Genomic DNA, 115,343 nt, shown 5'->3' with positions numbered 1-115,343 from the left:
CGATATCTTTCTGTGTATAAGGATGTTCGATCACCATATCACCGGTATCCGGGCAACAATGGCCATAATCTTCTTTGAGTTCGTTTAAAAATTCTAATAATCTGGTTTTGGTATCCTTAAAAAGAAGCAGTTGGAGTCTTCTTTCCAGTTTCCGAAAACGCAATCCGATAAATTTGTAAATACGAAGACTGAAAGACTGATTTTCTCTCATTAATCCATGCATTGTTTCTACTCCGATAGGGCAAATTGAAGTGGTATTATCAACAGATTGGGCAAATTCAGTTCTTTTGTTTACGCCAAGAATTGCTTTTTCGCCAAAAATTTCTCCTCGTGTTAGAATAGCTTTAACTACTTCATTTCCATCTTCGCCATAATATCCAATTTTCACCTTTCCTTTCTCAATGAGGTAAATTTTGTTGGCAGAGTCTTGCTCAAAATAGATATAATCGTTCTTTCGATACGCATCGAAGTCGTGGTCTTTTTTATAATTTTTGAATTTATGAGGGCATAACACTTTGAATAGATTGGCATCCTCAAAAAACCATATGGCACCCATGATGATTGTGTTTAAGAAGTTACTTCTGTAGTAGTGTCGTAACACAAACGATATCCTTACATTTTTTTATAAAAAAACTCTCAAGAAATAAATTCTTGAGAGTTTATAAAAAAGAGTTCTATCTACGTTCTCTACACGTTCTGTTTTTTGATCAGATTCAATGCTGATCCTTCTTTAAACCATTCGATTTGAGAATCATTATACGTATGATTTAATTTGATGGTATCTGTTGATCCATCTGCATGTACAATTTCCAGAGTGAGTTGTTTCCCTGGTGCAAATTGATCCAGATCTAAGAAGTTAAAGGTGTCATCTTCTTGAATCAGATCATAATCATTTTCGTTAGCGAAGGTTAATCCAAGCATTCCTTGTTTTTTAAGGTTGGTTTCATGGATTCTTGCAAAAGACTTTACGATTACTGCTCGCACTCCTAAATGACGTGGCTCCATAGCTGCGTGCTCTCGAGAAGATCCTTCACCATAGTTGTGATCACCTACTACGATCGTTGGCACTCCGGCAGCTTTGTAAGCTCTTTGCACATTAGGCACCCCGTCGTATTCATTATTCAATTGACTCTTAACAAAGTTTGTCTTTTTATTATATGCGTTTACTGCACCTATCAAACAGTTATTAGAAATGTTATCCAAATGCCCTCTGTAACGTAACCAAGGCCCTGCCATAGAAATATGATCGGTAGTACATTTCCCAAATGCTTTGATTAGCAACTTGGCTCCTGTTATGTTTTTACCATCCCATGGTTCAAAAGGAGTCAATAATTCTAAACGCTCTGAATTAGGATCTACGACTACTTCTACATTAGAACCATCTTCTACAGGTTCCATATACCCATTTTCCTTTACTTCAAAACCTTTTGGAGGTAACTCCCATCCTGTAGGCTCATCCAGCATAACCTCCTGTCCTTCTTCATTGATCAGCTTATCCGTCATCGGATTAAAATCCAAACGCCCGGCTATAGCTATTGCAGCCACCAACTCTGGCGATGCAACGAAAGCGTGTGTATTTGGGTTCCCATCTGCACGTTTAGCAAAGTTTCGGTTAAAGGAATGTACAATACTATTTTTTGGTGCATTCTTAGGATCTTCATAACGCCCCCACTGCCCGATACACGGACCACAGGCGTTCGTAAATATCTTAGCGTCTAACTTTTCAAAAACACTTAGAATACCATCTCTATCTGCAGTATAACGAACCTGTTCAGATCCAGGGTTAATTCCAAATTCTGCTTTTGTTTTCAATCCTTTATCCAAAGCTTGTTGTGCTATAGAGGATGCTCTGGACAAATCCTCGTAGGAAGAGTTGGTACAAGAACCAATAAGTCCCCACTCTACCTGTATAGGCCAATCGTTTGCCTTAGCTTTTTCTGTCATCTCACTACCTGCCGGAGTAGATAAATCAGGAGTAAACGGACCATTCAATAATGGCATTAACTCAGATAAATTAATCTCAATAACCTGATCAAAATACTGTTCTGGATTAGCGTACACTTCAGCATCACCAGTAAGATGTTCTTTTACTGCATTGGCAGCATCCGCAACATCAGCACGGTCTGTTGCACGCAGGTATCGTTCCATAGAGTCATCATAACCAAAAGTTGAAGTGGTAGCACCTATTTCTGCTCCCATATTACAAATGGTTCCTTTACCCGTACAAGACATAGCTGTTGCTCCCGGGCCAAAATACTCTACAATAGCCCCTGTTCCTCCTTTTACAGTAAGAATTTCGGCTACTTTCAGAATCACATCTTTTGGTGCAGTCCACCCAGAAAGTTTTCCAGTTAATTTCACACCAATTAATTTAGGAAATTTCAATTCCCATGGCATTCCTGCCATCACATCTACGGCATCTGCTCCACCTACTCCAATAGCTACCATTCCTAGTCCGCCGGCGTTTACCGTATGAGAATCTGTACCGATCATCATTCCTCCTGGGAATGCATAATTTTCTAAAACTACCTGATGAATAATTCCTGCTCCTGGTTTCCAGAAACCGATTCCATATTTATTTGAAACTGACTCCAGGAAATTAAACACTTCACTACTGCTGTTTAAAGCAGATTGCAAATCCTTATCCGCCCCAAGTTTTGCTTGTATCAAGTGATCACAATGTACCGTAGTAGGTACAGCCACTTTATTTTTTCCAGCCTGCATAAATTGCAAAAGTGCCATCTGTGCAGTTGCATCCTGACAAGCAATACGATCAGGGGCAAAATCTACATAATCTTTTCCTCTAACAAATGCGGTTTCAGCTTTACCATCCCAAAGATGAGCATATAAAATTTTCTCTGCTAGTGTTAAAGGTTTACCGGTAACTTCTCGCGCCGCATTAACACGATCAGCCACTTGACTGTAGACCTTTTTTATCATTTCGATATCGAATGCCATATGACTTTTGTATATTTCTGTTATTTATTTTTTTGTATTCCAAGATACGAAATATACAAGGACTACGAAAAGGGATAAAGAATATAGAATCATTTTAAAAAAAGAAGCTGCTGCACTAGCGATAAACCAAAATAAAGGCCACAAAAAAAGCCTTAGTAGAGGAACTACCAAGGCTTTTATCGATGATTATAAAATCGAAATTATATAACTAATTGTTTTTGTGATGGTTTGAACTTAGTCAAAACAATACCGTCTACTGCCGCCTCATACTCTTCCATTGTAGGCGTTCTTCCTAAAATGGTTGATAAAACCACTACAGGTGTTGATGATAACAAAGACTCTCCTTTTTTCTCATTAGAGTCTTTTACTACTCTTCCCTGGAATAAACGTGTAGAAGTAGCCATTACCGTATCTCCTGGCTCTGCCTTTTCCTGGTTCCCCATACAAAGATTACATCCTGGTCGCTCCAAATACAGCATGTTTTCATATTTGGTTCTCGCCAAGCCTTTTGGTGCATTATCGTCGAATACAAATCCAGAGTATTTTTCCAGCACTTCCCAATCTCCTTCTTCTTTTAACTCATCAACAATGTTATATGTTGGAGGAGCAACTACCAAAGGAGCATTAAATTCAACCTTTCCTTGTTGTCCTTCGATGTTTTTCAACATCTGAGCCAATATTTTCATATCTCCTTTGTGCACCATACAAGACCCTACAAATCCCAAATCTACTTTTTTGGTTCCTCCGTAAAAGGATAGTGGTCGAATTGTATCGTGTGTGTATCGTTTAGAAACATCTTCATTATTTACATCCGGATCAGCAATCATTGGTTCTGCTATCTCGTCAAGATCGATAACTACCTCAGCATAATATTTTGCATCCGCATCAGGTTTTAATGCAGGTTTAACACCTGTTTTTACCTCCTGAATTCTTTCATTTGCTTTGTCTACCAGACCTTGAAGCATTTGCTTTTCGTTATCCATTCCTTTTTCGATCATGATTTGGATACGATCTCTAGCAATTTCTAAGGATTCTATCAAAGTCTCATCTTCTGAAATACAGATAGATGCTTTAGCTTTCATTTCTGCTGTCCAGTCTGTAAAGGTAAAGGCCTGATCAGAAGTCAAAGTACCAATATGCACCTCGATGATTCTCCCTTGGAATACATTTTCTCCTCCAAACTGTTTCAGCATTTGTTGTTGCGTAGCATGCACAACATCACGGAAATCCATGAAGCTTCTCATTTCTCCTTTGAAAGTCACTTTTACAGACTGTGGGATTGGCATGGTAGCCTCTCCTGTCGCCAAAGCCAAGGCAACGGTTCCTGAATCTGCTCCAAACGCAACTCCTTTGGACATACGCGTATGAGAATCCCCACCAATAATGATTGCCCAATCGTCGATGGTAATATCGTTTAATACTTTGTGGATTACATCCGTCATAGAGTGGTACACTCCTTTTGGATCACGCGCAGTAATCAACCCAAAGTCATTCATAAACTTCATCAATCTAGGAATATTCGCTTTGGACTTATCATCCCATACCGAAGCGGTATGACATCCTGATTGATATCCTGCATCTACAATTGGAGAAACCACAGTAGCAGCCATCATTTCTAATTCCTGCGAAGTCATTAACCCTGTAGTATCCTGAGAACCTACGATGTTTACCTCTACACGAACATTAGAACCAGCATGTAGTGTTTTTCCTGGAGTTGTACCTACCGCATTTTTATTGAAGATTTTTTCTACAGCAGTCAAACCTTGACCTTCAACAGAAATTTCTTTTGACGCGGCGTATACCTGAGGCACTTCAATACCTAAAACTTTACAAGCAAAGGTTTGTAGCTTCTTACCAAAGACAACAGCATAAGACCCTCCGGCTTTGATAAATTCTAATTTTTGAGGAGTTAATGCTTCGGAAATGTCTTTCAGTTCCTGATCTCCATTATATAGTTTTTTCTTCTTAGTATTAATAGTAAATACCGTTCCTGTCTCCACAGAATATACTTGTTCCAAAACTGGTTCTCCATCATCATCTACTACGGTGTTTCCATCAGCATCCTTTTTGGTAATCCAGTTTTTTAAATCAACTCCAATACCACCTGTTACTCCAACAGTAGTCAGGAAAATCGGAGCAATACCGTTGGTTCCTGCAATTACTGGAGCAATGTTAATAAATGGAACATATGGACTTGATTTCACTCCGGTCCACAATGCCACATTATTTACACCAGACATTCTTGAAGACCCTACTCCCATTGTTCCTTTCTCTGCCACCAACATCACACGTTTGTCAGGATGCTGCTCTTTGAGTGCAAGAAGTTCTTTTTGCATTTCTTTGTTATGCTCAAAGATAGACTGACCGTGTAATTCGCGGTCTGATCTAGAATGCGCATCCGCTCCTGGAGATAACAAATCCGTAGAAATATCTCCTACACCAGCAACATAGGTAACCACTTCAATTTCTTCATCAACTTCTGGCAATTGCGTAAAGAACTCTGCCTGAGCATAACTTTCGATAATATCTTTAGCAATTCCGCTTCCTTCTTTGTAAGCATCTTCCAAACGTTCTGTATCCGCTTCATAAAGGAATACTTGTGTTTTTAAAACCTTAGCGGCTTCTTGAGCAATAGCATCATCATTTCCTAAAGCCAGATCTAACAACACTTCAACCGAAGGTCCACCTTTCATATGAGACAACTGCTCAAAGGCAAAAGAAGAAGAGATCTCTTCAACAACCGCTTCACCAAGAATAATTTCTTTTAAAAATTTAGCTTTTACACCTGCAGCACTGGTTGTTCCAGGTAGTGTATTGTAAATAAAAAAGTGAAGTGAATCCTCACGATGTGCATTGTCTTTATCTTTGATTTGTGAAATAATTTCACTTAATAAGGTTGCTCCATCGATCGGCTTAGGGTGTAATCCTTGAGATTTCCTTTCTTCGATCTCCTTGAGGTAATCGGTATACGTGTTCATATAGTAAATAATAGAATTCTTTCCTTTTTCAAAATGTGTAATCACGCATAAACTTTTGTTCCACACTTTATAAAAACTTCAATACGTCGTAGACGATTATTGTTTCTTTAAAAGTTATAGGATCTGTAGCAAAATTTACATTGTCCTTACACCTTAACATGTTCATGCCTTATGAATTTTATCTCATCAAAAACAAGAACCTTAAACTTTTATCATGATTACTAGGGAGTATTCTATGTATTTGAAAGCTTTTTTTGTTATCGCAATCCATAATACGCCTTTTTATCATATCCATATTCTGTATCAAATACTGAATATTTTAGGCATTTAAAAGTCTTGCGAAAATACGAATTTTAGAAGATTTTATTAAATGAATACCCTTATTCAGATGTTTTTGCATTTTTCAAAAAATTAGGGTGTTGATTTCTTGAAATTCATAAATTCAGTTTGTTAAAACTATGAATTTTACAAAAAAATAGTGAAGAAAATAACACCCTCTCTTTGCGATTTACGAAAACGTTATAGTGAAAATCAAAAAAATCCTCAAAAAAACACCCATTTTTATCAAAAAGAAGAAAAGTGAAGACCATAGCTTCACTTTTCCATATTCTAAAATTTTAAAATCTTAACGCTTTCCAGAACGTCTTTTACCACTTCTTTTCTTCCTTTTATGTTTTAAACTCTCGTACTGAGCTAATTGCTCTTCAGTTAAAGTAGCTTTAAACGCTTCATTTTTGGCTTTCATTTCTTCTTTATGCGCTTTTGCCATAGCTTTTTGTTCGGCAGTCATTGTTGGCAATAGCGCTTTTCTTCTATCTCTTCTGGATAAATCTTTATTTGCTACAATAGCCAATTGCTCTTCGGTAAATGTAGCTTCCATTTTGGATTTGTGTGTTTCTCTTAATTCTTTATGGCTGTCGAGCTGGCTTTTTTGCTCTTCAGAAAGGTTTTGATAAAACTCTTTTTTCAATCCTCTACCTTTTTCTTCATGATTCTCAGACTGCGCAAATGAAGATAACACTACACCACAACTCAGAAAGATACCTACTATTAAATGTCTCATATACTATAACTTTTTAAATGTTTAGTTATAAGACTAAAAAACACATCATAGGTTTAATCTACCCGATAAAAAAATATAAGATTTTTAAGAATTGAGATTCGCTAAGCTCGCCTACAAATTAAAACAGGCTTTGAATAATATCTTCAACGCTTACTCCTTCGGCTTCGGCCTTGTAGTTTTTGATGATTCTATGTCTTAGGATTCCCATAGCAACAGCTTGCACATCTTCTATATCCGGAGAGAATTTTCCTTTTACAGCAGCATTCGCTTTTGCTGCTAAAATTAAATTTTGAGAAGCTCTTGGCCCTGCCCCCCAATCTACATAATTCTTTACCAACTCTGTAGTTGAATCTGCATTAGGTCTCGTTTTACCTACCATACCCACCGCATACTCAATCACATTATCAGCTACCGGGATTCTACGGATTAAATGTTGAAAATCTACAATTTCCTGAGCAGTAAACAACGGATTGATAGTTTTGGTAGCATCCCCGGTAGTATTTTTCACAACCTCTACTTCTTCCTCAAAACTAGGATACTTCAATTCTATAGCAAACATAAATCTATCCAGCTGGGCTTCTGGAAGTGGATAGGTTCCCTCTTGTTCTATAGGGTTTTGTGTTGCTAATACAAAATATGGTAAATCCAATTTGTAGTGATGCCCCGCAACTGTAACCGCACGCTCTTGCATGGCTTCGAGTAAAGCTGCTTGTGTTTTTGGCGGTGTTCTATTGATTTCATCCGCCAGAATAATGTTTGCAAAAACTGGCCCTTTGATAAATTTAAAATGTCTGGACTCATCCAATATTTCACTCCCCAGAATATCACTTGGCATTAGATCAGGAGTAAACTGAATTCGTTTAAAATCCAATCCCAAAGCTTTGGAAATGGTGTTAACAATAAGTGTTTTTGCCAATCCAGGAACACCGATCAACAAAGCGTGTCCTCCGGAAAAAATTGAAACCAGAATTTGGTCGATTACCTTTTCCTGGCCAATAATAGCTTTAGAAATTTCTTGTTTGAGTTGGGAATGTTTTTTAACCAGCTGTTCGATAGCCGCTACGTCGTCTGACATCTTATTTTTCTTTTTTTAACCAGTTACCGCTATACTCGCAGTCTCTGTAGTCGCCATTAACTTTTACATAAGTATCCATTATCTTTTCGTTTTGCCACTTTCGGATTGCATCGATTTGCTTTTTCCTAAGGGCCAATTCCTGAATTTTAAGATAGTCTTTGGAATAATCGGCAATATGCTCATCATATCTATTAAGTACTGTAATAAGCTTGAACTTTTTTCTTCCTTGACGATCTTGATCAGGAATTACCAATGAAACATCATTAGTTTTTAATTTTGATACTTGATCGTACAATATAGGGTCAATTTTGGTAAGTTCAAAACGGGTATCCCCAGTTGTTGGATTAATTAACTGCCCTCCATCTTCTTTAGTTTCTTTCTCATCACTAAATTTTCTAGCAGCTTCCTTAAAATCAATAGTTCCAGCTACCAATACATTTCTAAGTGAATCCACCTGTTTTTTTGCATTTTCGACACTGGTCCTGGTTACTTCTGGCACCAAAAGAATGTGTCTTACATCAATCTCTTCTCCTCGAATTCTATCTACCTTTACAATATGCCAGCCAAATTCTGTTTTAAAAGGTTCACTAACTTCTTCTTCCTGTAGACTGAAAGCTACATCTTTAAACTCTTTGGCAAAACCACTTTTTCTATCTAAAGTATATTTACCTCCTGTAGATTTGGAACCCGGATCTTGAGAATATAGTACTGCCTTTGTAGCAAAACTACTTCCGTTTTCTACAATATCTTCTCTAAATTGGTTCAACCGATCCACCACCTTTTGTTCTTCTTCTTCGGGTATTTCGGGTTCGATTACAATTTGAGCTAGCTCTACCTCGGTACCAAATAAAGGTCGTTCTGCTTCGGGAATAGCATCAAAAAACTCACGCACCTCTTCAGGAGTAATCTCAATATCTTCTATTATATTGGTACGCATCAACTCAGACAACCTGTTGGATTTGTTGATTTCAAAAAGTTCTTTTTTGAAATCCTCCACATTGTCTTTTTTATAATATCTAATTACCTTTTCAATTGTTCCCAATTCGTTAGTCATATATGCCAACTGTTGGTCCACCATAGAATTGATCTCAGCATCTCTAACCACAATACTATCCTGTACTGCATGATGCGCATATAGTTTGTTTTCGAAAAGACTTCCTGCTAATTCACAACGGCTTACATCTCCTTGCGAAACTCCTTCGCTTAACAATTGCTGATAAGCAATATCTATATCACTATCCAGGATTACGCTTTCCCCTATCACGGCAGCAACGCCATCTATTTTCGTTCTTTTGAAAGGTTCTTTAACAGGTTCTTTTACTATTTTTAAAGAATCTGTTGCAATCCCAAGAGTATCTATTGTTGCAGTAGAATCTACTACAACGGTATCTTGTATAACTTCTTGAGCAAATATTCCTTCTACACCTATGATAAGGACTGTAAAATATGCTGTAATCTTAATTATAGACTTCAAATTGTTTGTTCTCAACTGCATCTCTTGTAATATCTTTTTCTATTTTCTTAACCAGCTCTAGCTTTCTCTTGTTAAGTATTATTTGTCTGATTGTAGGTTTGATATATTCGATCGGGGCTTTTTCATTTCGTTTCAATACATCTTCAATCTTAATCATAAAAACTCCTGTAGAGTCCCTAAGTTGCATGTATTTTCCACTTTTTAGTATTTTATTTTTATCTTGTTTTTTAAGAATCGGTATCTTATTCAACAACTGATCCAAACGCACCCAAGTCGAATCATTTAGAGAAAACCCTAAATATTCAACCTGCTTGGTCACTAGTTCTTCTTTATCCTCTTCATTAAAACGATTTAATTGTCGCTTCGTTGCAACAATATTTCCATAATCAGGTGGCAAATGTAAGTAACGTAATTGTACTAACTCCTCATTAAGATTAAAATTTTCTAAATTTTGGTTATAATAAGCGATCAAATCCTCTTCGGTAATCTCCATATTTATGGATTTGTTGATCACGGCATTTTTATAGGCGTTGATATACAATGTACTTTGATAACTTTCTACCAGCTCATCAAATTCCTTAAGTTCTGCTTCGGTAAGATTTCTCTTGGCCTGATCTATAAAAAGTTGTCGTGTAGCCCAAGAATTGATATAGTTCTGCACAATGCTAACACTATCCTGTTTTGGAGTATTTGCCGGAACCAAAGAAGCAATATCCTCTTTGTACAAATAGGTTTCGTTAACCCTGGCAACCGCTTCTTTCTGTAATTGATTCCCGAACTTTTGGCAGGAAATCATCCCCAATATTACTAATGAAAATATGAAATATCTCATGAACTATTTTAACAACTCCTTTTTTACTTTTTTCAGCACTTTAGCATCAACTTTAACAGGGTATTTTGTTCGCAACTCTGCCAGCCAGCTCTTTTCCATGTTTTCTTGAAAATCATTAATCACTTCCCCTTTGATTTCTTCAAACTTTCTAACTCTTGAAGATACTATTTCTTTTACCATTATCAAAGTGATAAAATTCTCTTCGTTGGTTGTCGTAATTCCGTCTTTTTCTGCAACAAAGCCTTTTGGAAATTTATGCTCTCCTTTGATTAAATCTTCTTCTGAAAAAAGTACTATAACCGCATCGCCAGTATTCACTTGCTTCTTAATTTCTTCTAGAGGTTTTTGTTGCTTCAGCAGTTTTTTTACTTTTTCTATAGCATCTTTTCTAGTTGAAGATGCTTTTATAATCTTAAAAGTCTCTGCTTGTACATACTCTTCTTTTCTGGTATCATAGAATCGTCTTAGACCTGCACTATCTGTTTTTGCTACATTCCATATTTTGGTTTCCATCAGATCAAACAATAACAACCCATCTTTGTATTCATTAAAAACAGTAGCAAAATCAGCATTATCGTCTTCTAGATGTTCATCATAATACTCTAATAATGTTGTAGACTCAAATTGAGTAAACATTTCTTCTACAAAAGTATCTCCATCAACACTTATTCCAGCTCTTAATCTTTTATTCATAAGAAACTCGGCAAAATCTTGATAGATTACTTTTTGATCTTTTAACGAAAAAATCTCTTTGTTCAAATTTGCATTTTCCTCTATCGTCCACTCCTGATTAGAAATGGTATCTGGAATAATTTGTTTGAAGTATTCAAGTGCATCTTCATTACGGGATATCCCATACTTTTCCTTTAGGGAATTCATAAAAGACCTAGTCACCAGTTTGGATCTACTATCTCTTTTAACTTTACTGGTTAATTCTGCTTTTTGTTCTTCGAAAGATTTTGGAGGATGCTTTTCTATCAACTTGATAATATGCCAACCATATTTGGTTTGTATGGGTTGAGACAGTTCATCTTTTTCCTGAAGACCAAAAGCGGTTTTCTCAAATGTCTCTGAGTTTAATACTCCTTGACCAAAACGTCTTATTTTTCCTCCATCAATGGCTGTACTTGGATCATCACTATATTCTTTTGCCAAAGAAGCAAAAGACACTCCCTGACTAAGCTGTTGATTAATTTCTTCGATTCTGGTTTTGGCTTGATCGTCTGTTCTCTTCTCATTAATCGCCACCATAATATGGGCCACTGTGACCTCTCCCAAGCTTTTTTCGCGGTTATTCACTTTTACGATATGATATCCAAATCTAGTTCTAAAAGGTTCGGAGACCTCTCCTATCTTGGTTGTGAATGCTTCATTCTCGAATGGATATACCATTCTAAATACAGAAAACCATCCTAAATCACCCCCATTTTTGGCCGCAGAAGGATCCTCGCTATAGCTCTTTGCTATTTCTCCAAAATTTGCACCATCAACGACCTTATTTCTGGCTTCGATGATTTTATTGTAAGCTTTGAGCGTATCTTGTGGAGAAGCCGTGGGTTTCACCATAGTCAAAATATGACTTGCATTTATACGTTCTAAAGATCTATCATATGCCTCCTTAATTAAAGCATCAGAAGTTCTTGTGTCGGTAAGGTAACCCGAAGCTAGCTGTTTTCTGTACCCTGATAATTCTTTCTGATATTCTTTTTTTTGATCCAAACCTAAAGTTTTTGCTTCTTTAAGTTTCAACTTATAGTTTACGAACAAATCAAGATACTCATCTATATTTTTTTGCGAATCATCCTTTACCAGATCAATATTTTTGAGGTATACCTTTTTAAATTCTGAAATATAAACTGGTGTACCATCAACGGTAAGTAGTACTTCTTCTTTCTTCTGAGCATTAGCAAACCCAAAAAAAAGTAATCCTAAAAAAAAGACAAATGACTTTGTGTGCATGATTGATTTGTGATAAAGTCCTTAAACTGGACAAAAATAACAATATTAAGATGTTTTACAAGCTACAACATTTAACGAAGAGATTCCTTCAAATCGTATTTTCTTTTAATTTTTTTTGTCTTCTCCGTATATTGTATCCGCTTAACGACCTAACAAACAAAAAAACACAATATGGAGTATACCCTCGATATCGAAATCGCTCTGCCTAGAGATGAAGTTATTCAAAAATTCGACAGTGAAGAAAACCTAAAACATTGGCAAAAAGGTTTGATAAGTATGGAACACTTAAGCGGAGAAAAAGGCAAAACCGGTGCTACTTCTAAACTTACCTATAAAATGGGAAAGCGCGAATTAGAAATGATTGAAACGATTACGCTTGTTGATCTTCCTGAGGCGCTTCACCTTACTTTTGACGCCAAAAATGTGTACAATATCCAGGAAAATTATTTTGAGGAGCTCACCAATGGACATACTAAATGGATTTCTAAGAATGAATTTAAGTTCAGTGGTTTCATGAAATTTATGGGATTCTTAATGCCCGGAGCCTTCAAAAAACAGTCCTATCTATATATGCAAGCGTTTAAGTCCTTTGCCGAAGAGGGAAAAAGTGTTTTGGATCAAATATAAGCTTCACTTCATATCAATGTTTAATTTATTTTCTCTATCACTTGGAAAGAAAACTGAAACTTATTTGGGATTTTAGAGGTCCCGTTGCCAGTAAAACAGCTCAACATCATGAAATTCATCTCAAAGAATTCATCGTAGCTGAAAAGTTAACACTCAATATTACTGGTTTTGAGGAGCTCACCGACATGCATAGTATTGCCTTTATGGTGGTCCCGGAATCTGAAATGAAGAAGGTTCGTGATCTATTGAAACCGCATCGCGGACAAGTTTATTCTGAATAATTTGTAAAAATATCGGGATTGGTACGGATATTGTCAAAGACCTTATATATTTGCAAAAATTTAAAAATCAGAAAACAACATGAAAAAGATATTCCTAACCATTTTTGTTTTAGTAGTAAGTCTTCAACTTAGTGCTCAGTCGAAAACAGGAACCATTGACACTGAATTCGTTCTTTCTAAAATGCCTGAGCTTACAAAGGTTCAAGAAGACCTAAAAGCGTATAACAAAAAATTAGAAGATGAATTAAAAGTAAAAGTTGAAGGTTATCAAGCCAAAGTAAAAGACTATCAAGACAACGTAGCTTCATTTACTGAACCGATGAAAAAAACCAAACAAGAAGAAATTCTTGCTATGGAAACCGATATCGCTAAGTTTAGACAAAACGGTTCGCAATTGGTACAGCTGGAACAAAACAAATTATTACAACCACTTTACACAAAAATCGGAAAAGCGCTAGAGGAAATCGCAAAAGCAGAATCTTATACTCAAGTATTTACGATAACATCAAGTGGTTTGGCATATATCGATCCAAATTTTGACTTGACTAGAAAGGTGATGACGAAGTTAGGTATCAAAATCGAAGAAGGTAAATAAACCATTGCTATTTACGACACAAAAAAACCTGCTGATTAGCAGGTTTTTTTATACGATTATTTCAACTAGTTATCTTCTACTATAATTTGGCGCTTCTTTGGTGATAGTCACATCATGCGGGTGACTTTCATGAATACCACTTGCCGTAATTTTTATAAAGCGACCGCTATTCTGTAACGTTGCAATATCTTTGGATCCGCAATATCCCATACCTGCTCGTAAACCTCCAACAAATTGGTGAATACTTTCCGAAAGGTCTCCTTTGTAAGCTACACGACCAACAATACCTTCTGGTACTAATTTTTTGATATCGTCCTCCACATCCTGAAAATATCGATCTTTAGATCCTTTTTTCATAGCTTCTACAGACCCCATACCACGATATGTTTTATACTTTCTACCTTCGTAAATCACGGTTTCTCCTGGAGATTCTTTGGTACCAGCCAACAATGATCCCAACATTACCGTATCTGCTCCAGCTGCGATAGCTTTAGGAATATCTCCCGTGTAGCGTATACCCCCATCGGCAATTACCGGTACTCCTGATCCTTTGATTGCATGTGCAACTTCTAGCACAGCCGAAAATTGTGGAAAACCAACTCCAGCTACAACACGGGTTGTACAAATAGATCCAGGACCAATTCCTACTTTTACAGCATCAGCTCCTGCTTCTACCAAATACTTTGCTGCTTCAGCTGTGGCAATATTCCCCACTATGACATCAAGATCGGGGAATTTTGCTTTCACATCTTTTAAAACGGCAACTACTCCTTTGGTATGTCCATGTGCCGTATCGATAACAACCGCATCCACTCCTGATTGTACTAGCGCCTCGGCTCTATCTACTGCATCTCCAGTAACTCCTATGGCCGCTGCCACTCTTAATCTTCCCAAAGCATCTTTGTTAGCCATTGGATTAAGAGTTAACTTGGTGATATCTCTAAATGTGATTAAACCTACCAATTTATAGTTTCCATCAACAACTGGTAACTTTTCGATTTTATTATTTTGAAGAATTACTTCGGCTTCTTGCAAAGAGGTCCCTTCTCCTACCGTAACCAAGTTCTCACTTGTCATCACTTCAGAAATTGGTCTTTCATCGTTTTTCTCGAAACGAAGATCTCTGTTGGTAACTATGCCGATAAGTGTATTCTCGTCATCTACGATAGGTATACCTCCAATACTATGCTCACGCATGTTGTTTTTGGCATCAATCACTTTTGCATCCCTTGGTAAGGTAACCGGATCGATAATCATACCGCTCTCAGCACGTTTTACCTTTCGCACCTTGATCGCTTGTTCTTCTATCGTCATGTTCTTGTGCAGAACACCGATCCCTCCTTCTTGCGCCATGGCAATCGCCATACTGCTTTCGGTAACCGTATCCATTGCTGCAGAAACGATAGGAACATTTAGCGTAATGTTGCGGGTAAATTTTGTTTGAATACTTACTTCTCTTGGAAGCACCTCAGAAAAGGCAGGGACTAAAAGTACATCGTCGTAGGTAAGGCCTTCTCCAAGTATTTTGGACTCATGTGCTGTCATCGCAATTAAAATTTAATTGCGTGCAAATATACGTTTTTTTAAAGAATACTTCATGTTATCCTTATGTTATTTTTTTACAGGATTTTTAAAACCCTTAACAAGATTTTAGCCTGATATAAAGAATATCTGGATTTCAGTATAAGGCGACAATAAACATCGTTAAAAAACGTTATTTATCGACAAAAAGCGTAGTTTTATCAAGAAAAGTTAATTATTTATTAACAAAACTCGATTTATTAACATTTTTTTAAAGCAAAACTTGTATATTTCTATTGATCATTGATCACACTGCGTAAGTCCCCAAAATGAATCGCTATGAAAAAAATTATATCCCTATGGCTTGTATGCCTTTGTTGTCATACTTCTATTGCCCAATTGACTCCCAAATCAGAACATAAAAATGATTTTACAAAATACTACCAAACCGAACAATCAGTAAAGAAAAAGAAACTTACTGGTAGGTTAGTCCCTATTGCATTAATAACCACTGGAGTTTTATTGTCTACCAACGATTTTGAACAATCCTTACAAAAAGATTTGCGAAGTTCAATCGGTAATGATTTTAATACCAAAATAGATGATTATACCAGGTATATCCCTGTAGTACAAATGTATACTGCAGATATTTTGGGAGTTAAGGCTCAAAATCATTGGTTTGACCAAACAAAGATTTTGGTTTTATCTTCTTTATTGAGTAACGGTACCTCTACCCTTCTAAAAAAGGAAATTTATAAAAAAAGACCTGGGGATTATGCAGAAAACTCCACACATGCCAACTCCTTTCCATCTGGACATACCACCACTGCCTTTACTACTGCCAGCGTACTGTATGAAGAGTTCAAAGATACAAGCCCGGCTTTAGCATATAGTGGATACGCTTTTGCAGTGATGACTGGTGCTTTACGAATGATGAACAATGCGCATTACTTATCAGATGTATTAGTAGGAGCTGGAATTGGTATTTTGGCAACCAAAGTAGTGTACCATTTTGAATACTTATTCGATTGGAATCCATTTAAAAAATTAAAAGGAGTAGCATTTGCTCCTCAATACAACGATAGCTATGGTTTAGGTTTCTACTTTACCAAAGTGTTTTAATCACAGAATCCTTAAAAATGTTTAAATAATTGATAGAAAAGGGAAATACCCCCTGGTGAAAATCCGTGTTTTCCCTCTACCGCGTAAAAGCTATATCCAATAACTTTGGAACAAATATTGATGATACAAATAAAACAAACAATCATTAATTCTAAAAAAAGCAATACCAAAATGGTTTTTACACACAAAATAGAAAGCTATAACATTAAGATTATTAGCAACTATGCAGAAGGTGGAGGTTACCAAATGGGGTATGTGTACTTGTATGGGGAAAATTCAAAGTATTTAGGTTGCCTGGGGATTATCAAAAATGATAAGGCACTTCCTAAAAACAAACTGAAAGCAGACAAAACGTTTTTAGTACATTTTCACGAATCAGGTTTACAAACTATACTGAATACCTTCAAACAACAAAATCCTATTTTTATTCAATTTGATTCCAGGTCGCTACTGGCTTCATTGATGGTAGGAAAATACGAAGAGAGCGGTAATGATATTGCCGCGTAGACTAAAAAGGCCTTTACCATAAAGTAAAGTCTTCACTCTCAATTAACACATGGGCCAACCGTAAAAGAGAGTACTAAAAAATATTAATTGTGAAAAATGTAATTGGTCACAATACGGTAACAGTGGAAGTGTTTTAATTACAGACTTTTCGAATTGATTGAGGTCTTTTTATCTTTTTTCCTCGTTTCTACCAAGGAAAAAACTTAATCCTGAGCATATTTATCATTTTATTACCTGATTAATTTTATCGCCACCTAAATTTTAAGTACCTTATTTGTACATATATAGAGGTATGCTTAGAATTATTTTGCTCTGCATCATATTAGGCACTTATAGCATTGTAAATGCCCAATCGGACTTAAAATTTTATGGTGTAAAATCACACTACGGTTTTATTATTGCTCATACTCCCGACCTAAAACCCATTTCTCAAACCAATCCATTTGGATTACAAATTGAAATAAGTAAGCTCAAAACCAGTGATAAAGCCTGGAAAACTTGTTTCTGCTATGGAAAAACGGGTTTTGCTTTTGCCTATTTCAACTATGCAAACCCTGATGTATTGGGGAATTCATATAACCTCATCTATTTTGTTGAGCCTTATTTTATTTACCAAGGACCATTAAAATTCTCTCTTAGAGGATCTATCGGAGCGACATATCTAGATACTATTTTTGATGAAGAAACCAATCCAGACAATCTACTTTTTAGTACCAATTTGAGTTTTTATCTGGCCCTATCCCTCAATCTCAATTATCATTTCAAAAATGGTTATGCCATTAATCTTAATGCAAATTATAACCACATTTCGAATGGAGGGCAAAAACAACCTAATAAAGGAATGAACTTCCCCACACTATCCCTTGGTGTTGATAAGGTGATAGGTGATTATAAACTAGCTCCTAAACCAGATGAATTAAAAAAATATGCTACCTCTTGGAGCTACTACCTTGGTGGTTTTGCTAGTTTAAGATCTTCTGATCGTGAAGCCGAGGCATCCAATCATCCCCTATTCGGAGTATTGGGAGGAGCTCTCAAGCCTTTATCCCGAATAAACGGCTTTAATCTGGGAGCAGAACTATGGTATGATTGGTCTGATGAAAAGCGAGCAGAAAACGAAGGAATAAATGAATCTGCGTTTTCTTCAGCTATTACGGCAGGACATCATTTTTCGGTAGGTAATTTCTATTTTCTTCAACAGTTTGGAATCTATATTACCCATCCTGAGACATTACAACCCAATGATGTATATCAACGTTATTCTTTTTGGTATCGTATTGCAAATCGATGGACTATAGGAGCTTCTTTGATTGCCTACGGGAGAGTAGCAGATCATATGGATGGTAGATTGATCTACATCCTAGAATAAACACGAATTAAAATATATTCGCTTAAATCCTAGAGAACAGAAATTCAATATAAACAATTAATAATCAAGTATTTAAAAGTTTGGCACAGCTATTGATTCATATAAACCAAATAATACAAATAATTAAAATTAATAGCGTATGAAAACTTTAAACTTTACATTCGGATTGGACTTTAAACCATTTATTAACTTTTTAAAAGAACTTCCAGCATCTTGTAGTTACGCAATTCACAGGTAATGGAAACAAAACGAAATAACTAAGGACGGTTACACTGAATAAGCAGTACGTGTAGCCGTCATTTTTTTTAGCCCTCCAAACATTTTCCGTATTCGCAATCTTCGGCGAGACCTTTTGAATAACTCACCTTTGAGACAATATCCATAATGAGATATACTTTATTTTTTACAAGAACAGAAACATAGTCTGGTTGCCAATGTATCGAAATATGTTTTTTTCTAATGTTTTTTATATATCCAAACGAATTAACTATTGAAGAAGGCAACAAAGTATCTGCAACCGGTTTTTCTTGTATAGAAGCATCATTTTTTTTGGGATTAATTACAGTGCACAGAAAGCCTTTAAAGTCAATTCCTCCTTTGTCCGATCGCAGCAAATACACCCAAACATTATACTCATTTTCTTCGATCATTATAGTTCTCCCAGTAGCATTGTCTGTAGAGGTAATAAAAATAGTATCCTGATGATTTCTGGATCCATTGATCAAAAACCACTCCTCAAAAAAGGATGACAACAATTTCTTCATTAAATATATTACTTAGTGCCATTTAAACATGGTCATTCCCCATTAACCATATTTTTAGTAAAACGTAGCTAAGCAACGAACATACTTAAATATTCAATACAGAAACTACGGGTTCCCGTAACCTGTATTTATTTTTATCAACATCTCTTTTATTTGGATTGAATTGACTTCATCATTTCTTGAATTTTGCCTTCGAGTAGTTGCTTTTCTTGCTTGGATCCGGTCAAAGCAATGGCATTTTCAAAATGGGCGATTGCCTTGTCCAATTGCCGTAGTCTTTTATTAATCTCTCCCAAAGCTGCATGATAAAGGTAATACCCTTGTAATTGTTTTTTGTTTTTGATATGATCAATCGCTTTTAGAGCTTCTAGTGGCCCGTACAGTTCAAGAATAACCAAGGCACGATTTAGAAATACAACGGGATCAAAAGCTAGTTTCAGAAGAATATCGTAATACTCTAAAATCTTTTTCCAATTGGTATTTTCGTATTGCCTAGCACTACAGTGTTCATAGGCTATTGCAGCTTCCAGATGATAGGTAGACAACTGATTTCCAAAAGACGCTTTATTCATGTACAATTTCCCAGAGTCGATCAAAGATGGGTCCCAAAGTTTCCTGTCTTGTTTATCCAAAAGAATCAATTCTCCGTCGCTCCCTAAACGACTATCTAATCTTGTAGCATGAAAACACATTAGAGCCATCAACGCATATACTTGTGGCAGGGCTGTTCTTTCTTCAGAAAATAGAGAGCGACATAATAACATGGCCTGACCAATTAAATCTTTTCGAATGAGGTCATTGGAATGTGTAGAATTATATCCCTCGTTGAACATCAAATAAATGGCACTCAACACCGTATTGGTTCGCAAAACAATCTGATCTGGTTTGGGTATTTGGGGTTTAATCTTGTGTTTTCTGAAGTACTCTTTGGTGCGATACAAACGTTTTGAAACGGTATCTTCGCCAGTCAAAAAAGCTTTTGCAACTTCTTTGGTACTGAATCCACATAAAGACTTAAGAATAAAGGTAATTTGGTTTTCTGGAGAAATATTGGGGTGACAACAGGCAAACATCATCGCCAGGAAATCATCTTTTATACTATCTTCTTGCCAATAGGTATCCATAGTCGCGCCCAGGGTATAATTAGATGTTAACAATTGCCGCTGAGGATCCGAAAAATCAATAACCCGGCTATGTTTATTTCGTCGGATGATATCGATAGCTCTATTCTTTGCCGTACGATACAACCACGCACTGGGGTTATCCGGAAGCCCTCTATATTTCCAGGTCTCTAATGCCTTTAGTAAAGCATCTTGTACCACATCTTCGGCCAGTTCTATATTTTCTGTTCCAAAGATCTTGATCAAAACAGCAACCATCTTTCCAGATTCTTTTCTAAAAAGATGGTTTACCGTAGCTTCTATGTTATTGTAATTATCCAAATGAATTACATCGGACTTATTTCTCGAACCTCGACACTACAATTGTAGGTAATACTCGGACATTTTTTAGCAATTTCAGTAGCACTATCCAAAGACTCGGCTTTGATCAATAGGTATCCGCCTACAAGCTCCTTACCTTCGGCAAGGGGCCGATCAATCACTTTTTTACCAAAATCCAACAAGGTTTTCCCCTCATTCATCAAAGGTTGACCTCCTAGCAATTTTTCCTCCTTTGCCAAGGTATTCATCCAATCTTGCCAATCCTCCATATGTTGTTGCATTTCTTCAGGAGAATTTTGGGCATGCAATTCTTGCCCTCCTCTTATAATTAATAAAAAATCACTCATAACAAAATGATTTAATGTTCAGGCCATACTTCACGTACTTCAACTCCAGAAGCATCCCAATGAAAACCTGGACATCCTTTGGCCATTTCTGTCGCCTCTTCGATTGAATCTGCTTTTATCCTTAGATATCCTCCAACAAGTTCCTTACCCTCGGTTAAAGGACGATCAATGACACTTGTTCCTTTGTTCACCACGGTTTTTCCTTGAGTTAGTAATCTTTCTCCACTTACAAATTTACCCTGTTCTGCAATTTCACCGATCCATTGTTGCCAATGTTGCATGTGTTCTTGTTGTTCTTCTGGAGATTTGGTATCCCATACCTCATCTCCTCCTCTAAAGAGAAACATAAATTCTTTCATGTGTTTGTTTTTTTAATGGTTTATATTTTTTACACCATTATGACGAACATTGATCTTTTATTTGGACAATATTTAGAAAAAAAAGAAAAATTAGCTCCTGTACATTATTTTTCTATGGGTATACATGCTATATGAGGACTGCTTTTATAAAGCGCGTATATCATTCAAAAAGAAATTCTGGATTGTATAATAAACCAAAATGATTTTTAAACCAAGCGGATCATTCTAAAAACACTACTTTGTTCTTCTGAATCAATCAGTAGTTAAGAAACTAATGCCCTCTATATCTCGTGTACGGTAGTTTCATGTTATCCATGGTGAGCACAAGTACATCCTGGTTAAGCATAAATTCTATACACATTTCTGCACCGTTTCGTTTTTCAGAAGCTTTTAAACAAAGTTTATCATTTTTTACAGACCAGAACCTTTTCATTGGTTCTCCTATAGATTTTTCTGTAGCTGTTCCGTCTGAATTTAATTCTATATAGGTCTCATCATCTCCATCCATCATCCACTTTCCTACCAATTCTTCCGGGTTTTCCTGATCAAAGGATAACATCTTGCTATCGGTGGTACTAGCATTAGCGAAATGCAATGTAAAAAACATCAATACCCCTAAAAAAACAACATTAACTTTCATAAGCTCCGAATTTAATCTAGTTTAAATTTAGTGTTTTTTAACGTATCCACATCTATACTTTTGAATATCTTTTCACAATTTTTTAAGAAATATCTATTCTCATAACTTACTTTTTATCTGTAACTATCCAAAATTTTAGCATCCACCCAATAAATATCTCTATTACTGGTGTAAAACAAATATTTACCATCATTACTCACAAAAGGACAGAGCTCATGATTTTTGGTATTTATCAATGCTCCCATATTTTTAGCCTTTGTCCAGCTACCGCCTTCTTGCTTAAAACTTATGTACAAATCTCCTCTACCTAAACCGTCTTTTCTAGTAGCACAAAAAATTACGTATGACTCATCTAAAGCTACAAAAACATCTGCCTCATAAGCTTTGGTATTGATGGCATCACTCAACTTTATTGGTTTTTGAAATTCATTGTTGTGATAAGCTGCACTGTAAATATCAAAATTGTGTCCCTCATCCTGGGTAGTATTTTTATTAGAACTAAAATACATCGTTCCCTCAGCAGTAAACGATATATAATACTCGTTGGCTTTGGTATTAATATTCGGTCCTGCATTTATTGGTGACGACCAACCATCCTTTTCCCGAACAGAATACCAAATATCATAATCTTTGCCCTCTCCTTTTCCGTCTAAAGGTCGATTAGAAATATAATAAAGTCTGTTTTCGTCTGGAGATAAAAAGGGATCATTAAAACCGTAAACCTCGTGTGCAACTATTATTTTTGGAGTAGTCCAAGAGTCTTTTTCCTTTCGGGTATATCTTATTTCTGATCTATTGCCTGTGTCTACACCATAAAAAAATTCTTCTCCATTTTTTGAAAACACAGAACCAAATTCATACTCATTTTCATTAGAAATAATTCCGGGAGCAAAAATTTCTGGAGTTGTTCCTGGCGCCTTCTGTTTTAGATATGTCCCCTTATTTTGTGAATAGGCATAGCTCGTTGTCACTAGTAAAAGTGCAACCCAAAGATATTGTCTAAAAATCATTGATATCGTTTCTTAAAAATTGGAAAAATACTTGATAGTTCTACTTAGAAGCTAAGTCTTGTGTTTTCTTATAAAAAATCTTATTCACGATTTTCCATTCTCCATTGATCTTTAGCAGATTCATATAATCAATGAAGGTGAAATTTGGGTATTCAATTTCTAATTTTGCATTGGCAGCATGCCCAGAAACATTGATATAATCAATTCTTGTTTTTCTATTTTGTTTGGGACCTGGTTTCATTTTTCCAAAAAACTCAAGTGCATTCACTTCTTTGTATTCGTCCCCTATAAATTTCATCGTAGCCGTTTCGTGAAATGCCTTTTTTAAGGTCTCAAAATCATTATTGGTACCTCCATCCAGGTAATAACGTACAGTTTTTTCTACAAGAGCGTAGTCTGATTCTTGTGCTTGGCAAAAAGCAAATGCCATACACATTACTAATAAAGTGATTGTTCGTTTCATTTTGATGATTTGTTATATTAATAAGAATTAGGTGATGCTCTAAAGTAGAAAAACAATTTGGATACTTCTCATAAAAAAAACTTAATCCTTTTTGCAACTGACTAAAAATGAAAAAATTAAAAAAATGACCTTTAAGGGGTAGGGTTATTCTTTTTTGAAACGTTACACTATAAAATGCTCGTGGATTACCTCTAAAGCTACATGGCAAAAAGGGAACGCTGTTTTTATGTGTTCCCTTTTTTATTAATATTCACTTTATGCTCTTTCGATTTTGCAGATGTAACAACCTGCCTCGGCATTTCTGGCATGTAGATAAGATACTTCTTTGTGCTCTTCAAAGATTTGCGAAATTAATATATCCACATCATCATCCTTGACCAATTGCGTAAATACCATTTTTTGATCTTCATTATATCCAATCAATGTTAATGGAAAGTTTTTGGTATCTGCCTTAATCTCTGGAGGAAAAACATGGATATTTTGATACGGTGTTACTTCTTCTTTATGAATAAAAATAGGGCCCGGTTGGTCAAATGCATTTGCAATTTCAAATGGACTATGTCTCAGTAATAGCCTTTTGTCCTTCCCCGGTTCAAAGGGTTTTAATGAAAATCGACAAGGACCATATCCACTTGCAAGTTGTTCAACAACGGGATAGCCATACGCATCTATTTTGGTAGCTTTAATTCTTGAAACATACTCTTTTGATAATGGCACAATTCTAAATGTAGTATTCATCGCTATAATTTTAAAGTTCTCTTACAAAGATGAACCTTAACGCTCTCGTATACCACCCGATTATTGCTCAATGTATGCTACACATTAGCGGCCTCCCAGCCGATAATTGCTATTTTCCTAACACTTCCCCAATGGTATTGTCCAAAATCTCCAGATGCTCTAATCACTCGATGACAAGGGATTAAAAAAGCCACTGGGTTTTGTCCGGTCGCAGTCCCAACAGCTCTTACAGCTCCTGGGTTATCGATATGATTAGCAACATCACTATATGTTGCCAATCCTCCTTTAGGAATTTTAAGCAGTGTACTCCATACTTTAATTTGAAAATCGGTAGCTTTTAAATGAAGTTTTATCTGGTCCTGTTGTTTCCAATCTTTGGTAAAAATATGTAGTGCATTTTCTTGTATAGGATCTGTAGTTTGGTTGAATTGTGCTCTACAAAACCTTTTCTGTAATACAGCAAATCCTTCATCTCGATCTTCAGTAAATGCCATATGGCAAATTCCTTTGCTTGTAGATCCCACCAGAATGGTCCCGAAATTAGTATCGTAAAAATTATAGTTGACTTCTAGATTTTGACCTTCATTTTTATATTCTCCAGGGGTCATCCCTTCAATATTGATAAACATATCGTGTAATCTTCCTGTTCCGGAAAGTCCTGTCTCAAAAGCCGTATCGAACAAAGTTGAGGCATTATTCTTTAGCACCTGCTTTGCGTGCTCGATGCTTATGAACTGCAGGAATTTTTTAGGGCTTACTCCAACCCATTCTGTGAATAATCTTTGAAAATGAAACGGACTGAGATGCACCTTACTCGCAATTTCATGCAAATCGGGTTGTTGTTTGAAGTTTTCTCTGATATACTTAATCGCCTCCGCTATACGGTTGTAATTAATACTATTCTGTGGTGTCATTTTTTTCTATTTGAAACCTTACAAAAGTACATTCGTATACACTTCTAGTAAACCCGAAACTTGCTGGATGTATTCTAATCCATTTCGAAACTAAAACCTCCTGAGAATAAATTAGCATCCAGCCCAGAGTTTCGTTCGTAGTATCTATACCTAAAATCAATACTCTTCAGTCCAAATTTCCAAATATGTGCTTTGGCAAAAATATCAGTATAGCTTATCCCAACACCATACTGATTTGCATTAAAATCTGATAAATCAAAATCAGAAGTATAAAATTCTTGAATAGATAAATGCTCATTAAATGGTGCGAAATAATCTGCTTCGGTTTGATGATAAAAACGATAACTTGGATATACGGTAAACTTATCTGTAATTTTTATAGGTAATTCGATACTAGCCGTATGGGAATTGATCCCCCAATCATCAGTATAATATCTATAAAACGTGCGCACAGCAACATATTCATTGACATAATAATGCAGTCTACCCCCCATAGCAATTTTGAATCGGGTATCCGGTAATCTTTCTACATCATCACCCAAAGTAAATTCCTGAACCACCTGATCCGCGACATCGGCAAACAGTACTCTTTGAAAAGGAGTAGAAAGTAATCCTTCTTGTTGTATGAGATCTAAAGACAAAGAACCCTGAAGTTTTTTGGATAAAATCTGAGAGAAGCCAAACCCAAGCGAATAGGAGTTTCGGGATTCGTCATCAAACTCAATAAATGCTGGATTATCCCTTAATTCTGAAGGATAAATTGCATTCCAGGTATCTAGGAAGACGTTAGCTTTAATACTAACTTCGGTATTCTTTTCATTAAATAAATAGGCATAACTACCACCGAAACCTACCGAGAAATAGTCGTATTCGTTGGCTATGGAAGCATTAACTGACCATACTTTATTTCTATCGTCACTGCTGTGACTATACGTCCCTGTAAAGGTTGTCAACACATCATTTCTAGAAGCACCTGAAGAGGCTACAAATGGATTAGCAAGTCCCTCGGTATCAAAAGGGTCAACATTACTTGATGAAGCCGAGGTGTAGGCTGAAACACTCGAATCTATAATCAAGACATCGTCATCATTGAGAGGAATTGATACTACAATGGTGGGTGTTACATCGGTAAGTTCTTCTGTCCCCAATCCACCGGTTACAGCAGCATTATTACCATCTTGTGTATAATAACTCATCAGGTAATCGACTTCTGTGGATTCCAAAACTCTTTTTTTATATCTTTCTGTTTCTTGTTGTTCTTGTCCTACAACACAAAACGTATTCCATAAGATAATAATCAAAATTAGTCGTTTCAAAAGCTAAAATTTAAGAGTTATATTCTTTCTATACAATTAGTTTAGTTGCAACCACATCCACCACCGGTTTTACCTCCATTAGCACCGGCGGCTGATTCTCTGTAGGCTTGAAAATTGGTTTCAAATCGATCACATTTTTTAAGTGCCAACTCCATATCTGGATCATTCAATTGCACTTTCTCGTATTCTTTTACCACTACACACGACTGCAGCAAGCTGGTAAGAAGAATTCCTAAAACTAACAACCTATAACTCATTGGTCTATTTTTATGTTTTTGGAGGTATGTATATTACCTTCATTATCTATGATAATACATTCAATATTATCTAATTGATTTATTCTATCCATTCCCGTGGTTACTCCCATTACAAAAACCGAAGTAGCTAATGCATCAGCTAATTCTGCTTTTGGGGCAAAGACGGTTACACTTGCGATATTTTCAGTAGGGTAACCGGTGCGGGGATCAATAATATGCGCATATCTTTTTCCATCTAAGATAAGATACTTTTCATAATTTCCTGAAGTAACCACCGCACGATCCACAAGAGGTAGTATGGCAAAAGCATTTTTTTTGTTCAAAGGATTGGTAATTGCTACTTTCCAATACGTCTTATTAGGTTGTACTCCCCAGGCACTCATATCACCAGAGGCATTGATAATGCCTGCTTTTACACCGTTGGCAATAAGCAATTCTTTAGCTTTATCAGCAGCATATCCTTTACCAATTGCGCCAAATCCAATTTTCATTCCTTTCTTAGGTAAAAAAACTGTTCTTTTTTCTTTATTCAACTCAATGTTTTGAAACCCAACATTGGCAACAGAGGCTTTAATTTCTGCTGATGAAGGCAAAGCGTTTACTGTACCATCAAACTTCCATATATTATCCATAGAAGCATAACTAATATCAAAGGCACCATCGGTTAATCTAGATATTGCTATTGATCTTGCAATAAGGTCAAAAAGCTCCTTGTCTACCTCAACAGGGCGTATCCCAGCATGCTTGTTAACTGAAGAAGTCAACGAGTTTTGATCCCAGGATGATATCTTTTGTTCTATCCTTTGAATTTCTTGGATAGCTACATCTATATATCGATCAGCATATTCTTTGTTCTCCGCAACTACCGTGATCTCAAAATCACTCCCCATTAATAAAACAGCACGCTTATAAATTTGCTGTGCCATCGCAGGATAACTAGCTAAATATATAACAAGAGTAATTAGAAACTTCAAATCGTTATTGAATAATAGAGTTTAAAAGTTTGATATACGATTGGGGTGACACCTTTTTGTAACCAGTTTCCCCAAGTTTGTTTCCGGTTTTATCTAACACGACCACCAATGGGAATCCTCCACTTCTATTATACTTTTCTGCTAAAACGTTATTTTGATCTTGCAACGTCTTAGGTAACTGGTTTTTTTTCTTTCTTGGAAAATCCGCCTTCATTAGAATGTAGTGTTCCTTTGCGTACTTTTGGAACTCACCCGTATGTAAAATCTGTTTTTCAAGTTTGATACATGGTACACACCAATCTGAACCAGCAAAAACCAAAACAATAGGTTTATCATTTTCTGAAGCTACTTTTTTTGCCTCTTCAAAATCAGTAAGCCACTCCTGCCCGGTTGCCATATGAAGACCTGCAACTAAAAAGCATCCAACAATCATTATCAATCGCATAGCATAGAATTTTATATACAATAATAAAAAATTATCTTTCAAGTTACTATCCAATACCTACAATCTTGTCATAAAAAAACGGAGATAATTAATTATCTCCGTTTTTGACATCAGTTGGATATCCACCAATGTATGTTTAGTTCTATCAAAGTTTTGGACATCTTTTGCAATTCGTTTTTCCTTTTTTCTTGTACTTCTTGCAACATTTTTTCTTTTTGCCACCACAGGCAACTTCGCAATTCATAGAAACACAAGGAGAATATAATGAAGGGGTATCTGTACTATGCACTTTGTAATTTTTATTAAATCTAAATAAAGTGCAAAAATATAAAAAATACTACCTTAGGCAAGAAATCCTTTCTCTTTATTTACTAACTTATTAACAATTAGTTAGCTGGTTCTTCTGGTTGGAAAGAATTGATATCACGATCAAACAAATAATGACCTGATTTATCATCCCCTATAATCTTTAACTTATCTAGCAAATCTCTTGCTGTAGCCTCTTCTTCCAATTGTTCTGCAACATACCATTGCATAAAATTATGAACGTTATAATCTTTAAATTGTAAACATTCATAAATGATATTATTAATTTTTGCTGTTACAAACTCCTCACTTTCCAGGAATACTTCAAACAATTCCATTAGAGACTTAAAATCATCTCTGGGTTTATCAATAGCTGGTATTACGGCGTTACCACTTCTTTCATTTATAAATTTCACCAATTTGGTCATATGTACTCGTTCTTCTTCTGATTGTGTATAGAAGAAATTGGCAACACCATTATAACCATTCGTATCTGCCCAACTTGCCATTGATAAATATTGCGCAGAGGCTTTGGCTTCATATTTTATCTGCTCATTTAATAATTTTTCTATTTCTGGTATCATACGCTTAACTTAGAATTTTTGTCAAAAAAACTAAAGTAAGCAATTTCCCATCCATTTAAAATGAACTTCACCCCTTCTTTACTTATTTAAAATTAAACTACATAATGATAGGAACGGTATAATTGTATTTACTTTTTTAGAGAACAATACCTACACTAATTATTTTTCAATTCCTGAAAGTGACATATCACTAATTTCTGAAGGTTTATTTTTTTCGAGTTCAATTACTCCTACTTTGATTTTCAACAACTTACGCAAGTACAACCCAGCAATCATAAACAGAATAGACCCGAAAGAGATTAATGCATAATACCCAGCAGATAAAACACTATTGGAGGTACCAGAATCTAACATTTTAAAATCCATTTTCTCCAAGACTTTGATCATATCTACCTTTTGATCTTTGGCAACTATCTTTTGAATTTCTGTCACCAAGGTAGATTTGTCATTAAAAGGAACTCCAGTAATGCTTTTTATACCACTAACTCCTTTTTCTTTTAACGAAAATGCCTCTGTTAGGTAGGTAATCCCTTTTTCATCCAGAGTATAGCTACTGGTACTTTTGGGTAGGAAATAAAAGTAGTACTGGCAAAAAGCAAACAGTACAAAAGCCATACTACAAACCAGTAATGCTCTAGATCTTTCATTAATATTCGTATCCCTTTTGGACTTAATGAATGTATTGATCTCTTCTATGGCTGTTTTGGCTTTAATGTTATCTGGATTGCTATCCAAAGATTTTTTAAAACATTGCAAACTATCTTTCAGATAGGAATTATTGATCTCTAATTTGTGTTTTTCGTATTGTTTGGTTTTGATATATCCTCTAGAATAATATAAGTCTGAAAGTTTCAAATCTTTATACTTCTTTTCTTTGGTACCGAAGTTTCGGTTCTCATAAAGGTTAAGTTGTTTTGAACCTTTTCCAGATTTTCCTATTTGTATGGCATCACTAAGGTACTTATCCGTTTCGCTTAAAACCTTTTCATTAAGTTCTTCTTCAGGTCCATTCAGATTCAATTCACTCAAGCCAATTAAAGCATCTACATTATTTGGATCTCTTCTTAGTACTTTATCAAATTCATTACGAGCAGCTGCATATTCCTTATTTCTTAAGTAAGCATTCCCCAAATTATTAGAGAGCACGAAATTATGCTCATCGAGTTTTACCGCTTTTTTAAAAGAACGAATAGCTTTAAGGTATTCTTCTTGTGCCAAAAACAATTGCCCTTGTAAATTAAATCCTTTGGCACTAGGCTCTCCATAGCTCAGGTATTCACTGATTGCCTTATGTCCTTTTTCATTTTCGCCTTCGAGAGCATATAATTCTGCCAGTTTAAAATAATCATTGGCAAAACTATAAGGTTTATCCATTATTTTTTCGGCTGCCTTTACATTGGCATTTCGTTTCCAATAATTACTTAATTCTACATTGATTTCGCGTTTATCTTTTTCGGCATAAACGAGATTAAGTGCGTACAATAACCCAATATTCTTTTCATCTTTGGCGATACCCTCTAGAAATATCTTTTCTGCTTTTTCTATATCCCCAAAAAATTCAAAATAAATATTCCCATAGTACAAATAGTTATGCGCATCTAGTTTAAAATTAATATCTTGTTTAAACTCATTTTCATAATGGATTAACACATCCGCCCATAATTTCCTGGATTTTTCATATTCTCCCATTTTAAAAAGATAATGGGCCTTATTATGAAGAATATAAATGTGCTGATCTTTTTTCTGTAAAGCTTCTTCAAGTACGGCTATAGATGCTTTTAGATTACCTCTTGAATCATACAAATTGGATAAATCAAGATAACCATCCTGTACCTCACCTTTACTGAGTCCTTTTTTATAGCATTCATAACTTTGGTTAAAATCATGCAAGAAATATTGGTAAAGATTTCCCAAGGCCCAGTATCCTTCTACAGCATCATACTGCTCAACAATATCATGAAACCTTTTTAAACTGTCTTTGTAATCTTTAAGTGAGGTAATACTATGGTAAATGTTGTTATATGCGCTAACATTATGTTTATCTATCTCTAGCACTTTTTCATAGTATGATATTGATTTATTAGGGTCTTCAGATTGATAGCTAATTCCTAAACTGGAATATGCCAACTTATTTGTAGGATCAATCTCTAGGCATTTTTGATATTTTGATCTTGCCTCTTCATACTTTTCTTGTTTTAACAAAACACCACCCCACCCCGAGTAAACATCAATATAATTAGGGTCAATATCAAGGGCTTTTTGATAATGTTCGAGCGCCAATGCTATTTTATCTATTCTTGTATATAACAAACCGATGTTATATTGTGCATGCCTAAAACCAGCATCCAGTGCAATGCATTTTTTATACATCTTTTCGGCATCATCATAACGCTCTTGAGCCAAATACACGTTCCCCAAACCATTGTATGCATCAACATAATTTGAGTCCAAATCAATTGCTTTATGATAATATGTTATGGCTGTTTTATACTCTTTTTTCCTTTCATAAACATAACCAAGGTTACAATATGCAAATTTGTACGTATTATCTAGATAGATACATTGAAGATAGTTTTCAATAGCCTGGTCATACCTATTCATATCTAATAAGGTATTCCCTAGGTCATTATAGTATCCTACATTATTGGGGTCTATTTCTATTGCTTTTTCATAATAATGAATCGCTTTTTCGAGATCAATTTTATCATATAAATTTCCCAAACTTTGATAAGCAGCAGCATACATAGGATCCAATGCTATAACTTTCTTATAATAATCAATTGCTTTTTGGGGTTCATTGGCTCTATGTACAAGTCCCAAATTGTGATATGCTAATTTGTAGTTTGGATCTAACTCCAGGCATTTTTCGTATTTTTCTTTTGCCTCTTCTTCTTGCCCCTGATCTAGAAGTACATTACCCCAATTAAGATATGCGTCCACATATCCCGGATTAATTTGTGTAGCTTTTTCGTAATATTGGATGGCTTTTTCTGGGTCGCTTTTCTCATGCGAATACCCCAAACTATAATACTCCTGTGCAGTTTCCATAATGAATGAATTGGTTACAGATACTAATTGATCTCAATACATTTGGGGATGAAAAATAAAAAGGTATAACAAAACTAGTACATTTCGCTATAAAAAACACGGGGTATTTACCTGTTTATCAAAATATTATACAAAAACAGAAACACGTTATAAAATACAAATACGTTACTGGTAACGAGAAGAAATAATAAGGTGTAATAAAAGGGATTATCTAAGCGGCCTTTTCAAAAGCTATGTAGTTAATTAGCTTTCCTTTTTTATTAAGGACGGGATACCCTTTTATTACACATGTATAAGGAGTTTGATCTTTTCTATAATTCAATATAGCTACCTGGAAAGGTTCCGATTTGTCTACCGCAGCTCTGATCTTTGCCGAAGTTTTAAGACAAGTGTCTTTTCCCTGGAACATTTTCGGAGAATTTCCTATAACCTCCTTTGGTGAATATCCATTAAGTTTTGTGATATTACTGGAGGCATAAACAATCTTTAGTTCCGGGCTAGTTACTACAACTACCGAGTGCTTGTCTACAAATTCTGAAAGATAGTCTTTTTCGAAATCCCAATTCTTGGTTATCTTTTTAAGCTCGGAAAGGTCTTGTTTGTATGCTTCCAAGGAAGAATGATATTCTCCGTAGAATTCCCATGACAATAAAGGTAATACATAATTGGATAAACCTTCATAATACTCCGACATCATCTGATCATACCCACTAAACTCTTTCATAAAATGTTAATTTCTTCAAAAATATAGAAATCTACTTTTATTTCAGATTGAACAAAAGTTAATTCTTAGGGTAAACAAAAGTTAATCTTTTACCACTATAGCTTGAACTGCAGGGTAGCGTACCACGAAATTGGTGCCGAAGGAATGATCCCTGGACCTGGATATCCTGTTGCTCTTTGAGTAAAGTAACTCTCGTCTAAAAGATTATTGACTCCTGTCTCTAGTTTAAAATTCTTATAGGTATAAGAAAAAGAAACATCCAAAATTGAATATGCTGGAATCTTACCCAAGGTTCCTTCTTCTCTACTTCCTGGTACTCCTCTATCTGCATTGGTCACTTCGGTAAACTGTTCTGACAAATGAGTAAACTGGATACTACTTAGAAAATTTTTATATCCAAATCCTATTCCTGTTTTCAAGTTGATGAGTGGTATAAACTCTACTTTATTGCCCTCGATAGGTTCTTCAGATCTGGTGTATTCAGAATCAGTTATAGCTAGATTGGTAAAAGCATTCAACACATAATCAGTATCATCGGCCAAGAAGGTAGTTGCCATGTTCCAGTTGATGTAACTTTCAATACCATAAATAAATGCATCACCAATGTTTCCTCGTACACGTTGAGCTCTATCGTTAAAAACTTCTCCAATCCGGTCTTGATACCACAATCCAAAAACACTTGCATCATAAGTAAGTGTATTATTAAACTTACCACGGATACCTATATCTGCGGTAAACCCTTCCTCATCACTAATATCTGGACGAATAACAAAGGTTGGATTTACAATTCGAATATCATTAAATGTTACCGACCTGTAGTTTTGAGAAACATTCGCATATGCTTCTAGACTTGGATTGAACTTATAGCTAGCTCCCAGACCTAATAACAAGAAAGAACGCTCAAAAGTCTCATCATCTCGCTCTAACGTATTATTGATTGGATTACCAGCATTATCAAATATTACATTATTGAAGGTTCCGTCTGCTTCGGTCTTAATGTATTCAAATCGAGCCCCTGGAGTCACCGAAAATTTATCTGTGATATTAAATATGTTTTCTCCGAAGACCGCAACATTTTGATTAGGAAAATCAAAAGTGGATTGATTAGCATAATCTGGAAAAAGATCATTCTGAAAATCAAAATTCGCATCTGTTCCTATACTTCCTGGTCCTTGTCTGGCATCATTATCTGCCTGATAGTATTTGGTACCAATCAAAAACACGGATTCTTTGCCCAAGAAATCATATCTACTCAAAAGTCTAGCTTCTGCTCCCCAGTTTTTGAAATTACCAACAATTAAATCTCTTGGTGTTATAAAATTACCATTCACATCGGTTTCGTCTACTGCAGCTATTGGATTGGTGTTAAGGTCTGTAGGTATTCCTCTAAATCCTAAAGCTTTTCTGGAAGCATCCAAGGCGAAAAGATTGACACTAAAATCAGTTTTCTCAGAGAATTTATGTTCTAATTTAAGGGAGAATAATTTCCAGTCTACATCAAACCAATTCCGCGTACGATTACTGAAATCCGGATCAAGCTCAAACTGAGTATCTGTCAGACCTCCTGGTTGTTGCGCCAGGTAATCCAAATACGTAAACTCTCCGGTTATTTTGGTGTTATCTGTTAATTGATATCCAATATGCGCATAGATATTTTTTGAATCATATTCTGAATTAGGCCTGAACCCATCTCCACTCTTGTAGTTAAAATAGGTGTAATAACTCAACTTACCTACCGTACCTCCGATGCTATTAAAACTACTAAATGCATTAAAAGAACCATATGATTGGCGGGTAACCAGTTCTATTTTCTTGTTGGGATTAGGTTGTTTCATTTTGAAGTTGATCAGTCCCCCAAACTGAGTTCCATACTGCAATGATGCTGCTCCACGTACCACCTGAATTTCACTTAAAGCCTCTGCTGGTGGAGTATAATAACTTTCTGGGTACCCTAAAACATCAGCACTTATATCATATCCATTTTGACGGGTATTGAAATTAGCAGTACGATTAGGATCCAATCCTCTACCACCAATATTGAGCTGTAATCCTCCTACGCTGTTTTCGTAGATATTCAATCCCACTACTTGTGCATAAATTTCTCTCGCGTTGTTCGAAGCTAAATTACCTAATGCATTTTCTAGCAAGACCACTTCACTCTTCTTACCTGCATAAATGGCAGTACCCTCTACAGGTTTGAGTTGCTTCAATCCAAAAATCTTGGCTCTGCGTTGGGTGATTAATACTTCTGAAAGTTGCTCTCCAAGAGGAGCTAAAACAAAATCGAAATTGGTATTCTTATCGATTGTAATCTGCTTTTCTAAAATCTCATAATTATAGTTGAAAATAGTGAACAAATACGTTCCTTCTTCCAAATCTGTAAATTCAAAACTACCATCTGTAGAGGTAGTTGTCTGCTCACCTGTAGTTTGATTATATATCTCGGCGTTTGCCACACCTTGATTGTTTTGATCCAATACCTTTCCCGAAAGTATATGTTGTGAATAACTAAATCCAGTAATAAAAACTATGACAAAAAATACGTTATAATCCCTTAATCTCATCTTTGAATGGAATAATCCAAGTTTTATGTTTAAATGATTCTTTTTGTTTTCCTAAATCTACATTTGGGTCGATGTATGGGCTACTTAAACGCCCATTAAGTGCGACATAGCTTTCTACATAAATTTCAACATTTTGATGACCCTGATTTTCAAAATGTTGTTTTAGATAATGTGCATATTGCAATATAAAATCTGGCTGTGTTGCCATCTGTTTTTGCTGAAATGCAGTAAGAAAATCATCATTATCTACATAAAATCGCTTTCCGGTTTGTCCATCAACAATTTTAAAATTGGCATAGCCTGCTTTTTCCATAAGCATTACTCTCCAGGAGAATCGAAACCCCTCTTCCGTCCAAAACAATTCGCCAGGATATAGCCAATATCGAAACGGCAAAAGTAATTGAATTGCAAAGAAAACAGACAATAAAACCACACTTATTCTTGATCGTACCTGATTACCTATCCAAGACTTACCCGTGTCAAAAATCTCTTTGTTGATTTTGGCCATCTTTGCGATTACTCCCAATATTTTATGATGAATATTTGCATCAAAAAATATCAATGTACTAACGATCATAATATATGGGAACATCCCTATCGGGAACAATACTCTAGTCAATACATGAAAAGCAACTACGAACACAAATGCAATAATTCTTGTTCTTTTGTAGAGTAATAAGAATGGAATAGTTAAATCATAAACAGCTCCAAAATAGCTAAACGTATAGTGTATCCACTCTTGCTGCATTAAATCTCCCAATAATGGAATACTATATTTGGATGGCAACCATATCTTTAACGGCATCGCTTTCAGCAACCAATCAGAATTCAACTTGGCTAAACCTGCATAAAAATACACGATCCCCAACAACAACTTAACAGCATCAATAGTCCATACAGGAATTTGCTGAAATGATTTTTTCTTCCTCCAGGCATCTACAGAAAAGTATGCATGCGCAGGTAAAAAAATCATCAAAAAACTAAGCAAAGAAATAAAATAGTAATGGTTAAGATACGTGGTCTTATCCATCAATTCTATATACGTAAAACTTAAAAAAAAGGTAATTATAGCTAATCGATACTTAAATCCCAATGCCACCATTAGAGCAGAAATTCCGCAGATTGCGAAAATGACATAGGTGTAAATCCCCAACGGTTTTACAAAATCAAAGCCATAATATGAAAAAAAGAAGCTGGGTTGGATGTACAATTTATCAATCCAGCCATAACTCCAGAAACGAATGATACTTAAGAGCATCATAATCCCAAAAAAAATACGAAAGACTGCTAATGGTGCAGCCTCCGTATTTTTTTGAAAGTATGCTTTTGGACTAAAATCCATGTATAGTTACAATATAATACTAGTCACCATCGGCATCAACAAAATCCACTCTTACTGAAAATGCTTGTAGCATGTCTACTTTTAAATGAACTACATTTTTTTGGAGCTCGTCATAAGTATTCAGCATTAAGTTATTATTGGAACGAACTTGTTCTGTAAAACTATCATCCAAACCGGCAGCAGTAGTTCGTGAAAGATTAAATTGATTATTGATGATCTCAGCAAGGTCTTCACCTTCTTTTATGGTATTCAAGAAATCCAAATAGGTTTTAAAACTCTCTCCGGTAGCACTGCTTCCAAAATGTTTCCCGTTAAAGAAATCCTGCATTGCATTCAAATTGGCATTAAAAAGTGCTTTGGAAAAATCTCCTTTATAAAAAGCTTCTACTTTGTCATCAAAAGTCTCAGTGCCAAACACTCCTGCAGGTATCCCTACTTTTCCAGCTCTTAAGTGCTTTTCGTAATGAAATAGAAAGTCATTAGCAATTTTATCTACAGAACTTGTAGCAGATGATCCACTATTACCAACAAAAGTCGCTCTATAATCGCCATTCCAATCTGCCAGTACTTCGGTAGTCAAATTGTTCATTCGATCTACTAGGTCTGTTAAGTAAGAAATATACTTAGCACCATTGGTTGCATCTGTGTAAAAAGCAACGATATCTGCATCCGCAGCCGCTAATCCATTGATCATATAATCTAGAGCTCCAAAACCTTGTTCATCTTGAGCGGCTACAGCACCCAGATCGTAAGATTCTGAAGTGATATTAGCATCTATATTTCCTGCATTAACCGGAAAAACGTTCATGAAGTTTCTATAGGATAACTCCTCTGCCTTTCCAATCTCGAACATCCCTACCGCTTGCCAAGATAAATATGCATTAGACCAAGCTGTTCTTAAAGCTTGTAAATTAGTTTCATTAGCGTCGGCAGTAAAAGCAGTAGTTGCCTGATCTAAAGCCGTTATATCTGTAGAAAACTTTTGTAATGATGGGATAATGATATTATCTGCAAAATTTACCAACATCGCAGCTCTGTCGAAACTATCTCCTCCTGCTTCTCCACCATCATCACTTGTAGAACAAGCGGATACCAAAAGCATCAAAACGAAAAATGAACCTAGCAACTTCTTCATATTATTTTTATTTATTCTTAATAAGTTTTGCAAATGTAAAAAAAGAGGTTGAAAACATACTGTTTTCCCACCTCTTTTTTACGATTTTATCTTTTGTTTAATTAATTGGTACTACCAGCTTGCTCAACAGTAAAGTCAAATCTTGCAGCAATAGCCTCAGCAATTGATTGTAACGTTGCAGGAGTAACATCCCATAAACCGTTGGTACCACCCATCAACTGACTGATAAATCCTTGTACTTCTGTTCTACTAAAATAAGGAGCATTCGTATCTGGATTTCTCGTAAATTGTAGACTGTAAATAAATCCGTACCCTTCTGAAAGATCGTGGAATACACTAGCAAAATCTACTGTACCAGCCTCAAGACCATTCTTACCTTGTTGCAGATAATATACTGCTCTAATGGCAATTACTTCAGAGATTTTTCTTCTTAAGATAGCAGATTGCGCATCACGTACATCATATCTTTTTGCTACGATAGCTGCTCTACCTAATTTAAATGCATTAAATATCTCTTCAGCGATACCCGCAAAATCAGGATCCCCTTCTACTCGTCCAATATACTTGTTTAAGAAACTGTCATCATCTCCAATAGTAGGATTTGGATTGGCAGTATTTGCCGCAGTTCCGTAAGCATAACCATATGCTTCATCCCACTTGTGCTCCATATTAGTATAGTTTTTACCGTCCACTAATACTTCATTGTCATTATCGGCTCTACTATTATTTGCTTGGTCAAGAATAGCTACACCTAAGTAGTTATTCAATGCTTGATCTACCATTAGTGCTCCAATTAAACCTTTGTTAAATGCTTGGTTTAACTCTAATCCTTTGGCGTTTACATATCGGTCAGATCCACCTCCAGCTTCTTGGATTACTCCAGGTGTACCAGCCACTGCAGTAGTACCCCAATTTGGGAATACTTCATCTACCTGCCCTTTAATAAAAGCATCAAATTCAGCTTTGATCGCGTTTGCATCAGTTACATTGTCAGAAAAATAATCTTGTGAAGCAGCAGTTTTACTACGTACACTTTTATCAGAAGCATTAAGATCTGCCTCAGAAAAATCGTTTGCTCCTTCAACATGTGCAAACATAGCATCTATTGTAGCTTCGTCTAATGTTTCAGTTTTAAATGCATTTAGGATTTCTTCTCCCATTTTAATACGAGTAGTTTGTCCGCTAAAACTAACTGTAGTTTCTCCGTTACGTTCAAAAACATACGTCGCTGGGGCAGTTAAACCTGTATCTGGAGTATCGTCATCAGAAGAGCATGATCCTAATATAGCAACTCCGGATAAACATATAACTTTTAATAAGTGATTGATTTTCATTGACTTTTTATTTAGACTTAATTCAAATAGTAATATTTATGAGGGCAAATATATAGATATAAATGCATCTCACAAACTTTATTTGTAATAAATCTAAATAAAATTAACCTAAAGATAATATAGGTTTAAATCACGAAAAGTGCTACTCAACACAATAGCTACAATAACTTACTCTGTAACAGAATATTGACTTCTTACCTGTTTTACCCAATTGATCAATTGTTCTTTTTCTGCTTCTTCAAGATTACTATGCAACCATGTGTATGATGAAAGTGGCATCTCACCCTCCTCTACTTCTTCTATGAGCTCTTCTAATTTATGATCCTTCTTTTTAACGCTATATCCTTCCCAATCGGATACGTTAAAATGTTCTTTACCTTCTTCTACATGATGATCGATCCAATACGACACAGGAGCTACTTCGGCATACCAAGGATATATGGTTTGATTGCTATGGCAATCGTAACATTTAGTTTTCAGTATTTGTTGTACCTCTGGAGAAGGTTTGGTTTCTTTTTCGAAATAGGCTACAGACTCATATCCAGATTCATTTTTATCAGGTCTTACGAATTGAAGAACTACCAATACGACCAAAAGTGCTATTCCTACTTTTTTTAAAATTCCTTTCATTTTAGTTTGTTGTTTAGTGATATACCGAAAATATTTTGGACGCCTCATTATGCGAGGACTCAAAACTCAGTGTTCTAATATTTGTATCCGCCTGAACTGTGGTAAAATAAGAAATCATACGTTCTGTAGGCATATTTCCTGTTAATTCATCCTTAGCCATAGGGCATCCTCCAAAACCTTGTATCGCTCCATCAAATCTTCTACATCCAGCTTTGTATGCTGCATCCACTTTTTCGTGCCAAGTCGTTGGCGTAGTATGCAGGTGAGCTCCAAATTCGATTTCTGGATACTTAGGAATCAAATTGGAATAGAGATAATCGATAATTTCTGGAGTGGACGTACCCACTGTATCCGATAATGAAAGTATTTTTACCCCCATCTTGTTTAATTTCTCTGTCCATTCCCCTACAATATCTACATTCCAGGGATCCCCATAGGGATTACCAAACCCCATAGAAAGATATGCAACCACCTCTTTGTTTGCATTACCTGCAATATCCAAAATAGCCTTAAGCGTCTCAACAGATTCAGCAATGGTCTTATGCGTATTACGCATCTGAAAATTTTCTGAAATTGAGAATGGATATCCCAAATAATCAATAGCCTCATGTTGTGCTGCATCATTTGCTCCTCGAACATTGGCAATGATGGCCAACAACTTACTTTCTGTATGGGATAAGTCTAATCGCGATAATACTTCTGCTGTATCCACCATTTGTGGGATAGCCTTTGGCGAAACAAAACTTCCGAAATCGATAGTATCAAAACCACACCTCAATAAAGATTGAATGTATTGTACTTTTTTTTCGGTTGGGATAAATTCTTTAATGCCCTGCATTGCATCTCTAGGGCATTCAATAATTTTTACTTTTTCGGCCATTTTAGCAGATCAAAATAGAAAATATTCAGTTACGCCTATAAAAGTATGATTATTTTTCAGAATTAAAAGAATCACTAATATTCTTAGGAAAATTTTATGCATCCACTATTTCCAACTACTTGACTCCATAAAAAAAGCACTCAATTTAAATCAAGTGCTTTTATAGCTATCATAATCTCGATATCACTATAACATGATTTTTATCTTCCTACATCTGTGGCACATCAGGATTATCTACACACCCTTTAGTACATCCAAAATAATTTGATATGGTATCCGATCCAATACCACCTTTTATATAGGAAAGGTTTGTAATTTTAGCAATTTGGACCTTCTTCAAACGAATACTACTTCTTTTTACATTTTTTTTCATTGTGACTGAGTTTTAAGGATTGATTACTTAAATGTATTGCTTTTCCCCCGTATTCAAAGCATTAAGCAGCCTTTAACTGTCTGGTTTCCGGAAACCCGACTCTTAAAAAAGCTAAATCTACTCTAATTAAACAGACGCCTTCAGTTCATCCTCATACTCCGCTATTCGTTTGATAAAATAAGAAGGATACAAACCTGTTTTTTTATGGAAATACTTTGAAAAGGCTTCGGTAGTATTAAAACCGATCTCGCTAGAAATTGCTTTAATGGTATAGTTTCTAAACTTTTTATTCGTTTTTAACTCTTCTATCAGATATTCGACCCTCAAGTCATTGATATAATTCGTAAAGTTTTTCTCTTTATAAATGTTTACAATTCTAGACACATACTTGCTATTAGTTTTAAACCGTGCTGCCAAACTATTGGTGGTGATGTTAGGTTCCAGAAATTCTTTGTTTGCTTCAAACTTTTCAATTTTGGTCAAAATATCTGCTTTAATTTCTTCTGCTATTTTCAGTTTTTTGATTTCTTCTGTTTTAGCATCTACTTCGGGTTCTTTGGTCATTTTTTCGCTTCTTCCACTTTCTTCTTCCATCAATTCATTAAATCGTTGAGCATATAATCTTCTTTTTTGAAATTGATAGTAGAGTAATATGGTTACTCCAAAAACAATACCCACCAAGATCCATATGTAAATCTTAAAATTTGAATTTTTAGCATAAACCACTTCAATCAATTTTTCTTTTTCAGCAAGTAGGTTAGCTGTATCGTATTGTTTAAACATCTTTTCATTCACCTGCGTATTATTCTTACGCATAATGCTATCAAATTTCAAGAGTCGATCTACATAAAACAACTGGTTTTCAAAATCTTGTTTCAACTTGTAATTATCAATGAGGTACAAATACCCTTCTCTTACTTCAGGAACTATAAATTGAGCCTTTTGGAATACCGAATCTATACGTTTATAAAATAAAGTGGCTTCTTGAGGGTTTACCAACGGTTCTTTTAGCTTACCCAAATAATAATAGGCTTTTACCAAAAATGCTTTATCCTCTAGTCTTTCCAAATAAGGCAAGGTAACTCTTAGTGTATTCTCGGCGTTCGGAAAATCATTTTTATAATAAAAATTAACTCCCTGGTTAAGGAGTAATTGATAGTACAATCCTTCATCGTAATAGTTTATAGAAGAAAAGGTTCGGGCGATATAGTAATCAGACGAATCGATTTTATTGTTTTTGGTATACGATTCGGTGAGATTCACCATAATATCCAAATAATCGACAGTGTCCCTTATACCTCTTTTTTCTTGATACGGTCTACTTCTTTTAAAGATTTGCAAAGCCTCATCATGCTTTCCTAGTTTAGTTTTTATTAGTCCGATATTATATTCTACCATATGTTGAAAGTTCTCATTCTTATTCTTTCTAGAATAATCCAAAGCTTTCAAATAATTATCCAACGCATTTTCGTAATCCCATTTCTCGAAATAAAAATTACCTTTTGATGAATATGGAAAAGTAGGATATAGTGCATGTCCCAGATTTTTGGATAATGATATAGATTTATTTAAAAACTTAAGTTTTAAGGAATCATTTTCTTCATAAAAGTAAAATCGAGCGTAAATCTCTGCCATTTTAAGGCTATCACTTGCCTGAACCGCCTTTGCCAAACATACATTTAAGTAAGGAATAGCCACTGGGATGTCTTCATAATTATCCCAAAACTTTTCCAAAACCTCTTCATAAGAGAATGGTTGAAGAGAATCGGGTACTACGAAATGTTCATCAAGGGATTGAGAAAATGTAAGATTCGAGCACCACAAAAGAACTACAAGCCGTGCTATTCGTGCTATTTTATTCATTAGGTTTTAAGAATGTATAACACCACCAAATGTTTACATAACCATATACCACATTCAATTAGGATAATCTGCAACGAAAACAAAAAACATTTGGTAGTAAATGTGATTGATTGATGTGTAGTAAATATACCATTTTAAAATGGTATCATCTCCAAAGATACCCTGTATTTCTATAGGTTTCATCTATAAATTTCTAAGAAAAACCATAAGGTCTGGTTTCCGGAAATCCTACTCCTTATTCTGGAAACCAGACTTTAAACCCTTGTTTTTAAGACATATACACTTTTAAATTTGAATATACATCAATCATAAATTTCAAATCATTTTAAATCAAGGAGGAATCTGAAAATCCTAAAAACAGAGTAAGACCATAATTAATTTATATCACATGAACCACAATCCCATTTTAAACATCGAAGGAATACAAGTATTACACAGAGAACAAACTAAAACAATTAAAGGAGGAGCCCAGGATAATATGGTCTGTGACTGGGTAGGTAGCGAATATATCTGTTTTGATGTCATTGACGTCGTTGCCTAGCCAAGGATGGAGCACTGCTTTACCTCTGGTTCAAAGCAGTGTTTCTTGGACCGTCTAACTGCTGATTTCACAATTTAAAACAATCAATTTTATACAAATCTTAAAACAAAACTTTTATGAAAACTCAAAATCCAAAACTACGTTACCTTTTTGTACTTCCGATCCTTTTTGCATTGTTCCTTATGGTCTCCTGTGAGAAAGAGGAAGACACTTTTGAACAACCTGTAGAAGCTGTAGAAACTACAGAAAACTTAGAAGACACGGGTAAAATTTATCCATTATTGGATCGCCCTGACTTTACTCCTCCTAACATTCCGCAACCACCAGCTTTTGATGCACATTGTGTTGTAAGATTGGCATACTTATCATACCTAAGACGATGTCCAGAAAATGCGCAAGTCGTTAATGGTTGGATTCAGGTTCTTTTGACCCAAGGGTTCGATGACTTGGCCAAAGGGTTTATCACTTCTAATGAAGCAAGTGTGAAATGGAACTCGCAGTACCATAGTTATCTTTCAAGAAATAACCTAAACAGTGTAGAAGTACATAAGTTTATTTATATCGCTTACCGAGGATTATTACTTAGAGAACCGGATGTAAACGGTGGAAAAGGTTGGACAAATGTCTTTTATGACAGAGGAATAAGAGCTGTAGCTAATGGAATTGGAAACTCTGCAGAATTTAGACGTAGGTTAAACAATATACAGACCGAATGTAATAACGCTGCAAATCAGTGCACCTATTAATTTTATTTTCTGAACCTAGATTAAAAATATGTAAGCCTTCTGCTCATAGGAGGCTTACATTAATTGATCTATTATTATTTTTCAGAAAAAAGAACAAAAACCCCTATCCCTATAAAAACGATAATTTGCAGCCATTTGAGGATGAGTCCTACCTTGGCATTTTTCTTAAGATACTCTGAAATAGCTCCTGCCAGTACGGCGATTAATCCAAACACCACAAATGAAACCAGGATAAACAGCAGTCCTAACATATAAAACTGCACTACAGTACTTAATTCTTGACTAAATAAAAACCCAGGAAAGAAAGCTAAAAAAAAGATGGAAACTTTTGGGTTTAAAAGGTTCATAATAAACCCTTGCTTAAACAATTGCAATGGATTCTTTTTGGGTACCCCTACTTCTGATAACTGAATGGAAGATTCACTTCTGAATACTTTATACGCTAGAAAGAACAGATAAAGCGCCCCAAACAATTTGATAATAAAAAAGAGTGTTTCGCTTTGTTTTATGATCACCGATACCCCAAACGCTAATAGAGATGTATGTATGATACAACCTGTCATCAATCCAGCCACTACAGAGAGGCCATATTTTTTCCCATTAGCCATACTTTGCATTAGGACAAAGATGTTATCTGGGCCTGGCGAAATGGATAGTGCAGCGGTTGCTAAAACAAAAGTGTATAGGATTTCATAATTAATATCCATACTATTTGTTTTGCAATAACGCTTTATTGATGCGTTTGATCAGTTTGGGACCTTCGTATATAAATCCTGTATATAATTGCACCAGGCTTGCTCCTGCTTCCAGTTTCTCTAGAGCATCCTCTACGGTATGTATACCCCCCACACCAATTATAGGAAATGCCTTATTACTTTGTTCAGACAAAAATCGAATAACTTCTGTGGACCTATTGGTAAGGGGTTTACCACTGAGCCCCCCTTTTTCGTTTGCTAATATAAGATTGGATTGTAATCCTTTTCTGGAGATTGTAGTATTTGTTGCGATAACACCTGCTATTTTTGTCGTCTTCACGATATCAATAATATCCAACAATTGATCATTGGTAAGGTCTGGCGCAATTTTCAACAAGATTGGTTTCGGAGAAGATTTTTTCAAATTTTTCTCCTGTAAGGTATTCAAAAGTTGTGTTAGCGGCTCCTTATCCTGCAAAGCTCTAAGATTGGGAGTGTTGGGTGAACTTACGTTTACCACAAAATAATCTACATGATCAAATAGAGCGTCAAAACAAATGATATAGTCGTCGGTCGCATTTTCATTTGGCGTTACCTTATTCTTACCAATGTTTCCTCCTATCAGGACACCTTTGTTTTTCTTTAAACGTTTTACAGCATCCTCTACTCCGCCATTATTGAATCCCATTCGGTTGATAATTGCGCTATCCTTTTTAAGACGAAACAATCGTTTTTTAGGATTTCCTCCTTGAGGTTTTGGTGTTAACGTACCAATTTCTACAAACCCAAAACCAAAATCATGAAGCTCATTAAACAGTTTCGCATCTTTGTCAAATCCCGCTGCCAGACCCACTGGATTTTTAAACTTTAACCCAAAAACTTCTCTTTCCAGTTTAGGATCATTCACATGATATACACTTCTAGTCACAGAAGAAAAAAGAGGTAGCGCAGACAAAAATTTGATCATTCTAAATGTAAAATGATGCACTTTTTCTGGGTCAAAATTAAAAAGTATAGGGCGTAATAATAGTTTATACATTGGTATCCGGATTTGCTTGGCAAAAATAAGTTATACAGGCTTCTAATAAAAGTGTATTTTTGAATTCTTCAGTATACAACATTTTAAGTTTTATGATTTCTAAAAAACACATCACCGATCGATTTATAAGTTACGTTACTATTGACACCGAAAGCGACCCAGCTAGCCAAACCACTCCCAGCACCAAAAAACAATGGGACCTGGCCAACAAGCTAGTAGAAGAACTAAAAGAAATAGGCCTTAGCGAAGTAACCATAGACGAGAATGCATATATCATGGCCACACTTCCTTCGAATATCGATCAAGAAGTACCTACCATTGGTTTTATCTCTCACTTTGATACTAGTCCTGATTTTACAGGAGCTAACGTAAAACCACAAATTATAGAAAACTATGATGGCAAAGACATCATCTTAAACGAAGCCGAAAACATTGTTTTGTCTCCTGATTATTTTGAAGATTTACAACAGTACAAAGGACAAACTCTAATCACTACAGACGGTACTACGCTTCTTGGGGCGGATGACAAGGCAGGGATCACTGAAATTGTCACTGCAATGGAATACTTGATTCAACATCCTGAAATCAAACATGGAAAAATACGAATTGGATTCACGCCGGATGAAGAAATAGGGAGAGGCGCTCATAAATTTAATGTCCCTAAGTTTGGAGCTGATTGGGCCTATACTATGGATGGTAGCCAAATAGGAGAATTAGAATATGAAAACTTTAATGCTGCTGGCGCTGTGGTAACGGTAAAAGGAAAGATAGTTCACCCTGGTTATGCCAAAGGAAAAATGATCAACAGCATGTATATTGCTCAGGATTATATCGACGCATTACCCAAAAAAGAAACCCCCGAACATACTAGTGGTCGGGAAGGTTTCTATCATTTACATACTATAAAAGGTGATGTAGAAGAAACCAAACTGTACTATATCATTAGAGATCATGATAAAGAAAAGTTTGAAGAAAGAAAGGCTTTTATGCTTCAAACAGCCCAAACAATCAACTCAAAATATAATAACGAGCCTATTACTATTGATATCAATGATCAATATTACAATATGCGAGAAAAAGTTGAACCTGTAATGCATATTGTAGATATTGCCGAGGAAGCTATGAAATCCCTCAATATTACTCCTCTTATCAAACCCATTAGAGGAGGAACAGATGGCTCACAGCTTAGTTTTAAAGGCCTACCTTGTCCTAATATCTTTGCTGGAGGGCATAATTTCCATGGACGATATGAGTATGTTCCTGTAGAGAGTATGATCAAAGCTGTGGAAGTGATTGTTCGAATAGCTGAATTAACGGCTAGCAAAAAAGTGAAGTAACATATTATTTTCTAGATAATAAAACGTAAAAAAGCGCGATAGAATTAGTTATAATTTTATCGCGCTTTTAACAAGTAGGCTAGTTATTACTTCTTATCTGTAGCGGGTTTGTTTAACTTTTCACTCATCTCCAAAGAGATTGCAGATCTGTCAAACGTCAATTTACCTGCTCCTGTTTCAATAATAATAGCATTGTTTTTTTCACTAAAGTCGAAAACTTTACCATGAAGACCACTTTTTGTTACTACACGGTCCCCTTTTTTCAAGTCTTCAGCAAATTTTCTTTCCTTTTTTGCCTTTTGCATTTGCGGGCGTATCATAAAAAAATACATCACCACAAAGATCAATATAAAAGGAAGAAATGATTGAATTTGTTCCATATATTAGTTTCCTGCTGGTGCTCCTCCTGCTGGTTTAGCTTTTGGATTTACCAGTGCCTTAATCTTAAGTACTTCTTTTCCAGCTTCTGTATTAGCAGTAATAGTTACCTGCTTAGTTTGCTGATTTGGTTTTCCGTTTGAGTTAAACTTCACCAACATTTCACCTTCCGCTCCAGGTGCTATTGGCTCTTTTGGCCACTCTGGCACAGTACATCCACAGCTTCCTTTTGCGCTTACAATTACTAAAGGAGCTTTTCCTGTATTTGTAAATTTAAAAGTGTGCTCTACTACATCTCCTTCGTTGATCGTACCGAAATCAAATTCAGTTTCAGCAAATGTCATCACAGGAAAATCAGTATTCTTTGCATCTCTTTCTGCCGCTATTTCAACATTTTCTTCTTTAACTTTTTTTGTTGCATCCTCTTTACAAGACACCATCGTCATAGCAAAGATTCCGGCTAAAATTAAGATTCCTTTTTTCATTACTTGGGTTTTTAATTAATTTGAGGGTTAAAAATACATTTTTTTTTGAACTACATAAGTCCCCTACCAACTTTATTTAGTTTACCGTTCTTCTGATACTCTTTTGATAATTTATCCAGAATACCATTGATAAAAATACTACTTTTAGGAGTACTATATTCTTTTGCAATCTCTAAATATTCGTTAATTGTTACTTTTACAGGGATTGACGGGAACTTTACAAACTCACAAATCGCCATTTTTATAATAGCTTTATCCAGTTCTGCTATTCGATCCTGATCCCAGTTTGGCGTCTTACCATCGATCTCCTTGGTAAATGTATCGCCGTTAAGAACTGTTTTTCTAAAAATATCGATAGCAAACTTTTTGTCATCCTCATCTTTATATAACTCTGGTAAAGATTTTTGTTCATCATGAGATGCCTTGGCCTTACGTAACATCTTTACGATTGCAGTGTTTACCAATGGTAAATCATCTACCCAGGTTAATCTTTTATCTTCAAAATAATCATATAGTTTCTCGTTGGGAGCTATTACTTCTTTAAAGATATCCAGAACAAACTCTTTGTCTTCCTTAAAAGAACTTAGTTTGGTACTCATATAATCAGCATATATTTCACTCTCTTTTATAGCCTCCCATAAAAGTGTTACATATTCACTATCGAGTTCCCAACAGTTCATTTTCTTTCTTTCAATTTTTTCCTTAAGCTCTACATTGTTTTCTAACCATGTAAGCACCTCATTATCGATAAATTTGGTGTTGGGATTTTTTTCTTCAGAAGTAGCGAGATACTTCTTTTGACTTTTGGTCAAAAATTCGGCAGCGTGCTTCTTAATTTCTACAAGGAGTTGCAGATTTATAAGAAACAAATCGTACATCTGATCAATACTAAATAGCAGGAATTTTTCTTCTTTATCAAGGTTATCACTTTGGGTCTGCCCTACCGTGTAGAGCGACTGCATGACTTTTACTCTAATATGTCTTCTGGTTAACATAGAATAATTACAAAGAACTTTATACAAAAAAAACGGGCGAAAGTATACCTAACTTTCGCCCTGCAAAAATACTATTATTTTTAATCTAACTACTTTAAATTTCTTTTTTCTGTAGCTAAATTTTAAATTTTTAAAATTCTACAATTGCTCTTTTTTTCTTGCTGCAATACGATCTTCAGCAATGCTCATAGCCGATGCATTTGCAGTGATATTCATCGCTTTTGATTTATTCAAAATATCCAAAGTAGTATTGTAAATATTCTCAGTCTTGGATTTGATCTCTTCTCTACCATAACCTTCAATCTCTGCATATACATTAATAATACCTCCTGCATTGATCAAGAAATCCGGAGCATACACTATTCCTTTCTTTTGAAGTAAAGGACCGTGAATATTCTCATTGGCCAACTGATTATTTGCAGCACCTGCAATAACTTTCACCTTTAACTTATTAATGGTATCATCGTTTACAGTAGCACCAAGTGCACACGGAGCGTAAATATCTGCAGTTTCTGCATATAAGTCTTCTCCTCTGTAAATCTCTGCACCATACTTCTTACTTACCTCCTGTAATCTTTCTTCATTAATATCTGCGATAATTACTTTAGCATCTTCTTCTGCAGCCAGTCTCACTAGTTCTTCACCAACATGACCAATTCCTTGTACCAAAATTCGTTTCCCTGCCAATGCATCATTGCCATAAGCAAATTTGGTTGCTGCTTTCATACCCATATATACTCCGTAAGCGGTTACGGGAGAAGGGTTACCTGCCCCACCTTTGGCTTCAGAAATACCAGTTACGTAAGGAGTAACTTCTCTTACCGTATCCATATCAGAAGTTTCCATACCTACATCTTCTGCAGTGTAATATTTCCCTCCCAAGGTATGCACAAACTTACCAAAACGAGTCATTAATTCTGGGGTCTTGATTTTCTTTGGATCTCCTATAATCACAGCTTTTCCTCCACCAAGATTCAATCCAGTAATTGCTGCTTTATAGGTCATCCCTCTAGATAACCTTAATACATCATTAAGAGCGTCCCACTCTGATGCATAGTCATACATACGAGTTCCTCCTAATGCCGGTCCTAAAATTGTGTTATGCACACCAATTATTGCCTTCAATCCTGTATCTTTGTCTTGACAAAAAACAACTTGTTCGTGATTGTCAAAAGATAGTTGTCCAAATACGGGCGCTTCTTTTTTTAATTGATTTGCTGTTAGCACTTCGGTTATCATTTATTAAAAATTTAAATGGTTATAAATTATATAATATTCAAAATCAGAGTGCTAAAATAATGCATTTTTATGAAATTAAAATTTTTAGCTGTTAAATTTTACGAATTCTTTAATAATTAACCCCTTGCAAAAAGATCTTACATGCGCGCATTACGCCATTTGAACAAATACTTTTTAAAGTATAAATACCGACTTTTAATTGGTTTAGTAATTACCGTAATTGCTAGAATTTTCTCGACCTTAGTTCCTACAATTGTGGGAGATTCTGTAGATATTGTAGAGAAATACATCAATAACGACGTCACAGATATTTCACAAGTAAAAAACGGGCTCATTATTAATATCCTTCTCATTTTGGGAGCAGTTCTAATTTCTGCACTATTCACCTTTTTAATGCGCCAAACCTTTATTGTCGTTTCCAGATTTATAGAATTTGATTTGAAAAATGAAGTTTTTCAGCATTATGAAAGATTATCCCTTAATTTCTATAAAAAAAACAGGACTGGTGATCTGATGAATCGAATAAGTGAGGATGTGTCAAAGGTAAGAATGTATGTTGGTCCTGCTATCATGTATAGTGTAAACACCATAACTCTATTTGTCGTGGTTATTGGATATATGATAAGTATTGCACCAGAACTCACATTATATACCGTTGCTCCTCTACCCATACTATCAGTCTCTATTTATAAGTTAAGTGTAGCTATACATAATCGTAGTACCGTTGTACAAGAGTTCTTATCAAAATTGACCACATTTACTCAAGAGTCATTTAGTGGTATTACGGTTATAAAAGCGTATGGCATTGAACCGCAAACTAATCAAAATTTCACTGAATTATCGAGTGCAAGTAAATCCAAAAACTTAGATCTTGCCAAAGTACAGGCACTATTCTTCCCGTTGATGGTATTACTTATAGGATTCAGTAATATTTTGGTGATTTATATTGGTGGGAAACAATATCTCGACGGAACGATACAAGAGATAGGAGTCATTGTACAATTTATACTTTATGTAAATATGCTTACCTGGCCGGTAGCTACCGTTGGATGGGTAAGTTCTATAGTACAACAAGCAGAGGCCTCTCAGGTAAGAATCAATGAATTTCTGAGCCAAGAACCTGAGATTGTAAACACAGTAACCCAAAAAACTCCTATCCAAGGGAATATTAAATTCAAAGATGTTAGTTTTATTTATGATGACACGAATATTACCGCGTTAAAAAGCATCAGTTTTGAGATTAACAAAGGCGAAACTATTGGTATTATCGGTAAAACAGGTTCTGGAAAATCTACTATTTTAGATTTGATAGGAAGATTATACGATGTCTCTTCTGGAGTGATAGAAATAGATGGTAGACCTATAAAAGACATCAATCTACTTGATCTCAGAAATCATATAGGTTATGTACCTCAAGATGCTTTTTTATTTAGTGACTCTATTAAAAACAATATTAAATTCGGAAAAGAAGACGCCACCGATGAAGAAGTATATCAGGCCGCAAAGAACGCTGTAGTGCACAAAAACATTGTTGGTTTTACCAATGGATATGACACTATTTTGGGTGAACGTGGAATTACATTATCCGGAGGACAAAAACAAAGAGTATCGATTGCAAGAGCGATCATCAAAGACCCCTCCATACTATTATTTGACGATTGCCTATCTGCAGTAGATACAGAGACTGAAGAGGAGATCATGTCTAATCTAGGGAAGATTTCTAAGGATAAAACCACATTTATCGTAAGTCATCGTGTATCTACTACCAAAAACGCGGATAAAATCATAGTCATAGACGACGGGCAGATCACCCAGCAAGGCACTCATAATCAGTTAATCACAGAAGACGGATACTATAAAGAATTGTACTTAAAACAGCTCGATGAAAAAGAAATTTAAGCTTTTTTTTGTGCGATTAACAATTTTTTTAGATTTTTGAAACCATCATAGTATATTAATTAATTAAGAAATACGGATTATGAATGACAATGAAATGATGGAGAAAGAAGAAATTTTCTCAAAAGTTTTAAGAGCAGGAAGAAGAACATATTTCTTTGATGTTAGGGCTACCAAAGCAGGGGATTACTATCTAACTATAACAGAAAGTAAAAAGTTCACTAACGACGACGGATCTTTTCACTACAAGAAACACAAGATCTATCTTTACAAAGAAGATTTCGCTGGATTTACTGAAATCCTAAATGAGATGACTAATTTCATTGTTGATGAAAAAGGTGAAGAAGTGATTAGCGAAAGACACCAAAAAGACTATCAAAAATCATATGAAAAAACAGCTGTAGGCACTGAAGAAGTTACTGCTTCTACTGAAAGTTTTACAGACGTAAGTTTTGACGACATATAAGACATAGCCATACAGGTTAAGTTAAAGTTATGTAAACCGCTTCATTCTCTGAAGCGGTTTTTTTTATATTCACGCTTCACAAAATAACTCAGCTCAAAAATGAAGTACCTCTACGCAGCGTTTATTTTTTTTACAGGAATTACCGCTACCGCACAACAAAATCTTTCTTTAGATTATTACCTACCAAAAAATGTTACTTACAATTCTTCCATACCTACTCCACAAAGCGTATTAGGTTTTGTTCCCGGAAAATGGCACGTTTCTCATGATAAGCTCGTGAACTACATTACAACCCTTGCTCAATCATCTTCGAGAATAACAATCGAAAACCGGGGAAAAACTTTTGAAGACAGACCTTTATTCTTACTAACGATCACTTCAGAAAAAAATCATCAAAACATTAATCAAATACGACAACAACACCTTCAATTGATCGAAAGCAATGCAAACACTATTGATCTAGAATCTCTCCCTGCAGTTGTTTACCAGGGATTTTCTATCCATGGTAACGAACCGAGTGGTGCTAATGCTGCCTTGGTAGCCGCATACTATCTTGCTGCTGCCCAGGGTCCAGAAATTGAAAACCTATTAGATAATACGGTAATTCTATTCGACCCATGCCTAAACCCAGATGGATTACAGCGTTTTGCGTATTGGGCCAATACAAATAAAAGTAAAAATATAAGTACAGATCCGCAGGATCGTGAATATCGTGAAGTCTGGCCAGGAGGTCGAACCAACCACTATTGGTTTGATATGAATCGTGATTGGCTACCTGCCCAATTGCCAGAATCTCGAGCCAGAATAAAAACTTTTCATCAGTGGTATCCTAATGTACTTACCGATCACCATGAAATGGGCACAAACAGCACCTTCTTTTTTCAACCAGGAATCCAGTCCAGAACACACCCGTTGACTCCTAAACTCAATCAGCAACTCACCAAAAAGATTGCTAATTTTCATGCCAAAGCATTGGATAAGATCGGCTCCTTGTATTATACTGAAGAAAACTTTGACGATTTCTACTATGGTAAGGGATCTACGTTTCCTGATATCAATGGTGGAATCGGAATTTTATTCGAACAAGGAAGCTCCAGAGGTCATGCTCAGCAATCCGCTAACGGTTTACTTACGTTCCCCTACACCATAAGAAATCAATTTACAACTATACTTTCTACCCTGAACGCTACAAAGGAAATGCGTAAAGAGTTACTTACTTATAAACGTGATTTTTATGCAAATGCAAGGCAAGAAACCGTGAAAGGCGCCTATCTTTTTGGAAATACTAAGGACGCCGGATCCACTTATCACCTTGCTGAAATGTTACATCGACATAAGATCGAACTACATGAGTTAAAACAGGATGTAACCATCAACGGAAAAGCGTTCAAGAAAGGATACAGCTACATAGTTCCCAAAAATCAACGTCAAAAGAGACTATTAAAAGCTATTTTCGAAAAGAGAACCACTTTCCAGGATAGTCTTTTTTATGATATTTCTGCATGGACATTACCCATGGCGTTTAATTTGGAATATACAGAAAACGCTCCTTTGTCAAACGTGGGTAGCAAAGTAACAGAAGTTAAACCCAAGAATCCAGAATCGGTAAATAAGAGCTCTTATGCTTACCTCATGCAATGGCATGAGTATTATAGCCCTAAAGCTTTGTACCAAATCTTATCCAAAGGGTTACGCGCAAAAGTAGGCTTACAATCTTTTGAACTCGAAGGTAAAAAATATGATTATGGTACAATACTAATTCCTATTCAGAATCAAATTTTGAGTGCAGATCAGATTCATAATCTACTGCAACAAGTAGCTTCAGAAAATCATATTAATATTACCGGTGTACAAACCGGATTAACGCTAGGGATAGACCTAGGGAGCAATCAATTCAGAACTTTAACCTTACCCAAAATAGCGCTATTCACAGGACAAGGAATCACCCCTTATGACGCAGGAGAAATATGGCATCTGATGGATCAACGATATGACATTCCTATTACAAAAATAACCACCGATCGCTTTGCAAACATCGACTTATCAAAGTATACACATATCATTCTACCCAATAGTAACAGGCAACATATCAATAGCGAAAAAGTAGAGAAATTAAAAACCTGGATCCGAAACGGAGGTACATTGATCGGTTATCGAAATGCAGCTCAGTTTTTTAAGAATAATGGATTGATGAATATCGATTTCGCACGACCAAAAAATGATGCGAAAAATATTTCGTTCGAACAAAAACAAGACTTTGCTGGTGCGCAGTATATCGGAGGGGCTATTTTTGAGGCTAACATAGATCGCTCTCATCCCATTAACTTTGGATATGCCCGAGATAAAGTGGCTCTATTTAGAAATACAACCTTTTTTGTAAAACCAGATACCCAAAGTTATAATAACCCCATACAGTACACCAAAAACCCATTATTAAGTGGATACATCAGCAAAAAGAATTTGGATTCTTTGGCAACAACGGTACCATTCCGCCATAACGATATGGGTAAAGGTGACATCATTCTATTTACAGACAATACGAATTTTAGAGCCTTTTGGTATGGAACTAACAAATTATTAATGAATGCCATCTTTTTTGATCACACCATGTAAATAACGTGATTAAAAGGTCTCTCACAAGGCGTCCCGAAATTCGTAATAATACTGTAATACTTTTTCGGGAGCCTCTACTTGTGGGTAATGTCCTATCTCTTCTAAAACGATCACATCGGCGTTGGGAACGATTTCCTGATAGAAATCTGCCATATGCTTGCCTGAAATAGGATCAACTCCCCCATCTATCAAACGTTTGGGCATATCTGTGTATTGAATAGCCTCTCTCCATCTGATTTTATACACATCTCTTTCTGTTAAGTATTTAATGAGCTTAGGAATCACATCTTTACCATTATTGTAGTCTACTACCTCCCAAAACTCATCTATCTCTTCTGCACTGGGTTGTGTATGCGCTCCGAAAATCTTTTTAAAATTCTTGGCCAAGGTATTTCTACCCATAAAATGTTTTAGCAGATTTCCGAACGGGGTTAGTAAAAGTCTTTGCGTAATGGTTGGAAAATTGGTCTCGGGGAACATCCCTCCATTCAGAAATACAACCGATTTGATATCATAAGGGTACTGTTTGTTCTCTTTATATCTCGCCAGCATTTCCTGCACTACTGTATCTCCATAATCATGAGCCAGAATATGAAACTTGTCTATTTTTTGTTCTGAAAGATAATGCTCCCATAAATCCACCTGTGCCGCAATGGAATATTTGAAATCCTTAGGTTTTGAAGTAAATCCATACCCCATCATATCCAAAGTATGCACTTCGTACTTGGTAGTTAAGCTGCTCCAAATTTTCTCCCAATCCCAGGAAGAAGTAGGAAAACCATGTACCAAAACAAGGACCTCCCCTTCTCCTGATTTTTGATAAAACACTTGATGTTTGTCCTTATAGGTGAAATAAGAACCCGAATCTTTCCAATCGTGTAATGTCATCTTATTTTTTTCCAAACATTTTTTGAATTACCCAGGCTGGTCCGATCAATAAAAACTGAAGGTCTTTGATAAACGAAGGTTTTTTCCCTTCAATCTTGTGTCCATAAAATTGGCCGATCCAGGCCAAAGCAAAAATACCTACAGAAACCATCCACAAAGGAGCATATTGACCGATGTAATAATTGGCTATAATACAAAATGCAGAAAACAATAAGATTTGTAATGCCATTTTTATGGATAATCTTACGTAGAAAAACAACACTACTAATAGGATTAAAAAAGCCCAATTTTCTATAAATGGATTTGTTCCAGGAATAATGCCTGCCAGTATACCACTAGGAATACTCATTAACAAACCTACAATCGAAAAAAATATGGCAGGAACACAAATAAAATGAATGGCAATATTTGTTTTATTTTGATGGCTTACCGCATACTCCTCAAACCAACTGTCTAATGTCTTCATAATTAACGCTTATTTTAGGAAGTGAACTATTAACTGTAACTAAGGTAACAATTTTTAGACTTATACAGTATAATATTGTAATTTGGAACCTTTGTAAATGTTGAAATAATTATGGCACGTACTCCTTCAAATATGCTTCCTTTGGGCACTATAGCCCCTGATTTTCGTTTAACGGATGCTGTTACTAACGATAAATTTTCATTGCAAGATGTAAAAGGAGAAAAAGGCACTGTGGTTATGTTTATTTGTAACCATTGTCCATTTGTGATTCATGTAAATGAAGAAATTGTAAGAGTCGCTAATGACTACAGAGTACAGGGCTTTGGTTTTGTGGCTATTAGCAGTAATGATATCGAAAAATATCCTCAGGATGGTCCTAAAGAAATGTGGAAAACCGCTCAGAAAAATAATTATACGTTCCCGTATTTATTTGATGAAACACAAGAAATAGCAAAAGCATATGATGCGGCTTGCACTCCAGATTTTTATCTGTTTGACGCTCAATTGAAATTAATCTATCGAGGTCAATTAGACGATTCCCGCCCTGGAAACGGAATTCCCGTAAATGGTCGTGATCTACGACAAGCATTGGATGCCGTTTTACGAAATGCTACCGTTTCTAGTGACCAAAAACCAAGTATTGGATGTAATATCAAATGGAAGGAATAATTTATGCTATCAGAAATTCGTTTTGAAAAATGCTCTAAAAAAGATATCGATATTCTGACCACAATAAGTCAATCTTTTTATCCCGAGCATTATGCTCATATCTGGCAAAATCAAGACCCATCCTTTTATCTTAATCTGAGTTTTAGCAAGAAGGCTTTTGAAAAGGATTTCGACATCGAAAACATTGCGTACTATTTGATCAAGAAAGGAGATGTAAATCTTGGATTATTGAAAATACGACAAGATGAACTTGTTGAAGACTACAGCAATGATGAAGCCTTACAATTAGAAAAAATTTACTTATTACGATCATCGACTGGTTTGGGGATCGGAAAAAAAGCCATGCAATTTATCATTGAGTATGCAAGGTCCATCAATAAAAAAGTCATTTGGTTGGATGTAATGACTACCAGTAAAGCATTGGATTTTTACAAAAAGACAGGATTTACTACCGTATATCACTATGAATTGGACTACCCTGGATTAAAGGAAGGATATAGAGGTATGCAACGTATGACTTTAAAAATCTAAAGAACTCCCGCCACAATCTTTAAATGTGCCAGATGATGATTTCCATGCCAAGCATAAATACCTATATCTTCTGCCAGAGATATAGTTACATTACCTTCTGGATGTACAAAAGCCTTTTTTAAGTCTTCTTCTGTAAGTCCTTTCAGAAAATACACCCATTTGGCATGTAATGCCTTTATGAGATCTAGAGACAAATGAATAGGAGCGGTTTTGGTATCAAACAATTCTGCCCACAAATTTTCATAATACGCTTTTATTGTCGGTGTATCTTCTGTCATTGCCCATTTAAAACGTATGTATCCGTTGTGATGACTATCATGAATATGATGAATAACTTGCCTAGCAGTCCAGCCTCCTTCACGGTATGGAGTCGCCAATTGCTCCTCTGTAAACCCTGTCACCAAATCGATTAGTTTAGCCGGTAACTCTTCGATATCAGCAATCCACTTTTGAACATCGTTTGATGTTATATTTTCCGGACACTCAAATTGGCCAATGGGATACTGTAAATTCATAGGGTATTACTCTACTTTAGCGTACATAAACTCTTCATTCGAAAACTCATCTATCAAGGTCAATACATTTTCATCAAGACTTTTTATTTTATATCGATACATGCGATCATCCATAGGGAAGAAACATACCAAAACACCGTCTTCAATTCTTGTTTTTAAACGATTTGCAAATTTTCCATCGTAAAAATTGAATCGTATAGTTCCTTCAAAAATGATGTAATCCTGAGTATTTTGAACGTATAACCATTTTCCTTGTAAAGCTGAATAAGTATCTTTATTGTAGAATTTGTTATCGAGAAGTCCTTTCATTTTATTGGCATACTCCACAAAATCAGTTTCAGGAGAAACATCATCCAATGGAGACCCTATCGTTTCCCTATCTACTCTTTCTCCATTATTGAAAAAATGCTTAGACTCGTATTTGGTAAATGATCGTGAATAATCCAACACTTTCTGGCCGCTTTCGTTGGTAGCGTACAGATAAGGTCTCTGTTTATAATTCACATAAATCAATTGATCATTCCAAAAATAAAATTCTGTAATTAGATTAGCATTTCTGGTACTGACCTTTCGATGAATCTTTTTGAGACGTTCATGTTCATAATATCCTTCCAATTCAGCACCATGATCCGCCATTTTATCCAAAAACTCTTCAGGATCCAAATAAAATGTTTCAAATTCGATGTAGCCATCAATAATCTCCATTTGGTCTTTAATATTGGTTAAAATATCCTCTTTACTTTGACCAACACAGAGACAAATATTGCATAGCATTAAGAACGCGATTAATACTTGTTTCATATCTAGGGGGTATAGCAGTTTTGTTAATAAGATACTTAAATCTTAATTCTCTAACAAAATCATTTTTAGCAAAATATAAAAATCTATTGTTAAAAGAAATTTAAAATTCAAAAAATAGTGTTTAACACATAAATTTTATGAGTGAACACAACAATCTATTCTTTTTGTTACATAATGTTCAAAATAATTTATCATTTTCTTAATTTTTTTCAAAAAAAAAGCCCCTAATAAATAGGGACTTTTGCAATATGTTTACTCATTTCTTGAATGAATTATTTCACATTTACCAATTCAACATCAAAAATTAGCGTTGCATTTGGTGGAATTACTCCTCCTGCTCCTCTTTCTCCATATCCAAGGTATGGAGGAATCACAAAACGAGCTTTATCTCCAACCTGTAGCAATGCAATTCCTTCGTCCCAACCCGGAATTACATGTCCCATTCCTAATGGAAAGTCTATAGGTTGATTTCTTTTATACGAAGAGTCAAATACCGTGCCATCTGGCAAACTCCCTTTGTAATGTACTGATACCGTGTTACCTTTCTCGGCTTTTGCCCCATCGCCTTTTTGGATAATTTGATAACGAAGACCGCTATCGGTCTTATCAAAACCAGTCGCTAATTCTTCCAATAATTCTTCAGCTTTCTTTTTGGCAGCAGCTTCTCGTTCTGCTTTGGCACCGTTGAATTGTCTAAAAGTTTCGACTGCATTAAAACCTTCTGCATCTCCCCCAACTCTTATAATTTCAACTTCTTCTATCGCATCTCCTTGCACAACTTCATTTACTACATTTTGCCCCTCTACAACTTTACCAAAAACAGTATGTTTCCCGTCTAACCAAGGCGTTTCTACGTGAGTGATAAAAAACTGACTTCCGTTTGTGCCTGGCCCTGCATTCGCCATAGATAATACCCCTGGTCCATCGTGTTTTAGATCTGGATGAATTTCATCATCAAACTGATATCCTGGCCCACCAGCACCTGTTCCTTGTGGATCTCCACCTTGAATCATAAAATCAGCAATTACTCTATGGAATTTTAGCCCATTATAGTAAGGTTTCCCCTGAGGAATCGCCTGATTTTCTAGGTTTCCTTCGGCTAGTCCTACAAAGTTCCCAACAGTTCCAGGTGTTTTTTGATATTCAAGATTGACAAGGATGTCTCCTTTGGTGGTTTTAAATTTTGCGTATAATCCGTCTTGCATGGCAATATATTTTAACGTTTTAATTTTGAGCAGCAAAGATAGTCAATTGCCAATGGTTTTTATGAAGTAAACCGAAGATATATTTTAATGTTTCGACACCTTTTGTTGCTATCCCATAGACGCTAATCTCCAAAAGTTAACTTTCATGAAAGTAAATCACAAAAGTTATCTTGATCAGATATCTTCAAGAAGTACTTTTGCTCGTTCAAAGTTATAATTGGTGCTGTCTGAAGTAATTTGTAAAAGTATTTGCTTTAATTTTTCCTTTTCTTCTTGTTTTAAGTACACCATAGCCCTGTACCAATCGGCTTTCTTACTTTGCAGTGTATGTGTTTTTTCAAGCAATTCGAATTCACCCAAGGCTTTATCAAATTCGGCTAATTCTAGATGAGCGACACCTTTATAAATGTAACTTAGTGGGTCTATAGTGTCCACATCGCTATTATGATATTTTGAAAACACATCTGCGGCTTCCCGATACTTCTTATTTTCAAACAACGTTTGCGCACTGTTAATTAGCTCATTTTCTTCTTCACCTCTGGTAATCATCGACGGTATTTCTTCTAATCCAATATTCTCTGCATAGAGATCATTATAATCACTCTCTGAAAACACAAAAATAGAAATGGTCATAAGCACAATAATAGAAGCGGCAATCCCCAAAAAATAAAACCTTTTATTTCCAGAATTTAATCGATTATTATCCATTACCTCCGTAATTGATGCTTTCAAAGACTTCGCCTCATCACTTGTAAAGAAATTTCTTAATTGCTTAGCCTCATCATTTTTCAAAGCCGTTTTATCTCCTTCGATCCAATCATTGTCATTATAGACTGTTCGCATATCTTTTTGAAGCTTTAATTCTTCGGCAAGAGTACTATCATTATCGACCCTCTCTTCAAAAGCTCTTCTTTCTTCCTGGGTCATGATATTATCAAGATATTTATCTATTTCTTCCAAAAAATTACTCATACATCTTTAATTTGCTTATATCTAGAGTCACTTTTAATCAATTTTGTTAACTGTGATTTACAATTAAAAATCCGTTGTCTTACTACATTATCCGAACTGTAACCCAATTTATCGACAATTTCTTTATACGGTACTTTTTGAAAGAAAAGGCCTAATAATTGCTTACAATTATCTGATAATTCCTTTAGCTTTTCCTGGAACAATTCCCACTTTTCTTGTTCCAAAACAGCCATAGTCATATCATCTTCTTCTCTTACTAGTTCTATAGTATCTGGTTTTGTTACTACGCGTTTTTGTTTTTTTAATTCTCTTCGCCATAAATTACGGCAAGCACCGTACAAATAGCCATCAAAAGAGCTTTCTATCACAAAGGATTTTGTTTTATATCTGGCAATGAGCTGCAGCAATGCTTTTTGGAAAACATCTTCGGCATCTGTTGGGTCTCCGTTGTTCTTTACAACAAAACTTCTAATCTTAGGAAAGACGGAGCTATACAACTCTTGTATGACACTGCTATTTCCTGAAGCTAATTCTTTTAAAAGATCTCTTTCTTCTGTGGGCATTCAATAAAAGGTCTTTATTTTTTTATTTTTTTTATTTTCGCGTGGTAACATTATTATGTAAAGGGAAACATACTAATAAATTAGAAAACAAAAAAAACATTTTTAATGAAAAAATCAGCTTTATTAATTTTGGCTGCAATCTTTGTAATTGGAATACAGAGTTGCTCTACAGACGATCAGGAGGAAATTTCCCCAGAGAATTTAACTGTTACCAAATTAGGATCAGGAAATAATAAGATAGGTACAGTAGAATGTAGAAAAGATGTATATGTCAATTTTGGCACTATGTCCCTAACCGAAAGAAACACGTTCTTTCGTAATGCCGAACTTGAATGGTACGGTACAGGAAACATATTGGTTAAGCCAACGGATTGCCCATATTTAGTAATGTGGAATGTACCTTGCTTACTCCTTTTCTCCGATGTCCCAACTAATATTGAAAGTGATGAAGATATTATGGATGCTGAAGGTAGTATGGCAACAACACAGGATGGCGGGTCTACCAATCCTTTTCAACCTAAATTAAAACCTACTCCTACTATTTTGGCAGGAAGTATTACTGACTATTCCGCATGCATAAGTCCTAATGAAGAAGACAATACGGATGATCCTTTTCTTATTGGTCCTCCAGATGACGATGATGATCAAGACCTACCAGGTTTACCCATAAGAAATATTCGTTAACAAAAATTTTAGTAATTTTCAATTTATTAATTCTCGACCCTACACATTAAACTCCTAGTTCAAATTATATATGAGAACCTATAAATTGGTATTTACAATATTTACGTATTTCCTGATTAATACTTGTATTGGTCAGGAAATATCTTTTACATTAGATTCTATTCATCAACTCCCTGGTAAAGATTATGAAAAACTAGAAACATACCACAAGCTTTTTGATTTACACGAAAAAAATGAGGATTATACCCAATTGGGCTCTGATGCGCATCAGGTGGGACGATGGTTATTTTATAAGGAAAAGAAATGGAAGGAAGCGCTAGCAGTTACTGAAATTGCCATAGAGGCTAGAAAAAAAGCCGACCCCTTTAATCCGGAGATGTTAAAAAGAAGTTATCATAATCACTCACTATTTAACATTATCAACCGTAGGCATAGTGAAGGGATTAAGTCTTTAAAGAAACTTTTAGCAGTAAAAGGTTCTGACTACAACCATGACAAAGCCTACGATTTGATAGGAAATTCGTACCGAATACTGGGAGACCCACATCAAGCACTAGAATATCAGTTATTAGCTTTTAAATACTATGATCCGGTAAAAGATAAAAGATACATCATATCTAATCATATTAATACTGCCATCTCTTATAGAAATATTCGAAATCCTGAGAGTCATGCCAAAGCAATAAGCCATTTATTAACTGCAGATTCATTGCTTAATACTTTGGAAAACCCAAGTATTCATGAAGAGTATGCGATCAACAATAATCTGGGAGAACTATATCACAAAACCAAACAGGAAGACGATAAAAATATCGAAAAATCCATCGCTCGCTATCTAAAAGCCATAGCGTTAGCCAAACAAATGAATAATCCTAGAAATCTAGCTCAAGTCAATTTCAATTTTGGAATGGTTTATTACAGTTTTGATTCAGTATTAGCTGAGGATTATTTCACCACCGCTCTTTCCTACACAAAAGACAATAAAAGCGCAGCTTATTTGATTCCCCGAATTTTTCAGGGGCTGGGTTATTCAGCTTTTACACAAGCAAACTACTCCAAAGCTCATGAGTATTTCTGTCAATCATTTTCAGAATACTTTAATCGAAAAATAACTGATCCTCAATGGCTTCCTAAAAAAAAAGATTTTGAGCTTATTTATATTAGAGACAAGTCCTCTTTTCTTGAACTATTAAAGGTGAAAGCCCAAACTTACATAGCTCAAGCTAAAAAAGAAAACGACAATATTTCTTATCAAAATGTAATAGAAACAGTAAAAACTGCCGATGCATTTACGGATTATGTAATGAACGAAAACTTGTCCTATCGTTCCAAACTTACATGGAGAAGTTTGGCCTCCCAAATATTCGCTATTGGACTTGAAGCATGCTACCAATTAAACGATAAGGAAACTGCGTTTTTCTTTATGGAAAAGAACAAAGCACTGTTATTGACTCAAGAGGTTACCAAAAACAATATTCATCTGCCTGATACTATTCTAGAAAAAAAGAAAAAACTGGAAAATAATGTTATTCGTCAACAAAGACGTTTTACTAACGCCTCAGATACCAAAAAAGATTCGATCAGTGCTGTTGTACTAGCTCAAAAAGAAATGCTACAGCAATTTAAAGATTCATTGTCTTCTATATACCCAGCATATTCAAATACCACAGTTAACCCCAAAACACTACCATTAACCACGATAAGACCTACAAAAGATGAAGCGATTATTCAATACACCATAGCAGAATCCATTGCTCTTACCGTTCCTCAAACTTTTGGTATCGCAATTACGGATAATGATACACATTTTTTTAAGGTTAATGACCCTAAAAAGCTCTTGGATAATATATACGATTTGAGAAAACGATTAGATCAACCGTTTCGAACTCCAACAGATATTTCTTCTTACAAAGAAGTAGCTTATGAACTATGTAATCAGCTTTTCCCTGAAAAAGTAAAAAAACTATTAAAGAATAAAAAAGTAACTATTATTCCCGATCGCCAATTAAGCTTTATTCCATTTGAAGCTCTGGTTACCAATAGAGATAGTGGAACATACTTGATTGAAAATACGGAAATAAACTATGTATACTCTTTATCCTTTCAAAAAGAAAATGCAACTATAAATAGACAACATGAAAATGAGTTTTTGGGTGTAGCACCCATTAATTTTACCAATGGCCTTTCTACGCTATCAAAAAGCAAAGATGAAATTGATACTGCTCAAGAATATTACCAAGGTTCTTCCTTATTGAATGAACAGGCCATCAAGGAAAATTTTATGGAGAAGGCAAGTAAATACAAAATTTTACATTTGGCTACGCATGCAGATGCTTCTGATTCCATTGCCCCCTGGATTGCCTTTCATAATACTAAATTAACGGTGGATGAGATTAACGTCTCTAAAACTAATGCAGAATTGGTAGTACTCAGTGCTTGCAATACCTCGTTAGGAGAGATTACACATGGCGAAGGAGTATTAAGCCTAGCTAGAGGTTTTTTTGCTTCAGGAGCTAATACTGTAATTCCTTCTTTATGGAGCACTAATGATAAAACAACAGCTACCATTACTTCAAATTTTTATAAAAATTTAAGTGACGGAAAGACTAAGTCCGAAGCCCTACGTTTAGCGAAATTGGATTATCTAAAATCCAATATCGATGCCGAAGCATCTCCATATTATTGGGCTCCATTAGTACTAATAGGAGATACAACTACCTTACTACCGGCAACTAATTATTGGATACTGTTTATGGGTATTACTGCTACGATACTGATATTCTTGATATTCTATTTTAGAATTTATAAGAAAAAAGCAAGAAATTCTTAAAAAATGTTAATTTCGCGTGGTAACATTTTTAGGTTTGGGGAAACCTAATGATAAATACGGAAAACAAAAAACACATCCTATGAAAAAATTAATTGCATTAAGTTTTGCTGTGCTATGTATTTTTGGAATACAAAGTTGTAGCATAGATGAACAAGAAGACATTGTACCACAAAAAATTACTACAATACAAAACAAACAAACAAAAGCTCCTACGCTACTTGAATGTAGAAAAATCATTTATGTCAATTTTGGTGATAATATGTCAAGTGCCGATAGAGAAAAATTTAGAATCATTGCCAAGCATCGGTGGTATAATTCTATTCTTGTAGCAGAAACTTTATGTTCGAGGGTCGAAGTATGGGAAGTCCCCTGTGAACTATATTTCAGTCCAAAAAACGATGAAGGAAAAAACGTGGTTATTGATGCCGAAGAGAGTATGGAAACACTCAATGATGGTGGAAGTGCACAACCCCCTTACATTTATCCGGCTCCAAAGTTTGAGCCTAGTAATTTCAATTTAATTGTATGCACTAATTCTCCAAATCCTATAATTATCACAGATGGAGATGAGGATGACGACATAGGTGATAACCCTATTGGAATACCATTACACTAGTATAAAGCAATAAAAGAAAAAAGAGTTCTTAAAAATGTTAATCATACGTGATAACATTTTCAGGTTTGAGGAAACCTATGGATAGACATGGAAAACAAAAACACATCCTATGAAAAAATTAATTGTATTAGGCTTTGCTGTGCTATGTATTTTTGGAATACAAAGTTGTAGTATAGATGAGCAAGAAGGCATTGCACCACAAAAAAACACTACAACAGAAATAACGGAAGTTGAAAGTCATAAATCATCGGGCTTGACAGAATGTAGAAAAACCATTTATGTCAATTTTGGTGATATGTCGGAATCCGAAAAAAGCGACTTCAGAAAATTAGCTAAGAATCGATGGTATATTTCTATAGTAGTAGAAGAAACTTTATGCACTAAAGTGGAACGATGGAGCATTCCTTGTGCTCGGTTTTATAAGCCAAGAAACGATGAAGGAAAAAATGTAGTTGTTGATGCAGAAGAAAGCGTCGCTACCCTTAACGATGGTGGAAGCGTTCCTCCATACTCTGTTCGACCTCCAAAGTTTGAACCTAGTAATTTTAATTTGATTGTATGTACTACACCTCCAAATCCTATAACAATTACTGATGGAGATGATGACGATGATGTAGGGGACAGCCCCATTGGAATCCCACTAAACAGCTTTTAACAATAAAAAATAACTAAAAAACCGACTGCATATACAGTCGGTTTTTTTATGGCTTCAGATTTACATTAAGGAATACAAATAAACGTAGTAACATTTCATGATTTGATGAACGATACAACAGATAGTACTATCATAGACATACATCTTGAGTGTCTCTAAATGTTCAAGCACTTATCATTTTTTAAAACATTAAAATCATGAAGAAAAAAAAGTTAGACGGTTTATCACTAAAGAAAAATGTAATTTCTAGAATTGGTAGAAACTCTATTAAAGGCGGAGGCAATGATTCCAATCAATCTATATGTGATTGTGGCTCAGGAGGCACTGTGGTTAATCGAACAAAAACATGCTTTAGTCAGGGAGAAGATTGTGATCTGATAAGAGAAACTAAAAAATGTGAATCTGTTGTTATCCACTGTCTATAATCTAAATTTAAAAAATAAGGCTGTCTATATAGACAGCCTTTTATATATATTTTTATCACAAAACTCTAATTCGCTACATCACTAATAAATTTGATTCGATATAAACGAAGTTCTTCATCATCGTAGTCTCCATCAAATTCTTCGATAGCTAAGTCTATTTTGTCATTCTCTGCTTCTAAGAAGTACTCATGAATTTCTTCTTGCTGATCTTCATCCAAAATTTCATCAATCCAATAGGTGATATTCAATTTTGTACCACTGTATACGATCGCTTCCATCTCCTTAATAAATTCTGGCATTTGCATACCCTTGGCAGATGCGATATCATCAAGAGGTAATTTGCGATCCACATTCTGAATAATGTATAGTTTTAAACCGCTATTGGCTCCTGTGCTCTTTACTACGAAATCATCTGGGCGAACAATTTCATTTTCTTCTACATACTTTTCAATAAGGGCAACAAATTCCTTTCCATACTTTTTTGCCTTCCCTTCTCCTACTCCATGTACATTACCTAATTCTTCTATAGAAACAGGATATTTTAATGCCATATCCTCTATAGAAGGATCCTGAAACACGACAAAAGGAGGTACTCCGAGCTTTTTGGCTACACTCTTTCGCAGATCCTTCAACATACCTGCCAATTTCTCGTCACTACTTCCTTTTCCTCCTCCTTTGGCAGCGGTTATAATCGTATCATCTTTGGTTTCGTCATATATATGATCCTCGGTCATCATAAAACTTGAAGGTGACGTAATAAAGTCTTTTCCTTCTTTGGTCATCCGTATAATGCCATAGGTCTCTATATCCTTTTTTAGATATCCAGCAACCAATAATTGTCTGGTCAGCGCCATCCAATATTTATCTTCTTTGGCTTTACCGCTACCAAAAAAATCCTGTTGGTGTGTCTTATGAGAAATAATTAATGCATTACTCTTACCGATAAGTGTGTTTACCAAGTCCTTGGACTTGTATATCTCTCCGGTTTTGCTCACTACTTCTAAGAGTAGTCTGGCCTCGTCTTTGGCTTCGTGCTTTTTCTTCGGATTACGAACGTTATCATCCATATCTGCTCCTTCTCCATTCACCTCATCAAACTCTTCTCCAAAGTAATGTAAAATGAATTTACGTCGCGATATAGAGGTCTCTGCAAACGCCACAACTTCCTGAAGCAACGCATGACCTATTTCCTGCTCTGCTACTGGTTTACCGCTCATAAACTTCTCGAGTTTCTCGATATCTTTATATGAGTAGTAGGCCAGACAATGTCCTTCTCCGCCATCTCTACCAGCACGACCTGTTTCCTGATAATAACTTTCTATACTTTTAGGAATATCGTGATGAATTACAAATCTCACATCCGGTTTATCAATTCCCATCCCAAAGGCAATAGTGGCCACCACAACATCCGCATCTTCCATCAAAAACATATCCTGATGCTTTGCTCTAGTCTTGGCATCTAGCCCTGCATGATAAGGCACTGCTTTAACTCCGTTGACCTCTAATGTTTGTGCTAGCTCTTCAACTCGTTTTCGACTTAAGCAATATACAATACCGCTTTTACCCGAATTTTGTTTTACAAAACGAATAATATCAGCATCTACATTTTTTGTCTTTGGACGGATTTCATAAAAAAGATTAGGACGGTTGAAAGAAGCTTTAAATGTCTGAGCATTGCCCATCCCTAAATTTTTAAGAATATCTTCCTGCACCTTGGGAGTTGCTGTTGCCGTAAGGCCAATGATAGGAATATCCTCTCCGATCCGTTTTATGATATTTCGCAGATTTCTATATTCTGGCCTAAAATCGTGCCCCCACTCACTAATACAGTGGGCTTCATCTACCGCTAGAAAAGAAATTTCCTGGGATTTTAAAAAATCTACGTATTCTTCTTTGGTTAACGACTCTGGAGCGACATAGAGTAGTTTTGTCACACCACTTTCGATATCTCCTTTTACCTTTTTTACCTCTGATTTATTCAACGATGAATTTAAGACATGGGCTATTCCTTCTTCTGCAGATATACTTCGGATAGCATCCACCTGATTTTTCATCAAGGCGATCAAGGGAGATACGACAATTGCCGTTCCTTTACACATCAATGCTGGGAGTTGGTAACATAGGGACTTCCCACCACCTGTAGGCATAATTACAAAAGTATTTTGCTTGTCAAGAATACTTTTTATTACCTTTTCTTGTAATCCTCTAAATTGACTAAAACCAAAATACTTCTTGAGGGCATCTTGTAAGTCAGTTTCATTCACACTCATTAAATCCTTAAACTTTTATAAACCAATTAAATAAAGATTTCACTAACACTAAAATCTATCTCCCCAATAACAGATTTAAGTGGATAATTTCAATTACAGTATTAAACTGTCAAATATAAGGAAATCATAAATTATAATCCTTTTTTTTGACAGTATTTAAAATTAATAAGGTATTACATACCTTTGCGTAAATTAAAGATAATAAATTCTTTATTTATAACATGCAAATTTTTTAAATTTTGAATACCCAAGACACCATAATTTCTTATGCTAAAAAAACCATAGCAGAAGAAGCACAAGCAATAGCTTATTTAGAGGAATTAATCGACGAAGAATTCGCAAAAGCTGTAGAAACTATACAAAACTCAAAAGGCAGAGTGATCATAACGGGTATTGGCAAAAGTGCTATTATAGCGACCAAAATTGTCGCTACGATGAACTCTACGGGTACTCCAGCGGTATTCATGCATGCGGCAGATGCCATACATGGAGATTTGGGAAATATCCTAAAAGACGATGTTGTAATTTGTATTTCCAAAAGTGGAAATACACCAGAAATAAAAGTGCTTGTCCCGCTGATCAAGAATTTCAAAAATCCGTTAATCGGTATCACTGCAAATAAAAATTCATTCTTAGGACAGGAAGCCGACTTTATACTGCACGCCTATGTAGATAAAGAAGCTTGTCCAAATAACCTGGCTCCTACCACAAGTACAACAGCTCAGTTAGTAATGGGAGACGCCTTGGCGGTATGCCTATTGCACTTGCAAGGTTTTTCGAGTAGAGATTTTGCAAAATACCATCCGGGAGGAGCATTAGGAAAGAAATTATACTTGAGAGTAAGTGACATTACCTCAAGAAACGAAAAACCGCAGGTTTCTCCAGACTCAAACATTAATGAAGTTATTGTAGAAATGACCGAAAAACGACTAGGAGCAACCGCAGTCGTTGATCAGGAAAAGATTATTGGTATCATTACTGATGGTGACCTCCGTCGAATGTTGACGACCAACACTTCTTTTGATGGTCTTACGGCAAAAGATATCATGTCTCCTAACCCTAAAACAATAACAAATACTGCTATGGCGGTTGATGCACTCGAAGTATTGGAAGAAAATTCCATTTCGCAATTATTGGCCGCAGAAGAAGGTAAATATAGCGGTGTAGTCCATATTCATGATTTAATGCGAGAAGGAATTTTATAATGGCAACAGATACGCAAAAAGATCCACAATCCATGTCTTTTCTGGATCATCTAGAAGAGTTACGTTGGCACCTCATAAGAGCAACTATGGCGGTTTTGATAGCAGCTATCATTGCATTTGTAGCTAAGGAATTTATTTTCGACGTTCTTATTTTTGGTCCTAAGAAACCAGATTTCCCCACCTACAAAGGACTTTGTAATTTATCTAAATTATTAGGCTTGGATGATAGCCTTTGTTTTAAAGAATTACCATTTAGTGTTCAAAGTAGAAAAGTAGCTGGACAGTTTTCTGTTCATATCTGGACCTCGATTACTGCCGGTTTCATCATAGCTTTCCCTTATGTTCTGTACGAATTTTGGAAATTTATCGCTCCGGCGTTATATGACAATGAGAAGAAATATTCAAAAGGATTTATCATCATTTGTTCGTGGCTATTCTTTCTTGGTGTTCTTTTTGGGTATTACGTAATTACCCCACTATCCATTAACTTTTTGGGAGGCTATCAAGTAAGTGCCGAGGTTTTGAACGAGTTTGATATCGACAGCTATATTGCTTTGGTAAGAGCTTCTGTAATCGCCTGTGGATTGATCTTTGAGTTACCTGTAATCATGTTCTTTTTGACCAAAGTCGGGCTGGTTACTCCCGAATTTTTAAGGAAGTACAGAAAATTTGCATTAGTTATCGTACTGATCTTATCTGCAGTAATTACGCCCCCTGATATCGCAAGTCAGGTGATCGTAGCGATTCCGATTATCATATTATACGAGGTAAGTATTGTTATCTCAAAAATTGTTATTAAAAAAGAAAAACAAAAACTACAAAAACAATCCTAATGAGCAATATCGTTGACGAATTTAACGCTTACAGAGAAAAAATGAATTCTCGTATCCTGGAGGATAATAACAAAGTGATAAAGAGAATATTCAATCTAGACACCAACGCTTATATGGAAGGAGCATTGTCTGTAAAAACCAAAGAATTGTTGGGTCTTGTTGCTTCTGCAGTATTACGTTGTGACGATTGTGTTCGTTATCATTTGGAAACCTGCCATAAAGAAGGTCTTTCTAAAGAAGAAGTAGCAGAAGCCTTAAGTATTGCTACATTAGTAGGTGGTACTATTGTCATTCCTCATTTACGAAGAGCTTATGAATTTTGGGATGCATTAGAAGCTCAGAAATAACAAATACTTGTTGTTTGAAAGAATAATGTAAATTTACAGGCCATTTGTAGCAACACCCCAAAACTAAAGAAGTCATTCTATTATGAAACTGAAAGCAGATAACTTAGTAAAATCATATAAGGGAAGAAAAGTAGTAAAAGGAATTTCTCTTGAAGTGAATCAAGGTGAAATTGTTGGATTACTGGGTCCAAATGGAGCAGGTAAAACCACCTCTTTCTATATGATTGTGGGCTTGGTGAAGCCAAATGGAGGAAAAATAACCTTAGACAATACCGATATCACCAAATTCCCTATGTATAAACGTGCTCAGAACGGAATTGGATATCTGGCTCAGGAAGCTTCGGTTTTTAGGAAATTGAGTATCGAAGACAATATTCTAAGTGTTTTACAACTGACTAAACTTTCCAAAAAAGAGCAGCACGACAAAATGGAAGCTCTTATTGAAGAGTTTGGTTTAGGTCATATCCGTAAAAACCGAGGAGACTTACTAAGTGGTGGAGAAAGACGTAGAACTGAAATCGCTAGAGCTCTAGCTACAGACCCTAATTTTATTCTCCTTGACGAACCTTTTGCCGGTGTAGATCCTGTTGCTGTAGAAGATATTCAGCGTATCGTAGCGCAATTAAAGGATAAAAATATCGGAATCCTGATCACGGACCATAACGTACAGGAAACTTTAGCGATCACAGATAGAACCTATTTGATGTTTGAGGGAAGTATTCTAAAAGCAGGAATCCCTGAAGAATTGGCAGAAGACGAAATGGTACGAAAAGTATATCTTGGTCAAAATTTCGAATTAAGAAAAAAGAAACTGGACTTCAACAATTAATTTTCATTTTCAGCAAAGGTTATTTATCCTTGAATACTAAGGACAAAAGGATATACATCAAGATCACCAAAGGAATGGCAATAAATTGAAGTACCACTATCAAAATAATCGTTAATATCAGAAAAATATATCGGGTTACATTCTCTTTTAAGCCCCAAGTCTTAAACTTCAACGAAAACAAACGAATTTCTGCGTTTAGCAAATAACAGCTTAATATAGTAACTCCTATCAAAAACCATATATTCAATATGATTTCTGAAATCCAAAGTTGTTGTTGAAACTTAAGAATAAGTGGTAAACTTATAATCAGTAAGGTATTTGCAGGAGTGGGCAACCCAATAAAAGAAGTAGTTTGGCGCGTATCTATATTAAATTTGGCCAAACGATAAGCAGAAGCCAAGGTAACCAACAACCCTAGCAAGGATAGATATGACATACCTATCTCTTTAAAAGTTTCATTCGACCCCCAAGAATCCGTAACATCATGAAATGGAGCCCCTACCACTTGAGATAACAAGTGATACATTACAATTCCAGGAACCAAGCCACTAGTCACCATATCTGCCAAAGAATCTAATTGTAGTCCCAAATCACTTTGTACGTTTAGCATCCTCGCCGCTAACCCATCAAAAAAATCGAATCCGATACCCAAAATAACAAACAAAGCTGCATACTCTAATTTTCCGTTGACAGCAAAAACTACCGCAATACAACCACAAAAAAGGTTCAATAAAGTAATACAATTGGGGATGTGCTTTTTTATTTGCATGAATTTTGGATTTGGTGTAAAAATAACAAACTATTTTATCTATACACCAAGAATGAACACATGAAGTAAGCTTAACAAAAAAGAAGTATTCTATTTTCTTATTTGTAACGAAATAAGTTTATTTTCGTTATCATATATTATCGTGTATTCTTCTTTTATGAAAAACGTTGTATTTGCTATTCTTACTGGATTACTTTTGGCGATAAGTTGGCCAACTTATGGATTTCCTCTTTTTTTATTTTTCGGCTTTGTCCCACTGCTAGTCACAGAATACCAAATCAGAAATAGTAAACGAAGTGCATTAAAGGTATTGGGCTTATCCTACCTTGCCTTTTTTACTTGGAACATGATAACGACATGGTGGATTTACAATTCTTCTGCATTTGGAATGTGGGTAGCAGAATTGGTAAATAGTCTTTTGATGTCTTTGGTTTTTCTACTATATCATATCGTAGCAAAAAGAACAAAGTTTTCGATCTCTGCGGTATTTTTAGCCAGCATATGGATGGGATTTGAATACTTTCACCTACAATGGCAGGTTTCTTGGCCTTGGCTCAACCTTGGTAATGGATTCGCAGGTTTCACTTCGTGGATACAGTGGTATGAGTATACTGGCACCTTTGGAGGTACCCTTTGGGTATGGATTGTAAATCTGAGTGTTTTCAAAACCATATTACTTTTTCAAGAACACAAAGACAAACAAATACTGTATCGATCAGCTCTAAAAAATGGTTTGATTATTCTTATCCCCATCATCATATCGGTTGTTATTCTTAAAACTTATGAAGAAAAAGGGAAAGAAATCGAAGTGGTATTGCTACAACCCAACATCAATCCTTACACTGAAAAATACAACACTTCTGATCAGCGAATCAGTAATCTACTTACTTCGCTTACCACTTCAGAAATTACGAATAATACTCGCTTTATAATCGCCCCCGAAACCGTTTTTGCGGATAGCAAACGATTAACTAATTTTCCACGTTCTGTCGCCAAAAAAACAGGTGAAGACATTTTAAAATTGTATCCAAACGCTAACTTTCTATCAGGAGTGTCTTTGGTAGATGTGTTTAACGATCCTTCTCGGATCAGACCTCAAACCAATATTTATAAAGAAAATATATTCTATGATGATTACAATTCCGCTTTCTTTGTACGTCCCGATCAATCGTATGAATTATATCATAAGAGTAAATTAGTAGTTGGTGTAGAGAATTTTCCATACCAGAGCGTGCTAAAACCCATTCTTGGTGATGTGATGATAGACCTGGGAGGTACCGTTGCCAAAAAAACAACCCAAGATGACCGAGAAGTGTTTTATACCAAAGATGGCATTGGTGTTGGAACCATGATTTGTTACGAAAGTATTTATGGCGAATTTGCTACAGGATATGTAAGAAACGGAGCAGATTTCCTATCCATAATTACCAATGATGCCTGGTGGGGAAATACTCAAGGACATCGACAACATTTATCCTATGCACGACTGCGAGCTATAGAAACCAGAAGAAGTATTGCACGTAGTGCAAATACAGGAATTTCTGCAATCATAGATCAAACCGGTAATATTATCACTTCTTTAGGATATGAAAAACAAGGAGCTTTGCGAGGTACTTTAAAAACAAATGACAAGATTACGTTTTATGTAAGAGCCGGAAATTACTTGGCACGCACTGGTATTTTTCTAGCCGTGTTTATATTCCTCTTTTCCTTCACCCGTAGAAGAAAAAAAATCGGGTAATGATCCAGCCTGTTTTTCTTTACTAACTAATGATTTTGTTCCTGATCAACTTTGTACCTTTGTCCCTTAATAAAATGTGACTGTGAATTACGTATCGGTAGAACATATAGCCAAAGCCTTTGGAGAACGTGTGCTCTTCAAAGACATTTCTTTTGGAATTAATGAAGGGCAAAAAATAGGTTTTGTTGCAAAAAATGGAACGGGAAAAACCTCCTTGCTTAATATCATCACCAAAGTTGAACAACCCGATGAAGGGCAAGTAGTGTATCGAAAAAACCTAAAAGTTGCTTTTTTACCACAAGAACCCAATCTGGATCCCAGTTTAACCATCGAGCAAACCATTTTTGCGTCAGACAATGAAACGTTACAAGTTATAAGCAATTACGAAAAAGCCTTACTCAATCCCGATGATGCCGAAGCCTACCAAAAAGCTTTTGAGCAGATGGACGCCATTAATGCCTGGGATTTTGAAACGCAATACAAACAAATTCTTTTCAAACTCAAATTAGAGCATCTCGATAAAAAAGTTAGTGATCTATCTGGTGGGCAAAAAAAACGACTCGCTCTGGCTAATATTCTATTGAGTAAGCCTGAACTGTTGTACCTGGATGAACCTACCAACCACCTGGATCTGGAAATGATTGAGTGGTTGGAGGAATACTTTGCCAAAGAAAATTTTACGCTTTTCATGGTGACACACGATCGTTATTTTCTAGAAAACGTATGTAATGAAATTGTAGAATTGGAAGGTGGAAAATTGTATAGCTACAAGGGTAATTATGCGTACTACCTCAACAACAAAGAAGCACGTATCACCAATGAGCAAATTGCTACCGAAAAAGCCAAACAACTCTATAAAAAGGAGTTAGAATGGATGCGGCGCCAACCTAAGGCTCGAACTACCAAGTCTAAATCAAGAATTGATGATTTCTTCGAAATCAAGGAACGAGCTCATAAACGCCGTAACGAACACCAAATACAACTCGAAATCAATATGGAACGCCTAGGAAGCAAAATCCTGGAAATCCATAAGGTTTCAAAGAAATTTGACAATCTTACCTTGCTTGATCAATTTGAATATGTTTTCAAAAAAGGAGAACGTATTGGGATTATCGGTAAAAATGGCACTGGTAAATCTACCTTCCTAAACTTGATCACCGGGGCCCTTGCTCCTGATCAAGGAAAAATTGTGATCGGTGACACGGTGAAATTTGGATACTACACCCAAAAGGGAATCACTATAAAAGAAGGTCAAAAGGTAATCGAAGTGATTCGGGAATTTGGAGATTATATCCCATTAAAAAAAGGTAGACAGATCTCGGCACAGCAGCTACTTGAACGTTTTTTATTCGATAGAAAGAAACAATATGATTTTGTAGAAAAACTAAGCGGTGGAGAGCGAAAACGACTCTATTTATGTACCGTTTTGATCCAAAATCCTAATTTTTTAATTCTGGATGAACCTACCAACGATCTGGATATTGTAACGCTTAACGTTCTGGAGAATTTCTTATTAGATTTTCCCGGTTGCCTACTAGTTGTTTCTCACGATCGATATTTTATGGATAAAATCGTAGATCATCTTTTTGTGTTTAGAGGAAACGGAGTTATTCAAGATTTCCCAGGAAATTACACAGATTACAGAGTATATGAAAGCAGTAGTACTCCACAGAATACTACCACAGAAACTTCCGAAGCCAAAACCAAAAAAACTTGGAAAAAAGATTCAAAGGCTGGATTATCCTACAACGAACAGAAAGAGTTTAATCGGATCGAACGAGATCTAAAAAAATTAGAGTTACAAAAAAGGGAAATAGAAGCCTTATTTGCTGAAGGAACCCTAGAAGGTGATGATATCAATGAGCAGTCGCAAAAGCTTCAAACCATCATTAGCGAGATCGAGGAAAATGAGATGAGATGGTTCGAACTTTCAGAAAAAATGGAACAGTAATTCTATTGATTTACAAAGCTATATTCTATTCGACAGCATGTTTTTCAAAATAAAAACTTATCTACAGTTTCTTTTTAAATCAACCAATCAACATGGGGTCCACTCCCCTTTTGTATATCAATTGGTAACAAAGTGTTTTTACAACAAGAAAAAGCTTGAAGTTTATAGCACCATTAAAACATGGAACCAACGAGATGAAGAAAACAGCGCTTTCAAACTAAAAACGCTTAAATTACTATTTCGCCTACCAACTTACTTAAACTACCAGAACATTTTTCTTCTCAAGGGTACTCCTAAGATCATTTCACAAATATGGTCCTCTCAAAACGAACTTGATATTGCTTCAAAAATTGATACCCATCCAACCTATGATTTTATTTACATCGATCTACATAAGGACATCCTTTCTGTAGCCGAAGTTATCGAGTTTTTCTCGTATACGCACAACGACAGTTTGGTATTACTTCATGGCATACATAATTCCCCAGAGCACCTTTTGTTATGGGATACGCTAAAACAACATCCACAGGTTCAGGTAACGATCGACACCTTTTATTTAGGGTTCATTTTTTTCAGAAAAGAACAAGCAAAAGAACATTTTACAATTAGATTGTAACAACTTTTCACTTCGTGCGTCAAATAGCTGAATATTGTATCTTACACAAAATTCTAGAGGTCATTATATGGAAAACGTTATCGAGATAAGAGGCATAATACGTAATTTTCAATTAGGTCAGGAAACCGTCTATGTATTAAAAGGTATTGATTTAGATATCAAGAAAGGGGAATATGTGGCAATCATGGGCCCTTCTGGGTCAGGAAAATCAACCTTGATGAATCTTTTGGGATGTTTGGATACTCCTACGGCCGGGACTTACATCCTGAATGGTAACGATGCCAGTACAATGACCGATAACGAATTGGCAGAGATTAGAAATCGAGAAATAGGATTCGTTTTTCAAACCTTTAATCTACTACCAAGAACTACAGCTCTTGATAATGTTGCCTTACCTATGATCTATGCTGGTGCTTCTAAAAAAGAAAGAACCACACGAGCAGAAGAGGTACTAACCGATGTTGGATTAGCAGATCGTATGGATCACAAACCCAATCAGCTTTCTGGGGGACAACGACAACGTGTTGCTGTAGGTAGAGCTTTGGTCAATAAACCTTCGATCATATTGGCCGATGAACCTACTGGAAATTTGGATTCTAAAACCTCGATAGAAATCATGAATTTGTTTGATGAAATTCATGCCGCAGGAAATACAGTGATTATCGTTACTCACGAAGAAGAAGTTGCCGAGCACGCGCATCGGGTGATACGCCTTAGAGATGGCATCATAGAAAGTGATGTCCGAAATAAATAAGCCATAGTTTCGAGTTAATTTGTATTTTGGGGTTTCATTATAACCAAAGTTTATGCAACCCACACAAATACTACTACTCATAGCGGGCTATTTTGGCGTTCTTTTACTCATCTCTTATTTTACTGGAAAAAATTCTGGAAACGAAGCTTTTTTTAAAGCAAACCGACAATCTCCCTGGTATGTAGTTGCCTTTGGAATGATTGGAGCTTCATTGAGTGGAGTTACTTTTATCTCAGTACCGGGTTGGGTTGAGGCCTCCCAGTTTAGCTATATGCAAGTGGTATTGGGGTATATCCTTGGATATACGGTAATAGGTACTGTATTGCTTCCTTTGTATTATCGACTTAATCTTACCTCTATATACACTTATTTGGATGAGCGTTTTGGAAACTATTCTTACAAAACAGGAGCGTCATTCTTTTTGCTCTCCAGAGTAGTTGGAGCAAGTTTTAGACTATTTCTGGTTGCCAATGTATTACAATCTATATTATTTGATGCCCTGGGGATACCTTTTTGGGTGACTGTTATTATCACTATCCTACTTATTTGGTTATACACCTTTAAGTCTGGTATCAAAACGATTGTTTGGACCGATACGCTACAAACCCTATTTATGCTTATTGCAGTAGGAGTAGCTATTTATTACGTTTCAGATGACCTGGGTCTTAATGGAGCCAATCTATTAGGATATGTGCTAGATAGTGACCTCTCCAAAATGTTCTTTTTTGATGATTTTAAAAGTGCCAACTATTTCTGGAAACAATTTTTCTCTGGAGCTTTTATTGCCATTGTAATGACCGGTTTGGACCAGGATATGATGCAAAAAAACTTGACCTGTAGAAGCTTGAAAGATGCACAAAAAAATATGTTTTGGTTTACTATTGTGCTGACTTTTGTGAATTTCATTTTCCTTGGCCTTGGGTTATTACTTACCCAATACGCTGCACAAAATGGAATAGATGCACATAAAGACCAACTTTTTCCGGCTATAGCAACACAAAGTGGACTTGGTGTAGGGATTGCTCTGTTTTTTGTCTTAGGGTTAATTGCCGCAGCTTACAGCAGTGCTGATAGCGCACTGACCTCTTTAACGACCTCTTTTAGTATTGATATTCTGGATATCGAAAAGAAATATGAATCAAAGGATCAAGTCAGAATTCGAAAAAAAATCCATGTGCTTTTTTCTGTTATCCTCGTCTTAGTGATTATTGCTTTTAAATATATCATTAGAGACGAGAGTGTCATAGCAAAACTATTTGTTTTTGCTGGATATACGTATGGGCCATTACTAGGCTTGTACGCTTTTGGTTTGTTTACCAAATTTAACGTGAAAGATCAATGGGTACCTATCGTTGCTATTCTCTCACCTGTTCTTTCCTATATCATAAGTGATAATAGCGCCACCTGGTTTGGATTTGAATTTGGGTTCTTTATCCTTATCCTAAATGGTTTTTTAACTTTTCTAGGACTAATATTGATTCGTAGACAATAAAACCAAAGTACAAGCCACCTCTACCTCTATGCCAACCTCTTGTAGTTGGGAATATAACTCCGGATTCTCGGTACCTGGATTAAATATTACTCGATTGGGGCGTAAACCAACAATATAATCGTAATATACACTTTGTTGTCTGGGATTGAGATATAAAGTAACAGTATCTACATCTTTAAAAACAATGGGTTCTTTGGATATAGTTACTCCCGAAACATTTCCTTCTTTTAAACCGATGGCTACCACCTCGTGTCCATGTTCTACTAATCTATGAATAGCTAAGTTTGAATATCGATCTGTTTTTAGTGAAGCACCTAAAACGAGTGTCTTTTTGGTCATTAAAAATTTTTAGGTTTTAGACAATAAACGTTAAAAAAATAAGTCATAATGTTAAAAACAGAGTACTAGTGTAACACAACATAAAGCAGTCCGTCTTACATATATAAAGATATGATTTTTCATAGATTTAGTTAGTTAGTTACTTAGATAATAATCAAATTTTATTCATAGTTGATGGTTAGTGTTACTATTTGGTTATTATAAGAAAACCGCCTTTTTCAAGGCGGTTTTTGTTTTTATACAATCTTTTGTTAAAACCGGAATAAGCTGTAACAGAAAACCACCCTGTTCGTCTAGTCTTTATATACGCTTCATCACCGTATAGAAGAATAAAGTAGACTTTTATTTCTCCTGAAATAAAAATCTACAATAGCATCAATCAATCAAATAAACGTTCAGAATGAAAACAATTAGTCAAAAAACAATTGTACTGTTTTTCTGTGCTTTTTACTGTCTAATCCTAAAAGCACAACCCAACAACGAAGCTATCGTAGGTACCATAAAAGGTAAAGTGATCGATAAGAATCTCAATCAGCCAATCCCCTATGCTTCCGTAGTCATTAATGACGGATCCAACAAGGTAATTAGTGGCGGTATTACTACAGAAAATGGCGATTTTTTAATTGCAGACGTTCCCAAAGGGAATTACACTCTAAAAATTCAATTTATAGGGTATGCAACGCATGCTCAACCTATAGAGATTTCCAGAAAAAATAAAGATATCGATGTAGGAACTATTTCTTTGGAAGAGACCGCAGAAGCCTTAGACGATGTTACCGTAGTTGCCGAAAGGACAACCATAGAACAAAAGATCGATCGTAAAGTAATCAACGTAGGAAAAGATCTTACCACTACTGGGGGTACAGCTGCAGAAATCATGAATAATATCCCTTCTGTAAATGTTGACCAAGACGGAAACATCGCTTTAAGAGGAAATCAAAATGTTAGAATTCTGGTAGATGGTAAACCTACCAATTTGACTCCTAATCAACTGCTGCGGCAGATTCCCTCTACTTCTATCAAAAAAATTGAATTAATCACCAACCCTTCTGCAAAGTACAATCCGGAGGGAATGAGTGGAATTATCAATATTGTACTTCACAAAAATAGCAACATAGGCTTTAACGGTAATATCAACACCGGAGTAAACTGGGACCAGAATGCCAGATTCAACAACTCAATTGATTTGAATTATAGAGCAGGAAAATTAAATGTATATGGAAGCTGGGGCGCTAACATTACCAAAAATAGAAATGCTGGTTTTGTATTACGTGAAGATGAGAATTATTTAACGAATTTTACATTTTTGGATAACAATAAATCTCACCTTGTAAAAGTAGGTGTAGACTATTACATCAACGACAAAAACACTATTTCACTATACACCAATCAAAATCTGTTTGATGGTCTAACTACTGGGATAACTGATATCATATTTTTGGATATGGACGAGAATGACCTTACCCAAAATTTGAGAAGTGATAGTGAAAATCTTGGATCTACCTATAATCTGGATTACAAACATGATTTTGAAAAAGAAGGTCATAATATAGAACTTGAAATTGATTACAATGTTTTTGACGGCGACAACGATGACGATTTTGGTTTTGTAGGAGGCGATGGTTCTTTTATAAATTATAATGACCTGATCGACAATGAAAGAACAAATACCACCATTAACCTTGATTATGTAAATCCACTAAGCGAAAAAACCAAATTAGAGCTAGGGTATGAAGCTCGTTTACGAAGAACTGATAACGATTATCGATCTACACTATTCCCAAATTCAATTTATAGTTATGATCGTGACATCCACTCCTTGTATGCTACCTACGGTACTAACTTTGAAAAATGGTCGTATCAACTTGGTGCGCGATTCGAGAGTTATCAGGTGGATGCCATATTTAATGGAGAAAAAGTTTTTGAAGATGAAATTTTCACCGTTTACCCGTCTGCATATTTGACCTATAAACCTGGCGAGAAAAACACCTATCAGCTTAGTTATAGTCGAAGAGTGGATCGTCCTGGATTGAATCAAGTAAATCCTATTAGAGAATGGAGCACTCCTAGGATAATCTCGATAGGTAATCCTGCATTAGATCCTCAGTTCACCAATTCTATAGAGTTTAATTACACTCGCAAGCTTGAAGGTGGTTCTATCACAGGTGGAGTATTTTATCGATTGATTAATGATGAGATCAATCAAACATTAATCGAAAATCCAGATGTTGAAGAGGGACAGATATTAACCTTTGATAACTTTGATAACAACTCTGCATACGGTGTTGAACTCTCTAGCAATTACAAACCGACCAAGTGGTGGAATTTTAATGCAAGTTTTGATTTGTATGGTCAAACACAAAGAGGTATCGTAGAAGGAATCACAAGAGAGGTAGATGCAGTTATTTACAATTTTAGAATTAATAATAATTTCAAAGCCACTAAAAATCTAACTTTTCAACTATTTGGATTCTATAGAGGCGAACAAGAAGGCGTACAATTCAAAACGAAACCATTTTACTTTATTAATACTGGAGCACGATACAACTTGTTTGGAGGAAAAGGAACAGCCAGCATTAACTTTAATGATATTTTTAATACCCTGCGTTTCAGATTCTCTGGAGATACACCTTTTCCACAAAATGGAAGATTTCAAGGAGAAACACAAACTATATATTTAGGACTTTCTTATAGATTTGGTAGTGGAAAAAATAGAAAAATCTCAAGAAAACGTAGAGATAATAACGAAAAATCCAGCGGGGGGATACTATAAATTAACTATTTTCAAAAAATATGTTAATTAGATGAATATTAATCAATAATTTAGTTAAATTAGCTATTAACTACTCATTAAAAGCCTTAAAGTTAAATAATTGTAAAAATTTAGCATTTTTTGTAACACTTTACAATTTATAACGTTTAATATAGTACAGTCATGGTTATAATTTATTTGAATTAGCCTTTAAAAAATAATAACCGAGTTATTTCATATTAACGCGAAGTTCTTTTTAGCACTTCGCGTTTTCTTTTGTTATAAACTGTAGTGCCCCTTATATTACCATCTTATGATCGCACTACCCCAGGTAAATCCACTACCAAAGGCTGCCAATACAACAAGGTCTCCTTCTTTTACCTTACCTTCTTCCCATGCTTCAGTAAGCGCAATAGGAATGGATGCCGCTGTAGTATTTCCATATCTTTGGATATTGTTATACACCTGATCATCAGACAGCCCAAATTTCTTTTGTACAAATTGCGAAATTCTAAGGTTGGCCTGATGAGGGATTAACATATTGATATCTCCAGGAGTCAATTTATTGGCTTGTAGCCCTTCATTAATTACTTCAGAAAAACGAACTACGGCATTTTTAAAAACAAATTGCCCGTTCATATATGGGTAATACGGTATATTTTCTTGAGGATTTTCTTCAATAATAGCTGGTACCCAGTGATCCGTACTTGGTCCCTCCAAAGATAATTCCTTAGCATGAGCTCCTTCGCTATGTAAATGTGTTGATAGAATTCCTCGATTTGGGTCTTCACTTCTACTCACTACCGCTGCTCCCGCACCATCTCCAAAAATAACGGATACTCCTCTTCCTCTGGTCGTCATGTCCAAACCACCACTGTGGTTTTCGCTACCGATCACCAATACGTTTTTATACATACCAGTCTTTATAAACTGATCTGCCACAGATATCGCATATACAAAACCACTACATTGATTACGAACATCCAATGCAGGAATCGTTCTCATGTTCATCATTTCCTGAACACGCACTCCCCCACCCGGGAAATACATATCTGGACTTAGCGTCGCAAAAATGATTAAATCGATATCGTCGGTGGATAAATTAGCGCGCTCTAGGGCAATTTTTGCGGCTTTAACACCCATAATCGATGTACTATTTCCATCTCCTTTCTTGATATGGCGTCTTTCTTTGATCCCGGTACGCTCTTGAATCCAAGCGTCATTAGTATCCATAAGTTTTGAAAGATCGTCGTTTGTAACCACATTTTCAGGAACATAAGATCCCAATCCTGATATTCTAGAAGTATACATATATATTTTACTTAATGTGTATTGTGCTTAGTTTAAAATGCATTAAAATCTGCCGCACAATATAGATATTCTAGACATTTTGATAAAGTAAACGATGATTATATTATATGCATGCATAACAAATAATTTAAATTCATTTTACTATTTGTTAACTTATCATTTTTGGGTCACCAAAAGCAACATTAAAAAGGGAACACACCTTAGAAACAACACCTAAACCAACTCTTCGTTTAATGCAATATGAGACAGTTCTAAATGCACTTGTTCTCCCAACTCTGTGAGAGCGCAATTACTTTTTATTGCTTCTGATGTTTCTCTTGCTTTCTTTAGATAATCGTTATGGTAAGTACGTAAAACCTCTACTTCATCAGAAAGCATTTTCGAATCTTTGAGCTTATATCTTATATAATTGAGCATAAAGGAAAGCGCTACTAGCCCATGCATTGCTTTTATTGCCGGTCTTGATTGCTGCCTGATCCCAGACCAAATAGGTGTAAGCATGTCTTTTTCATGAATCAATGTATCTGTACATTGTAAAAGAAATAAAATTTGATGCCCCAGCTCATGAACCAAGCTCATTTCCAATAGCAGTTGCCCATGCTCTCTGGCATACGGTATTTCAATAAAAATGGCACCTCTTGACAAAATTGTACTATATGAGTAAGACTTATAATTTGGAGCAGATACAGGAACTACCACATCTACAATATCATCAAAACCCTTTGAAAATAAAGGTCCTTTTTTTATTTTAGCTTTTGAAGTTTCGTAGAACTCTATGAGTTCTAGAGCGATTGGATCCATTAAATCAATATTACTCACTCTTTTATTAGAAATGCCTGTTTTTTCTTCAGAAAGATCCCATACCAAAGCCCCATCTGTGCTTAAAAAATCATCTAGATCTTTAACTATTTGCGGATCTGATAGAATTTCTCCTTTACTAGGTTGATGATTATATACCGGATGAAAAGAATAATCTCCTTCGTTTTGGACCAATCCACATAACCAAGGAGAATAAGAAGTTAAAAGCGTGCCTAATTTTTTATTCGTTAAGTCGATAACTTGCTGATCAATACTTTTTTTAAGGTCAATCAGATCATCAAGCAGGTCCTCATGAAAAATCATTTACGCTCTGTTATGGCGATCGGTTTGATCCGTTCCTTCTCCGGCTTGATTCCCACCTAAAACTTTTAACATTTCTATCTTTTTCAGTTCAATGTTTGACTTTAGCTTTTTTAGAAGATTTTCCTTTTTAATTTCCATACCCTTAGTATTTTAATGATTATGTATTTTATAAAGATAACTTTATTGGCCTTAAGACACAACTCTATTCTTTTAATAATCAACAAAATACAAAAAAGCTACAAACTTTTGGTCTGTAGCTTTTTTCCCCCAATGTTCTTAAAACAGATCTGTTTTTAGAATATTTTACTCATTACCCTGATTTTGTTTTCCCAATTCGTTTCACAATGAAATCCCTTATTAGGCAATGATTTGAACAAAACTGTATTTTTGATTCTCAGCGTTTTAAGATCAATACAAAGATATATTGCAGATACATATCAGTCCATACGTAGCCCTACGTAAAAACAAAAAACACCTATAACAAAGATTCTTTATTTTTTTGAGCCCAGATCAACAATGCATTAGGTTTTTGATCCAAATCGAGTTTCTTGATAATATTGGCTCTATGTTTTTCTACAGTACGAACAGAAATACTTAAAAAGTCCGCAATCTCACCACTTGTCATTTCGTCGGCGATCAATTTGAGTATTTTCATTTCTGAACGTGTTAATTTTTCGATATGAGTATCTTGCTCTGTGCTAGTCGAAAATCGTTTGTATATTTTTTCACTGAAATAGGACTCCCCTTTACATACACTCTCAATACAAGCTTCTATTTCTGAAAGGGCAAATTCTTTTAAAAGATATCCATGAATATTATACTTTACCGCCTCTTCAAAAATCCTTTTCTCCTTATGTAAAGTGTTGAGCACTATTTTGGTATCGATCTGATGTCGCTTGCAATTCTTTGCAATATCAATACCCGTCATATTGGGCATTTCGATATCCAAAATCGCGATATCTGGTTTTTCTTTAATAATTGTATTGTAAGCAGAAAGTCCATCGGTACAAGTTGCGATGATCTGGTAATTTTTCTCTCTTAAGAACTCTTCAAGACCCCTTAAAAGCAATGGATGATCATCAGCAATAAGTATATTAGGTCTAAGCATATTTTGGTATTTTAAATATCAATGTGGTCCCGTTGTCTATTTCTGATAAGATTTTGAAACTAGCTTTTAAAAATTTAGATCGTTCACTTAATGTTTTTAGACCTATTTTGGAGATTGCCGTTTTTTCTTGAGAAACATCAAAACCTTTTCCATTGTCTTTGATGACAATCTCGACATCGTTTTCTTTATTATTTACTCTAATTTCTGCCGACCTAGCATTAGAATGCTTAAGAATATTATTAAAACTTTCCTGGACTAATCTATAGATATTAATCTCCTTTTCAGGATCAAAAACCTGATCAATATTATCGATATCCGCAGAAATAAAAATGTCATAATTCTCATCAATCATTTCTACACTACTTTCTAAGGTCACCGTAAGTCCTAATTCTTCCAACTTAAATGGATGCAAGCTTCTCGAAATACTTCTCACCTCATCAATCACATTATCCACCACTTTGGCAGTTTGTTCATCCTTACTCTGCATAACTCGATTTTTGATCAATAACAAACTTTGGCCAACACTATCGTGTAAATCTTTTGAAATACGTTTACTTACTCGTTCTTGGGTTTGTAATAATTCCTGTAAAAAAGACTGTTGCAATTTCTTATTACGAAGTAAAAATACTCGGTTTCGATAGAGGTAAATGGACAAGAATAAAAGGCTTAATCCCACACCACCAAAAATCATCAGGTTTCGTTTCGCCTTATTTTTTTCTTCGAGTATACTAATATTTGCATTTTGAGCAGCTATCTTACTCTCTTTCTTTTCTATTTCGTATAATGTGCGGTAGTAGATAATGCTATTAGACCTCCTGATATTGTACAAAGAATCCTTGAGGAGCAAATGTTTCTCAAGGTGTTTAGAAGCCTGGGCAAAATTTTGAGTTCCATAATGTGCTTTGTACAACTCTTTTTCGACATGCACCTGACTTTGTAAATCGTTGGATTTGGTAAACATTTCTAACTCCTCTTCTAAGAAAGGAATTGCATTTTGGTATCTGCCAGAAGCCAATTCATACTCTGATGATGCTTGTAGGTAAAACATCTTATCGTATGGACTGTTTACCAAATCGGGAAACATCTTTAGGGAATCCAAATATTTCTTGGCTATATCCAGCTGTCCTCTTTTAGAATAAAATTCTGATAAATACCCTCTTAGTCTGAATCTACTAGCACCTAGTTTTTCATCTTTAGCAACCAGAGACAAAGCTTCTAACAAGGCTTCTCCTTGTTTTTCGTATTCTTTTCTTTTTACATAATCTCTAGAATCATTAATCTTGAGTTCGGACAATGCAACTATGTCTTTTTGTTGCTGCTGGTTCAATAATTCTCTGATTTTTTGGCGTTCATCAAAAGATTTATCCAATAAATACAATTGACTAAAAATACCTGAAATTGCTAATCCAGTATAAGCTACATATGCGGTATCTTTCATCTTGCCATACAACTCATTTGCTTTTTGATACTTCAAAATCGCTTCAGAGAGTCTTCCAAGCCGTTCTGTTGCCTGGCCATTGAAATACAGTGCATCTGCCTCAAAAATAGTATCTCTGGTTTGATGATATGTCCTTTCGGCTTTTTCATAGTCTACAATAGCTTTTTCCAGATTATCTATTTGATAAAAAGCCGCCGCCCTCTTGACATAAAGGTGTCCCAGATTAATTCTTTTCTTAATCTTATTACTATCAGGAATGATATTATTGACAATCACCAAGGCAGAATCTGGTTTGTTAATAATATTCAGATAATGATACGTAAGTCGAGAGGTTCGGAAAGCCGCCAGATCTATGCTATCTAACTGTTTTGCTAAATCGATATGTTGCAGTGCATACTTCGAATAGTGTTCTTTATAAAATTTGGTATCACTCCATTTTAATTCATTGATTTGTTTAGAAAGGGAATCTAATAACGTCAGTTTATCTTGACCAGGGGTCATTTGATCCACCTGTTCCATAAATTGGGTAAGCTCATTGTTTTGCTGAGAAAATCCGCAAAAACCAATGATGACGAAAGAAAAAAAGATGTAAACGTTAACTCTACACATTGTAAGGGGAAATTTCTAAACGTGAATATACACATTATTGTATTTTATAATAGCATCTTTTTAGTCAATTTATCCCTACAAAGAAGATCTGCTGTTAAATGCGGAAGGTGTGCCAACCACAGCACACCTTCCTAACAACCTAACCAATAAATAAACAAACCAAGTCAATCGGACGACTGACTAAAGGTATTTTTCAAAATTTCTTACTCGAATTGTTGCTTTCAAATCGTGTAACAAATTGTATAAGCCAAAAAATGTTCTGTTGATATACAGGAAGTGTTTGCTCCCTCTATTTCCATTCATTTTTCTTAGCTCAGTATCCTTAGAGTATTTTTCACTTAACTCATTAATTTTTCCCCAAAAGTCTTCATCAGCCATATCAAAGACCTCTCTATTAAATGGTCGTGTTAATAAGCTCAACATTTCATGAAACAGCTCCGAGAAGAATCTTTTTTCTTCGGGGGTGTCATCTTCTCGGAGAATTTCCAGTTGAAACATCTTTTGGGTAAAAAATTCTTTATCACTAATATTTTTATGATCAGCCAACTCAAAATAAGGCGTATAAAAATCCATCGGGATCTTTTTGACACATCCAAAATCTATGGCAATCAGATTATTTTCTGAATCTACCAAGAAATTTCCAGGATGTGGATCCGCATGCACTGCCTTCAAAACATGTATTTGATACATATAAAAATCCCACAGTGCCTGCCCTATTTGATTGGCAATCTCTTTATCTTCATTTTGCTTCGCGAATTCACTTAAATGAACACCATCCATCCAATCCATTGTGATAATTCGCTCACTGGATAAGTCTGCATAATACTTCGGAAATTTCAAGTTTGGGATTTGTGCACATGCACTGGTGATCTCCTGACTTTGTTTTACTTCGAGCACATAATCTGTTTCTTCGAGTAACTTTCCTTCTACTTCTTTGAAATATTTTTCAGAATCTTTTCCTTTTAGATTAAACATTCTGATGGCGATGGGCTTAACCATCGCCAAATCAGAACTTATGCTGTTTGCAACTCCAGGATATTGAATTTTCACAGCAAGTTTTTTCCCATCTTTAACTGCCTTATGTACCTGTCCGATACTGGCCGCATTAACAGATTGAGTTGCAAACGTATCATATAATTCCTCGGGGTATTTCCCGTGATATTTCTTAAATGTCTTTCTTACCAAAGGTGCAGATAATGGTGGAACACTAAACTGTGCTAGTGAGAACTTCTCTACATATGCATTTGGCAATAAATTCTTCTCCATCGACAGCATCTGAGCCACTTTCAATGCGCTTCCTTTTAGGTTCTTTAACCCATCATATATATCTGCCGCATTGCTTTCGTTAAGCTCTTCCCTAGTCGTATTAGGGTTTACTGCTTTCTTACTATAATATTTGAGATAATTGCCTCCCACACGAACTCCCGTTTTTACCAATTCGGTAGTTCGTCCTAGTTTTGTAGTGGGTATTTTATCTATTGTTTTCATATATTCTACAACAAGAGTCTGATCTAATTCTAATTCCTTACATTAATTTGACATAACCTTTTCTTTCCACAGAAATTTTCCGAAATCCAGGATGCTATTCAGTGGCGTATTATCGAAAAGATCAAATATGGTATTCACCGATTTCTCGATAGCTATATCAGTTTTCTCAAACTGTGCAGAATCATCATTTGCCCAAAAATTCAACAAAAACAAAAACTGTAACCAAGCGCCTTCAGAAAATACTTGCACTGGATTCTTGGTAATTTTATATTGTTTCTCCTCGTTATCAGTTTCGATAAGATCTTTTGCAAAATCTCTAATATTGCGTCTTAACTCCTTTAACTGACTAACATTCTTCAACGGCATGTTGCTCTCTTTCAAAGCAAATAGCACATAACTTCTGTTGAGTGTCAGCATTTCAAAAAACGTATAAAAAAATGTCAACATCTTTTCCCTACTGGTAAACTCTGCATATTCTTTATTTTTATGCATTGCTTCTACAGTGGTTGTAAAAAAGGCTGACCAAATACTGGAATTCAACTTTTCTAAGCTTCCAAAGCACTTATAGAACTCTTCCTCTGTAATTTTGATCTCTTTACAAAACTTATATACCGATTTTGGAAACCCATCATGTTCCAAAGCATATTCCATATACTTCGAAATAATGAATTGACTATCAACTATTTTTTTGTTTTTTGAAGTTGCCATATTTTTCTTTTAACTATGTAAAGATAATAATTGTTTAATCTTTACTAATAAAAGTTAAACAAAAAAATTGTTAAAGTTGTTTCATAAAAAATGAAACTTTATTGCTTGGGATAGTTTAGTCTATAAACCTCTTTAAACATTACATCTGCATTCATAAAAATGTATTAATGTCAGTTTGTCAGCAAATCAGAATTGGTATTTTTTTTGAAACAAGGTTATTCCAATAAGGACAATAAATTTAAAATCATATAACAATGACAACAGGAAATATTAATGTATCGGTTGAGAATATTTTTCCGCTGATTAAAAAATTCTTGTATTCAGATCATGAAATTTTCTTAAGAGAATTAATTTCTAATGCAACCGACGCTACATTAAAACTTAAGCATCTTACCAGCATTGGTGAAGCCAGTGTAGAATATGGAAATCCACTTATAGAGGTAAAAGTCGATAAAGAGAATAATCTTTTACGTATCATAGACCAAGGTATTGGGATGACTGCTGAAGAGGTGCAGAAATACATCAACGAAGTAGCTTTTTCTGGTGCCGAGGAGTTTCTTGAAAAATATAAAGACAGTGCCAAGGATGCTGGAATCATAGGTCATTTTGGTCTTGGTTTTTACTCTGCGTTTATGGTAGCAACCAAGGTTGAAATCATTACCAAGTCTTATAAGGATGAACCTGCTGCACATTGGATCTGTGATGGATCTCCTACCTACAGTCTTGAAGCTCATGACAAAACAGAAAGAGGTACCGAGATTGTTCTGCACATTGGTGAAGAAGATGCCGAATTTCTTGAAGAAAGTAGAATTAGAGAGCTATTGGTTAAGTATAACAAGTTTATGCCAGTACCGATTAAGTTTGGTACTAAAACTGAGACTTTACCAAAACCAGAAGATGCAAAAGAGGAAGATCCGGCTCCTACGCAAGAAGTAGACAATATCATTAACAATCCTAATCCTGCCTGGACGAAACAACCTGCAGATTTACAGGATGAAGATTATAAAGGTTTTTATAGAGAACTGTACCCAATGCAGTTTGAAGAGCCATTATTTAATATCCACCTTAATGTAGATTATCCTTTTAACCTTACCGGAATTTTATATTTCCCAAAACTGGGACAGGATATGAATATGCAAAAGGATAGAATTCAATTATACCAAAATCAAGTTTTTGTGACTGATAATGTAGAAGGTATAGTTCCTGAATTTTTGACTATGCTTCGTGGTGTAATCGATTCTCCTGACATTCCTTTGAATGTATCAAGATCCTATTTACAAGCTGATGGAAATGTAAAAAAGATATCAAGCTATATCACCAGAAAAGTTGCTGATAAGTTAAACTCGATGTTTAAAAACAATCGTGAGGATTTTGAGCAAAAATGGAATGATATTAAGATTGTTATTGAATACGGAATGCTTTCTGAAGAAAAATTCTTCGAAAAAGCAGATAAGTTTGCACTTTATCCTACTGTAGATGAAACATATTTCACTTTTGAAGAGCTACAGGAAAAAATTAAAGACAATCAAACTGACAAAGACAATAAGTTGGTTGTACTCTATGCTTCTAATAAAGATGAGCAGCATGCTTATATTGCTGCTGCAAAAGACAAAGGATATGAAGTACTGTTGCTAGACTCTCCTATCGTTTCTCACTTGATTCAGAAATTAGAAACTAGCAAAGAAAACATCTCATTTGTACGTGTGGATTCGGATCATGTAGACAATCTTATCAAAAAGGATGAAGAAACTATTTCTAAACTTTCAGATGAAGAAAAAGAAGTATTAAAAACAGATCTTGAAAAGGTAATTCCTGCAGAAAAATATACGGTACAGTTAGAAGCTATGGATAGCAACGCTGCTCCGTTTATGATTACGCAGCCAGAGTTTATGCGTCGTATGAAAGAGATGCAGCAAACCGGTGGTGGAGGAATGTTTGGTATGGGTAATATGCCAGAGATGTACAATTTGATTGTAAATACGAACCACGAGTTGGTTGGGCAAATTGCCAGTACTAAAACTGATAAGAAAAAAGAACGTTTGATCAAGCAATCTTTGGATTTGGCAAGATTATCTCAAAACTTGCTGAAGGGTGAAGAATTGACAGCCTTTATCAATCGTAGCTTTGAAATGATAAAATAAGAGTGTATATACTTCTCAAATTACACCGCTTCATACTATAATGAAGCGGTTTTTTTGTGCCTCCTCTTTTGAAATCAACCCTAAATATTTTACATTCGTAACAATCACATCAATGAAAAAATGAGAGCTTTGCAGTACTTTTTTCTTTTCACATTGTTATTCCAGATCCATACGTTTGGTCAAACTCCTGTTTCGGGGTACCTTAACATTGATCAGCCCGAAAAATGGGAAAACAAAGTCACATTAAGCAGAATAGATCTTAGTGACCAAGACAGTGATTATCACGCTACACCAATTGCCACAGCGAGCATTACCGAAGAAGGTTTCTTTGCCTTTGACCAAGAGCATTTTGAAAATCATGCACAACTGTATAAGCTACAACTTCAACCTTTATCAGATAAAGAGAAAAAAAAGCTTTCCGAAAAAATAAAAAACTACCAATTATTTATTGTTTCAAAAAAAGATACAGTATCATTTCATAAAAGCGCCAAGTATTTTGACAAGTACACTACCACTAGCAAAGCAGATTTGGAATGGCAAAAACTAAAAAAGTTCAATGCGCGATTCGAAAACTTGACTTCTGATTTTGATACCAAACAATATTTAATAGAAACCAAAGGGTATGTAAAAGATTCTTTACAGATACTTCTGGTAAAACTCATTGGTATCAAAGCCCTTGATGATCAAAATTTATTGGAGAAGGATATCAAAAAGAATCCCAAATACTACGTAGATCTTTTACAAGAATTAAAATCCAGTGAACTTGATCCTGCCACCTATCTGTATCTGGAAAACAAACTGCATTTAATCACCAAAGAATTGACCACTCAAAAATATCAGGTTAGTCTTTGGGCAAATGCTGTAGCAGTTTTAATCATTGGGATACTCATTGGTGGTATCTTCTACATGAAGAACAAACGAAATGTTCGTCAAATCCCGCTGAGCAAACAAGAACAAATTGTAAAAGACCTCATCCAATCTGGAAAAAGCAACAAAGAAATTGCCAACGAACTATTTGTAAGCATAAGCACGGTAAAAACGCATATCTCCAACATTTACAGCAAACTAAATATTGCTAATCGCCAGGAATTGTTATCCAAAAGATAAAATCATACCGGTACTAGTACCATAATCCGCTCTTAAAAATTAAAGGAAGCGTTGTTTTCTAATGTTATTTGTTTTCAGAAAACAAAAACATGCAAAAAACAATCTTCACCCTATTATCATTATTGCTTTGGGTATCCTCTTATGCTCAAGAAACCTATACCCTATCCGGAACAATTTCAGATCAAAATGGCACCCCCGTAATTGCAGGAGATGTGATATTAAAAGACAACACTACTCAGGAGATCATCATTTTTACTTTTGTGGATAACGGTATGTTTATTTTTAACCCCATTGTCGAAGGTCGTTACTTGTTATCAATTTCCTGTTTGGGATATGACACCAAAACTATAGAGATTCTATTAAATGAAGACAAAAAGATTTCCTTGCAATTATCAAAGGCTTTAGTTGATCTTGATGAAGTTACCATAAACAGTACAAAAAATACGTTTAGTTTTAAAGAAGGGAACCTAAGTGTGAACGTAGAAAATTCTATTCTGGAATCCCTACCTTCTACGACCGCTCTTTTTTCAAAACTACCGGGTATTCAAATAAGTCCAAATCAGGAATCGTTATCCATTATAGGTAGAGGTACCCCATTATTGTATATGGATAATCAGAGAATCGATTTTGATCAATTAAAATCTATAGCTGTTGGAGATATCAAATCGGTAGAGATTATTGACAATCCTCCTGCCAAATATGAGGCTGAAGGCAGAACGGTAATCTTGATCACTAGAAAACGAAACAAAAAAGAAGGCTACAAAATTGATCTTTCAGAAACGGCTTCTTTCAAAAGGAGGTTTAGTAATTATTTGCAGCTACGTTCAAGTTTTAAACAAAAAAAGCTAGAGCTACAAACCAATATCAATTACAATCAAATCGGTTTTTGGGAAAACTCCGGATCCAGATTAGAAGTCCCTGAACAAAATATCATATCCGATTATAATGCCAAAGCAATTGGCCCCAGACCTCAATTTATTTTTGGTGGTGGTTTTTTCTATGAATTGAATAAGAGTGATTACTTCTCTGGAAGAATCAATTACAGAACACAGCGTGATCGATTTCCCATTCTTACCAACACCTTTTTACAAATCGGTCAAACAGAAGATTTCATCATATCGGAAAGCTTAAATAATGCCCCACGAAGCTTTTTGACTTCGAATATCAACTACAATAAAAAACTGGATGCAAAACGTAATTTGTTTTTTGGTATTCAGTACTCTGATTATTCGAGAGACTTAGAGAGCAGCATATTCAATAATGTGAATCAAAATGGTTTTGAACTATCTCAAAACAGGGATCAGACCTACGATATTGCTGTTCTTGCATCAAGAATAGATTTTGAAAATGAAATCAATAAACAAATTAAAGTTGAAGTTGGTGGTTCCGTTTCTTTAAGTAAAGCCAAGGCCTTTTCTGACTTTGAATTCGTAGACACTAATCAACGTCTGGTCACTGTTTATGATTACAATGAAGATACTTATGCTTCCTATGCCCAATTATCAGGTAAAGTAAACAAGATTGGCTATAACGCAGGATTGAGAGTAGAAACTAATGTGGTAAAAGGAGGTTTTAGAAACGAGGAAGATCTATTGGTGGATAGAACACAAACTCAGTTATTCCCAAAGGCTAGAGTTAATATTCCTATAGACAGTACAAAATCATTAAATTTTGCTTACAACAAAACGATCAATAGACCGGGTTACCTCAATGCAAGTTCGATAAGTACATTTATTAATCCTTTGGTAGAATTTACCAGAAATGTAAACCTACGTCCTACCATCACACAAGAGCTCTCTACCAATTTTATCACTAAAAAATCCAATCTTAGTTTTCGTTATTTCCATACAGAGTACCCCATATTTTTTAGTTCTGTCTATAATGAAGAAGAAGACCGTATTGTCTCCTCTCCACAAAACTTTGAGCAAGAAACCGGGTATAGCATTCAATTTCAAAATACACAGCGCTACAAAATGATCACCTCAACCAATATCGTAAGTCTAAACTACTCCAAAATAAAAGACCCACTTGCCATACAACAAAAAACCAGACCCTATCTATATTACTATTCTAACAACGAATTTAAAATCAAACCCCAAACCACCTTGGGTGTTAACTTCTGGGGGCTATCCAAAAGATACCAAGGAATTTTTGAAAGAAATGCATTAATTGTTGTGGGGGCATCTTTTGCAACTACCATATATCAAAAACTACAACTGTCTATTAATGCTAATGACATTTTCAGAAATATGAATTTTGAAGATCTATATACTGCCAATCAAATCCAGGCCAAGGATACCTTCTTTGTGAATGCTCAGGAGCTTTCATTCTCTTTACAGTACTCTTTTGGTAAGACGAAAAAGTCATCCTTCAAAAATAAAGATGTAGACGACAACCTCAACAGAATTCGATAATTTTCATCTACTCTATTGATTAATCATGTTAAAAAAAGTAAAAATATTTTTTTAGTTAGGATTCCTTACTATATTTGTATCGAATTAATAAACGAAAAAAATAACATTATGAGTAAATCAATTTTTTATCATGCTGGTTGCCCGGTATGTGTTAGCGCCGAACAAGATCTTGTACACCTTATTGGTAACGAAAACGTAGAAATTGTTCATTTGGGAGAAGACCAGTCACAAATAGCTACTGCCGAAAAAGCAGGTGTACAATCTGTACCTGCATTGTTAACTCCAAACGGAAATGTATTGCACATCAACTTTGGAGCTGCTATAGCCGATGTAAAGGCTTAATTTTTTTCATGATTATAGTTAGGATTCCTTATTAAAAAGAATCCTAACTATATATGTAACCTTTAAATATCAAAGTAATGAAACTATTATCCTTAAGTATACTTTTAATCCTATCGAATGTTTTATACGCATGCGATGATTGTAAAAAGTACAATAATGACGATCTCAAAATAACGGAAGCTTCTGTTATTCATAGCGAAGAAATTTCTAGCACTATTTGGGAAATTACAGTATCAGGAAATGCGGGTAAAACCACTCCTACTCCTGCCGGACAATTGCATGGTGCGCCTGTTCTGGGATATGTATTCCCCACCACCTTACAACCCTCCGATGTAGGTTTTAGTGCAACCGATGGTATTGTAGCGTTGGCCCTAACCTCACATCCAGATTTTGACGATACTCCACTGTGGGATGAAAACACAGATAGTATATATGACAATGATGGAATCGTATGGCATCCTCATTGGGTGGTACTACATCAGGATAAGCGCGTAGAAGGAGGATTAGCTGTAAAACAATTTGACAAAAATGACACCTCTGTGAAGCTACCTCCTACTAATCCCGGCATGCCCATGTACATGGACTCTCCAGGATTTCAGGTTACTACCAAAGGAAATAAGATTAAAGTGGTCATTCCTGATTATAGAATGAATCACAAAACCGATTTTAAGTTTGACGCAGTAGCTGCATATATGCAAGTAAATACTGAAAAAAAAAATAAACCTATGCTAGGGGTATATGAAGTATACAGTGTGCTCAGTAAAGACCTTTCACTCCCCTATCAAGTAACATTAAAATAAGATAACTATGGAAATAGCCGTTTGGGACACCTATGTACAAAGAAACGATGGAGCTGTGATGCACTTTGATATTTTGGTATCGGATACCTTAACAGATGAAGAAAAAATATTTGAGTTTGGTCGAACCTACTTAAGAACAAAATCTTTTGAAACTGGTAGCTTAACCTCAAAAGAATGTAGGTTTTGTCATATTGCTGTAGCTTCCGAAGAAATGATAGCACAGATCGAAACGAAAGGATATTATATCCTGGAAATGGAAAACTGTAATTAATAATCTCCAAAATAATTAGGATCACTAACTTTGCCAATAAGAAATTTGTGTTTCTTGTTGGTGAAGTTGCAAACATATGGATAAAAGCATTTTTGATATTACTTTTCAGAATACCGACACGGTTTCCAAAATTGTTGTGGGTTTAGAACGCATTTCGGAAGCGTTTAGAGCGTTACTTTGGGAGTACGCCAAGACCATTGGCCTAAGTCCCATTCAAATACAAATTCTAATTTTTATTGCCTATCACAAGGAACATTTATGCACGGTTAGTCATTTGGCAAAAGAGTTTAACTTAACCAAGCCTACGATAAGCGATGCGGTAAAAGCTCTCGAAAAAAAAGGGATGATTAGCAAACATAAAACCTTGGTTGATAGCAGAAGTTATTTTATAGCATTGACAGAAGAGGGAAAAAAAACAGTTTCGGCTACAGAACATTTTGCAAACCCTATTCGAACTCAGGTAGCTCAATTTGATCAAGAAAAGCAAGAATCTCTATTATCTACCATAAATACTTTGATCTATAAACTAAATAGAACGGGTATTTTATCTGTTCAACGTACTTGTTTTGGTTGTAAGTTTTATCAAAAAAATAAAGAAGATCACTATTGCAATCTGATCAAAACTACGCTCTCTGATAAAGATATTCGTCTGGACTGTCCAGAATTTGAAGAAAATGCATAAAAAAAGCCCCCTGACCCAAGTTACAGGAGGCTTTTCACTCAAAATTAAGACTAAATTTATCCCTTTACAGGCTTTGTTTGTTCTTTTTTCAAATGTTTTGCATAGAATCCCATCATTGCTTTATACATCGCAATAGAGTTTTCTTCTTTTCCGAAACCATGTCCTTCATCATATCTAACCATATAAGGTACATCATATCCTTTATCACGTAAGGCTTTTACGATCTGATCTGATTCATCGATATTTACTCTTGGATCATTGGCTCCTTGTACCACAAACAATGGCTTCTTGATTTTACCAATTTGATACACAGGAGATACTTCTTCCATGATGGCTTTTTCTTCAGCTACATCTTCGTCATACCAAATTTCTTTGATAATCTTTAAATAAGGCTTCCAGTAAGGAGGAATCGTTTTCATAAAGGTAAATAAGTTTGAAACCCCTACGTAGTCTACACCGCAAGTATATAAATCAGGAGTTTTGGTCAATCCTCTTAGCACAGCATATCCTCCATGGCTTCCACCATAAATCGCTACTCTATCCTTATCTACCCATCCTTGCTCGATTACATATTTTAATCCGTCCTCTACATCATCCATCGCTTTTCTACCAATTTGCTTAAATCCAGACTCCAAAAACTTTCTTCCATATCCACCTGAGATTCTAAAGTTCACCTGAAGTGTTGCATATCCTCTACTGGCAAATAATTGAGCTTCTGGATTAAATCCCCAAGAATCGCGGATTCCTTGTGGTCCTCCATGTGGATTTACTACCAAAGGCACTTTCTTACCTTGTAAGGCTTCTTTTGGCAAAGTGATATATCCATGAATGGTAAGCCCGTCTCTACTAGTAAAAGTAATCGGTCTCATCTCTGCCATATCATTCTCTTTAAGTTGTGGCATCAAATTATACAACAACTTGAACTCTTCGGTTTTGGTGTCATAAGAATAATATACTCCGTATAACTTATCACTTTGTAAGAAGATTAGATACTTATCTTCTTCGTCTGTCTTATCTGCAATCCTATACTGGTGATCCGGGAACTTTGCTGTAATTTTTGCATGTAGTTTCTTGTAGTAATCACTAACCGCAACTACTACTCTTTTCTCACCTTGATAAGAGAAATAATCTAATTCGTATCCTCTTTTTCTAGAAACTGAAAGGTTAGACACATCATACTTATCGTTGGAGAATATCTTTTTGATCACCTTATCTTCTTTCAAGTCATATAGATAAATTTCAGACTTGTCAGAATCCAAATTAGATACGATATACGCATCATGCGGATTATCTGTTGAATAGTCAAAGTTTAAGATCGAAAACGTATCTTTCCAGTTTAATTGCTTAATGATTTCGTAGCTCCCTTCATTTTTTGCATAGTAGAAATCAAAATTCACTCCGTCACGAATCTTGGCATACCCTTTTAAATTTCCATCCTTATCAAAATTGTATCCAGCAATAGGATTAGCAGCATCTTCATTTTTAAACAACTGTTTGATTTCTCCTGTTACAATATTGATCTTGTAAGGTTCAAAAATCTGTTTGTTGTTTTTGTTCATCGAAATGATCATATGATCTTCATCTTCTCTTAACCCTTCCAAAATATTTACCTGTACACCTTCATAAGGAGTCAGCTCTTTTTGATCAGATCCGTCGATATTGGCTGCAAACAAATGATAATCTTCATTACCACCTTTATCCATTACATATACCAGACGACCGTTGTTGGCCCAACCATATCCTCTGATTAACTCTTCTTTCTCTTCAATAACACGAGTTACTTTGCCCGAAGCAATCTCTTTTACGTATACATGGTTCTTTTTGTTCTCGTCCTTTTCTCTATACGAAAGGTATTTCCCATTTGGAGAGAAACGAAACGTTCTGGCTTTTGGTTTTGCAAAATAATCCTCTACAGAATACCCGTAGGCTCCCTTATCCAGGTCTGCCAACTTTATTAATTCTGCATCAGAGGTAACCAATTCTGGATTACCAGGGATTGTTTTTTCAGATTTTTCCATTTCTAAGGGTAATTCCATTCCGCCTTGATAAAAAGTTCCTTTTAATTTTTGTGGTGCTACTGCTGCTACATACTTGATACCAGCCTTTTTGAATACTAATGTTAATTGCTCATTTTCTAATAGTACTTTATCCATCGGAAGTCCCGTAGCTCCTTGAGAAGGACTATCCATGGTAGCTGCCAAAGCCCCATCCTTTTTTTCGATGTGAAATGCCAAAGGTATTTCGGCTCCTTGTACAGATAATTTACCTTTCCAGGTTCCTGTGACTTCTTGCGCTTGTATCGGCACAAAAGACAAGCATAAAAGCACTAAAAACGTGCTCCAAACTGTAGATGATTTTGTTCTCATATTGATTGATTTATAAAGAAAAATGTGTGTTTCTAATACCATAAGTACTTATCATTTAGAATTTGTTACATTCTATTTACTTTTTAACATAAAACTTACCAATTACTAAATATCAAAAAGTCCAACACTTCAAATCACCCTTAAACTTCTATCATATATACTTAGAATATTATGGAGTGTTACATTTTTCCCAAATATTACTGTTCATTTTTTGGTTTTAGTACTTTTACTCGAGTAACACAAATTAACTATCTATGAAAAAATTATATATGTTGGTGGTTGCCCTTATTCTTATAAGTTGTAATCAAACCAAAAAAGAAGAAACCAATACTGACCAATCTTCAGAAACTCAAAAAGAAGCTATCCCGGTTGAACCCAACGAAGGTATTGGGGATGGAGCAGTTTCCATTACCGATAGTTTTATCGGCAGCATTGAAAAAGCACATAAAAAAAGTGATTTCCTAAAGCATAAAGCCATCAGTTTTAATATCAACATCATCTTTGGTGGTAAGGAGCATCTGGATGGAAAGATTACTATGCTCACCAATTCTACAAAAATCAGAATTGACAAAAAAGATGAGACGAAGCTTATTTATAATGGTGAAAAAGTATTTTTATGCCCTGAAGATGCTACTGCCGGAGGAGCAAGGTTTGATATGTTTACCTGGACCTATTTCTTTGGGTTACCTTATAAGTTAAACGATCCCGGTACCCAATGGGAATTAAAAAATGATATGCCCTTGGACGGGGTTGATCATCATACTGCCAAACTAACTTTTAAACCAGGGACAGGAGATGCTCCAAAAGATTGGTATGTCATCTATTCGGATACTGAAAAGAATACGCTAAAAGCTGCAGCGTATATCGTTACTTTTGGAAGTGGAGATGATATTTCCAAAGCTGAAGAAGATCCGCATGCCATACAATATAAAAACTTCGAAATGGTAGAAGGAATACCTTTTGCCACCTACTGGGAATTTTATGGATGGCAGGAAGATAAAGGGATGACTCAAAAGCTTGGTGAGGCCACCATTACAGATATCACTTTCCTTGAAGATGAAGGTGCCATCTTTGAGACTCCTGATAATTCGAAAGAAATTTCCTTGTAATTTCTACAACTCGAGATACGATCTAGTCCCTTTGCCATTAGTATGCGAAGGGGTTTTTCATTTTATGTCCATACCTATATTTAGTAAATTAATTTTGTAGTATCTTTTACCTTTAATCCTAATTAACACTTAATTTTAAATAATGAGTTGGCATTTATACGTACTTTCTTTCATATTTATAATAGCAGGAATTTTTCATTTTATCAGACCCAAAGCTTTTATGAGAATAATGCCACTTTACATACCCTATCATAAATTTTGGGTGTACCTCAGCGGTGTTTTTGAAATTTTAGCAGGTGTAGGGTTAATTTTTGAGAATACCCGAATATTTTCTTTATTGTTAATCATCATTATGCTAGTTCTTTTTTTTCCGGTGCATGTCCATATGTTGATCAATAAAAAAGCAGGACTTAATCTTCCGAAATGGGTGTTGATTCTTAGATTGCTTTTACAATTTGCCCTTATCTACTGGGTGTATCAATATGTATAAAAATGGAACCATTACTTTTTCCCAATAACTCGGATCCAATACAATTAGATATGAAAGATGCAGATGTGTGGTACTATCCTGCTTTTTTCACCGATGAGGAGTCTTCTCATTTTTATGACCAACTTACCAAGACCATAGCCTGGCAACAAGATCCCATTACTATTTTCGGGAAAACCTATATGCAACCCAGGCTCACCGCTCTTTATGCCGATAATACAAAGCCGTATCGATATTCAAATATCACCATGCATCCAAAAGCTTTTACTCCAGAATTGTTATCAATAAAAAATAGTATCGAAAACACTTGCGATACTGAATTCACCACCTGTCTATTAAATCTATATCGAGATGGGAGCGATAGTAATGGTTGGCATGCAGATAATGAAAAAGAGCTAGGACAACATCCAGTAATTGCATCTGTCACTTTTGGTGAGGAGCGTTGGTTTCATTTCAAACACAGATATGACAAAAATCTAAAACTAAAAGTAAAATTGCAACACGGTAGTCTATTAGTTATGCAGGGGGCAACTCAAGAAAATTGGCTGCATCAAATTCCTAAAACAAAAAAAAAGATTTCTTCTCGGATCAATTTGACCTTTAGAGTGATAAAGTAAAACCCCTACCAGGGGGCGGCAAGGGCTTTGAATCAAACAAAAATCAATTTATGAAAAAATCCTATCTGTAGGGATTGTCTTTTACTATGTTAACCTATAAAAATCTTCAGTGTAATCTTTTGACCTTAGGTCATAATTATCCTTCTTCAACAACACCAATGACACCAAACAACAAAGCAAGTGGATAAATGCACAACTTTCTCTACCTGCATCCCAAAGAAATAGGGTAAAAAAAGCAAACAATACCACCGATATTTTTAATACATGTTTGGTAAACATTCCTAATACCAAGAAAAAGCCAATTACAAACTCTTCAAAAGGAACCAGAGGAGCCAACGCTTCCAACACCTTATTATCAAACAAAGAAACTGAACCGAAGTAGCCATCCAGTCGATCTAGATACCCCGAATACTTGATAACATTATAAGTGCTATACACGACCAAAAAAGCACCGAAAGCGATCCTGGTAAAGTGATATAAATAAATTTTGAGTTTCATGTGAAGGTGTTTAAAAAAACGGAGGACAAAATTACTAGAAAGGGGTTCATAATCTCTTGTACTTTTTGCTAAATAACTTGTACAAAAATCATCTAACTACCTCTTTATCAACAAAATCAAATGGTTTCGTTGAAATTTACTTGTAAAAAATAAATGTTAAAATATTGATTTTATTTTGTAACTTTAGATATAAAAAGTTGTTTATGAACCGCTATACATTGCATGAAACCTTTGTGGTACACCAATATTCTATCGATGAATGGGAAGCGGAACCTCACAATCATAATTATTTCGAAATAATTTTTGTTGAACAAGGAAATGGGTATCATACCATTAATGATGTCAGGTTTCCATATAGAGAAAATGATATTTTCCTATTGGCTCCAGAAGACACACATCACTTTGAAATCGAAAGTCATACCAAGTTCACTTATTTTAAGTTCACTGAACTTTTATTTTCTAGTAAGGTTAATCTCCCCGACAGGAAGTATTGGTTACAACGTATAGAACAATTGCTACACCATCCAAATATTATTCCTGGGGATGTGATCTGCCATGAAGAAGATCGAAGTATCGTTTGGGACATTCATAATTTGGTATTGGAAGAATTCAAAAATGAAAAGATTTACTATCAGGAAATCATCTCCAACGCAATCAGTACCATATTAAGTATCATTGTCCGTAATATTTCCGAAAAGTACAATTCAAACAAAAGAGAGATTACTGTTAATCATTCGAAAATAGATCAAATACTAAGTCATATCCGGCAACATGTATATGATAATGATCTTACCAAAATCAATTTTTTGGCGAACAAGTTCAACATGTCTCAAAGTTCAATTAGTACATATTTCAAAAGAAAAACAGGAGAATCTATCCATCAATATGTGACCAAGTATAAAATGAAATTGGTTGAATACCGATTACAACATACTGAGTTTACCATTGCAGAGATTGCCTACCAATTAGGATATACCGATGAGAGTCACTTAACAAAAACTTTTAAAAAGCATTTTGCAATGTCTCCCAAACAGTATCGTAAAGAATTGGCGTTAAGCTGATCTCGACTTATCCAAAAATTTCATTGAGTACTACCGCAAGTCGGATTCCTCCCTTTTGCAATTGAGCATGCAGCGTAGGAAAATAATAGTACATATATCTGTATCCGAGCTTTTCACCCACATTAGCAGAAGCATACACTTTTTTGGCTAAATCCTGAGATTCCTGAATCCAATCCAAAACGGTACCTTTTTTGATTTCCTGAATTTGCTGATCAGAAAATAAGGTAGCGTTCTTAGACAATTCTGTATAACTCATACCAAAATGATTGATCATATTACTATCCCACACCCGGTGTAAATTTGATCCATCTTTGAACCACCTTACCTGGATATCATTACCTCCTTTATCTTCTCCTCTACCGACATGCAGAGGTTGATGCAAATCCCCAACAAAATGCACCAGCATTTTTAAATAGAACTCCTTATCCTCTATCGATGAAGCATCATTTTTTAACACTTCCACACATTTTTGTATTCCTTGTACCAGGTCCCCGTATTCGCTTGGCGTTTCTTCTCCATATTTTTTATCAAAAGGAAAATTCACATAATGCCAAGGACTGTATTCTTTGTATTTTGCATCACTTTTAATATCGTCAGCAAAAGTAGACACCATAGCTAGGCTTTGCCCCTTCAATATTTTCGCAATATTACGTTTTGCTTTTTTGGTAAGATAATTGCTCGCTATTTCTCCAGTCGCCCTATGACCGGTTTTACCCCAATCGTCTTTTGCGGTAATTGTAATTGAAGAAATACATAATATGATAAGTACAAGCTTATTTTTCAGATTCATGTTTCAATATTTTGCGGCAAAGATAAAAAAAGGGTATGTTAGTGATTCGTTAAAATATGACTAGGGTTAAACCGTGCATTGTAGGTTGTTTTATTTTGTACATCAAAATATGATGAAGTATTTAACGTTTGCTATATAAATCTAAAGATACTACCCCAGATATGAAGTCAAAGTTTATACTTATTTTTTCATTATTCATTTGTATTTGTTCTGCTCAGGAAAAAGAGTATAATTCAGCCATCGTAAAGGTCAATAGGTATGTTGAAGGTTCTTTAGTTACACCATATTCCGACAAAAAATCCCCTCTTCTCATCTTTATTATGGATGCGGGGCCCATCAATAGAGACGGCAACGACCGAATGTCTAAGAATGATACCTTCAAAAAACTAGCCTACGATTTAGCCAAGTCAGGAATTGCAACATTTAGATACGACAAGAGGCTTTTTAAGATGGAAAGTCTGGGTATCAAGGAGCATGAAATATCTTTTGATCATTTTGTCGAGGATGCAAAGTCAATAATTGATTACTTCAAAAGAAATGATGCCTATACCAAGGTAATGGTAGTTGGTCATGGTCAGGGCTCATTAATTGGAATGATCGCTGCAAAAGAAAGAGCAGATGGTTTTATTTCTATCGCTGGAAATGCGGATCCTCTGGACGAAGTAATTGTGGAGCAAATCGCCAAACAAGCTCCTGGATTAGAGAAAAATGCTGCAGTTGCATTTCGACAATTGCTGGAAAACGGAAGAGCTGTTGGATATGATCCGGCATTAGAGTCTATTTTCAGATATGATTTACAACCCTTTATCAAATCGTGGATGAAATACGATCCTAAACAAGAAATAGCAGCTTTGGATATTCCTATTCTGATTGTACATGGAGATAAAGACATACAAGTTGAGCTTTCCCAATCTGAAAAACTTAAAGAGGCTTCACCCCAAGCCACCTATGCTATTATTTCGAATATGAATCATATCCTAAAGGAAATAAAGGGGGATCGTCTCGAAAGTTACAAATCTTACAACGAAGCCTGGAGAAAAATTATGCCCGAAGTTCTAAACAGTATCGTTAAATTTGTAAAAGAATAATTATTATCTTAATTTGGATCAACCCAAATCTCAACCACTGCTAATGCCAAATCGCATTGTATTTTCTGACATTGATGGAACTTTATTAAATCCAGAAAGAGAGCTTTCATCGTTCACCATTTCCGAAGTTCAAAGAATAAAGAATCAAATCCCGGTAATTTTAATTTCCTCTAGGATGCCCAGTGCAATGACTCATTTGCAAAATGAGCTTGGTATTGTCGATCAACCACTAATCTGTTATAACGGAGGATTAATTTTGGTAGATCAACAACCCATACATTCTACAGTAATCCCTGTAGATATTATCGAAAAACTAAATATCTTCAACGCTAGCACCAAAGTGCATCTTAGCCTTTATTATGAGGATGAATGGTATGTTCCTGAAATGGATTTTTGGGCAAACAGAGAGGCGAGTAATACCAAAGTAGTACCTCAAGTGAAATCCACTTCGAGAGTTATTGATACCTGGAGAGATGGTAATAAAGGAGCTCATAAAATTATGTGCATGGGAGAAGAACCAATGATTGATAAGGTTTTCAACTATTTAAATAGTACCTTTGGTAACCATTTACATCTCTATAGATCCAAGCCAACCTATATAGAAATAGCCCACAAAAGCATTTCTAAATTGACTGCCATTGAAATGTTATTAGATACGCATTTCGATATTCCGATTTCTGATGCGGTAGCTTTTGGTGATAATTATAATGATATGGAAATGCTAAAGGCAGTAGGCACAGGTGTAGCCGTTGCCAATGCCAAAAAAGAGGTGCTACAAATTGCAGATACAGTAACTCTGGCTGGAAAAGAAGATGGTGTAGCCACCTATATTAAGAATAACATTTTATAATTGTGAAGAAGAACTATAGATTTATACCTATCCTTGTATTAACAATACTATGCGTTATTGTTTTACCTGGGTGTAAATCGGCCGAATCTTCTTCTACAGCAATCAAACATTATTCACCCATCAATGCTTCAATCGATCTTTATGAAATTATCGATGATAAGGTAAAAATAGAAATCAGGACCGAAAGTATAGATGCCGATACCATAAGTTATTTCTTACCCAAGATCGTTCCCGGCACCTATCAAAATAACAATTATGGTAAGTATATCGAAAGTTTTGAAGCTTTTGATAAAGAAGGAAAATCCTTATCTGTTCAAAAAGTTGGGCATAACCAATGGAAAATCAATAACGTTCGGCAACTAGCAAAAATCACATATCTGGTCAACGATACCTTTGATATAGAAAATACACACGAAATATTCTCTCCCACCGGAACGAATATAGATCAGGACAAAAATTTCATTCTCAACTTGTATGCTTTTGTCGGGTATTTTTCTGAGATGAAAGAAACCGAGTATCGTCTGTTTATAAAACATCCTGTTCATTTAGAAGCTTCAACCTCTGCCACAGAAGTTGAACCTAGAGATTCTTCAGAAAATATCAATTTCAACGTTGACTACTTTATTTTTAATAGATATGCCGATGTAGCAGATACTCCTATTATGTATTCTGTCCCCGATCGGGTTACCTTTACTGCAAATGGAATTGAAATATTATTAAGCATCTACTCCCCTAATAAAATACACAAAGCATCGCGTTTTACGGAGCAAATGGAGCGTATGATTAGAGCTCAAAGTAATTTCCTTGGAAACATTAATACCACAAAAAAATATAGCATCTTATTATACCTATCGACTACCAAACCAAACGATGCTTCTGGTTTTGGGGCTTTGGAACACGACACCTCTACCGTAGTGGTCTTGCCAGAATCGCTCACAAGGGCAAAATTAACTGAATCCCTAATTAATGTCGTTTCTCATGAGTTTTTTCATATTGTAACTCCGTTAAGTATTCAATCCAAAGAGATCCATTTCTTCGATTATAACCAGCCAAAAATGTCAAAACATTTATGGTTGTATGAAGGAACTACCGAGTATTTTTCAATCATCTTTCAAATTACACAAGGACTTATCGGGCAAGAAGAATTTATGGAAATACTGTTGGAAAAAATTGAAATTTCAAAACAGTTTGATGATTCCTGGTCTTTTACCGAAATGAGTAAAAACATCTTAAAGGAGCCTTACCGACAGAATTATCGCAATGTGTATGAAAAAGGAGCTTTGATTTCTATGTGTATTGATATTTTGATGCGAGAAAAGAGCGATGGGCTTTACGGAATTGTAGACCTTATTCACAATCTATCTCAGGAATATGGCAGTCAAAATCCTTTTGATGATGATGAACTGATCCCGACAATTCGCGAGTTTTCTTATCCTGAAGTAGGCGATTTCTTAGAAAATCATGTCGTTAATAATACCCCTATCGATTATAATTACTATTTGAACAAAGTGGGTATTCAATTTGGCGAAAAGACAGTAAACTCTTCCTATTTTATAGATGGGCAACAACCACTAGTAAAAGCCTCTGAAGATAGTAATGAGATTATTTTTGAATCTAACACTAAGTATAACAATTTCTTGAAAAACTTAGGTATACAAGGTGGTGATGTACTGCTGAGTATCAATGATAAAAAATATCAAGTAAAGAACATTTATGATCTTTTTGGAGATTCTAATCAATGGAAATTGGGCGACACTGTTATTTTTGAAATTAAACGAGGAACAGAAAAAATGACTTTACAGACCGAGGTCATCAAGCCCACTATACAAAAAACCATTCTTGAGCAAATTCCTGATGCTTCAGAACAGCAAATAAAATTATTAAAGAGCTGGATCAACGACTAATAATTTTTCGTAAAATGCAGTTTGAGCTTTTATAAAATAGTGTATTTTGTGGGCTATTATCAAAAATTACACTTCTCCAATGGAAAATTCTCCTTTTTTTACTGATGACACCATAGTTTTCGGAATTTTGATGCTTTGTTTAGGTTTGGTATTTTATACTTCATCGATCGACAAAGGTTTCTGGAAATCTTTCTACAAAATAGTACCAGGAGTTTTACTTTGCTATTTATTACCCGCCATTTTTAACTCGGTTGGGCTTATTTCTCCTCACTGGAGTGAACTAAATGCAGATGGTGAATTGGTAGAAAAATCTTCAAATGTATATTTTATCGCAAGTAGATATCTTTTACCAGCTTCATTGGTGTTAATGACCTTAAGTATCGACTTAAAAGGAATTTTTAATCTCGGGCCTAAAGCACTTATCATGTTTTTGACTGGTACTCTAGGAATTGTTATCGGTGGACCAGTTGCTATCTTGTTAATTTCTCTGGTATCCCCAGAAACTGTTGGAGGTGCTGGGTTTGATGCCGTATGGAGAGGATTATCTACTCTTGCAGGGAGCTGGATTGGTGGAGGTGCAAATCAGGCAGCTATGTTAGAAATCTATCAATATAATCCCGACAAATATGGTGGGATGGTTTTGGTAGACATTGTAGTTGCCAATGTTTGGATGGCTCTATTATTAATCGGAATCGGAAAAAGCGACAAAATAGATCGCTGGTTAAAAGCTGATAACACAGCCATAGAATCGCTAAAGGAAAAAGTATCCACTTATGCCGACAGCATCACTAGAAATCCATCGCTTACAGATTACATTGTCATGCTAGCTATTGCTTTTACCGCAGTAGGATTATCTCATTGGGGTGCCGACGGAATGTCTAAAATGTTATCCAATAACTTTGAAATTTTTAACGATAAAAGCTCTGCACTATCCTCTTTTACTTCCAAATTTTTCTGGATGGTAACCATTGCAACCGTTATAGGAATTACCTTATCCTATACCAAAGCCAAAAAATATGAAGGTGCTGGTGCCAGTAAATTAGGAAGTATTTTTATTTATATACTGGTTGCTACTATCGGAATGAAAATGGATCTGGGGATGATTTTTGAAAACCCAGGATTAATAGCCATTGGTTTGGTCTGGATGTCTATTCATGCCCTATTATTGATTTTTGTTGCCAAAATAATCAAAGCGCCTTATTTCTTTTTAGCTGTAGGTAGCCAGGCTAATGTTGGTGGTGCTGCTTCTGCTCCCGTAGTTGCGGCCGCTTTTCACCCTTCATTAACTACTGTTGGAGTGCTATTAGCGGTTTTTGGGTATGTCGTAGGTACATATGGGGCTATTTTATGTACTATATTGATGGAAATCGCGTCAAAAGGATAAACATACAAAGTACTTAAAACTCCCTCTAAAAAGATAGAGCATTGAAGACTGAAAAGGGAATAAGCCCTATTTATTTCAAATAAAATCTGCATCTTTGTAACCCATTTAATTGAATATTTTGAACGCATGAAAAGAATTCCTTTTTTATTAATTACAGTACTATTATTAACCTATTGCAGCTCTCCTAAAAAAGAGGGAAATGTTGTTATTTCTGGAAACATTGATGGGTTAAAAAAAGGGACATTATATCTGCAAAAGATTAAAGACACTTTATTGGTGAATGTAGATTCGGTAGTTATTGAAGGAAACTCAGAATTTGTAATGCAGTCTAATGTAGAAGAACCAGAAATACACTACTTATATTTGGATAAAGATGATGGTACTCAGTACAACGATCGTATTGACTTCTTTGCAGAACCAGGAGAAATAGTGATCAAAACTACACTACAAGACTTTGAAACTGATGTGAAAATAACTGGTGGAAAAAACCAGGAAAAATATCAAGAGTACAAGAAAATGCTGGAACGTTTTAATCAACGTAACCTTCGGCTAATGAAGGAAGATTTTGAGGCTACCAAACAAAAAGATGATGAAAAGTTGATGGAAAACGATGAGGCTTACAAAAAGCTTTTACGTCAAAAGTATCTGTACACCATTAATTTTGCGGTTTACAATAAAAAATTAGAAGTAGCACCCTATGTTACCCTTAGCGAGATCTATGACGCTAACATTAAGTATTTGGACACTGTGGCAAAATCTCTTAGCCCAAGGGTAAAAAAATCTTTGTACGGTAAACAACTTATAGCCTATGTAGAAAAGCGAAAGAAACAGCAAGAAGAAGCTGAAAAGACCATAGATTCGCTAAATCAGTAAAAAATATCACCAAAAGAAAAAGCCCTAAACAATGTTTAGAGCTTTTTTTATTGAGCCGATAGAGGGACTCGAACCCACGACCTGCTGATTACAAATCAGCTGCTCTAGCCAGCTGAGCTATATCGGCAAAAGCGGTTGCAAATATAATTGCTCTAATGATATTTGCAAATACTTTTTCAAAAAAATTATAATGAATTTACTTTATCCAATAATCCTTTTGCTGTTTTTTCTAAGTCTTCTCGAATCGCTTTAAAATGCTTTGAAGCATTCTCCACTTTTTTATCATTCATTCTTTCTATAAAACCGTCAAAAGAAGCTATAGCTTCATCAATAATAGCTTCTCCTGCCTTATTATCCTTTCCTGGGTTTTCTAATTCCCAAGCATATACTTCTTCGATAATATCTCCTAATACGTAATTGATATCTTTTTTGAGATCTCTCTTATTTGCCATAATTATATCTGTTTTATGATGTAAAATTACGATTTTCGATCAAATCGTAGTCAATTCTTTTACTTTATCCATTGCTTTCCCCAAGTGTTTTGAGGCATTCATACTATTAAATTTTAAACGTACCACACCCTCTTTATCGATTACGAAAGTTTCTCTGCCCGGCAACAACCCCAATAATTCAGACTTGACTCCAAATAACTTTCTTAGTTTTCCATTGGCATCTGATAAAAAAGTGAATGGTAAACGGTATTTGTTTTTGAATTTGGTATGAGAAGAAACACTATCTGAACTTATCCCGATTACCTCGGCTCCCATACTTTTAAAATCTTCGTAACTATCCCTAAAAGCGCAAGCTTCTTTGGTACAACCCGGCGTGAAGTTTTTGGGATAAAAAAAGAATACTACAGGCTTTCCTCCAATCAAATCGGTGCTGCTTATTAGTTCTCCTGAATCGTCTTTTGCCGTAAACACTGGTATTTTATCTCCTATTTCTAACGCCATGTTATTGTCCTGTATAAATCACAAAATTACGAGGAGTTTCATATAGTGTTATTTCCAAATCAAACTTCTCATCTATTTTTTTACGTAGTCGGTTCCAAATAACGACTGCAATATTCTCTACAGTAGGATTTAGCGAAGCAAATTCTTCAACCTCTTCATTCAAGTTTTTATGATCCATATAATCCTCAACTTCAGATTTAATATGATCCTTCAAAATTTTGAGATCAATGAGATACCCCGTTTCCGGATCAATTTCTCCAATAACTCCAACCACTAGCTCATAGTTATGACCATGGTATCTTGGATTATTACATTTTCCAAATACTTCCTGGTTTTTTTCAGCGCTCCAATCCTTACGATATAGCCTATGTGCTGCATTAAAATGAGCTTTTCTGCATGCTTTAATTCTCATAATGTAATATGCGAATAAAATTTATCAAATATAATCTTAAACCACTCTGTATAAGTTTCAGGACGCATCATAATGTCATTTTTGACATCCTCTACAGGCATCCATTTCCAATCTGCAACTTCTTCAGAATTAATTACGGGATCCTTTTCGTATTCACCAATAAGTACGTGATCGTACTCATGCTCTGTCAATCCATTATCAAAGGGAGCTTTATAGATAAAAGACACAGAGTCACGTAGTGGAGTGACAAACCCCATTTCCTCTTGTAATCTTCGGGTGCCTGCTTCTATATTTGTTTCTCCTTCTCTTTGGTGACTACAACATGTATTGGTCCATAATCCTGGAGAGTGGTATTTATGATGAGCTCTTTGCTGAAGCATCAATTCGTTTTTGCTATTTAGAACAAATACCGAAAAGGCTCTATGAAGTAATGCTTTTTCATGCGCCTCTAGCTTAGGCATCAATCCAATTTGCTCATCATTTTCGTTGACCAAAATGACTTTTTCTTCTTCTTTCATTAATTTTTTTGTTGTGTCAAAATTACAAAATCATAGTAGTATTTGTTTTATGAATAAGAAGGTTTTAACACTGAATCGCTTTCTAACCTCATAATGAACTTATTACCAAAAAACGCCCTACTATTATGAACGTTATTCTTTCAATATAGTACAATTAACTTAAAACAAAAAAGCACCTTAACGAATAAGGTGCCTTTTGTAACTCTTTTTGGGTTATCGTTTTTATTTCAAAATAATAAACTCACTTCTTCTGTTGAGTTGATATTGATCTTTGGTACATTTGCTATCATTACCGCAGTCATTAACCGGTTCGGTTTCTCCATATCCTTTGCCACTCAAACGATCTGCAGAAATACCTTTGCCGATCATATAATCAACCGTAGACTTGGCTCTCTTCTCGGATAAGTACAAGTTGTAATCATCATTACCATGACTATCCGTATGTGAGCGTACCTCTATCTTCATTTGTGGATATTGAGCCATCACCTCGATCACTTTGGCCAATTCTATCTTAGCATCTTCTCTGATATAAGATTGATCAAAATCAAAATAGATCGGTTTTAAGGACAATACTTTGGCCAGATCATCCCCAACTCCTGCTGATTTGATCTTCTTCTCTAATGCTAAAGGAACATCAAGGGTCTGTTTGGTATCTGGGGTAGTAACCAGCTTTTCTGTGGTGGTGTATTCCTCTTTCTCGGCTCTTACAAAGTATTTGGTACTGCATTCCAACTCATCGGTAGTATACTTCCCGTCTTCGCCTACTTCTACACTTTCGATCAAGTTGTTGGCACTGTCATAAACCGATACCTTTACTCCTGTAAGTGGCTCGTTGGTATCTTTGTCTGTCACTAATCCGGCTATAACAATCTTACAAAACTTACGCAGGTCTTCTAACTGTAAAAAGCTGTAGATATCATCACTACCTATCCCTCCTGCTCGGTTCGAAGAAAAATAACCTCGTTTGGATTCATCATCTACGATAAAAGCAAAATCATCCTTGGGACTGTTGACCGGCTTACCGATATTAACCACCAAAGCTTCTTCTTCGGTCTGTGGGTTTAAACGAGTTACAAAAACATCTAACCCTCCTAATCCTAAATGTCCATTTGATGCAAAATAAAGATCATTATTCTTACTGATGAATGGGAAGGTCTCCTTTCCTTCAGTATTGATCGTATCTCCTAAGTTCTTTGGCTCTCCAAAACTACCATCTCCATTGATGGCTACACTATAGATATCCGACAATCCTTTACCTCCCGGCATATCGGATGAAAAATACAAGGTCTGTTCATCTATACTCAAAGCCGGATGGGCTGTAGAGTATTCATCACTGTTAAAGGATAAACTCTGTGGAGTAGTCCATCCTCCCTGACTGTTCTTATACGATCGGTAGATCTTTAACTTATTGGTTCCCTTCTTGTCCTTACCGTACTTACGTTTTACGTAGTTGTTTCTGGTAAAATATACCGTACTCCCATCTTTGGTAAAGATCGGGGTAGACTCATGAAACTCTGAGTTGATCGTACCGTTAAATTTCTTGATCTCGGATAACTCTCCATTGGTAGGATCATATTCTGCCTGAAACAAATCCAAAAAGGCCTCATTATTCCATTGATGTACTGTCTTTTTAAATATCAAGGTATCTCTGGAGGAAGCAAAAACTACAAAACGATCATAAAAGGCAGTACCAAAATCCGTAAACGAGGAATTGATAGAAGAGTTCTCTATATCAAATCTACCTGATTGAAAATCAATCCTTTCTAAGTAATTAGGTTGATCTCCAAATAGTTTAACTCGATTATCATCATTGGCCAGCTCGGTAAACTTCTTCATGTACACATCGGCCTGATCATATTGCTCGGCAGCTTTTAAGGTCTGAGCATATCGAAAATAATACTCCGCCTCTGCCTCACTACTGTAATCATCAA

General features: G+C 35.4%; 109 protein-coding genes and 1 tRNA gene (1 of these 110 running past the window's edge). 45 read left to right on the top strand and 65 right to left on the bottom strand.

Annotated features, from left to right (window positions below; all coding sequences use genetic code 11):
• The 8 genes from ACXAGJ_RS19140 to ACXAGJ_RS19105 all read right to left on the bottom strand — a co-directional run.
• Window positions 1-556, bottom strand: partial view of a Crp/Fnr family transcriptional regulator gene (locus ACXAGJ_RS19140; protein ID WP_474842058.1) — the 5' portion only. Its footprint begins 113 nt before the window's first position; the window shows 556 of its 669 coding nt (coding positions 1-556); its start codon is at window positions 554-556; its stop codon lies beyond the left edge, outside the window.
• Between the two features lie 131 nt (window positions 557-687).
• Window positions 688-2,958 carry an aconitate hydratase gene (locus ACXAGJ_RS19135; RefSeq protein WP_474842056.1) on the bottom strand — a complete coding sequence of 757 codons (2,271 nt, stop codon included), beginning with the start codon at window positions 2,956-2,958 and terminating at the stop codon, window positions 688-690.
• A gap of 200 nt (window positions 2,959-3,158) precedes the next feature.
• Window positions 3,159-5,936 carry a bifunctional aconitate hydratase 2/2-methylisocitrate dehydratase gene (locus ACXAGJ_RS19130; RefSeq protein WP_474842201.1) on the bottom strand — a complete coding sequence of 926 codons (2,778 nt, stop codon included), beginning with the start codon at window positions 5,934-5,936 and terminating at the stop codon, window positions 3,159-3,161.
• A 625-nt stretch (window positions 5,937-6,561) separates the two neighbouring features.
• Window positions 6,562-6,999, bottom strand: a complete 438-nt coding sequence (locus ACXAGJ_RS19125) for a hypothetical protein (protein ID WP_474842055.1) — start codon at window positions 6,997-6,999, stop codon at window positions 6,562-6,564.
• A 118-nt stretch (window positions 7,000-7,117) separates the two neighbouring features.
• Window positions 7,118-8,074, bottom strand: a complete 957-nt coding sequence (locus tag ACXAGJ_RS19120) for an AAA family ATPase (RefSeq protein WP_474842053.1) — start codon at window positions 8,072-8,074, stop codon at window positions 7,118-7,120.
• Between the two features lies 1 nt (window position 8,075).
• Window positions 8,076-9,548: a peptidylprolyl isomerase gene (locus ACXAGJ_RS19115; RefSeq protein ID WP_474842051.1), complete on the bottom strand. Its 1,473-nt coding sequence runs from the start codon at window positions 9,546-9,548 to the stop codon at window positions 8,076-8,078.
• The gene (locus ACXAGJ_RS19110) at window positions 9,532-10,380 is read right to left on the bottom strand and encodes a peptidyl-prolyl cis-trans isomerase (protein ID WP_474842049.1); all 849 of its coding nucleotides are present in this window, start codon (window positions 10,378-10,380) and stop codon (window positions 9,532-9,534) included. Before ACXAGJ_RS19110 ends, ACXAGJ_RS19115 begins: the two co-directional genes overlap by 17 nt.
• Window positions 10,381-10,383: 3 nt before the next feature.
• A complete protein-coding gene (locus ACXAGJ_RS19105; protein ID WP_474842048.1) occupies window positions 10,384-12,339 on the bottom strand; it encodes a peptidylprolyl isomerase in 1,956 nt (651 codons plus the stop codon).
• A gap of 171 nt (window positions 12,340-12,510) precedes the next feature.
• On the opposite strand from ACXAGJ_RS19105, the gene ACXAGJ_RS19100 reads away from it, so the two are divergent.
• The 3 genes from ACXAGJ_RS19100 to ACXAGJ_RS19090 all read left to right on the top strand — a co-directional run bounded on the left by ACXAGJ_RS19100 (window position 12,511) and on the right by ACXAGJ_RS19090 (window position 13,842).
• On the top strand, window positions 12,511-12,966 hold the full coding sequence (locus tag ACXAGJ_RS19100) for an SRPBCC family protein (protein WP_474842046.1): 456 nt from the start codon (window positions 12,511-12,513) through the stop codon (window positions 12,964-12,966).
• 41 nt (window positions 12,967-13,007) lie between these two features.
• The gene (locus ACXAGJ_RS19095; protein ID WP_474842044.1) at window positions 13,008-13,247 is read left to right on the top strand and encodes a hypothetical protein; all 240 of its coding nucleotides are present in this window, start codon (window positions 13,008-13,010) and stop codon (window positions 13,245-13,247) included.
• Between the two features lie 79 nt (window positions 13,248-13,326).
• Window positions 13,327-13,842, top strand: a complete 516-nt coding sequence (locus tag ACXAGJ_RS19090) for an OmpH/Skp family outer membrane protein (RefSeq protein WP_474842042.1) — start codon at window positions 13,327-13,329, stop codon at window positions 13,840-13,842.
• Window positions 13,843-13,911: 69 nt separating this feature from the next.
• Here the strand turns inward: ACXAGJ_RS19090 and guaB are convergent, their stop codons facing one another.
• Window positions 13,912-15,387, bottom strand: coding sequence for an IMP dehydrogenase (guaB, locus tag ACXAGJ_RS19085; RefSeq protein WP_474842040.1), 1,476 nt, complete (start codon window positions 15,385-15,387; stop codon window positions 13,912-13,914).
• 315 nt (window positions 15,388-15,702) lie between these two features.
• On the opposite strand from guaB, the gene ACXAGJ_RS19080 reads away from it, so the two are divergent.
• The 3 genes from ACXAGJ_RS19080 to ACXAGJ_RS19070 all read left to right on the top strand — a co-directional run bounded on the left by ACXAGJ_RS19080 (window position 15,703) and on the right by ACXAGJ_RS19070 (window position 18,361).
• Window positions 15,703-16,485, top strand: a complete 783-nt coding sequence (locus ACXAGJ_RS19080; protein WP_474842038.1) for a phosphatase PAP2 family protein — start codon at window positions 15,703-15,705, stop codon at window positions 16,483-16,485.
• 171 nt (window positions 16,486-16,656) lie between these two features.
• Window positions 16,657-16,992, top strand: a complete 336-nt coding sequence (locus tag ACXAGJ_RS19075; protein WP_474842036.1) for a hypothetical protein — start codon at window positions 16,657-16,659, stop codon at window positions 16,990-16,992.
• A gap of 292 nt (window positions 16,993-17,284) precedes the next feature.
• Window positions 17,285-18,361 carry an acyloxyacyl hydrolase gene (locus ACXAGJ_RS19070; protein ID WP_474842034.1) on the top strand — a complete coding sequence of 359 codons (1,077 nt, stop codon included), beginning with the start codon at window positions 17,285-17,287 and terminating at the stop codon, window positions 18,359-18,361.
• 305 nt (window positions 18,362-18,666) lie between these two features.
• Here ACXAGJ_RS19070 and ACXAGJ_RS19065 read toward each other — a convergent pair whose 3' ends face one another.
• The 24 genes from ACXAGJ_RS19065 to ACXAGJ_RS18950 all read right to left on the bottom strand — a co-directional run bounded on the left by ACXAGJ_RS19065 (window position 18,667) and on the right by ACXAGJ_RS18950 (window position 42,813).
• Window positions 18,667-19,125, bottom strand: coding sequence for a hypothetical protein (locus tag ACXAGJ_RS19065; RefSeq protein ID WP_474842032.1), 459 nt, complete (start codon window positions 19,123-19,125; stop codon window positions 18,667-18,669).
• Between the two features lie 149 nt (window positions 19,126-19,274).
• Window positions 19,275-20,567, bottom strand: a complete 1,293-nt coding sequence (locus tag ACXAGJ_RS19060) for an RNA polymerase sigma factor (RefSeq protein ID WP_474842030.1) — start codon at window positions 20,565-20,567, stop codon at window positions 19,275-19,277.
• A gap of 5 nt (window positions 20,568-20,572) precedes the next feature.
• Window positions 20,573-20,914, bottom strand: coding sequence for a YciI family protein (locus ACXAGJ_RS19055; protein ID WP_474842028.1), 342 nt, complete (start codon window positions 20,912-20,914; stop codon window positions 20,573-20,575).
• Window positions 20,915-20,925: 11 nt separating this feature from the next.
• Window positions 20,926-21,273, bottom strand: a complete 348-nt coding sequence (locus ACXAGJ_RS19050; RefSeq protein WP_474842026.1) for a YciI family protein — start codon at window positions 21,271-21,273, stop codon at window positions 20,926-20,928.
• Window positions 21,274-21,544: 271 nt separating this feature from the next.
• On the bottom strand, window positions 21,545-21,913 hold the full coding sequence (locus ACXAGJ_RS19045; protein WP_474842024.1) for a lipocalin family protein: 369 nt from the start codon (window positions 21,911-21,913) through the stop codon (window positions 21,545-21,547).
• Between the two features lie 113 nt (window positions 21,914-22,026).
• Window positions 22,027-22,923, bottom strand: coding sequence for a hypothetical protein (locus ACXAGJ_RS19040; RefSeq protein ID WP_474842022.1), 897 nt, complete (start codon window positions 22,921-22,923; stop codon window positions 22,027-22,029).
• Window positions 22,924-22,963: 40 nt separating this feature from the next.
• Window positions 22,964-23,386 carry a nuclear transport factor 2 family protein gene (locus tag ACXAGJ_RS19035; RefSeq protein WP_474842020.1) on the bottom strand — a complete coding sequence of 141 codons (423 nt, stop codon included), beginning with the start codon at window positions 23,384-23,386 and terminating at the stop codon, window positions 22,964-22,966.
• Between the two features lie 255 nt (window positions 23,387-23,641).
• On the bottom strand, window positions 23,642-24,124 hold the full coding sequence (locus ACXAGJ_RS19030; protein ID WP_474842019.1) for a DUF1203 domain-containing protein: 483 nt from the start codon (window positions 24,122-24,124) through the stop codon (window positions 23,642-23,644).
• 77 nt (window positions 24,125-24,201) lie between these two features.
• Entirely contained in the window at window positions 24,202-25,038 is an 837-nt protein-coding gene (locus tag ACXAGJ_RS19025; protein WP_474842017.1) for a bifunctional helix-turn-helix domain-containing protein/methylated-DNA--[protein]-cysteine S-methyltransferase, read from the bottom strand.
• Between the two features lie 74 nt (window positions 25,039-25,112).
• Window positions 25,113-26,354: a DUF3570 domain-containing protein gene (locus tag ACXAGJ_RS19020; protein ID WP_474842015.1), complete on the bottom strand. Its 1,242-nt coding sequence runs from the start codon at window positions 26,352-26,354 to the stop codon at window positions 25,113-25,115.
• A gap of 41 nt (window positions 26,355-26,395) precedes the next feature.
• Window positions 26,396-26,611 (bottom strand): DUF4266 domain-containing protein, encoded by a 216-nt coding sequence (locus ACXAGJ_RS19015; RefSeq protein ID WP_474842013.1) that lies wholly within the window; start codon window positions 26,609-26,611, stop codon window positions 26,396-26,398.
• Window positions 26,608-27,537 carry an FAD:protein FMN transferase gene (locus tag ACXAGJ_RS19010; RefSeq protein WP_474842011.1) on the bottom strand — a complete coding sequence of 310 codons (930 nt, stop codon included), beginning with the start codon at window positions 27,535-27,537 and terminating at the stop codon, window positions 26,608-26,610. The genes ACXAGJ_RS19015 and ACXAGJ_RS19010 overlap by 4 nt, the downstream gene beginning before the upstream one ends.
• Window positions 27,538-27,589: 52 nt before the next feature.
• Window positions 27,590-28,030, bottom strand: a complete 441-nt coding sequence (locus tag ACXAGJ_RS19005) for a thioredoxin family protein (protein ID WP_474842009.1) — start codon at window positions 28,028-28,030, stop codon at window positions 27,590-27,592.
• A 386-nt stretch (window positions 28,031-28,416) separates the two neighbouring features.
• On the bottom strand, window positions 28,417-28,920 hold the full coding sequence (locus ACXAGJ_RS19000) for a ferritin (RefSeq protein WP_474842007.1): 504 nt from the start codon (window positions 28,918-28,920) through the stop codon (window positions 28,417-28,419).
• Between the two features lie 159 nt (window positions 28,921-29,079).
• Entirely contained in the window at window positions 29,080-31,968 is a 2,889-nt protein-coding gene (locus ACXAGJ_RS18995; protein ID WP_474842005.1) for a tetratricopeptide repeat protein, read from the bottom strand.
• Window positions 31,969-32,179: 211 nt separating this feature from the next.
• Window positions 32,180-32,692, bottom strand: coding sequence for a PAS domain-containing protein (locus ACXAGJ_RS18990; protein WP_474842003.1), 513 nt, complete (start codon window positions 32,690-32,692; stop codon window positions 32,180-32,182).
• Window positions 32,693-32,787: 95 nt separating this feature from the next.
• The gene (locus ACXAGJ_RS18985; protein WP_474842001.1) at window positions 32,788-35,256 is read right to left on the bottom strand and encodes a TonB-dependent receptor domain-containing protein; all 2,469 of its coding nucleotides are present in this window, start codon (window positions 35,254-35,256) and stop codon (window positions 32,788-32,790) included.
• Complete coding sequence (locus tag ACXAGJ_RS18980; protein ID WP_474841999.1) at window positions 35,237-36,598, bottom strand: HTTM domain-containing protein; 1,362 nt, start codon at window positions 36,596-36,598, stop codon at window positions 35,237-35,239. The genes ACXAGJ_RS18985 and ACXAGJ_RS18980 overlap by 20 nt, the downstream gene beginning before the upstream one ends.
• A gap of 19 nt (window positions 36,599-36,617) precedes the next feature.
• On the bottom strand, window positions 36,618-37,733 hold the full coding sequence (locus ACXAGJ_RS18975; RefSeq protein ID WP_474841997.1) for an imelysin family protein: 1,116 nt from the start codon (window positions 37,731-37,733) through the stop codon (window positions 36,618-36,620).
• Between the two features lie 101 nt (window positions 37,734-37,834).
• Entirely contained in the window at window positions 37,835-39,067 is a 1,233-nt protein-coding gene (locus ACXAGJ_RS18970) for a DUF4856 domain-containing protein (protein WP_474841995.1), read from the bottom strand.
• Between the two features lie 168 nt (window positions 39,068-39,235).
• On the bottom strand, window positions 39,236-39,697 hold the full coding sequence (locus tag ACXAGJ_RS18965; RefSeq protein WP_474841993.1) for a heme-binding domain-containing protein: 462 nt from the start codon (window positions 39,695-39,697) through the stop codon (window positions 39,236-39,238).
• Window positions 39,698-39,710: 13 nt separating this feature from the next.
• Entirely contained in the window at window positions 39,711-40,577 is an 867-nt protein-coding gene (locus ACXAGJ_RS18960; protein WP_474841991.1) for a hydroxymethylglutaryl-CoA lyase, read from the bottom strand.
• A 208-nt stretch (window positions 40,578-40,785) separates the two neighbouring features.
• A complete protein-coding gene (locus ACXAGJ_RS18955; RefSeq protein ID WP_474841989.1) occupies window positions 40,786-40,950 on the bottom strand; it encodes a hypothetical protein in 165 nt (54 codons plus the stop codon).
• Between the two features lie 126 nt (window positions 40,951-41,076).
• Window positions 41,077-42,813: a helix-turn-helix domain-containing protein gene (locus ACXAGJ_RS18950; protein ID WP_474841987.1), complete on the bottom strand. Its 1,737-nt coding sequence runs from the start codon at window positions 42,811-42,813 to the stop codon at window positions 41,077-41,079.
• A gap of 388 nt (window positions 42,814-43,201) precedes the next feature.
• Between ACXAGJ_RS18950 and ACXAGJ_RS18945 the strand changes: the two genes are divergently transcribed.
• Window positions 43,202-43,354, top strand: a complete 153-nt coding sequence (locus tag ACXAGJ_RS18945; protein WP_474841985.1) for a hypothetical protein — start codon at window positions 43,202-43,204, stop codon at window positions 43,352-43,354.
• A 116-nt stretch (window positions 43,355-43,470) separates the two neighbouring features.
• Window positions 43,471-44,100, top strand: a complete 630-nt coding sequence (locus ACXAGJ_RS18940) for a hypothetical protein (protein WP_474841983.1) — start codon at window positions 43,471-43,473, stop codon at window positions 44,098-44,100.
• 74 nt (window positions 44,101-44,174) lie between these two features.
• On the opposite strand, the gene ACXAGJ_RS18935 is transcribed toward ACXAGJ_RS18940, so the two are convergent.
• Entirely contained in the window at window positions 44,175-44,807 is a 633-nt protein-coding gene (locus tag ACXAGJ_RS18935; protein ID WP_474841981.1) for a LysE family translocator, read from the bottom strand.
• 1 nt (window position 44,808) lies between these two features.
• Complete coding sequence (locus ACXAGJ_RS18930; protein WP_474841979.1) at window positions 44,809-45,834, bottom strand: quinone-dependent dihydroorotate dehydrogenase; 1,026 nt, start codon at window positions 45,832-45,834, stop codon at window positions 44,809-44,811.
• A gap of 92 nt (window positions 45,835-45,926) precedes the next feature.
• On the opposite strand from ACXAGJ_RS18930, the gene pepT reads away from it, so the two are divergent.
• Window positions 45,927-47,171 (top strand): peptidase T, encoded by a 1,245-nt coding sequence (gene pepT / locus ACXAGJ_RS18925; protein ID WP_474841977.1) that lies wholly within the window; start codon window positions 45,927-45,929, stop codon window positions 47,169-47,171.
• A gap of 86 nt (window positions 47,172-47,257) precedes the next feature.
• On the opposite strand, the gene yajC is transcribed toward pepT, so the two are convergent.
• The 4 genes from yajC to ACXAGJ_RS18905 all read right to left on the bottom strand — a co-directional run bounded on the left by yajC (window position 47,258) and on the right by ACXAGJ_RS18905 (window position 50,268).
• On the bottom strand, window positions 47,258-47,551 hold the full coding sequence (gene yajC / locus ACXAGJ_RS18920) for a preprotein translocase subunit YajC (RefSeq protein WP_473285919.1): 294 nt from the start codon (window positions 47,549-47,551) through the stop codon (window positions 47,258-47,260).
• Window positions 47,552-47,554: 3 nt separating this feature from the next.
• On the bottom strand, window positions 47,555-48,034 hold the full coding sequence (locus ACXAGJ_RS18915; protein WP_474841975.1) for a DUF1573 domain-containing protein: 480 nt from the start codon (window positions 48,032-48,034) through the stop codon (window positions 47,555-47,557).
• 50 nt (window positions 48,035-48,084) lie between these two features.
• A complete protein-coding gene (gene nusB, locus ACXAGJ_RS18910; RefSeq protein ID WP_474841973.1) occupies window positions 48,085-48,996 on the bottom strand; it encodes a transcription antitermination factor NusB in 912 nt (303 codons plus the stop codon).
• 171 nt (window positions 48,997-49,167) lie between these two features.
• Window positions 49,168-50,268, bottom strand: a complete 1,101-nt coding sequence (locus ACXAGJ_RS18905; protein WP_474841971.1) for a Glu/Leu/Phe/Val family dehydrogenase — start codon at window positions 50,266-50,268, stop codon at window positions 49,168-49,170.
• A gap of 141 nt (window positions 50,269-50,409) precedes the next feature.
• Between ACXAGJ_RS18905 and ACXAGJ_RS18900 the strand changes: the two genes are divergently transcribed.
• The 3 genes from ACXAGJ_RS18900 to ACXAGJ_RS18890 all read left to right on the top strand — a co-directional run bounded on the left by ACXAGJ_RS18900 (window position 50,410) and on the right by ACXAGJ_RS18890 (window position 55,243).
• Window positions 50,410-52,167 (top strand): ABC transporter ATP-binding protein, encoded by a 1,758-nt coding sequence (locus ACXAGJ_RS18900; RefSeq protein WP_474841969.1) that lies wholly within the window; start codon window positions 50,410-50,412, stop codon window positions 52,165-52,167.
• A 79-nt stretch (window positions 52,168-52,246) separates the two neighbouring features.
• On the top strand, window positions 52,247-52,630 hold the full coding sequence (locus ACXAGJ_RS18895) for a DUF3276 family protein (protein WP_473285915.1): 384 nt from the start codon (window positions 52,247-52,249) through the stop codon (window positions 52,628-52,630).
• Between the two features lie 99 nt (window positions 52,631-52,729).
• A complete protein-coding gene (locus tag ACXAGJ_RS18890; RefSeq protein ID WP_474841967.1) occupies window positions 52,730-55,243 on the top strand; it encodes a M14 family metallopeptidase in 2,514 nt (837 codons plus the stop codon).
• Window positions 55,244-55,264: 21 nt separating this feature from the next.
• On the opposite strand, the gene ACXAGJ_RS18885 is transcribed toward ACXAGJ_RS18890, so the two are convergent.
• Together ACXAGJ_RS18885 and ACXAGJ_RS18880 are read right to left on the bottom strand one after the other, a co-directional pair.
• Window positions 55,265-56,131: an alpha/beta fold hydrolase gene (locus ACXAGJ_RS18885; protein WP_474841965.1), complete on the bottom strand. Its 867-nt coding sequence runs from the start codon at window positions 56,129-56,131 to the stop codon at window positions 55,265-55,267.
• 1 nt (window position 56,132) lies between these two features.
• On the bottom strand, window positions 56,133-56,597 hold the full coding sequence (locus ACXAGJ_RS18880) for an Mpo1 family 2-hydroxy fatty acid dioxygenase (protein ID WP_474841963.1): 465 nt from the start codon (window positions 56,595-56,597) through the stop codon (window positions 56,133-56,135).
• Between the two features lie 111 nt (window positions 56,598-56,708).
• On the opposite strand from ACXAGJ_RS18880, the gene ACXAGJ_RS18875 reads away from it, so the two are divergent.
• Together ACXAGJ_RS18875 and ACXAGJ_RS18870 are read left to right on the top strand one after the other, a co-directional pair.
• Complete coding sequence (locus ACXAGJ_RS18875) at window positions 56,709-57,266, top strand: thioredoxin family protein (RefSeq protein ID WP_474841961.1); 558 nt, start codon at window positions 56,709-56,711, stop codon at window positions 57,264-57,266.
• A gap of 3 nt (window positions 57,267-57,269) precedes the next feature.
• Window positions 57,270-57,797: a GNAT family N-acetyltransferase gene (locus ACXAGJ_RS18870; protein WP_474841959.1), complete on the top strand. Its 528-nt coding sequence runs from the start codon at window positions 57,270-57,272 to the stop codon at window positions 57,795-57,797.
• Here the strand turns inward: ACXAGJ_RS18870 and ACXAGJ_RS18865 are convergent.
• From ACXAGJ_RS18865 to ACXAGJ_RS18845, 5 genes are all read right to left on the bottom strand, one after another.
• Window positions 57,794-58,312 carry a YfiT family bacillithiol transferase gene (locus tag ACXAGJ_RS18865; protein WP_474841957.1) on the bottom strand — a complete coding sequence of 173 codons (519 nt, stop codon included), beginning with the start codon at window positions 58,310-58,312 and terminating at the stop codon, window positions 57,794-57,796. The genes ACXAGJ_RS18870 and ACXAGJ_RS18865 overlap by 4 nt on opposite strands.
• Window positions 58,313-58,318: 6 nt before the next feature.
• Window positions 58,319-59,113: a hypothetical protein gene (locus ACXAGJ_RS18860; RefSeq protein ID WP_474841955.1), complete on the bottom strand. Its 795-nt coding sequence runs from the start codon at window positions 59,111-59,113 to the stop codon at window positions 58,319-58,321.
• Window positions 59,114-59,385: 272 nt separating this feature from the next.
• Window positions 59,386-60,318, bottom strand: coding sequence for a peptidylprolyl isomerase (locus ACXAGJ_RS18855; protein WP_474841953.1), 933 nt, complete (start codon window positions 60,316-60,318; stop codon window positions 59,386-59,388).
• A gap of 174 nt (window positions 60,319-60,492) precedes the next feature.
• Window positions 60,493-61,290, bottom strand: a complete 798-nt coding sequence (locus ACXAGJ_RS18850; protein ID WP_474841951.1) for a tetratricopeptide repeat protein — start codon at window positions 61,288-61,290, stop codon at window positions 60,493-60,495.
• A complete protein-coding gene (locus ACXAGJ_RS18845) occupies window positions 61,287-61,853 on the bottom strand; it encodes an RNA polymerase sigma factor (protein WP_073315244.1) in 567 nt (188 codons plus the stop codon). The genes ACXAGJ_RS18850 and ACXAGJ_RS18845 overlap by 4 nt, the downstream gene beginning before the upstream one ends.
• A 105-nt stretch (window positions 61,854-61,958) precedes the next feature.
• Between ACXAGJ_RS18845 and ACXAGJ_RS18840 the strand changes: the two genes are divergently transcribed.
• From ACXAGJ_RS18840 to ACXAGJ_RS18820, 5 genes are all read left to right on the top strand, one after another.
• A complete protein-coding gene (locus tag ACXAGJ_RS18840) occupies window positions 61,959-62,537 on the top strand; it encodes a hypothetical protein (RefSeq protein ID WP_474841949.1) in 579 nt (192 codons plus the stop codon).
• Window positions 62,538-62,607: 70 nt separating this feature from the next.
• On the top strand, window positions 62,608-65,367 hold the full coding sequence (locus tag ACXAGJ_RS18835) for a CHAT domain-containing protein (protein ID WP_474841947.1): 2,760 nt from the start codon (window positions 62,608-62,610) through the stop codon (window positions 65,365-65,367).
• A gap of 79 nt (window positions 65,368-65,446) precedes the next feature.
• Entirely contained in the window at window positions 65,447-65,983 is a 537-nt protein-coding gene (locus ACXAGJ_RS18830) for a hypothetical protein (protein WP_474841945.1), read from the top strand.
• Between the two features lie 109 nt (window positions 65,984-66,092).
• Window positions 66,093-66,638 (top strand): hypothetical protein, encoded by a 546-nt coding sequence (locus ACXAGJ_RS18825; RefSeq protein ID WP_474841943.1) that lies wholly within the window; start codon window positions 66,093-66,095, stop codon window positions 66,636-66,638.
• Window positions 66,639-66,835: 197 nt separating this feature from the next.
• Window positions 66,836-67,063 (top strand): hypothetical protein, encoded by a 228-nt coding sequence (locus ACXAGJ_RS18820; RefSeq protein ID WP_474841941.1) that lies wholly within the window; start codon window positions 66,836-66,838, stop codon window positions 67,061-67,063.
• Window positions 67,064-67,128: 65 nt separating this feature from the next.
• Here the strand turns inward: ACXAGJ_RS18820 and ACXAGJ_RS18815 are convergent, their stop codons facing one another.
• Complete coding sequence (locus ACXAGJ_RS18815) at window positions 67,129-69,333, bottom strand: RecQ family ATP-dependent DNA helicase (RefSeq protein WP_474841939.1); 2,205 nt, start codon at window positions 69,331-69,333, stop codon at window positions 67,129-67,131.
• Between the two features lie 239 nt (window positions 69,334-69,572).
• On the opposite strand from ACXAGJ_RS18815, the gene ACXAGJ_RS18810 reads away from it, so the two are divergent.
• The 4 genes from ACXAGJ_RS18810 (at window position 69,573) to lptB (ending at window position 72,547) form a co-directional block, all read left to right on the top strand.
• Window positions 69,573-70,538, top strand: a complete 966-nt coding sequence (locus tag ACXAGJ_RS18810; protein ID WP_474841937.1) for a KpsF/GutQ family sugar-phosphate isomerase — start codon at window positions 69,573-69,575, stop codon at window positions 70,536-70,538.
• Window positions 70,538-71,371 carry a twin-arginine translocase subunit TatC gene (tatC, locus tag ACXAGJ_RS18805; RefSeq protein WP_474841935.1) on the top strand — a complete coding sequence of 278 codons (834 nt, stop codon included), beginning with the start codon at window positions 70,538-70,540 and terminating at the stop codon, window positions 71,369-71,371. The genes ACXAGJ_RS18810 and tatC overlap by 1 nt, the downstream gene beginning before the upstream one ends.
• Window positions 71,371-71,718 carry a carboxymuconolactone decarboxylase family protein gene (locus ACXAGJ_RS18800; RefSeq protein WP_073315252.1) on the top strand — a complete coding sequence of 116 codons (348 nt, stop codon included), beginning with the start codon at window positions 71,371-71,373 and terminating at the stop codon, window positions 71,716-71,718. Before tatC ends, ACXAGJ_RS18800 begins: the two co-directional genes overlap by 1 nt.
• An 82-nt stretch (window positions 71,719-71,800) precedes the next feature.
• A complete protein-coding gene (gene lptB / locus ACXAGJ_RS18795; protein WP_474841933.1) occupies window positions 71,801-72,547 on the top strand; it encodes an LPS export ABC transporter ATP-binding protein in 747 nt (248 codons plus the stop codon).
• Between the two features lie 19 nt (window positions 72,548-72,566).
• Here the strand turns inward: lptB and ACXAGJ_RS18790 are convergent, their stop codons facing one another.
• Window positions 72,567-73,316, bottom strand: a complete 750-nt coding sequence (locus ACXAGJ_RS18790) for a CDP-alcohol phosphatidyltransferase family protein (RefSeq protein ID WP_474841931.1) — start codon at window positions 73,314-73,316, stop codon at window positions 72,567-72,569.
• Window positions 73,317-73,473: 157 nt separating this feature from the next.
• Between ACXAGJ_RS18790 and lnt the strand changes: the two genes are divergently transcribed.
• The 5 genes from lnt to ACXAGJ_RS18765 all read left to right on the top strand — a co-directional run bounded on the left by lnt (window position 73,474) and on the right by ACXAGJ_RS18765 (window position 79,870).
• Window positions 73,474-75,057, top strand: a complete 1,584-nt coding sequence (gene lnt, locus ACXAGJ_RS18785) for an apolipoprotein N-acyltransferase (protein ID WP_474841929.1) — start codon at window positions 73,474-73,476, stop codon at window positions 75,055-75,057.
• An 82-nt stretch (window positions 75,058-75,139) separates the two neighbouring features.
• Window positions 75,140-77,008, top strand: coding sequence for an ABC-F family ATP-binding cassette domain-containing protein (locus ACXAGJ_RS18780; protein WP_474841927.1), 1,869 nt, complete (start codon window positions 75,140-75,142; stop codon window positions 77,006-77,008).
• A 37-nt stretch (window positions 77,009-77,045) separates the two neighbouring features.
• Complete coding sequence (locus ACXAGJ_RS18775; protein WP_474841925.1) at window positions 77,046-77,624, top strand: hypothetical protein; 579 nt, start codon at window positions 77,046-77,048, stop codon at window positions 77,622-77,624.
• A 67-nt stretch (window positions 77,625-77,691) separates the two neighbouring features.
• Window positions 77,692-78,378, top strand: coding sequence for an ABC transporter ATP-binding protein (locus ACXAGJ_RS18770; RefSeq protein ID WP_073315257.1), 687 nt, complete (start codon window positions 77,692-77,694; stop codon window positions 78,376-78,378).
• A gap of 52 nt (window positions 78,379-78,430) precedes the next feature.
• Complete coding sequence (locus ACXAGJ_RS18765; RefSeq protein ID WP_474841923.1) at window positions 78,431-79,870, top strand: sodium:solute symporter; 1,440 nt, start codon at window positions 78,431-78,433, stop codon at window positions 79,868-79,870.
• Here the strand turns inward: ACXAGJ_RS18765 and ACXAGJ_RS18760 are convergent.
• On the bottom strand, window positions 79,847-80,209 hold the full coding sequence (locus ACXAGJ_RS18760; protein WP_474841921.1) for a CoA-binding protein: 363 nt from the start codon (window positions 80,207-80,209) through the stop codon (window positions 79,847-79,849). The genes ACXAGJ_RS18765 and ACXAGJ_RS18760 overlap by 24 nt on opposite strands.
• Window positions 80,210-80,609: 400 nt before the next feature.
• On the opposite strand from ACXAGJ_RS18760, the gene ACXAGJ_RS18755 reads away from it, so the two are divergent.
• Window positions 80,610-82,982 carry a TonB-dependent receptor gene (locus ACXAGJ_RS18755; RefSeq protein WP_474841919.1) on the top strand — a complete coding sequence of 791 codons (2,373 nt, stop codon included), beginning with the start codon at window positions 80,610-80,612 and terminating at the stop codon, window positions 82,980-82,982.
• A 282-nt stretch (window positions 82,983-83,264) separates the two neighbouring features.
• On the opposite strand, the gene ACXAGJ_RS18750 is transcribed toward ACXAGJ_RS18755, so the two are convergent.
• From ACXAGJ_RS18750 to ACXAGJ_RS18720, 7 genes are all read right to left on the bottom strand, one after another.
• Window positions 83,265-84,272, bottom strand: a complete 1,008-nt coding sequence (locus tag ACXAGJ_RS18750; RefSeq protein WP_474841917.1) for a 3-oxoacyl-ACP synthase III family protein — start codon at window positions 84,270-84,272, stop codon at window positions 83,265-83,267.
• Between the two features lie 213 nt (window positions 84,273-84,485).
• Window positions 84,486-85,394 (bottom strand): aKG-HExxH-type peptide beta-hydroxylase, encoded by a 909-nt coding sequence (locus ACXAGJ_RS18745; protein ID WP_474841915.1) that lies wholly within the window; start codon window positions 85,392-85,394, stop codon window positions 84,486-84,488.
• Window positions 85,395-85,532: a hypothetical protein gene (locus tag ACXAGJ_RS18740; RefSeq protein ID WP_474841914.1), complete on the bottom strand. Its 138-nt coding sequence runs from the start codon at window positions 85,530-85,532 to the stop codon at window positions 85,395-85,397. It abuts the gene before it with no gap.
• 337 nt (window positions 85,533-85,869) lie between these two features.
• Window positions 85,870-86,502 carry a response regulator gene (locus ACXAGJ_RS18735; RefSeq protein WP_474841912.1) on the bottom strand — a complete coding sequence of 211 codons (633 nt, stop codon included), beginning with the start codon at window positions 86,500-86,502 and terminating at the stop codon, window positions 85,870-85,872.
• Window positions 86,495-88,549 carry a tetratricopeptide repeat-containing sensor histidine kinase gene (locus ACXAGJ_RS18730; RefSeq protein WP_474841910.1) on the bottom strand — a complete coding sequence of 685 codons (2,055 nt, stop codon included), beginning with the start codon at window positions 88,547-88,549 and terminating at the stop codon, window positions 86,495-86,497. Before ACXAGJ_RS18730 ends, ACXAGJ_RS18735 begins: the two co-directional genes overlap by 8 nt.
• 180 nt (window positions 88,550-88,729) lie before the next feature.
• Complete coding sequence (locus tag ACXAGJ_RS18725; protein ID WP_474841908.1) at window positions 88,730-90,037, bottom strand: ABC1 kinase family protein; 1,308 nt, start codon at window positions 90,035-90,037, stop codon at window positions 88,730-88,732.
• A gap of 42 nt (window positions 90,038-90,079) precedes the next feature.
• The gene (locus ACXAGJ_RS18720; protein WP_474841906.1) at window positions 90,080-90,745 is read right to left on the bottom strand and encodes a TetR family transcriptional regulator C-terminal domain-containing protein; all 666 of its coding nucleotides are present in this window, start codon (window positions 90,743-90,745) and stop codon (window positions 90,080-90,082) included.
• 254 nt (window positions 90,746-90,999) lie between these two features.
• On the opposite strand from ACXAGJ_RS18720, the gene htpG reads away from it, so the two are divergent.
• From htpG to ACXAGJ_RS18685, 7 genes are all read left to right on the top strand, one after another.
• Window positions 91,000-92,886 carry a molecular chaperone HtpG gene (gene htpG / locus ACXAGJ_RS18715; RefSeq protein ID WP_073315267.1) on the top strand — a complete coding sequence of 629 codons (1,887 nt, stop codon included), beginning with the start codon at window positions 91,000-91,002 and terminating at the stop codon, window positions 92,884-92,886.
• Window positions 92,887-93,015: 129 nt separating this feature from the next.
• Window positions 93,016-93,993: a helix-turn-helix domain-containing protein gene (locus ACXAGJ_RS18710; RefSeq protein WP_474841904.1), complete on the top strand. Its 978-nt coding sequence runs from the start codon at window positions 93,016-93,018 to the stop codon at window positions 93,991-93,993.
• An 89-nt stretch (window positions 93,994-94,082) separates the two neighbouring features.
• Window positions 94,083-96,407 (top strand): outer membrane beta-barrel protein, encoded by a 2,325-nt coding sequence (locus ACXAGJ_RS18705; protein WP_474841902.1) that lies wholly within the window; start codon window positions 94,083-94,085, stop codon window positions 96,405-96,407.
• A 108-nt stretch (window positions 96,408-96,515) separates the two neighbouring features.
• Window positions 96,516-96,749 carry a thioredoxin family protein gene (locus ACXAGJ_RS18700; RefSeq protein WP_474841900.1) on the top strand — a complete coding sequence of 78 codons (234 nt, stop codon included), beginning with the start codon at window positions 96,516-96,518 and terminating at the stop codon, window positions 96,747-96,749.
• A gap of 77 nt (window positions 96,750-96,826) precedes the next feature.
• The gene (locus ACXAGJ_RS18695) at window positions 96,827-97,549 is read left to right on the top strand and encodes a hypothetical protein (protein ID WP_474841899.1); all 723 of its coding nucleotides are present in this window, start codon (window positions 96,827-96,829) and stop codon (window positions 97,547-97,549) included.
• 7 nt (window positions 97,550-97,556) lie between these two features.
• Window positions 97,557-97,820: a DUF2024 family protein gene (locus ACXAGJ_RS18690; RefSeq protein WP_474841897.1), complete on the top strand. Its 264-nt coding sequence runs from the start codon at window positions 97,557-97,559 to the stop codon at window positions 97,818-97,820.
• A gap of 76 nt (window positions 97,821-97,896) precedes the next feature.
• Window positions 97,897-98,502: a MarR family winged helix-turn-helix transcriptional regulator gene (locus ACXAGJ_RS18685; protein WP_474841895.1), complete on the top strand. Its 606-nt coding sequence runs from the start codon at window positions 97,897-97,899 to the stop codon at window positions 98,500-98,502.
• Window positions 98,503-98,558: 56 nt separating this feature from the next.
• Here the strand turns inward: ACXAGJ_RS18685 and ACXAGJ_RS18680 are convergent, their stop codons facing one another.
• Window positions 98,559-100,868, bottom strand: coding sequence for a S9 family peptidase (locus ACXAGJ_RS18680; protein WP_474841893.1), 2,310 nt, complete (start codon window positions 100,866-100,868; stop codon window positions 98,559-98,561).
• Window positions 100,869-101,122: 254 nt separating this feature from the next.
• Between ACXAGJ_RS18680 and ACXAGJ_RS18675 the strand changes: the two genes are divergently transcribed.
• The 3 genes from ACXAGJ_RS18675 (at window position 101,123) to ACXAGJ_RS18665 (ending at window position 103,081) form a co-directional block, all read left to right on the top strand.
• Entirely contained in the window at window positions 101,123-101,977 is an 855-nt protein-coding gene (locus ACXAGJ_RS18675; RefSeq protein WP_474841891.1) for a hypothetical protein, read from the top strand.
• A gap of 142 nt (window positions 101,978-102,119) precedes the next feature.
• Window positions 102,120-102,467 carry a DoxX family protein gene (locus tag ACXAGJ_RS18670; RefSeq protein ID WP_474841889.1) on the top strand — a complete coding sequence of 116 codons (348 nt, stop codon included), beginning with the start codon at window positions 102,120-102,122 and terminating at the stop codon, window positions 102,465-102,467.
• A 2-nt stretch (window positions 102,468-102,469) separates the two neighbouring features.
• Window positions 102,470-103,081 (top strand): alpha-ketoglutarate-dependent dioxygenase AlkB family protein, encoded by a 612-nt coding sequence (locus ACXAGJ_RS18665; protein WP_474841887.1) that lies wholly within the window; start codon window positions 102,470-102,472, stop codon window positions 103,079-103,081.
• Window positions 103,082-103,165: 84 nt separating this feature from the next.
• Here ACXAGJ_RS18665 and ACXAGJ_RS18660 read toward each other — a convergent pair whose 3' ends face one another.
• Window positions 103,166-103,579 (bottom strand): hypothetical protein, encoded by a 414-nt coding sequence (locus tag ACXAGJ_RS18660; RefSeq protein ID WP_474841885.1) that lies wholly within the window; start codon window positions 103,577-103,579, stop codon window positions 103,166-103,168.
• 203 nt (window positions 103,580-103,782) lie between these two features.
• Here ACXAGJ_RS18660 and ACXAGJ_RS18655 point away from each other — a divergent pair, with 203 nt between their 5' ends.
• Entirely contained in the window at window positions 103,783-104,640 is an 858-nt protein-coding gene (locus ACXAGJ_RS18655) for a helix-turn-helix domain-containing protein (protein ID WP_073315277.1), read from the top strand.
• Between the two features lie 7 nt (window positions 104,641-104,647).
• Here ACXAGJ_RS18655 and ACXAGJ_RS18650 read toward each other — a convergent pair whose 3' ends face one another.
• Window positions 104,648-105,430, bottom strand: a complete 783-nt coding sequence (locus ACXAGJ_RS18650) for a S1/P1 nuclease (protein ID WP_474841883.1) — start codon at window positions 105,428-105,430, stop codon at window positions 104,648-104,650.
• A 161-nt stretch (window positions 105,431-105,591) separates the two neighbouring features.
• Between ACXAGJ_RS18650 and ACXAGJ_RS18645 the strand changes: the two genes are divergently transcribed.
• The 5 genes from ACXAGJ_RS18645 to ACXAGJ_RS18625 all read left to right on the top strand — a co-directional run bounded on the left by ACXAGJ_RS18645 (window position 105,592) and on the right by ACXAGJ_RS18625 (window position 111,529).
• Window positions 105,592-106,518, top strand: a complete 927-nt coding sequence (locus ACXAGJ_RS18645; protein ID WP_474841881.1) for an alpha/beta hydrolase — start codon at window positions 105,592-105,594, stop codon at window positions 106,516-106,518.
• A gap of 43 nt (window positions 106,519-106,561) precedes the next feature.
• Window positions 106,562-107,368: a Cof-type HAD-IIB family hydrolase gene (locus tag ACXAGJ_RS18640; protein ID WP_474841879.1), complete on the top strand. Its 807-nt coding sequence runs from the start codon at window positions 106,562-106,564 to the stop codon at window positions 107,366-107,368.
• Window positions 107,369-107,370: 2 nt separating this feature from the next.
• A complete protein-coding gene (locus ACXAGJ_RS18635) occupies window positions 107,371-109,272 on the top strand; it encodes a M61 family metallopeptidase (protein ID WP_474841877.1) in 1,902 nt (633 codons plus the stop codon).
• A 79-nt stretch (window positions 109,273-109,351) separates the two neighbouring features.
• Window positions 109,352-110,656, top strand: a complete 1,305-nt coding sequence (locus ACXAGJ_RS18630; protein WP_474841875.1) for a DUF819 family protein — start codon at window positions 109,352-109,354, stop codon at window positions 110,654-110,656.
• 126 nt (window positions 110,657-110,782) lie between these two features.
• Window positions 110,783-111,529, top strand: coding sequence for a DUF4369 domain-containing protein (locus tag ACXAGJ_RS18625; protein ID WP_474841873.1), 747 nt, complete (start codon window positions 110,783-110,785; stop codon window positions 111,527-111,529).
• 53 nt (window positions 111,530-111,582) lie between these two features.
• Here ACXAGJ_RS18625 and ACXAGJ_RS18620 read toward each other — a convergent pair.
• The 6 genes from ACXAGJ_RS18620 to ACXAGJ_RS18595 form a co-directional block, all read right to left on the bottom strand.
• Window positions 111,583-111,656 (bottom strand) — tRNA-Thr (locus ACXAGJ_RS18620).
• A gap of 58 nt (window positions 111,657-111,714) precedes the next feature.
• The gene (locus tag ACXAGJ_RS18615) at window positions 111,715-111,981 is read right to left on the bottom strand and encodes a hypothetical protein (protein ID WP_073315282.1); all 267 of its coding nucleotides are present in this window, start codon (window positions 111,979-111,981) and stop codon (window positions 111,715-111,717) included.
• A 39-nt stretch (window positions 111,982-112,020) separates the two neighbouring features.
• Window positions 112,021-112,482 (bottom strand): peroxiredoxin, encoded by a 462-nt coding sequence (locus ACXAGJ_RS18610; protein ID WP_474841871.1) that lies wholly within the window; start codon window positions 112,480-112,482, stop codon window positions 112,021-112,023.
• A gap of 1 nt (window position 112,483) precedes the next feature.
• Entirely contained in the window at window positions 112,484-112,894 is a 411-nt protein-coding gene (locus ACXAGJ_RS18605; protein WP_474841870.1) for a 6-pyruvoyl trahydropterin synthase family protein, read from the bottom strand.
• Window positions 112,891-113,412 (bottom strand): isopentenyl-diphosphate Delta-isomerase, encoded by a 522-nt coding sequence (gene idi / locus ACXAGJ_RS18600; RefSeq protein WP_474841868.1) that lies wholly within the window; start codon window positions 113,410-113,412, stop codon window positions 112,891-112,893. Before idi ends, ACXAGJ_RS18605 begins: the two co-directional genes overlap by 4 nt.
• 222 nt (window positions 113,413-113,634) lie before the next feature.
• Window positions 113,635-115,343, bottom strand: a 1,709-nt coding sequence (locus ACXAGJ_RS18595) for an OmpA family protein (RefSeq protein ID WP_474841866.1), incomplete at its 5' end; no start/stop codon positions are given.

The sequence above is a fragment of the Aquimarina sp. AWH4_224 genome (genome assembly GCF_056160245.1).
This window is presented reverse-complemented; position numbering and strand designations above follow the sequence as displayed.

Coding starts and splice junctions, on each gene's coding strand:
- ACXAGJ_RS19135 (WP_474842056.1), bottom strand. CDS start 2,958: ATGGCATTCGATATCGAAATGATAAAAAAGGTCTACAGTCAAGTGGCT.
- ACXAGJ_RS18650 (WP_474841883.1), bottom strand. CDS start 105,430: ATGAATCTGAAAAATAAGCTTGTACTTATCATATTATGTATTTCTTCA.
- ACXAGJ_RS18840 (WP_474841949.1), top strand. CDS start 61,959: ATGAAAAAATCAGCTTTATTAATTTTGGCTGCAATCTTTGTAATTGGA.
- ACXAGJ_RS18610 (WP_474841871.1), bottom strand. CDS start 112,482: ATGGCGTTAGAAATAGGAGATAAAATACCAGTGTTTACGGCAAAAGAC.
- ACXAGJ_RS18860 (WP_474841955.1), bottom strand. CDS start 59,113: ATGAAACAAGTATTAATCGCGTTCTTAATGCTATGCAATATTTGTCTC.
- ACXAGJ_RS18720 (WP_474841906.1), bottom strand. CDS start 90,745: ATGGCAACTTCAAAAAACAAAAAAATAGTTGATAGTCAATTCATTATT.
- ACXAGJ_RS18725 (WP_474841908.1), bottom strand. CDS start 90,037: ATGAAAACAATAGATAAAATACCCACTACAAAACTAGGACGAACTACC.
- lptB (WP_474841933.1), top strand. CDS start 71,801: ATGAAACTGAAAGCAGATAACTTAGTAAAATCATATAAGGGAAGAAAA.
- ACXAGJ_RS18870 (WP_474841959.1), top strand. CDS start 57,270: ATGCTATCAGAAATTCGTTTTGAAAAATGCTCTAAAAAAGATATCGAT.
- ACXAGJ_RS18625 (WP_474841873.1), top strand. CDS start 110,783: ATGAAAAGAATTCCTTTTTTATTAATTACAGTACTATTATTAACCTAT.
- ACXAGJ_RS18995 (WP_474842005.1), bottom strand. CDS start 31,968: ATGGAAACTGCACAGGAGTATTATAGTTTGGGGTATTCGCATGAGAAA.
- ACXAGJ_RS19130 (WP_474842201.1), bottom strand. CDS start 5,936: ATGAACACGTATACCGATTACCTCAAGGAGATCGAAGAAAGGAAATCT.
- ACXAGJ_RS18765 (WP_474841923.1), top strand. CDS start 78,431: ATGCAACCCACACAAATACTACTACTCATAGCGGGCTATTTTGGCGTT.
- ACXAGJ_RS19000 (WP_474842007.1), bottom strand. CDS start 28,920: ATGATACCAGAAATAGAAAAATTATTAAATGAGCAGATAAAATATGAA.
- ACXAGJ_RS18935 (WP_474841981.1), bottom strand. CDS start 44,807: ATGGATATTAATTATGAAATCCTATACACTTTTGTTTTAGCAACCGCT.
- ACXAGJ_RS18905 (WP_474841971.1), bottom strand. CDS start 50,268: ATGATAACCGAAGTGCTAACAGCAAATCAATTAAAAAAAGAAGCGCCC.
- ACXAGJ_RS18885 (WP_474841965.1), bottom strand. CDS start 56,131: ATGACATTACACGATTGGAAAGATTCGGGTTCTTATTTCACCTATAAG.
- ACXAGJ_RS19120 (WP_474842053.1), bottom strand. CDS start 8,074: ATGTCAGACGACGTAGCGGCTATCGAACAGCTGGTTAAAAAACATTCC.
- ACXAGJ_RS18960 (WP_474841991.1), bottom strand. CDS start 40,577: ATGGCCGAAAAAGTAAAAATTATTGAATGCCCTAGAGATGCAATGCAG.
- ACXAGJ_RS18640 (WP_474841879.1), top strand. CDS start 106,562: ATGCCAAATCGCATTGTATTTTCTGACATTGATGGAACTTTATTAAAT.
- ACXAGJ_RS18790 (WP_474841931.1), bottom strand. CDS start 73,316: ATGCAAATAAAAAAGCACATCCCCAATTGTATTACTTTATTGAACCTT.
- ACXAGJ_RS18830 (WP_474841945.1), top strand. CDS start 65,447: ATGAAAAAATTAATTGCATTAAGTTTTGCTGTGCTATGTATTTTTGGA.
- ACXAGJ_RS19065 (WP_474842032.1), bottom strand. CDS start 19,125: ATGAAGAAATTGTTGTCATCCTTTTTTGAGGAGTGGTTTTTGATCAAT.
- ACXAGJ_RS18705 (WP_474841902.1), top strand. CDS start 94,083: ATGCAAAAAACAATCTTCACCCTATTATCATTATTGCTTTGGGTATCC.
- ACXAGJ_RS18685 (WP_474841895.1), top strand. CDS start 97,897: ATGGATAAAAGCATTTTTGATATTACTTTTCAGAATACCGACACGGTT.
- ACXAGJ_RS18750 (WP_474841917.1), bottom strand. CDS start 84,272: ATGTATACTTCTAGAATATCAGGATTGGGATCTTATGTTCCTGAAAAT.
- ACXAGJ_RS19105 (WP_474842048.1), bottom strand. CDS start 12,339: ATGCACACAAAGTCATTTGTCTTTTTTTTAGGATTACTTTTTTTTGGG.
- ACXAGJ_RS19040 (WP_474842022.1), bottom strand. CDS start 22,923: ATGATTTTTAGACAATATCTTTGGGTTGCACTTTTACTAGTGACAACG.
- lnt (WP_474841929.1), top strand. CDS start 73,474: ATGAAAAACGTTGTATTTGCTATTCTTACTGGATTACTTTTGGCGATA.
- ACXAGJ_RS18950 (WP_474841987.1), bottom strand. CDS start 42,813: ATGAATAAAATAGCACGAATAGCACGGCTTGTAGTTCTTTTGTGGTGC.
- ACXAGJ_RS18755 (WP_474841919.1), top strand. CDS start 80,610: ATGAAAACAATTAGTCAAAAAACAATTGTACTGTTTTTCTGTGCTTTT.
- ACXAGJ_RS18845 (WP_073315244.1), bottom strand. CDS start 61,853: ATGCCCACAGAAGAAAGAGATCTTTTAAAAGAATTAGCTTCAGGAAAT.
- ACXAGJ_RS18965 (WP_474841993.1), bottom strand. CDS start 39,697: ATGAAAGGAATTTTAAAAAAAGTAGGAATAGCACTTTTGGTCGTATTG.
- ACXAGJ_RS18825 (WP_474841943.1), top strand. CDS start 66,093: ATGAAAAAATTAATTGTATTAGGCTTTGCTGTGCTATGTATTTTTGGA.
- ACXAGJ_RS19125 (WP_474842055.1), bottom strand. CDS start 6,999: ATGAGACATTTAATAGTAGGTATCTTTCTGAGTTGTGGTGTAGTGTTA.
- ACXAGJ_RS18955 (WP_474841989.1), bottom strand. CDS start 40,950: ATGAAAAAAAATGTAAAAAGAAGTAGTATTCGTTTGAAGAAGGTCCAA.
- ACXAGJ_RS19010 (WP_474842011.1), bottom strand. CDS start 27,537: ATGGCACAGCAAATTTATAAGCGTGCTGTTTTATTAATGGGGAGTGAT.
- ACXAGJ_RS18605 (WP_474841870.1), bottom strand. CDS start 112,894: ATGAGAATTAAAGCATGCAGAAAAGCTCATTTTAATGCAGCACATAGG.
- ACXAGJ_RS18855 (WP_474841953.1), bottom strand. CDS start 60,318: ATGCAAGACGGATTATACGCAAAATTTAAAACCACCAAAGGAGACATC.
- ACXAGJ_RS19090 (WP_474842042.1), top strand. CDS start 13,327: ATGAAAAAGATATTCCTAACCATTTTTGTTTTAGTAGTAAGTCTTCAA.
- ACXAGJ_RS18880 (WP_474841963.1), bottom strand. CDS start 56,597: ATGAAGACATTAGACAGTTGGTTTGAGGAGTATGCGGTAAGCCATCAA.
- idi (WP_474841868.1), bottom strand. CDS start 113,412: ATGAAAGAAGAAGAAAAAGTCATTTTGGTCAACGAAAATGATGAGCAA.
- ACXAGJ_RS18655 (WP_073315277.1), top strand. CDS start 103,783: ATGAACCGCTATACATTGCATGAAACCTTTGTGGTACACCAATATTCT.
- ACXAGJ_RS19030 (WP_474842019.1), bottom strand. CDS start 24,124: ATGAATACTACATTTAGAATTGTGCCATTATCAAAAGAGTATGTTTCA.
- ACXAGJ_RS18875 (WP_474841961.1), top strand. CDS start 56,709: ATGGCACGTACTCCTTCAAATATGCTTCCTTTGGGCACTATAGCCCCT.
- ACXAGJ_RS18695 (WP_474841899.1), top strand. CDS start 96,827: ATGAAACTATTATCCTTAAGTATACTTTTAATCCTATCGAATGTTTTA.
- ACXAGJ_RS18970 (WP_474841995.1), bottom strand. CDS start 39,067: ATGAAAATCAATCACTTATTAAAAGTTATATGTTTATCCGGAGTTGCT.
- ACXAGJ_RS19070 (WP_474842034.1), top strand. CDS start 17,285: ATGCTTAGAATTATTTTGCTCTGCATCATATTAGGCACTTATAGCATT.
- ACXAGJ_RS18930 (WP_474841979.1), bottom strand. CDS start 45,834: ATGTATAAACTATTATTACGCCCTATACTTTTTAATTTTGACCCAGAA.
- ACXAGJ_RS18985 (WP_474842001.1), bottom strand. CDS start 35,256: ATGAGATTAAGGGATTATAACGTATTTTTTGTCATAGTTTTTATTACT.
- ACXAGJ_RS18895 (WP_473285915.1), top strand. CDS start 52,247: ATGAATGACAATGAAATGATGGAGAAAGAAGAAATTTTCTCAAAAGTT.
- ACXAGJ_RS18670 (WP_474841889.1), top strand. CDS start 102,120: ATGAGTTGGCATTTATACGTACTTTCTTTCATATTTATAATAGCAGGA.
- tatC (WP_474841935.1), top strand. CDS start 70,538: ATGGCAACAGATACGCAAAAAGATCCACAATCCATGTCTTTTCTGGAT.
- pepT (WP_474841977.1), top strand. CDS start 45,927: ATGATTTCTAAAAAACACATCACCGATCGATTTATAAGTTACGTTACT.
- ACXAGJ_RS19110 (WP_474842049.1), bottom strand. CDS start 10,380: ATGAGATATTTCATATTTTCATTAGTAATATTGGGGATGATTTCCTGC.
- ACXAGJ_RS18760 (WP_474841921.1), bottom strand. CDS start 80,209: ATGACCAAAAAGACACTCGTTTTAGGTGCTTCACTAAAAACAGATCGA.
- ACXAGJ_RS18820 (WP_474841941.1), top strand. CDS start 66,836: ATGAAGAAAAAAAAGTTAGACGGTTTATCACTAAAGAAAAATGTAATT.
- ACXAGJ_RS18835 (WP_474841947.1), top strand. CDS start 62,608: ATGAGAACCTATAAATTGGTATTTACAATATTTACGTATTTCCTGATT.
- ACXAGJ_RS19100 (WP_474842046.1), top strand. CDS start 12,511: ATGGAGTATACCCTCGATATCGAAATCGCTCTGCCTAGAGATGAAGTT.
- ACXAGJ_RS18740 (WP_474841914.1), bottom strand. CDS start 85,532: ATGGAAATTAAAAAGGAAAATCTTCTAAAAAAGCTAAAGTCAAACATT.
- ACXAGJ_RS19005 (WP_474842009.1), bottom strand. CDS start 28,030: ATGCGATTGATAATGATTGTTGGATGCTTTTTAGTTGCAGGTCTTCAT.
- ACXAGJ_RS18665 (WP_474841887.1), top strand. CDS start 102,470: ATGGAACCATTACTTTTTCCCAATAACTCGGATCCAATACAATTAGAT.
- ACXAGJ_RS18890 (WP_474841967.1), top strand. CDS start 52,730: ATGAAGTACCTCTACGCAGCGTTTATTTTTTTTACAGGAATTACCGCT.
- ACXAGJ_RS18700 (WP_474841900.1), top strand. CDS start 96,516: ATGAGTAAATCAATTTTTTATCATGCTGGTTGCCCGGTATGTGTTAGC.
- ACXAGJ_RS18850 (WP_474841951.1), bottom strand. CDS start 61,290: ATGAGTAATTTTTTGGAAGAAATAGATAAATATCTTGATAATATCATG.
- ACXAGJ_RS18690 (WP_474841897.1), top strand. CDS start 97,557: ATGGAAATAGCCGTTTGGGACACCTATGTACAAAGAAACGATGGAGCT.
- ACXAGJ_RS18865 (WP_474841957.1), bottom strand. CDS start 58,312: ATGAATTTACAGTATCCCATTGGCCAATTTGAGTGTCCGGAAAATATA.
- ACXAGJ_RS18630 (WP_474841875.1), top strand. CDS start 109,352: ATGGAAAATTCTCCTTTTTTTACTGATGACACCATAGTTTTCGGAATT.
- yajC (WP_473285919.1), bottom strand. CDS start 47,551: ATGGAACAAATTCAATCATTTCTTCCTTTTATATTGATCTTTGTGGTG.
- ACXAGJ_RS19055 (WP_474842028.1), bottom strand. CDS start 20,914: ATGAGTGATTTTTTATTAATTATAAGAGGAGGGCAAGAATTGCATGCC.
- ACXAGJ_RS18980 (WP_474841999.1), bottom strand. CDS start 36,598: ATGGATTTTAGTCCAAAAGCATACTTTCAAAAAAATACGGAGGCTGCA.
- ACXAGJ_RS18940 (WP_474841983.1), top strand. CDS start 43,471: ATGAAAACTCAAAATCCAAAACTACGTTACCTTTTTGTACTTCCGATC.
- ACXAGJ_RS18745 (WP_474841915.1), bottom strand. CDS start 85,394: ATGATTTTTCATGAGGACCTGCTTGATGATCTGATTGACCTTAAAAAA.
- ACXAGJ_RS18770 (WP_073315257.1), top strand. CDS start 77,692: ATGGAAAACGTTATCGAGATAAGAGGCATAATACGTAATTTTCAATTA.
- htpG (WP_073315267.1), top strand. CDS start 91,000: ATGACAACAGGAAATATTAATGTATCGGTTGAGAATATTTTTCCGCTG.
- ACXAGJ_RS18815 (WP_474841939.1), bottom strand. CDS start 69,333: ATGAGTGTGAATGAAACTGACTTACAAGATGCCCTCAAGAAGTATTTT.
- ACXAGJ_RS18775 (WP_474841925.1), top strand. CDS start 77,046: ATGTTTTTCAAAATAAAAACTTATCTACAGTTTCTTTTTAAATCAACC.
- ACXAGJ_RS18990 (WP_474842003.1), bottom strand. CDS start 32,692: ATGAAAGAGTTTAGTGGGTATGATCAGATGATGTCGGAGTATTATGAA.
- ACXAGJ_RS18680 (WP_474841893.1), bottom strand. CDS start 100,868: ATGAGAACAAAATCATCTACAGTTTGGAGCACGTTTTTAGTGCTTTTA.
- ACXAGJ_RS18975 (WP_474841997.1), bottom strand. CDS start 37,733: ATGAAGAAGTTGCTAGGTTCATTTTTCGTTTTGATGCTTTTGGTATCC.
- ACXAGJ_RS18735 (WP_474841912.1), bottom strand. CDS start 86,502: ATGCTTAGACCTAATATACTTATTGCTGATGATCATCCATTGCTTTTA.
- ACXAGJ_RS18675 (WP_474841891.1), top strand. CDS start 101,123: ATGAAAAAATTATATATGTTGGTGGTTGCCCTTATTCTTATAAGTTGT.
- ACXAGJ_RS18800 (WP_073315252.1), top strand. CDS start 71,371: ATGAGCAATATCGTTGACGAATTTAACGCTTACAGAGAAAAAATGAAT.
- ACXAGJ_RS19015 (WP_474842013.1), bottom strand. CDS start 26,611: ATGAGTTATAGGTTGTTAGTTTTAGGAATTCTTCTTACCAGCTTGCTG.
- ACXAGJ_RS19050 (WP_474842026.1), bottom strand. CDS start 21,273: ATGAAAGAATTTATGTTTCTCTTTAGAGGAGGAGATGAGGTATGGGAT.
- ACXAGJ_RS19025 (WP_474842017.1), bottom strand. CDS start 25,038: ATGACACCACAGAATAGTATTAATTACAACCGTATAGCGGAGGCGATT.
- ACXAGJ_RS18915 (WP_474841975.1), bottom strand. CDS start 48,034: ATGAAAAAAGGAATCTTAATTTTAGCCGGAATCTTTGCTATGACGATG.
- ACXAGJ_RS19080 (WP_474842038.1), top strand. CDS start 15,703: ATGAAAAAAATTATATCCCTATGGCTTGTATGCCTTTGTTGTCATACT.
- ACXAGJ_RS19045 (WP_474842024.1), bottom strand. CDS start 21,913: ATGAAAGTTAATGTTGTTTTTTTAGGGGTATTGATGTTTTTTACATTG.
- ACXAGJ_RS18900 (WP_474841969.1), top strand. CDS start 50,410: ATGCGCGCATTACGCCATTTGAACAAATACTTTTTAAAGTATAAATAC.
- ACXAGJ_RS18730 (WP_474841910.1), bottom strand. CDS start 88,549: ATGTGTAGAGTTAACGTTTACATCTTTTTTTCTTTCGTCATCATTGGT.
- ACXAGJ_RS18615 (WP_073315282.1), bottom strand. CDS start 111,981: ATGGCAAATAAGAGAGATCTCAAAAAAGATATCAATTACGTATTAGGA.
- ACXAGJ_RS18945 (WP_474841985.1), top strand. CDS start 43,202: ATGAACCACAATCCCATTTTAAACATCGAAGGAATACAAGTATTACAC.
- guaB (WP_474842040.1), bottom strand. CDS start 15,387: ATGACAGCACATGAGTCCAAAATACTTGGAGAAGGCCTTACCTACGAC.
- ACXAGJ_RS19035 (WP_474842020.1), bottom strand. CDS start 23,386: ATGAAACGAACAATCACTTTATTAGTAATGTGTATGGCATTTGCTTTT.
- ACXAGJ_RS18645 (WP_474841881.1), top strand. CDS start 105,592: ATGAAGTCAAAGTTTATACTTATTTTTTCATTATTCATTTGTATTTGT.
- ACXAGJ_RS18660 (WP_474841885.1), bottom strand. CDS start 103,579: ATGAAACTCAAAATTTATTTATATCACTTTACCAGGATCGCTTTCGGT.
- nusB (WP_474841973.1), bottom strand. CDS start 48,996: ATGCAGTCGCTCTACACGGTAGGGCAGACCCAAAGTGATAACCTTGAT.
- ACXAGJ_RS19075 (WP_474842036.1), top strand. CDS start 16,657: ATGGTTTTTACACACAAAATAGAAAGCTATAACATTAAGATTATTAGC.